Origin of the sequence: Tenacibaculum sp. Bg11-29, from assembly GCF_002836595.1 — a bacterium.
Taxonomy (GTDB): Bacteria; Bacteroidota; Bacteroidia; order Flavobacteriales; family Flavobacteriaceae; genus Polaribacter.
In genome coordinates this window covers 3,502,501-3,617,843 of record NZ_PJBB01000003.1, presented here as the reverse complement: position 1 = coordinate 3,617,843, position 115,343 = coordinate 3,502,501, and the positions used below count along the sequence as shown (strand labels likewise).

At 30.7% G+C, this 115,343-nt stretch carries 69 protein-coding genes, 2 tRNA genes, 2 rRNA genes and 2 riboswitches (2 of these 75 only partly in view); of the genes, 32 read left to right on the top strand and 41 right to left on the bottom strand.

The genetic code is table 11. The features are described from left to right. From CXF68_RS16360 to CXF68_RS16310, 11 genes are all read right to left on the bottom strand, one after another. Nucleotides 1-731: the 5' portion of a sirohydrochlorin chelatase gene (locus tag CXF68_RS16360; protein ID WP_101046189.1), read on the bottom strand. It extends 202 nt beyond the left edge of the window; only the first 731 of its 933 coding nucleotides appear in the window; the start codon lies at nucleotides 729-731; its stop codon lies beyond the left edge, outside the window. A gap of 4 nt (nucleotides 732-735) precedes the next feature. Then, nucleotides 736-2,280, bottom strand: a complete 1,545-nt coding sequence (gene cobA / locus CXF68_RS16355) for a uroporphyrinogen-III C-methyltransferase (protein ID WP_157821972.1) — start codon at nucleotides 2,278-2,280, stop codon at nucleotides 736-738. Nucleotides 2,281-2,282: 2 nt separating this feature from the next. After that, nucleotides 2,283-3,083 carry a ferredoxin gene (locus tag CXF68_RS16350; protein WP_101046187.1) on the bottom strand — a complete coding sequence of 267 codons (801 nt, stop codon included), beginning with the start codon at nucleotides 3,081-3,083 and terminating at the stop codon, nucleotides 2,283-2,285. A 3-nt stretch (nucleotides 3,084-3,086) separates the two neighbouring features. Next, complete coding sequence (locus tag CXF68_RS16345; protein WP_198553839.1) at nucleotides 3,087-5,285, bottom strand: TonB-dependent receptor domain-containing protein; 2,199 nt, start codon at nucleotides 5,283-5,285, stop codon at nucleotides 3,087-3,089. Nucleotides 5,286-5,399: 114 nt separating this feature from the next. Continuing rightward, nucleotides 5,400-5,608: riboswitch (cobalamin riboswitch) on the bottom strand. A 301-nt stretch (nucleotides 5,609-5,909) separates the two neighbouring features. Beyond that, a complete protein-coding gene (locus CXF68_RS16340) occupies nucleotides 5,910-7,361 on the bottom strand; it encodes a PepSY domain-containing protein (RefSeq protein ID WP_255398695.1) in 1,452 nt (483 codons plus the stop codon). Nucleotides 7,362-7,367: 6 nt separating this feature from the next. Continuing rightward, entirely contained in the window at nucleotides 7,368-9,659 is a 2,292-nt protein-coding gene (locus CXF68_RS16335; RefSeq protein WP_101046184.1) for a TonB-dependent siderophore receptor, read from the bottom strand. Between the two features lie 93 nt (nucleotides 9,660-9,752). Continuing rightward, nucleotides 9,753-9,964: riboswitch (cobalamin riboswitch) on the bottom strand. A 222-nt stretch (nucleotides 9,965-10,186) separates the two neighbouring features. Next, on the bottom strand, nucleotides 10,187-10,714 hold the full coding sequence (locus CXF68_RS16330) for an AAA family ATPase (protein ID WP_101046183.1): 528 nt from the start codon (nucleotides 10,712-10,714) through the stop codon (nucleotides 10,187-10,189). After that, the gene (cbiB, locus tag CXF68_RS16325) at nucleotides 10,707-11,648 is read right to left on the bottom strand and encodes an adenosylcobinamide-phosphate synthase CbiB (RefSeq protein WP_101046182.1); all 942 of its coding nucleotides are present in this window, start codon (nucleotides 11,646-11,648) and stop codon (nucleotides 10,707-10,709) included. The genes CXF68_RS16330 and cbiB overlap by 8 nt, the downstream gene beginning before the upstream one ends. Beyond that, complete coding sequence (locus tag CXF68_RS16320; protein ID WP_101046181.1) at nucleotides 11,639-12,646, bottom strand: histidinol-phosphate transaminase; 1,008 nt, start codon at nucleotides 12,644-12,646, stop codon at nucleotides 11,639-11,641. The genes cbiB and CXF68_RS16320 overlap by 10 nt, the downstream gene beginning before the upstream one ends. Then, entirely contained in the window at nucleotides 12,640-14,103 is a 1,464-nt protein-coding gene (locus CXF68_RS16315) for a cobyric acid synthase (RefSeq protein ID WP_101046180.1), read from the bottom strand. Before CXF68_RS16315 ends, CXF68_RS16320 begins: the two co-directional genes overlap by 7 nt. A 344-nt stretch (nucleotides 14,104-14,447) precedes the next feature. Then, nucleotides 14,448-14,777 (bottom strand): hypothetical protein, encoded by a 330-nt coding sequence (locus tag CXF68_RS16310; protein WP_157821971.1) that lies wholly within the window; start codon nucleotides 14,775-14,777, stop codon nucleotides 14,448-14,450. Nucleotides 14,778-14,964: 187 nt separating this feature from the next. Here CXF68_RS16310 and CXF68_RS16305 point away from each other — a divergent pair, with 187 nt between their 5' ends. Together CXF68_RS16305 and CXF68_RS16300 are read left to right on the top strand one after the other, a co-directional pair. Beyond that, complete coding sequence (locus tag CXF68_RS16305; protein WP_101046178.1) at nucleotides 14,965-16,005, top strand: hypothetical protein; 1,041 nt, start codon at nucleotides 14,965-14,967, stop codon at nucleotides 16,003-16,005. After that, nucleotides 16,005-16,748 carry a LytTR family DNA-binding domain-containing protein gene (locus CXF68_RS16300; protein ID WP_101046177.1) on the top strand — a complete coding sequence of 248 codons (744 nt, stop codon included), beginning with the start codon at nucleotides 16,005-16,007 and terminating at the stop codon, nucleotides 16,746-16,748. The genes CXF68_RS16305 and CXF68_RS16300 overlap by 1 nt, the downstream gene beginning before the upstream one ends. Before the next feature lie 307 nt (nucleotides 16,749-17,055). On the opposite strand, the gene CXF68_RS16290 is transcribed toward CXF68_RS16300, so the two are convergent. The 11 genes from CXF68_RS16290 to CXF68_RS16240 all read right to left on the bottom strand — a co-directional run bounded on the left by CXF68_RS16290 (nucleotide 17,056) and on the right by CXF68_RS16240 (nucleotide 35,569). Beyond that, nucleotides 17,056-17,544 carry a 3'-5' exonuclease gene (locus tag CXF68_RS16290; protein WP_101046176.1) on the bottom strand — a complete coding sequence of 163 codons (489 nt, stop codon included), beginning with the start codon at nucleotides 17,542-17,544 and terminating at the stop codon, nucleotides 17,056-17,058. A gap of 100 nt (nucleotides 17,545-17,644) precedes the next feature. After that, nucleotides 17,645-19,753, bottom strand: coding sequence for a M48 family metallopeptidase (locus tag CXF68_RS16285; protein WP_101046175.1), 2,109 nt, complete (start codon nucleotides 19,751-19,753; stop codon nucleotides 17,645-17,647). A 135-nt stretch (nucleotides 19,754-19,888) separates the two neighbouring features. Beyond that, nucleotides 19,889-20,128, bottom strand: coding sequence for a hypothetical protein (locus CXF68_RS16280; protein WP_101046174.1), 240 nt, complete (start codon nucleotides 20,126-20,128; stop codon nucleotides 19,889-19,891). Continuing rightward, complete coding sequence (locus tag CXF68_RS16275; RefSeq protein WP_101046173.1) at nucleotides 20,129-21,361, bottom strand: McrC family protein; 1,233 nt, start codon at nucleotides 21,359-21,361, stop codon at nucleotides 20,129-20,131. It lies immediately after the preceding gene. Continuing rightward, nucleotides 21,354-24,119, bottom strand: a complete 2,766-nt coding sequence (locus tag CXF68_RS16270; RefSeq protein WP_198553838.1) for an AAA family ATPase — start codon at nucleotides 24,117-24,119, stop codon at nucleotides 21,354-21,356. The genes CXF68_RS16275 and CXF68_RS16270 overlap by 8 nt, the downstream gene beginning before the upstream one ends. A 239-nt stretch (nucleotides 24,120-24,358) precedes the next feature. Beyond that, nucleotides 24,359-25,129 carry a hypothetical protein gene (locus tag CXF68_RS16265; protein ID WP_101046172.1) on the bottom strand — a complete coding sequence of 257 codons (771 nt, stop codon included), beginning with the start codon at nucleotides 25,127-25,129 and terminating at the stop codon, nucleotides 24,359-24,361. 112 nt (nucleotides 25,130-25,241) lie between these two features. Then, on the bottom strand, nucleotides 25,242-26,432 hold the full coding sequence (locus CXF68_RS16260) for a PD-(D/E)XK nuclease family protein (RefSeq protein ID WP_101046171.1): 1,191 nt from the start codon (nucleotides 26,430-26,432) through the stop codon (nucleotides 25,242-25,244). A 12-nt stretch (nucleotides 26,433-26,444) separates the two neighbouring features. After that, on the bottom strand, nucleotides 26,445-29,450 hold the full coding sequence (locus CXF68_RS16255; RefSeq protein WP_101046170.1) for a type I restriction endonuclease subunit R: 3,006 nt from the start codon (nucleotides 29,448-29,450) through the stop codon (nucleotides 26,445-26,447). Nucleotides 29,451-29,577: 127 nt separating this feature from the next. Then, nucleotides 29,578-30,825: a restriction endonuclease subunit S gene (locus CXF68_RS16250; RefSeq protein ID WP_101046169.1), complete on the bottom strand. Its 1,248-nt coding sequence runs from the start codon at nucleotides 30,823-30,825 to the stop codon at nucleotides 29,578-29,580. Then, on the bottom strand, nucleotides 30,826-33,951 hold the full coding sequence (locus CXF68_RS16245; protein ID WP_101046168.1) for a metallophosphoesterase: 3,126 nt from the start codon (nucleotides 33,949-33,951) through the stop codon (nucleotides 30,826-30,828). Between the two features lies 1 nt (nucleotide 33,952). Then, the gene (locus CXF68_RS16240; RefSeq protein ID WP_101046167.1) at nucleotides 33,953-35,569 is read right to left on the bottom strand and encodes a class I SAM-dependent DNA methyltransferase; all 1,617 of its coding nucleotides are present in this window, start codon (nucleotides 35,567-35,569) and stop codon (nucleotides 33,953-33,955) included. Nucleotides 35,570-36,275: 706 nt separating this feature from the next. Between CXF68_RS16240 and CXF68_RS16235 the strand changes: the two genes are divergently transcribed. Further along, nucleotides 36,276-36,692 (top strand): hypothetical protein, encoded by a 417-nt coding sequence (locus tag CXF68_RS16235; protein WP_101046166.1) that lies wholly within the window; start codon nucleotides 36,276-36,278, stop codon nucleotides 36,690-36,692. A gap of 252 nt (nucleotides 36,693-36,944) precedes the next feature. Beyond that, nucleotides 36,945-37,463 carry a hypothetical protein gene (locus tag CXF68_RS16230; protein ID WP_157821970.1) on the top strand — a complete coding sequence of 173 codons (519 nt, stop codon included), beginning with the start codon at nucleotides 36,945-36,947 and terminating at the stop codon, nucleotides 37,461-37,463. Between the two features lie 320 nt (nucleotides 37,464-37,783). Here the strand turns inward: CXF68_RS16230 and CXF68_RS16225 are convergent, their stop codons facing one another. Continuing rightward, nucleotides 37,784-39,457, bottom strand: coding sequence for a 7TM diverse intracellular signaling domain-containing protein (locus tag CXF68_RS16225; RefSeq protein ID WP_101046164.1), 1,674 nt, complete (start codon nucleotides 39,455-39,457; stop codon nucleotides 37,784-37,786). A gap of 402 nt (nucleotides 39,458-39,859) precedes the next feature. On the opposite strand from CXF68_RS16225, the gene CXF68_RS16220 reads away from it, so the two are divergent. From CXF68_RS16220 to CXF68_RS16190, 8 genes are all read left to right on the top strand, one after another. Beyond that, a complete protein-coding gene (locus tag CXF68_RS16220) occupies nucleotides 39,860-44,851 on the top strand; it encodes a T9SS type A sorting domain-containing protein (RefSeq protein ID WP_101046163.1) in 4,992 nt (1,663 codons plus the stop codon). A gap of 13 nt (nucleotides 44,852-44,864) precedes the next feature. Next, nucleotides 44,865-45,035 (top strand): hypothetical protein, encoded by a 171-nt coding sequence (locus tag CXF68_RS20890; RefSeq protein ID WP_198553837.1) that lies wholly within the window; start codon nucleotides 44,865-44,867, stop codon nucleotides 45,033-45,035. 173 nt (nucleotides 45,036-45,208) lie between these two features. Continuing rightward, nucleotides 45,209-51,550 carry a T9SS type B sorting domain-containing protein gene (locus CXF68_RS16215; RefSeq protein ID WP_101046162.1) on the top strand — a complete coding sequence of 2,114 codons (6,342 nt, stop codon included), beginning with the start codon at nucleotides 45,209-45,211 and terminating at the stop codon, nucleotides 51,548-51,550. A gap of 444 nt (nucleotides 51,551-51,994) precedes the next feature. Continuing rightward, a complete protein-coding gene (locus tag CXF68_RS16210) occupies nucleotides 51,995-53,977 on the top strand; it encodes a translation factor GTPase family protein (protein ID WP_101046161.1) in 1,983 nt (660 codons plus the stop codon). Nucleotides 53,978-54,555: 578 nt separating this feature from the next. Then, nucleotides 54,556-55,152, top strand: a complete 597-nt coding sequence (locus CXF68_RS16205) for a TetR/AcrR family transcriptional regulator (RefSeq protein WP_101046160.1) — start codon at nucleotides 54,556-54,558, stop codon at nucleotides 55,150-55,152. A gap of 110 nt (nucleotides 55,153-55,262) precedes the next feature. Continuing rightward, nucleotides 55,263-57,614, top strand: coding sequence for an RND family transporter (locus tag CXF68_RS16200; RefSeq protein WP_101046159.1), 2,352 nt, complete (start codon nucleotides 55,263-55,265; stop codon nucleotides 57,612-57,614). Between the two features lie 23 nt (nucleotides 57,615-57,637). Then, nucleotides 57,638-58,411, top strand: coding sequence for an outer membrane lipoprotein-sorting protein (locus CXF68_RS16195; RefSeq protein WP_101046158.1), 774 nt, complete (start codon nucleotides 57,638-57,640; stop codon nucleotides 58,409-58,411). Nucleotides 58,412-58,497: 86 nt separating this feature from the next. Then, nucleotides 58,498-59,712: a hypothetical protein gene (locus CXF68_RS16190; RefSeq protein WP_101046157.1), complete on the top strand. Its 1,215-nt coding sequence runs from the start codon at nucleotides 58,498-58,500 to the stop codon at nucleotides 59,710-59,712. Nucleotides 59,713-59,968: 256 nt separating this feature from the next. Here CXF68_RS16190 and CXF68_RS16185 read toward each other — a convergent pair whose 3' ends face one another. The 6 genes from CXF68_RS16185 to CXF68_RS16160 form a co-directional block, all read right to left on the bottom strand. Further along, nucleotides 59,969-60,349: a Fur family transcriptional regulator gene (locus CXF68_RS16185; RefSeq protein ID WP_101046156.1), complete on the bottom strand. Its 381-nt coding sequence runs from the start codon at nucleotides 60,347-60,349 to the stop codon at nucleotides 59,969-59,971. 396 nt (nucleotides 60,350-60,745) lie between these two features. Continuing rightward, entirely contained in the window at nucleotides 60,746-62,566 is a 1,821-nt protein-coding gene (locus tag CXF68_RS16180; RefSeq protein WP_101046155.1) for a sodium:proton antiporter, read from the bottom strand. Between the two features lie 76 nt (nucleotides 62,567-62,642). Then, on the bottom strand, nucleotides 62,643-63,269 hold the full coding sequence (locus CXF68_RS16175) for a carbonic anhydrase family protein (RefSeq protein WP_101046154.1): 627 nt from the start codon (nucleotides 63,267-63,269) through the stop codon (nucleotides 62,643-62,645). Between the two features lie 7 nt (nucleotides 63,270-63,276). Continuing rightward, complete coding sequence (locus CXF68_RS16170; protein WP_101046153.1) at nucleotides 63,277-64,059, bottom strand: universal stress protein; 783 nt, start codon at nucleotides 64,057-64,059, stop codon at nucleotides 63,277-63,279. 12 nt (nucleotides 64,060-64,071) lie between these two features. Next, nucleotides 64,072-65,652, bottom strand: coding sequence for a SulP family inorganic anion transporter (locus CXF68_RS16165; protein ID WP_101046152.1), 1,581 nt, complete (start codon nucleotides 65,650-65,652; stop codon nucleotides 64,072-64,074). Between the two features lie 75 nt (nucleotides 65,653-65,727). After that, nucleotides 65,728-66,036, bottom strand: coding sequence for a hypothetical protein (locus tag CXF68_RS16160; RefSeq protein WP_101046151.1), 309 nt, complete (start codon nucleotides 66,034-66,036; stop codon nucleotides 65,728-65,730). 122 nt (nucleotides 66,037-66,158) lie between these two features. Here CXF68_RS16160 and CXF68_RS16155 point away from each other — a divergent pair, with 122 nt between their 5' ends. After that, a complete protein-coding gene (locus CXF68_RS16155) occupies nucleotides 66,159-66,833 on the top strand; it encodes a TetR/AcrR family transcriptional regulator (protein WP_101046150.1) in 675 nt (224 codons plus the stop codon). A 44-nt stretch (nucleotides 66,834-66,877) separates the two neighbouring features. On the opposite strand, the gene CXF68_RS16150 is transcribed toward CXF68_RS16155, so the two are convergent. Further along, on the bottom strand, nucleotides 66,878-68,299 hold the full coding sequence (locus CXF68_RS16150; RefSeq protein ID WP_101046149.1) for a hypothetical protein: 1,422 nt from the start codon (nucleotides 68,297-68,299) through the stop codon (nucleotides 66,878-66,880). A gap of 602 nt (nucleotides 68,300-68,901) precedes the next feature. Here CXF68_RS16150 and CXF68_RS21125 point away from each other — a divergent pair. The 6 genes from CXF68_RS21125 (at nucleotide 68,902) to CXF68_RS16120 (ending at nucleotide 75,815) form a co-directional block, all read left to right on the top strand. Then, nucleotides 68,902-69,027 (top strand): hypothetical protein, encoded by a 126-nt coding sequence (locus CXF68_RS21125; RefSeq protein ID WP_255398693.1) that lies wholly within the window; start codon nucleotides 68,902-68,904, stop codon nucleotides 69,025-69,027. Between the two features lie 209 nt (nucleotides 69,028-69,236). Next, nucleotides 69,237-69,569, top strand: a complete 333-nt coding sequence (locus tag CXF68_RS16140; RefSeq protein ID WP_157821969.1) for a hypothetical protein — start codon at nucleotides 69,237-69,239, stop codon at nucleotides 69,567-69,569. 165 nt (nucleotides 69,570-69,734) lie between these two features. Continuing rightward, entirely contained in the window at nucleotides 69,735-70,427 is a 693-nt protein-coding gene (locus tag CXF68_RS16135; protein ID WP_101046147.1) for an ABC transporter ATP-binding protein, read from the top strand. 98 nt (nucleotides 70,428-70,525) lie between these two features. Next, nucleotides 70,526-73,015 carry a TonB-dependent siderophore receptor gene (locus CXF68_RS16130; protein WP_101046146.1) on the top strand — a complete coding sequence of 830 codons (2,490 nt, stop codon included), beginning with the start codon at nucleotides 70,526-70,528 and terminating at the stop codon, nucleotides 73,013-73,015. Nucleotides 73,016-73,020: 5 nt separating this feature from the next. Then, on the top strand, nucleotides 73,021-74,466 hold the full coding sequence (locus CXF68_RS16125) for a DUF3526 domain-containing protein (RefSeq protein WP_101046145.1): 1,446 nt from the start codon (nucleotides 73,021-73,023) through the stop codon (nucleotides 74,464-74,466). A 2-nt stretch (nucleotides 74,467-74,468) separates the two neighbouring features. After that, nucleotides 74,469-75,815, top strand: coding sequence for a DUF3526 domain-containing protein (locus CXF68_RS16120; RefSeq protein ID WP_101046144.1), 1,347 nt, complete (start codon nucleotides 74,469-74,471; stop codon nucleotides 75,813-75,815). 398 nt (nucleotides 75,816-76,213) lie between these two features. Here CXF68_RS16120 and CXF68_RS16115 read toward each other — a convergent pair whose 3' ends face one another. From CXF68_RS16115 to CXF68_RS16090, 6 genes are all read right to left on the bottom strand, one after another. Further along, nucleotides 76,214-76,615 (bottom strand): heavy-metal-associated domain-containing protein, encoded by a 402-nt coding sequence (locus CXF68_RS16115; RefSeq protein WP_101046143.1) that lies wholly within the window; start codon nucleotides 76,613-76,615, stop codon nucleotides 76,214-76,216. A 28-nt stretch (nucleotides 76,616-76,643) separates the two neighbouring features. Beyond that, on the bottom strand, nucleotides 76,644-78,401 hold the full coding sequence (locus tag CXF68_RS16110) for an efflux RND transporter periplasmic adaptor subunit (protein WP_101046142.1): 1,758 nt from the start codon (nucleotides 78,399-78,401) through the stop codon (nucleotides 76,644-76,646). A 2-nt stretch (nucleotides 78,402-78,403) separates the two neighbouring features. Beyond that, nucleotides 78,404-79,135: a heavy-metal-associated domain-containing protein gene (locus CXF68_RS16105; protein WP_101046141.1), complete on the bottom strand. Its 732-nt coding sequence runs from the start codon at nucleotides 79,133-79,135 to the stop codon at nucleotides 78,404-78,406. A 4-nt stretch (nucleotides 79,136-79,139) separates the two neighbouring features. Then, complete coding sequence (locus tag CXF68_RS16100) at nucleotides 79,140-80,357, bottom strand: TolC family protein (RefSeq protein WP_101046140.1); 1,218 nt, start codon at nucleotides 80,355-80,357, stop codon at nucleotides 79,140-79,142. Then, entirely contained in the window at nucleotides 80,354-84,082 is a 3,729-nt protein-coding gene (locus CXF68_RS16095; protein ID WP_101046139.1) for an efflux RND transporter permease subunit, read from the bottom strand. Before CXF68_RS16095 ends, CXF68_RS16100 begins: the two co-directional genes overlap by 4 nt. A 108-nt stretch (nucleotides 84,083-84,190) precedes the next feature. Beyond that, a complete protein-coding gene (locus CXF68_RS16090; RefSeq protein WP_101047561.1) occupies nucleotides 84,191-84,604 on the bottom strand; it encodes a hypothetical protein in 414 nt (137 codons plus the stop codon). A 331-nt stretch (nucleotides 84,605-84,935) separates the two neighbouring features. Between CXF68_RS16090 and CXF68_RS16085 the strand changes: the two genes are divergently transcribed. Continuing rightward, the gene (locus tag CXF68_RS16085) at nucleotides 84,936-85,751 is read left to right on the top strand and encodes a hypothetical protein (RefSeq protein ID WP_101046138.1); all 816 of its coding nucleotides are present in this window, start codon (nucleotides 84,936-84,938) and stop codon (nucleotides 85,749-85,751) included. Between the two features lie 586 nt (nucleotides 85,752-86,337). Here CXF68_RS16085 and mnmE read toward each other — a convergent pair. Beyond that, entirely contained in the window at nucleotides 86,338-87,732 is a 1,395-nt protein-coding gene (gene mnmE / locus CXF68_RS16080; RefSeq protein ID WP_101046137.1) for a tRNA uridine-5-carboxymethylaminomethyl(34) synthesis GTPase MnmE, read from the bottom strand. 410 nt (nucleotides 87,733-88,142) lie between these two features. Here mnmE and CXF68_RS16075 point away from each other — a divergent pair, with 410 nt between their 5' ends. From CXF68_RS16075 to CXF68_RS16060, 4 genes are read left to right on the top strand one after another with little or no spacing between them, the layout of a single operon-like run. After that, nucleotides 88,143-88,640 (top strand): hypothetical protein, encoded by a 498-nt coding sequence (locus tag CXF68_RS16075; protein WP_101046136.1) that lies wholly within the window; start codon nucleotides 88,143-88,145, stop codon nucleotides 88,638-88,640. Between the two features lie 19 nt (nucleotides 88,641-88,659). Next, entirely contained in the window at nucleotides 88,660-96,843 is an 8,184-nt protein-coding gene (locus CXF68_RS16070; RefSeq protein WP_101046135.1) for a gliding motility-associated C-terminal domain-containing protein, read from the top strand. Nucleotides 96,844-96,853: 10 nt separating this feature from the next. Further along, nucleotides 96,854-97,789, top strand: a complete 936-nt coding sequence (locus CXF68_RS16065) for a type IX secretion system membrane protein PorP/SprF (RefSeq protein ID WP_101046134.1) — start codon at nucleotides 96,854-96,856, stop codon at nucleotides 97,787-97,789. 10 nt (nucleotides 97,790-97,799) lie between these two features. Further along, on the top strand, nucleotides 97,800-99,674 hold the full coding sequence (locus CXF68_RS16060) for an OmpA family protein (protein ID WP_101046133.1): 1,875 nt from the start codon (nucleotides 97,800-97,802) through the stop codon (nucleotides 99,672-99,674). 127 nt (nucleotides 99,675-99,801) lie between these two features. Here the strand turns inward: CXF68_RS16060 and CXF68_RS16055 are convergent, their stop codons facing one another. The 3 genes from CXF68_RS16055 to CXF68_RS16040 form a co-directional block, all read right to left on the bottom strand. Next, a complete protein-coding gene (locus tag CXF68_RS16055; RefSeq protein WP_232771673.1) occupies nucleotides 99,802-100,260 on the bottom strand; it encodes a CAP domain-containing protein in 459 nt (152 codons plus the stop codon). A gap of 125 nt (nucleotides 100,261-100,385) precedes the next feature. Continuing rightward, nucleotides 100,386-100,823 (bottom strand): DUF4268 domain-containing protein, encoded by a 438-nt coding sequence (locus CXF68_RS16050; RefSeq protein WP_101046132.1) that lies wholly within the window; start codon nucleotides 100,821-100,823, stop codon nucleotides 100,386-100,388. Between the two features lie 212 nt (nucleotides 100,824-101,035). Then, the gene (locus CXF68_RS16040) at nucleotides 101,036-101,617 is read right to left on the bottom strand and encodes a tRNA-(ms[2]io[6]A)-hydroxylase (protein ID WP_101046130.1); all 582 of its coding nucleotides are present in this window, start codon (nucleotides 101,615-101,617) and stop codon (nucleotides 101,036-101,038) included. A 488-nt stretch (nucleotides 101,618-102,105) separates the two neighbouring features. Between CXF68_RS16040 and CXF68_RS16035 the strand changes: the two genes are divergently transcribed. The 3 genes from CXF68_RS16035 (at nucleotide 102,106) to CXF68_RS16025 (ending at nucleotide 110,019) form a co-directional block, all read left to right on the top strand. Continuing rightward, nucleotides 102,106-107,607 (top strand): alpha-2-macroglobulin, encoded by a 5,502-nt coding sequence (locus CXF68_RS16035; protein WP_101046129.1) that lies wholly within the window; start codon nucleotides 102,106-102,108, stop codon nucleotides 107,605-107,607. Between the two features lie 799 nt (nucleotides 107,608-108,406). After that, nucleotides 108,407-108,715: a hypothetical protein gene (locus CXF68_RS16030; RefSeq protein WP_157821968.1), complete on the top strand. Its 309-nt coding sequence runs from the start codon at nucleotides 108,407-108,409 to the stop codon at nucleotides 108,713-108,715. 257 nt (nucleotides 108,716-108,972) lie between these two features. Continuing rightward, on the top strand, nucleotides 108,973-110,019 hold the full coding sequence (locus CXF68_RS16025; protein WP_101046127.1) for a M43 family zinc metalloprotease: 1,047 nt from the start codon (nucleotides 108,973-108,975) through the stop codon (nucleotides 110,017-110,019). Between the two features lie 592 nt (nucleotides 110,020-110,611). On the opposite strand, the gene CXF68_RS21230 is transcribed toward CXF68_RS16025, so the two are convergent. Then, entirely contained in the window at nucleotides 110,612-110,707 is a 96-nt protein-coding gene (locus CXF68_RS21230) for a hypothetical protein (protein ID WP_369800553.1), read from the bottom strand. 685 nt (nucleotides 110,708-111,392) lie between these two features. On the opposite strand from CXF68_RS21230, the gene CXF68_RS21225 reads away from it, so the two are divergent. The 5 genes from CXF68_RS21225 to CXF68_RS16000 all read left to right on the top strand — a co-directional run. Beyond that, nucleotides 111,393-111,542, top strand: a complete 150-nt coding sequence (locus tag CXF68_RS21225) for a transposase (protein WP_157822037.1) — start codon at nucleotides 111,393-111,395, stop codon at nucleotides 111,540-111,542. Nucleotides 111,543-112,917: 1,375 nt separating this feature from the next. Next, nucleotides 112,918-114,435 (top strand): 16S ribosomal RNA (locus CXF68_RS16015). A gap of 80 nt (nucleotides 114,436-114,515) precedes the next feature. After that, nucleotides 114,516-114,589 (top strand) — tRNA-Ile (locus CXF68_RS16010). 86 nt (nucleotides 114,590-114,675) lie between these two features. Next, nucleotides 114,676-114,749: transfer RNA gene (locus tag CXF68_RS16005), tRNA-Ala, on the top strand. Between the two features lie 221 nt (nucleotides 114,750-114,970). After that, nucleotides 114,971-115,343, top strand: a 23S ribosomal RNA gene (locus CXF68_RS16000); it runs 2,511 nt beyond the window's last position. The 16S and 23S rRNA genes sit together here with 2 tRNA genes alongside, the layout of an rRNA operon.

The window sequence follows — 115,343 nt, the reverse complement described above, 5'->3', positions numbered from 1 at the left end:
AAGCGCTCATCAAAAGCTTTTAAGATTAACTCATCGCTACCAAAGGCTTTGGTATACACATATTCATGAGGAGAAGTAGCACTAAATGTTCTAATCTCATTATAAATACGTTCTAACAGAATACCTGTAAAAAAGAAAAAAGGAATTGCAATCGTACGTTTAAATTCCATTTTACTTGTAAGTTCTAAACTTTTAGTAACAGTAGGGTAGGCGGTACCACTGTAGGATACTGTTGTAAAGCCAAAGCCCATACCTTCACCTAACATACAAGCTAATTTATGAACATCAGAGTTGGCGTCAGTATCGGTTGTTCCTCTACCTACAACCATTAAGCACACCTCTTTTCTATCCATCGGTGTATGTTTACTTTCTTCTTCCAAAACTCTTTTTTGTGCTAATTCTAATAAAAATGAATTCACACCAAGGTGTTTTCCCATTTTTATAGTTAAATCACTATAATAGCTTTGTATGGTATTCATTTCATACGGAATATCATTCTTAGCATGTGAACCTGCAAAAAGAATGATAGGTAACGCATAAATTTCACGAATTCCTTTTTGATACATACGCTCAATAGAAGCTTCATAAACAGGATGGTTAAATTCTAAAAATCCATAATCTACTTCATAATCTGTATAACGAGCTTGTAGTATGGCAACTAATTCTTTAAAAGAATCAGTTCCTGTTTTGGTTCTACTACCATGTCCGCAAAGTAAAATTCCTTTTTTCATTCTTTTAATTAATTGGTTTTACTCCTATTAAAAATACTACAGGCATTTGTAGCTCTTGTTTTTTTATATCGTTTTCTATCTCGCCTAATGTTGATGAGAGTAACACTTCGTTTTCTCTAGAAACATTAGAAATTGCATTGATAGGAATGTTTGTGTTTTTACATACTTCTATTAGCTTAGGAATAATTTTATCTAAACTTTTTAGCCCCATGTAAAGTGCTAGTGTGTTACCAGCGTTTAGCATTTCTGCGATTCCTTTAAGCTGTGCGGTTGAATAATCGGCAGTATGTGCTGTACAAATTAAAATAGCGTTCGATTGTCTTCTCTCAGTAATAGGAATGTTTACAGAACTAGCAGCGGCTAAGGCGGCAGAAATTCCTGGAACAACAGTAAAGGGTAAATCATGCTGTTTTAAAAAGCGAACTTCTTCAGCGGCTCTTCCATAGATATATGGATCTCCAGATTTTACGCGAACAACTTTATTCCCTAGCTCACAATGTTTTTTCATTAGTGAGTTGATGTTATTCTGACGTGTTTCTTGATCTTCTTTGTCTCCGTATTTTCTACCTACATAAATATGTTCAGCCTGTGTATTAATCGCTAATATTTCATCTGAAATTAAATTATCATGTAAAATAATATCAGCATTTTCAATAGCGTGAAAAGCTTTTAAGGTTAATAGATTTTTATTACCTGGTCCACAACCTACAATTGCTATTTCAGGTAAATAGTCTTTTGTAAATATCCATTCAGGATTTGAGAATTGATAGGTGAAATTTAGTACTAATTTAGATTTAGAATTATCAACTATTTTATAACTTTCCTTAGCGCTAGTTTCAAAAATAGGAGCAGGCATATTTAATTTAATGGCTGCATTCTCATAAAAATCTTTTCTTTTAGGATGCACATCAGCACAACCGTTAATAATTTCACCAAAACAATCTTTATTTATAATAGTTGCTATTAACCGAATAACATCTTTTTGATGAATAAGGTTAACAGGAACGTTAGGGTTTTTTAATTGTTTTTTGTTTGCCAAAAACCTGCCGGGGTGACGTTTAGGGCCAATTAAACCAGCCAAACGTAAAACAGTTAAGTTGCTGCCAAAATGTTGTTGCAATAATTGTTCTGCTTCTATTAGTGCAGTGCCAGAAGCTTTTTCAGGAATACAGTTTATAGCTTCGTTTACAAGGCTATTGGTATTTTGATAAACAGACGTTGAGCTAACAAAAATTACTTTTGTAGTTTTTGGCGTATGCTTTATAATTTGTTTAATCTGTAGCGGGTGTATTGTTTCAATAGTATCAATTCGTTTTGGCGGAAAATTGATAATTAGTGTTGCTGTTTCATGAATAAAAGATTCCCAATCTCCTATGATAGTATCTGCTTCAATTCTTATTCTACAATTATGAAAAGAATATTTAGCTAATGATGTTAACCTATCTAAACTAGAAGTACTTCCATTAACTGTATAGCCACTTTTTTGAAGTTCTAAAGCTAATGGTAAACCTAACCAACCTAAACCTAGTATTGAAATACTTTTTTTCATTGTTATGTTAAATTTAAAATTGCGTTTTTTAACTGTATTTTTCTGCAATATTCCCAGCCTTTATTAGCTATAGAATCGAATGCTATTTTTCCTAAAACTTCACCAAATTTATTTTTAAAACGAATACCAACTTGCTGCGATTCCTTTTTATAAAAATACTCGGTACTCGAAATTTTAGCTTGTTGTAACTCCTTATTATCTTTAGGTACAGCTGCAATAGTTAAAGGAATACAAGTTGTTTTAGTAAATAATTCAAGTGTATGTGTTTTAGAATATTCTAACGTCTCAATGTCTTTAAACTCAATAGAATTTTGATTTGTCATAGTAAGAGTTACCCCATCTGGATTTTCTTTAAGGTATAAGAACAACGGATATAAATACTGATCTGAACTAAACCCTTTGGTAATAAAACACGCACCTAATTCTGTATCATTTTTTAGTTCAAAAGGCTTTGGTGTTATAGGCGCTCTTTCGTTGTTAGAAATTTGCTTATCCCATCCTTTTTTATATAATAATTCAGTTTCTATAGGGCATTCATTATTTAAATGCCCTTTTACAATATGCGTTATTTTTTCGGGGGTTAATTCTTTATACCAAAACTCTCCTGGGCTTACAATACAGGTAGGGGCATCTTCACATCGTCCGTTACATCTCGTTTTAATGGTATGGGTAGTATCCCAAAGATCATTATTTCTTAAATAAGCTCTAGCTTCTCTAACAACTTTTTCGCCTCCTGCTTTTTGACAAGAACCTCCGTCGCAGAAGAAAAAAGTATGTGTTGTATTGGCGATGTTTTTACCCATAATTTAAAAGAAATATGTTAGACTTAATTTTGTTAAAAAAGGAGTACCTGGTGTAAAATGAATATCGTCAACAGGTTGTGTTTCTCCTTGTAGTTGCGATGAATCATAAAACACCGCTTCTCTCCATGCGGTATCAAAAAGATTTTCTATTGATAAACCTATTTGATATTTTGGTTTTGTATAGTTGATAACTAAATCGGTAATAAAATAATTTTGAGCAGTTACAGATTCATCTTCAATTAATGGTCGTTCTCCTAAATAACGATAGCGTAATGAAGTATTAATTCCGTTTTGTAAGCGTAAAGTAGCCCCACCAGTTGAGGTAAAACGAGGTGCACTCGGAATTTTATTATCACTTTTAGGAGCATCTAATAACGTTCCGAAACTATAATTTAAATCGGTATCTAACCATAAATAGGGTAGTGGTTGGTATCTAAAAGAAGCCTCGCTACCAATTCGTCTTGATCTTCCTTTATTTTCAAATTCAAAACCATCAGCACTAAAAACAAATTCAGCATCACTCTGTAAATAAAAACCAGCAAGATTACCAACAAAGTTTTTCCCAATTTTAAATTCGGTACCAATATCATATCCAACAGCTTTTGGTAAAGGATTAATATCTTTATTTTTTACAGCTGCATTTGCGTAGTTTGAGTGAAAACCAGTACTCGCTTTTGCATAAAATTGAATGTTTTTAGTAGCATCGTAAAACAAACTAAATTTCGGACTTATTCTTAAAGCAGTCGTATTTCCTTCACTAGGTATTGGTACTAATTCGGTTACATTAAAATTAAAATAATCGGCTCTAATACCCGCTAAAGCTGTTAGCTTATTTGTTATTTGAATTCGTTCTTTTAAAAATAATGCAACATTTGTTTCCTTAATATCAAACTCATTTATAGGAGTTGCTAATGTGCGTCCAACAGCATTATTTAAACCAATATTGTTATTGTTGTGTTCAACCGACCAACCAAAAGTGGTGGTGCTATTAGGTATTTGTAGTATGTTTTTTATTGAAATATTACCTTTATAGGTATATGTTTTACGATCTTCCTGTTGGTGAATCATGTCACCATTAACAGGATTGTTTTGATAAAAAGAAAAATTTGAAAATAAGTTGTATTTGTTAGAAACATAATACAATTGATTGGTAAGTTGGGTGCTCTCTGAAAGGCGAGAACTTAATTGTACATTAAAATGAATTCTTTTAGTATCACCACCTTCCTTATCATCAATAGCACCAAACCTATTTATAAGTCCGCTTTTAACAGCGCGAAGTGGTATTTGTCCAGAAGCATTCCAGTCGCTATGAAAAGTAGAAATTGACGTTTTTAATTTATGTTTATTAGAAAGCGCAACCGTATATTTTGCAAAAGTATTTAGCCTTCTAAGGTTTTGATTACTTTCAAAAAAACTATTGTTATAAGTTCCTTCAATAGCGATGTAGGCACTTTCTTTATTCTTATCTATAAGTGAAACCATTGCTAAAGCTCTTACAAAGTCGTACTGACCGTATTCTAATTTAACAGTATTGCGATGCAATGTTTCTTTTGATGTGAATTTGGCAGCACCAGAAACCGCAAAGTTACCTAATGAAGTTTCATGCGGACCTTTATAATAATCAGCCGTTTGAACAGTTTCAGGAATTAAAAAATGCAAATCGGCATATCCTTGTCCGTGTGCATGAGAACTTAAATTAATACCAATATCATCTACCAAAACAGCAAAATCAGTTCCGTGGTCATTATCAAAACCTCTAAGAAATATTTGTTCTGCTTTTCCACCACCAGCATGTTGTGCAATAAATAAACCAGGCACTGTTTTTAAAAAATCGTGTGCACTGTTTATAGGTCTTAATTGTAAAGATATTTTAGAAACTTTTTGAACGCCTAATTTTTTATCATTTTTAGAGTTTATTACAATTTCAGAAAGCGCTGTAAATTGTTTTTCTAAAGCAATATTTAAATTAGAAGTGTTTTTTTTAACAACAATTGTTTTAGGTCGGTAGCCTTGTAAAGAAAAAGTTAATCTTACAGGTAATTTATCTGGTGCTATAGAAAAATCACCATTTTCATTGGTTGTTCCTTTAATAATTTTGTTCGCTGTTACGCGTACATTTGAAATTGTTAACTGAGTTTCGTTATCAGTTACTTTACCTTTAATTGTGGTGTTTTGTGCGAATATGGATAGTGAAAAACACATGATCCATAGACTGCATAAAATCAATTTTTGCATTTAAAAATGAAATTAAGCAGGCAAGGAAAGAAAAGTATGAAAAACCATAATTTTCTAACTCTTTACCCGAGAGTTACTATTATAAATTATTGTAATATTGGCAGGTCTCCTGACTTAGCTTAGCTTTCATTTACCTTCCCATAGTAATTACTACAGTGGTTTTTTTTAATGAAGCCTTTTACAAGCTTTACAGTTGCGGGAACAGTTTTGGATTTACACCAAATTCCCTTTTAATTCTATAATTCTAAATTTTACTAAAGAAATAAGAAACCATATAACGACACAAATGTAGATATAATTATTGGAATTAAAAGATGGTTTCTAAAATGAGTTTTTCTCTTGTATTTAGAGCATGTTTAGGTCGTGTTATTATAAATATTTTAATTGGAATACCATGAGTAATGTCTGGTTGAGCGCAGTCGAAACCTATTTTTTAGGGGTTAATAGTTCTCGAAACTTCGTTTGCTACTTTCAAGCAAACTGTCTTTTTATTTCAGGAATGCTCGAACTGACAACAAGAGTTGTATTACCCTGTTTAAAAACAGTTGCTTAATGATATACATTTAATTACTGATCTCTAACTACTTTAATTTATTTGTTTTTTAGATGTTTTCTAGTTTTTCGTTTTATAAATTTAATTCCCAAACCTGTGGCAGTAATACAAGTAATTGTTCCGCCTGTAAGTAAGAAAATCATGATAATATCCCATAACGGACGGTTTTTTGAAAGAAACGAAAAATCTAAACTATGTAAACCATGATATAACCATCTTTCTGTTCTGTTTTTCGGAGCAGATTTAAGGAGTACCGTATTGGTTTTCGGATTAATATAATAGTAGTTGCTCTTATTGGTAATAATTTTAATAACAGGTAATGTTTTTATATTTTTTCGATCATAATAATAGGCATCATAGTCGTTAAGTACCACTAATTCCGTTACTTTTTCTTTGGTATTAAATTCGTTTATTTTAGCAATGTATTGCTCGTTTGAGGTATTATAATCACTATTTGTTATGCAATGATTTTCAATCGTATTTTGGTTGAATTTTTCAAAAAAGATATTATCATTAAATAAAGAAAAATGGATCTCTTTAAATTTTGATTTAGAGGCTATCTCTTTAAAATTAGTCCAATCTTTATTCGTAATACTTTTTAGTGTAAAATTTTGCCCTTGCCAAATACTTTTATCCTGTTGGTTTAAAGAGGAGCTAGGCACCCAATTAAAAGGAGTCATACTCATAAAACCACTAAATACCCAGGTGCAAATAAACAAGCCAAAACCTAAACCAAAATAATAATGCAGGTTATACCATTTATTTTTAAACCTTTTAAAATTCGCTTTGGGTTTCTTCTTATAGCGTATTAACCCTGTAACAATTCCGGTAAGCGTCATTAGTAAACCTAATGCAGCCAACCATAAAATAAGTTGTTTCCAAAAATAACGATGTATACGTATGTCTTTTAAATAAATCCAATGCGGTATGGCACCAACCCAAGCCCAAAACCGATCATCAGAAGTTGTAATATTTAAAACCTCACCAGTAAGAGAAGATACATGTACCCATGTGTTTTCTCGGTTTGTAAACTTTACTTTATAAACAGGTAAATGTTTCCTAAATCTAGATTTTGGAATCCATTGATCTACTTCATTAATAATAGTAACCTCGGCTATGTACTTTAAATTGGTAGCGTTTTTCGCAATGCCTAAGGCTTTATTTTTAGTAAGATTTATAGGTTCTCCATTCTTCGCATACCTCGAAATAACTTTACCCGAAGCAGTTTCTACATGATAAACAATATTGTTAAGAATTGCGTTAATTCTTAATTTGTGTATCGTTTCTATAGTGTCTTTCTCGAATACAGTAGCAGGAGGTAGTATTTGTTTAGTACTTAAGCTTGTTTCTTTTTTACATTGTATTTTTTCTTCTTTACCCAAAAAAGGAAAACTTTTATACATCATTACAAACCCTGAAAGAAACCAAACAAGGAATAGCATAAAAAAAAATGTGCCTAAGTAATGATGTATAGTTATAAGTTTTTTCAAAGGGACTTAAAATTTATAGCTTACGTTTACTTTAAAATTTCTTTCAGCACCAGGGAAGAACTGATAATCATAAATAGCATCAGTAAAATATAATTTATTGGTAATGTTATTTATATTTAAACCTATTCGCACATTATTTTTTTGATAATAAACAGCACCATCAAGTAATAAGTATGAAGGTAATGTATATGAGTTACTAGAATTCGTATAATTATTACTGGTATAATTACCACCAATACCAAAACCTAAACCATCTTTTAGCTCATAGTTAACCCACATATTTGCCAAATGTTTTGGCGCAAAAGGTAATGCATTGCCTTCTTTTTTTGTTTGTGAATCGCTTGCATCATAAGCACGTATTTTAGCTTCTGTAAAAGCGTATCCAGCTTTTATATATATGTTTTTTAGTGGGGTGTATGCTAAATCAAACTCTATTCCTTTAGAGTCAGCCTTTCCAATTTGGTGGTATTCATTAACCTTATTTCTTTCTACGATATTATGTTTTAAAATATAAAAGCTCGATAAAGTAATATTTAGTTTATTCAGTTTTTCATATTTAAGACCTCCTTCTATTTGATATCCTTTTTCAGGATCAAAAATTTGACTACTTGGTGATATCGTTCTAGAAGGTTTAAAATAGTTTGAGTATGATGAGAAAACACTAAAGTTTTTAAAAGGTTTATATACCAAACCAGCTCTATAGCTAAAAGCGGTTGAAGGAATTTCTATTTTTTTACCTTCTTCAATTAAAACTCTATCTGCATTAATTTTATCAGTAGCATAGTTACCTTCAAAAATATCATAACGAATACCAATTAAAACTTTAAGTTGATTAGAAATGTCTGACCAGTTTTGCCAATAAAAACCACTATTAAACTCATCTCTTATTTGCACTTTTTCATCAACAGTTTCTATATCCCCTTGATTTAGAGTCGGATTTATTACTGAAATAGTAGTTTTTGTACCTGGACCAATTATACTTCCTCTAAATGATTTTCTTTCTAAAAAGCTTATAGAATTACCAAAAATAGATTTGTGCTTTATTTTTCCTGTCTTAAATTGATAACTTACATCTAATTGATTCTGAATCGTATTCGTTGTGTGGTTAAAGTAAAAAGGAAACCCTCTAGTTATAGAATCTTTAGCGGTATTAAAAACCAACCATTCTGTAGATAAATAGTTTATATCATCATCAGACCACGATAAATTATTACTTAATTTTACCTTATCATTAAACTTATGCTTGTATTTAATCTGTAAGTCAAAACGTTTGTGTTTTAAATAATCTTGCGGATCGTTATACCTTGTTTTCGGATCCATTCCTGCTACAATAGCTCCATTTTCATCAACCGGAATACCTGTATCGGTATCGTATATATCGTTATTTGTTTGAAAAGATAGTTCTAAGAAATCCTTTTCAGTAGGCGTATAATTAAGCGTAAAAGAAGCATTGTTGGTATTTATACCATAATCTCTCCAACCACTAGATTTAGTAAGCCCAAAATCTACTCTATATTTTAGTTTTTCATTAATTGGCCCGCCCATACCAGCAGACATTTCATAGGTATCAAAAGAACCATAAGTAGCACTAAACTCTCCAGAAAAAGTATCGGTTGGTTTTTTTCGCACTATATTTATAATACCACCTAAAGCAGAGTGTCCGAACATAACACCAGCAGGGCCTTTAAGTACTTCAATATGGCTAACATTTGCTAAGTTAGTACTAGGTGCACTTGTTGAAAGGTTATGACGCTCGTCTCTTACACCGTCGTTTAATAATACAAAATTATTAAAACCTCTAATTCTAAATGTTTGAAAACCACCATACCTGTTTATAGGTCTAACCCCAGTAGCACTTTTAACTGCACTCCCTAAATCATTAGAATTTCTAAGTTTAATTAATTTAGAACTTACACTATTTGTTGTTAAGGGGGCGTCTAAGTTTTTTATTTGAAGCTTATTTAGTGCAGTACTTTTTTTTCTTTTAGCAGAAATGGCTACGCTTTTTAGTTCAAAAGATGTAGGTTGTAAATAAACGACTGACGGTAAGTTTTTAAATAATACGTTTACTGATTTATAGCCTATGTATGAAATATTAATTTTATCGTTCGGTTTTCCTGTAATTTTAAAAAAACCGTTCGTATTTGAGGTTGTTCCTTTTTTAGAATTTTTATTTAGGATAGATGAAAACTGAATAGGATGGTTGTTTAGTTTATTTAAAAGTTGAACAGATTTTGTTTTCTGCGCAATTAATAAACTGGTAGTAAGTAAAAAAAAGAATACTAATTTTAATTTCATTGTGTTTCATTTGTTCCGAAATTAAAATATAAGAGTAAGAAGCCTATAAAAAATAGGCCATCGAACACGTTAACTTTTATTCCCGAAAGTTTAAATTATGTTTTTGATTTAGGCAGGTCTCCTGACTTAGCTTAGCGTTCATTTACCTTCCCATAGTTTTAACTTTAACTACAGTGGTTTTTATTAATGAAGCCTTTAATAAGCTTTACAGTTGCGGGAACAGTTTTGGATTTACACCAAATTCCCTTTTAATTCTTATGCTAAATTTTACAAGAGCATAAAAAACCAAAAATCGGGGCGAATATATAGTATTTATACTATTTATGAATAATTTTTTTTCAAATAAATAGTATTATAGAGGTCAGTAGTTAAATGCATATTATTAAGCACTTGACTTTAAACAGAGTGGAGCAGCTCTTGTTGTCAGGTCGAGCATTGCTGAAATCAAAAGACAGTTTGATTGAAAGTACTAAACGAAGTTTCGAGATCTATTCATTATAACCTAAAATTTATTTCTATCGTATTAATTATATCATAGCTTCTAAAATAAGTTTTGTTCTAATAACAGCAGAAGTTTTGGGCAGCATAATAATTTCGAATCCTTTTTTGGTATACTGTTCCAGTAGCGCTTTTTCTAGGGTTAAACAATACTCAAACTCTTGTAATCTCTGTGCATCTTTACAGTAAATATCAAACCAAGTAGGCGCAAAAAACACTTTTTTATGATACACTTCTTTATAAGGAAACTCTTGTAAATATTTAGGTATCGGTTTGTTTGCTACCGTTAAATACGCTTCTAAATCTAGTAACGATCTATCACAAACTTGAGTACTTACATTTAATAACTCTTTACTCGTTAGTTTAAAAACCAGTTCTGTAAAACGATTAATATCCTCCCAAGGCATTCCGTTGCTATTATTTTCTTGCTCATTAATAATAACTCTTCTAGAAACTTCATCCATACAAGGAATTGTATCTTTTAAAAGATTTATTAAAGTAGTTTTACCAGTACCAGGAGCACCGGTAATTATATATTTTTTAGGTTGGTTATGCATAGTTAACTACTAATAGTAAACAAATGATGATAAAAGTAAACAATATACTAGCGGTATAATTAATGGTAGCCACTCTTTTAATTTCTGCGTGTTCAATCTTTCGAGTATTGTCGCCTATAAAAGGTTTGTCTACTAATTTACCATGATAATAATTAGGCCCTCCAAATTTACAGTTTAAAATATAAGCTAAAGCAGCTTCAGGATACCCTGCATTAGGACTACTGTGTTTTTTGCCCTCTTTAATAACAAAAGAAATACCGTTTATTTTAAATTGAACAACTAACATTAACAAAGCCGTAATTCTTGATGGTATATAATTAACAACATCGTCGAGCTTTGCAGCAAACCGACCAAATAACAAGTATCGGTCATTTTTATACCCAATCATAGAGTCGAAGGTGTTAATCATTTTATAGGCCATGGCTCCGGGAACTCCTAAAATTAAAAAGTAAAATAACGGCGCAATAACCCCATCGCTTAAATTTTCAGACATGGTTTCAAAAGTTGCCACTCTAATCTGCTGCTCATTTAATTGATTGGTTTCTCGACCAACAATCCACGATAAGCGTTTACGTCCTGCTGCTAAACCTTCATTTTTTAGCGTATTAAAAACAGCATAGCCTTCTTTTACCAATGTTTTGTTGGCTAGGCAGTAAAACAACATGATTACTGAAAATACAATGGCACTAATTTTAAAATCATTTGCATGTAACCATTCTATAATTAAATAAGGTACCGTAAAAGAAATGCTAACTAAAGTGATGGTTAAAAGCGCCCCTTTTAAAAGCTGGTACTTATTTTTATTAAGCCATTTTTCACCCAAAGAAATACTATTACCAAATAGTATAATAAGGTGCGGTAGTTTTTTAGGATCTCCTAAAAGTAAATCCAACCCAAAAGCAATCACAAGTATGTAAACTGAGGCTAAATCCATACTTTTAAGGCTGTAATAAGTGTGTCATTCGCTTCTTTACTTTGTGTAGAAAGCCGAATAAATTCCCCTTCTAAATTATTAAAGTTTGTAGCGTCTCTAATTAAAATTTGATGCTTTTCTATTAAATATTCTTTTAATTCTTTTGCTGATGTATGTAGTAATTCAACTAAAAAATAAGACGTATTGCTTTCACAAACTTTTATCCCTTTTAACTGGGCAAGTTCTTTCCTAAAGGTTGTAGTTTCTTCTAATAATAAAGAAGCGTTAAATTGAAGCGCTTCGTAATTGTTAAAAATAAACTCTCCTGCTTTTATGGCTAATAAATTAACACTCCAAGGCATTTTTAGCTGTAAAAGCGCTGTTATGTTTTTTGAATTTGTAACAATATAGCCTAAGCGCAACCCAGGAATTGTGAATGTTTTAGTTAATGAGCGAACAACAATTAAATTATTGTAGGTGCTCGTTAATGCGGTAATGGATGTTAAGTTGTTGGTAAACTCTATATAAGCTTCATCAATAACAAAAGTGGTTGTTGGTTTTTGTTTAAAAAGAAGTTCTAGTTCCTTTTTAGAAAAAATACGACCAGTTGGGTTGTTAGGGTTGCATATAAACAGTAGATCAGCGTTGGTGTTTTTTATTTCATCGCTAGAAATCAAATCATATTCTAACTTAAAAATTTTACAAGCATCTTCATATTCAGAAAAAGTAGGTGCTACAATAGCTGCTTTTTTAGCTGAAAATAATTGTGCTATTAAATAAAAGGCTTCTGTTGCTCCGTTGGTAAACAAAAATTGATTGCTATGAAGCTGAAACTTTTTAGCCGCCAATTCATTCAGTTCATTGGCAGTAGGCGAGGGGTAGCTTTCAATTTTTGTAACGTTTCTCGAAATTTCATCAAGTAACGGTTTTGGGCATCCTTTATAATATACGTTAGAGCTAAAGTTGTGTTTAATTTTTCCCTCCACTAAATGAAGATCATCACCATGTCCGTTTAACATTCTTGTGCGCTATTTTTTATGATGGTTTTCATGTCTAAATTCTCAGCAATCCAATCGGCTAATTTATCAAATTGTGCCGCTTTAAAAGCTTTATAATTCAGCGCTTTTGCATTCGGGAATTTTAATTGCAGTAATTCGGTTACTATTTCTTCATTATCAAAAATACCATGTAGGTAGGTTCCCCAACTTTTATTTCCATCAAAATAACCCTCTTTCGTATTATTAATAAGATTCAAATGTTTGTTTTTAGGCACAATCGTTTCTCCCATATGAATTTCGTAGCCTTCACAAGTTTGTTCAAAGTCTTTAAACTTAAAATTACGCTGTACCGTTTGTTTTGTTTTTGTTAGGGTGGTTTCAATAGTAAATACCCCCAAACCAGGTTCTTCTTTATTCGTACTTTCTACCGAAAACGGATCTTTAATTGTGTTACCTAACATTTGATAGCCTCCACAAATTCCGATAATAGGAATGTTCGCATATTGCTTTTTAATAACACTATCTAATCCGTCATTTTTTAAAGCGATTAAATCTTCAATCGTATTTTTTGTACCCGGAATAATGAGTACATCTGCTTTGTTTAGTTCTTCAGCGTTTCTGGTGAAATATAAATTGATAAGTGGTTCTTGTTCTAATGCCTGAAAATCGGTGTAATTAGACATATAATGGAGTTTTACTACCGCTATATTTAATTTATTTTCAACCGCCGTTGTTGCTCTTTGGTTTAAAGCAACGGAATCTTCTTCTTCAATTACAATATCTTTTGCATAGGGTAAAATACCCAAAACAGGAATCTTGGTGAGCTCTTCTAGTTTCTTTTTTCCATCAATAAATAAAGCGGCATCGCCTCTAAACTTATTAATAATAATTCCTTTTACTAATTTACGTTCCCAATCTTCTAACAATTCAATAGTACCATACACACTACCAAAAACGCCGCCTTTATCAATATCAGCTACTAAATATACGCAGGCATTGGCAGCTGCTGCCATTCGCATATTTACAATGTCTCTATGTTTTAAGTTCAGTTCGCTAATGCTTCCAGCGCCTTCCATTACAATAGGGTTGTGTTTTGCCGCTAATTGATGAAACGATTTTTTAGCTTCCTCAAAAAGCTGTTTTTTATTGTCTCCTAGAAAATACTCTTTCGCCGTTTGGTCGCCAATTGGTTTACCGTGTAATACTATCTGCGATTTATTTACCGACGATGGTTTTAATAAAATAGGGTTCATTTCTACCGTTGGCGGAATGCCACATGCTTCTGCTTGTACCGCTTGGGCTCTTCCTATTTCCAAATTATCAGGCGTAGAAAAACTATTTAACGACATGTTTTGGGCTTTAAACGGTGCAGGTGTATATCCTTTTTGTTTTAGCCATCTACAAATTCCTGTGGTTATCCAGCTCTTTCCAACATCCGATCCGGTGCCAACCAACATTATAGGTTGTAGTTTTTGCATGTAAGTTTATTTTTTAGAAAAACAAAAATATTGAATTATATATACTTTGTGTGGGCTTACTGATAAAGTTTCTTAGAAATCGTTTTTTAAGATAAATGAATATCAAATAAGTGTATTACATAAATCTCGCCTCTTATTAAAAGGCGAGATATAAAAATTACTGATTAATTAGCTTCTTCTCTAGAGTGATGATACTCTTCATGATCTGGATTCAATTGATTTCCATGATTAACATCGTCTGGGTGATTTGTTTCATTTTCTTTCATAATTATTGATTTTCTTTTTTTTTACTGGTTTTAATTTTTTATCAGCTGCTGCTTTTATTCTATCAGTAGCTTCTTTAGTCATCTTTTTTTTTGTTCTAGTGTTTTATTTTTTTTAGCAGCTATCTTTGCTCTTTCAGGAAATCCTTTCTTTTTGTCTCTTGGCTTTTTACCGTTATTAGTTACTTTTTTTTTTACTGGTTTTAGCTTTTTATCAGCTGCTGCTTTTATTCTATCAGCAGCTTCTTTAGTCATTTTTTTTTTAGGTTTTATAGCTTTATTTTTTTCAGCAGCACTTTGTGCTCTTTTTGTAAAACTATCTCCTGTTACATTCTCTATTTTTGGTTTTCTAGCCGTTGTACTTTGTACTCTGGCCGCTGCCGCTGTTGTCATCTTTTTTTGATTACTCATAATTTTTGATTTTAAATAATATTTTATTTTTACAGAACTGTTGTTCTTTATTCAAAGATGCAGATGATTATAATTAAATTTCTCTAATAGTGATAGACCGCTTATATTTGGGATATTAAGTTGCTTATTTGTGATATTAAAAAGAAGAAAACTTATTTTTGATATATAATTACACCTAAACCGTTTTATGAATCGTTACTCAGATTACTCAGTGCTAAATAGAGAATTAGAAGTGTTAGTATATGTGATTCTTGTGCTATTAGGTTTATTAATAGTAGTAGTTATTAGAAATTGGTATAACCTTTATAAGAAGCGTTCTTTTAGAAAAGAGAATACAGGAATAAAAGAACAACTAAAAGCAAGTAAAATGGTTATTGCAAACCATGAAAAAGAATTTAAAAAAATAATAAAACTAAAAGAAAAACTAAAAGAAAAACAGCATCTAGTTTTTGAATTAGAAGAAGAGATTACAGGGTATAAACAAAAAATTCATGTAACGTTAAACAGTAAAGAGAAGGAAATAGCGCAACAAAAAAAGGAAATAAATCATCAAAAAAGAGCCTACGATCGTTATGTCGATTTTAAAAATGTAGAAGCTAATAATACAAGGCTAGGGGCACATTTTATGAAAAATGTAATTAGTCAAATTTATGATGATATAGAAGATATCGAGTTAGGTTATAAAACTTTTTTAGGGATACAATATAAAAAAACCAAAGAGAAAAAAAAGATACCATCAGTAAAAGCGTTAAAAAACATTTTTAAGCTTTTAGATTATAATGTTTCGGCATTAAATACAGAACGGACAACTATAAAAGAAGAGTTAAAACATATTAATATATTTTTAGAATTAATACAATACTTAAAGCCTAACGCAAAAATACTAGTTCATAATTCATTAAGTAAAGATCAAAATATGGGAATAAAGATTAAACCTACTTTATTTTTTCCGTTTTTAGAGAATGCATTGAAACATGGTGATTTAAATAATGAAAGTTCATTTATAAGTATAGATATTAAAGAAAATAAACAAAAACAACTTAGTTATTGTTTAGTAAATAGTACAGAACATTTTTTAATGAATAAACTAAATGAGAATATTTCTAGTAAATTTGGTTTGAATGCATTAAAACAACTTATAGATACTTACTACCCTGGTAGTAAAATAGAGAGCGCCCCAATATCTAATAATCAATATTTGGCTGAATTAACTTTAAATATAAAATAATGATACGTTATATACTTGTTGATGATAACCCTAAAATTTTAGAAAAAGTAAAGGCTAAGATAAGCACTATTGCTAACGATTATGAATTAGACCATATAGCTAGTTTTAGTAGTTCTAAAAAGGCTTTTGAGGAAGTTAACGAAGCTGGTTATGACTTGCTAATTGTTGATTTTGATATGCCTGTTTATAATGGTATTGAGTTAGCGCAAAAAATAGCTACTAACAAAAAAATAATATTTTTAACTTCAACTACTAATAATGAGAAATTAATAATCAATAATCTAGATATTTCTGGTTACTTAAGTAAGCCATTTGAAATTGATGAGTTTAAATGCATATTGAAAAATAAAATTATTGGTAAAATAAAACCAAAAATAAATACAAGAAAAAATATTAGCCTTGAAAAAGGAAGCAGTAATTATGTATTTAACCCTGAGGATGCTTTTTATATTACGACTGCAAAAATAGGAAATGAGCAGTCTAAAAAAAACTATGTTTCTATCTACGGAAAAAATGATACTGTTCTTATAGCAAATATTCGTTTTACAATTACTGAACTATCTGAAAAATTAAGGGGTTACAATTTTCAAAAAATAAGTAAAAGTACCCTTGTAAACTTAAACCATGTTAAATCTACAATAGGCAAAGAAATTAAATTTCATCATTCTAAACAAATATTTGAAATGACAGATAATGAAAAACCTAATTTTAAAACGAGGTTAAAATTATTATTTGGAGTCTAATGTATTTTTGTAGCCTATTTCAGTAAAATACATCTCCTTATTTTCTATTTTTGGTGCAAATGGTTATAAAATAAGCACCATTGCTTCCATAATCCCAATTTTGTAATTAAGTAGAGGAGATGCAGTATTTATTCTTGAATTAGTCCATATTATGGATGTTGGTTCTAAAATTAGCTATTTATTACCTGTTCTCTATTGATAATTCTATTTCTTCAAACCTAATTTTTTATTAACATATAGGTTAATACATCTTCTTTAAAAGCCCCCTATAACAGTGGACTCTTTCTTACTTATAAAGTATATTTTATTAAGCGATTAAAAAAAGTTTACCACAGGCACGAGCATCTGATAGTGCTTGATGGTGTTCTAATTGGATATTGTTTTGTTGACAACACGCATTTAAATTTGCAGGCTTATAGCCTTTGGCTTTATATATTTTCATTGTGCACACCCATTTTTCTGCAATATTCAACTCCGAATAGTCAATGCTATAATCTCGCATTGTTTTCGTCAATACATTTCTGTCAAAACTCTCATTATGCGCAACCAGTGTTTTACCGTGAATACGTTTCTTTATTTCAGGATATATTTCATTAAAACTAGGCATGTTTTGGGTATGCCTTTCTGTAATTCCGTGCACTTTAATATTGTGCCAATTATATTCATTATTCGGCGGTTTAATTAAAGCGTGGTATTCGTCAATAATTTCTCCATTTTCAAAGGTTACGATACCCACCGAACAAATATGATGACTTGTAGCTGTTTCAAAATCTATTGCTGTAAAAGATGTTTTCATAATGTATTAGATATCTTTAATTGAGTTTATAACGACCATTAGTTTTTACCTTAAAGTCTAACATGATTCTATCAAAATAAGATTGATAAAACCCAAATGGTTAATTCAATAATCCATTTTGAAGTTCTTTATGAAAAGCTAAAATTACTCCTATACTTTTTTGGTCTATACGTTGGCAATGTACGATTGCATTATCAATGTTTTCTATAATTTTATCAAAGCCTCCGTTATTAAATATATCTCCAGCTTCTCCCTTAAATTTTCCTTCTGTTACGATAGCCTCTTTTAACTCTTCAATAGTTTCAATATTTGGCATTGGAATAAATACCATACTATCAAATAAACTTAATGAATCATTTAATTCTTCAACTTTTCTATTGATTGTACTTTTTAAAATAGTCACTTGTCCGTCAGTTACATCTTCTTTGGTTTGTAGCTCATTTACTTCATTAAAAATAATATTTTTGCAAGTAACAAAATCCTTATAAACTTTGATTATAGTATTGTGTTGAGCATAAACTTGTAACAAGGCTTCTGCTTTAGCTTTTTGTTTAGCTAAAGCTAAATGAAACCCACAAAAAGAAGTATCCCAATCTTTAAAGCTATTATTAAACAGCTCCTCTCTTTCGGTTATTATTAACTGATACCCTTCATTTAGATCTTTCTTTTTATATTCTTTATTTTTAAATGTAAAAGAATTTTCTAGCACTGATCCTTCTGCTATTTGACTTGCTTTTAACATTAAAGCTTCTAATTCCTGTATCGGTTTCATTAACTCTAATAATTCTTTTTTATGTGATTTTGCTACCGTTGCCAAAATATTTTTATTTTTTATGGCTTCATACCTTAAGTTTTCAGGAGTATCAATATGTAAAAATCTGTTTTCAAAAGTATTATAGTATTCAGCTAGCAGTTCTTTTCCTTGTGATTCTTGAACCATAAATTCTCTAAAAGCTACATCACGAGCAAATTCTTTTGGCTCACTATTTATGTATTGCTTATATATTAAGCTTGTCATTTCCTCCTGAAGAATAGTTGGGTTACTAAAAAGTAGCCATGGAGACCGATTATCTTGTTCACAAACTATATATGGTACTTTAGCATTATCCTGCCTTTTATCGTTAGTTGGGTGACTTGCATACATATCTGCTTTAGATACTAATGAACTTGTAAAATACGTTTGTCCTCCTCTTGAATCTTTAGATAAATTACTTAATAAACGATGTTGTTCTTCGGCTATCTCTGCTAAAGACTGAGTGTTATGTGTATATAAATTTTTTACAAACAGTTTTTTCTTGCTTGCTAGATAAGCATTATTTATTGTAGCATTCCACTTCTCAAAACCACTATCTAAACGCCAAAGCCCAGATAAAATAGCATCACTACCAGATGTACTTATAGCAACCTTATCAGCATTAAACTCCATCTCTCTTGATAAAGAAGAATACATTAAATTTAAGAACATATAAAACAATCCTAACACTTGTCTAATTACCCAAATTACAGGAGTAATTACCCATGCAGCGGCAGATAATCTAATATCAGAAGCACGCCATTGATCTAATAAGTCGTCCCATTTATCTCTATCGTAAATCATACCATGAATTATGGTGTTTGCAGAAATAATATAACTACCAATTTTCATACTTCGTTGTGAAAAATGACCAAATTCATGACTCATTACTGCTTTAAATTCTGATAAATTCAAACAGGATACTAGCCCCATACCAATAGTAAGTTCTTTTTTTACTGGTAAAAACAGGCTCAACCACATGTTTGTATATGAAACATACGCATTCACATCAGGGTCTACATAAATATTTTTAGGTTTAGGTGCACCGGTTTCTTTACAAATAGTATGAATAAACCCCCATAATTCAGCATGTTCTTCTTTTTTAAGTTTAATACGATTTACCTGCTTATCGTTTTTTAATTTTAATATAAATTTTAGGGTAAACACAAACAACATTGCAGCACCAGCTATTGCCCCAACTTTTAATAAAATGGTTATTTTATTAACATGACCCATGTCATATATAAAAGCATAATATACCAAATAGCCTAAGCCAATAACTAGCCCAATATATAATGCAAAAAATAGTACAATAGCTAATACAGCTAGAGTAGCTCTGAATAAATACGTAGCGGGTAAATTGGTTAAATTTTTAGGTAATGATTTTGGGCTCTTAGGATAATAATTAGTGTTCATAGAAATTATTCTTTTATTAGTTCTTTTTTTTTACAAAAATAGGTTTTAGAATTCTATTTTTATTCTAGAATAGCAATCAATTCCTTTTGATAGTATTTAAAACGATCAAAAATATTAAGGACTATTATTTTATGGCTAATAACTATGTGCCGTATGTTCATTAACTAGTTTTTTACGGCGTTGTTCCATTACATACACAATATTCGCCCAGTTTAAATGGTCTTCCGTAATAAAATGCGTGCCTTCTTTGTTACATTTTTTTTGATTCGTTCTTATTGAATCAAAATTATAGTTGGTATATATTGTAGCAAAATAATCCTTTGCTGTTTTGCAACGTTTTTTATTTACAGAACATACGAATAGAGTGTTTTTCATTTAATTGTTTTCGATTAACTCTTTCAATATTTCTTCACCAATAGTTTCAGATAGATTCCCTTCATTATCCACCACAGAAACAAATCTCATTTTACATTGATGTTTTATTATTCTTTCTGGGACTATATAGTCATCTGTTTTAAAAGGTTTAAACTCATTGTTCTTATCTGTTCCTGGATATAATAACAATGCTTTTTCGGCATTCCAAAAGCGACAATAAGTATACATTTGTCGTAAATCTGCAACCGAAGCAGAACTATTATTTGGGCATTTCCATTTGGTATCAATGATATATGTTTTTCCTTCTTTTTTTAAAACAATATCAGGGCGTAAACTATTGTTACCCCAAAAGGATTTAGATTCTTGCCCAAAAACTTCAATATTTGTACCTTCACAATGTTTTTGTAATTGTTTTAATATATATTCTTCCCATAGCACATTCATGTCAAATAATAAAGAAACCATTTTCTCTTTACCACCAGAAATATTAGGGGAGTAGTTTAATATAATTAATCGAGCGAGTTCTAAACCATAACTATAACTAGCTGATTTTCTATTTAATTTAATAGAATTTACCTGCTGCTTCGTTATATTTTTTCGACTAACTTCTGGAAAATTAAGATCTAAACGTTTAAAACGATCGTGCAATCGAGTTCCTTTGGTAAATTGACCTACAATCTCTAATGCATTGTATAAAGTTTGATGTAGCAAATGATTTGTGTCATATACTTGATGCGTCGTGTAAAAGCGTTCTTTATGCACTAAGTTTTTTTGAATATGACCAGCAAACTCAAGCTTTCCTTTTAAAGCTTTGGTGTTGCTAGTTTGTTTACGGTATTGTTTAATACAACCTTTATGTAAAAGGTTGTCTATCTCCGATAAATATAGCTCAAAATAAACTTCTAGTAAATTTAGGTTTGTACGTTTTACATTTGCTGCACCTGCTGATTCTGGGTTAAGTTTACCGGATGCTTGTAACATATGTAACAAAACTCCTTGCCATTTACTATCGTCATCATTCTTATCAGCTTTCGGGTGAATCTCAATCGATAAGCCATCTATTTGAATGATGCCTACATATTGGTTAAACTGAATACCTTTGGAAATAGGTCGAAAATATTTCCAATCATGGTATTCGTTTAATTTTAATAGTGCGTCTAAATGCTTTTGATTAAAACCCTGCTCACCAACATACAGTCTTTGATGTTCGTATATTTTAATATGTTTATACATTTGCTAACTCAGGAGCAACTTGTTTTTCTTTACTAGGTGTAGCTTCTTTTTTTATACCTAATGTTTCATGTATTGCTTTTATAATATTATTAGTATCAATTTTTTGTATTTGAAAAGAAGCAGTTTTAAAATCATTTGAATTTTCATATGTGAAATCTGCAAATTTTACTTCTTTGTTTTCTTTCTGTTGAATAAAACCTTTTCCTAAGACCAATCCTATTTTACCATAATCACCATAAAAATATTCCTGTAATAAAGGAATTACTTTATTTTTAAAAACGGAAGCTAGTTCTTCAGTATCTCCGCTTTCAATAGCAATGAAGTAGGAGTGACCTATCGTATGATCTCTATCTAATAACAATTCAATACGGTTGTTAATAGTTTCTAAAACCTTTTTTAAATTAAAACCGTCAAATAAAATATTTTCTAATAATTCTGGTTTTGGCATTATTTCTTTAAACTCAAAACGTCTTCGTAAGGCAGTATCTAAGGCTTCTACAGATCTATCTGCTGTATTCATAGTTCCTATGATGTGAAGATTCGAAGGGATACCAAATTCTTTTTTAGAATAGGGAAGTTTTACAGTAATTGCTTCGTCTTGCCCCAAACGTTTGTCTGGTTCTAATAAGGTGATTAGTTCACCAAATATGGCAGATACATTTCCTCTGTTAATTTCGTCAATAATTAAAACATGATCTTTGGGAGTAGAAATTTCATGTTTTTTAGTAAAAGTTTGTTCGAAATAATCAACTTTAATATCATCGCTATTAAACTGATAAATGGATTGTTGTGAAATGTTTTTATCTACAAATAAACTCGGATCTGCATCTAAGCTAGTTGCTAACCATTTTACTTTTCTAAAATGATGATACGGGATATTGCTATGCTCTTTGTATTCATATTCACCCGTTATTATACCAATCGCATCAATAATATGATTTCCTAGTGAAACTAAAACAATATCTCCAATATTCATTTTTTGAAAGATGAACATTGCTTGTATGTGATATTTTGATTCTTCAATTAAATAGGAAAATTCATTCTTAAACTTATTTCTATAGGTATCCCAATTTTTAATGCTGTTATATTCAGAATAATCTTCTTCGTCTCCCCAGCCTAATGATATATAATTGTTATTAATACACCAATTATGTACGTCTTTTCTGTTTTTACCTCCAATACTCATTTTAAAATAATTTTTATTTTTAAAATCGATAGTATTGGTTTCTGATTTTATTTCTCCTTTTAAACCTTTTGCTTTAGTTACAATCTGTTTAAATATTCCATCTTCTATTTCGTATGTAACTTTTTTATCTTCTGAAGTTTTTGGTTTTATACCTTCTACAAAATCCTCATAACTGATAGACTGATGAAAGGTGGTAAATACAATTTGTTCCTTTTTATGGAGTTCATTATATCGCTCTACGATGGCTTTTCTATCTTCTTCTGTATCCTCATAGGTAGTTTTATCTATAAGTTCAACCGCTAATTTTTTAGTGACATAGGTTTTTCCTGTTCCAGGAGGACCATACAGTATTTGATTGCTTACTGAAATAGTATCTTCAAAAAGATATATTTTCTCTTTAAAAAAAGAAACGAAATTAGAATGCCCTTTACCTTTATGCTCATAATGTGTTTTACGATCAAATTGATACCTTTTTATCTCTGATAATTCTTTAATATCTTCTTTCGTTAAAAAAGTAGTTGTTTTTTCTTTAAAATAAAAACTTAAATATTTTTCAAAGTTATCTGAATAGATTTCAATTGTTAAATCGGCATACCCATTTAAATACCCCCTAAATTCTTTAATTAAATTTTCTAACATATTTTTTTCTTTATTTTCTTCAACAAATTTTTCACTTAAAAATAGGATGTAATTGTTTTTACCTAATAAAGCTTTTGGAATACCATTACTATTTTTAAGATCATACTCTTCAAAATCAGAGTTCTTTTCTCTTTCTGCTTTATTCAATAAAAATAAGATAGTATTTATATGTTCTTTTACGTTTAAAGGGTTGACTAAAAAGAAATCTATCTCATCAAAGTAACTGTTTATTTCCTCTAATTTTCTAACTATACTACTAGGTGTATCACCTAAGTAATTGCGATAAGAATCATGAGTATTTATATTTAACCAATTTGCAAACGCTTCTTTTACATCTGTTAACCCATTAGCATATTGTTGCCATAAATTATGGCTAAACTCAAAAAAGTTATCTTGTTTTTTTTGTTTTAAAATTTCTCTATGAAATATTGAAACAGGAGTTTTATTTATAAAAGGTATTTGTAAGTTTTTAGCGACATAGCGTAACGCTTCTAGTTTAAATATATTTATAACATTATAATTACCATATAAAAAAGCAATTTTCCATTTATAGGCTGTTCCTAAATCAATCTCATCAATAGTTTCTATAGTATCTCCTTGAGCATTTGTAGCTATTGCAATAATTATTTGTTTGATTTTCTCAAATGCTTCTTCTGCTGTTACTCCATATTTGGTATGCCAAGCATATTCTCCATCAGAATCACGATTATTAGCTTTTTTTGTTTTACTATCTGAGCCTTTTTTATAAACTCCAAACTTATAAGAACTTCCTCCAACAACACTTCCTAAATCTCGGGTAATATGCTCTACCCAGTAGCAAAAAGAATCTTCTCTATTTGTGTTCGTATATTCTTGAAGCTCCATTTCTTGTAGCTTTTCTATAGGCCACTTTTCTAAAAATAGCTGTTTTGAGCTTTCTAATTCTTTATTCATAACTTTTTTTATTTATCAATTAAATTATTATGTAATAAAGCGAAAAAAATATCGATTTTTACAATTATGATTTTTATTAAATTTAATTACTTCCTTGATTTTATGGGAGATTTTCTTGATTACTTTTTTTAGTCGCCTAAAAATAAAGAACTTCAAATAATTAAGGTTACGGAAAGCCATAAGAAGCTAGAAAAAAGTAATGGACGTATTAAAAAAGATCTTATGAGCTTTCTTATTCTTTATTTCAAAATCAAATCATTCTCCCAAAGAGCCAATACAACATTCATTTGAGAGTTATGCTTTTTATCTCCAAGTTCTAATTGTTCCCATAATTCTTTCGGTAAAAATGTATTTTGCTTTAATATATCAATAGCTTGTAAAGCATATTCTTTATTCTTAACTGACTTGGTATAATTTCCTTTTGGAATTCCTTTTACTAAACCTTCTTCACATAAACCTAAAAATGCATTTTTTGGGCAACCTTTTTCTTGTGAACTTTTGGTATCAAAATTTTCTTTTACATATTTAACCCACATTTCCTTAATACAGTTAGATTCTTTGAAATTTTCAACGCATTCTATAGCTGTTTTGGCATATTTGTTATGGGCAGTCATACTTTTTTTAACAATTAATTTCTCACTCCACAATCCCAAGACAACATCCATTTGAGAATTATGGGGCATGTCACCTAAAGAGAATTCTTCTGCAATATGATTCCATAACTCATTTCTTGAAAGAGTAGAGTTGGTTCTTAATAATTTTACAGCTGCAATAGCGTATTTTTTATTCTTCTTTGAGGTTGATTTTTTTAAATAAAAATCAGCTTTAATTCCTTTGACTAAACCATCTTCACATAAGCCTAAAAAAGCATTTTTAGGACAAGGTTTTTCTTGAGAAGAATCACTAAAAGAAAGTTCTTTAGTTGCTTTTTTCCATGCCACAATGGGATTTACTCCACACAAAGCAGCTTCTATAGCTGCTGAACCATATCTATCGTAATTAGTATCCATAAAAAACAATTTTACTTTTTCTTTTAGTATATATCATTTACTTAAAGTAACATAGCACTGTTTCTAAATGATACTTCTTATTATCAAATTATATTATCCGTTTCGTACCTAATTAATCATTACTAGGAAAATAAAGATCATGATAAGCATCTACAAAATCTTTTGTTTGGTTTACAACAGTAGTTACCATTTCTTCAAAATAAGTAGGATTATTTATTAGCTTTTCAAGTGTATTAGTACTTGTTAAATTTAAAGGATTGTCCTCTGTAGTTTTAAGATCGCTTATTAAAGGCCAATAACTGCTTAATCTATAATCACCATCTCTTATAGTATCATACTCATTTTTTCTATCTAAAATACCAACAAACATACATCCTTTAGTATTTCCTTGACCAGAAAACGATTCTAACCCTAGTAGGGCTCCTTTTTTATCAAGAGCATCAGATTTTAACCATATTTGTGAATAAACATTTGTAATATCGTTACCAAGTACTGCGTTTACATTTAGTTCTAAGTTATTTAATTTATCGCAAATTGCGTTTCTAAATTTATCTCTAATGTTATCGATTGCTTTTTGATAATGAGAATGTATATATTTAGCCTCCTCAAGATTATTTACAATGAGTGTATTTAAATCATTTTCTAAATTATTATCCATGCTATTCGTAATGTTTTTAATTAAAATCTGATATTGTTTTATGACACTTTCTACTATTGAATTTGTTTTAACAATAGCTAAACATTGCGTTAGCCAATTTAATATATGGTTGTTATAAGAAATCACTTTATAATCTCTATCTGTTAAATTATCAAGACTTTCTTTTGTTGGTTGCCTTCCTGTTTTACTTAAATAGAATAAATCACAAGCACCACCTTTAAACAGACTATATCTATATAGTTGTTTTGGTTGATCGCCTGCATCAATTTTATTTTCTATAGCTATTGCTTTTCCTGAAGGAAATGTTATTAAAATATCTATAAAACCACCGCTTGTATAATCTTCAGGTATTTTACCCAAATAATGTTCTGTTTTTACTTTGACTAACATTAAATCTTCCTCTTCATAATTTTTGTAACCAATTTCTTTAAGGAATAGAGTTAAAAATTTTTCATTTTGATAATGAGTTCCTTTAGGATCTAATAGTGCCACCAACATTGCAGCATGTGTTTTGGTTTCATTCGTTTCCATACCTAAGATGGAAAAAACATTAAAGTCTTCTCCTTTTTCTCTACTATCTTTAAGATGGGCACTTACAATGTCTCCAGACTCATGAAGTAATGTTTCTAATTTGGTGTATTCCATAAAAAGTTCTTTTTAAGCAGTCCACTCGCTAAACTGACCTTCAGCTTGTTGCATGATTTCTTCTAAAATTTCATTAAGTTTCAGTAAACTTACTTTCTTTTTTAATTCTTTTTTTACGGCTAACCGTATTGCAGCTTTAGCTTCTCCTTTTTTTGTCCAATCTAATTCAAGATTATCCTTTACGGCTTTTACAACTGCATGTACAATATCCTGAACTAATCCTTTTTCTTTAATAAGGTCTTGTTTCGTTGCTAGGATATCATAGAATGCTAATTCCTCTTCGCTTAAACCTAACTCTTTGGTTCGTTTATCATCATTTTGTAAATCTTTTGCACGTGTTACCATTTCGGCAATAGTGGCGTAACTATCTAATGCATTGGTGTGGTACCTGTCTATAACTTTTTCTAACTCTTCCCTTAGTGAAGTGTATTTTTTAATGTTTTTATGAAGTCGAAGTTTAATTTCATTTTTCAGAATATTTTTTATCAATTCTATCTTTAAAGCATGACCATCTTTTTCTTGCTTTGCACCCAATAAAAAGGTTTCGTCTAAAATGGAAATGTCCGGCTTCTCTATACCTGCCATTGCAAAGACATCTACAATATCTTCTGAATCGATACTTTGGCTAATAAGTTCTTTAATTTTTTCTTTTTGCTCGCCTCTGCTATTGGTTACAGATTTTGCGTTACGAATTGCTTTAGACACATGTTGTGCAAATATTACAGCTACTGCATACTCTTGTATTTCAGGCTGACTTTTTACGATAGATAATAAACTAGACACCGTTTTTTCTGCCTTCATATAATTATTAGCGTCTTGTTCATATTTAATAACATGATTTAAAGCTGCCTTTACTAATAATACTTTGTCTCCATCTCGTAAGCGTTTCCAATCAGTATAATCAATGGTTGCAGGAATAAATGCTTTGCATATTTCAACCTGATTAAAAAACAACTCTAAAGCTTGATGCATATCTATCGTTGGCTTGCCTTTTCCGCCACCGCCAGTATATTTACCAGTTGCTGTTTTTAAATTATCGCCAATACCAATATAATCTACAATAACACCGTTTTTCTTATCTTTTAAAACTCTGTTGGTTCTGGTAATGGCTTGCATTAAATTATGACCTTTCATAATTTTATCTATATACATGGTATGCACACAAGGTGCATCAAAACCAGTTAGCCACATATCTCTAACAATTACAATTTTTAAAGGATCGTCTTCTTTTTTAAACCGCGCTTTTATACCTTCGGTAGCATCTTTAGTTCTAATATGCGGATTCCAACCTACGGGATCTTTAGAAATATTACCTGTCATAACAACAGCTATTTCTGGGCAACCTTCTAAAGCTGTTAAAGCATTGTACATTTTTACGCAATTACGTCTGCTCATGCAAACCACCATGGCTTTTCCTGCTAAGGTGTTGGTTCTGTTGGTATAATGATTTAGTATATCTGTTGCTATTTTATGCACACGGTCTTTACTACCAGCGGCATCTTCAATAGCTGCCCATTTTAGGTTACTATTATCCTCAATGTCTTCGGTTATCGCATCTACTTCGGCATCAATATTTTCATTCCATAAATGCAACTTTGCCAAACGAGGTTCGTAATAAATATTTACGGTGGCGTTGTCTGCTACGGCTTGTTTTATATCGTAGGTATGAATTACGTTTCCAAAAACTTCTTGTGTATCGGCATCTTTACTATCTATGGGTGTTCCTGTAAAACCAATAAAAGAGGCTTGTGGTAATGCTTTACGTAAGTTAGAAGCAAAACCGTCTAATAAACCATATTGCGTTCTGTGTGCTTCGTCTGCCATAACGATAATGTTTTCTCGTTCCGACAAAATAGGATGTTCCAATTCGCCTAGTGCATCGTCCGTGGTTTGTTTTAGTCTGAATTTTTCTATGGTGGTAAAAATAACACCACCAGCACCTGCACTTAACAATTTTCTTAAATCATTGGTGGTATCGGCATGTTGCACATCGCCCACCAAATCTTTTGCTAGCACAAAGTTTTCATACAATTGTCTATCTAAATCACTACGATCTACTTGTACTACAATGGTTGGATTTTTCAATGCGGGTAAACTGCGCAAAATACCAGTGTACATTGCCATAGAAATACTTTTACCTGAGCCTTGGGTATGCCAAATAACTCCAATACGACCATCACCAAACGGACGTACCGATTTTTTTGCTGCGGCTACCGCAAAGTTTACTCCGAAAAACTGGTGATACTTTGCACCTTTTTTTATAAGCGTACCATTATGGTCTTCATGAAATATGAAGTTTTTTATATAATTAAGAATTCTGTCTTTAGGAAACAGACCAAATAACAAGCTATGCATCTGAAAATCGTCTTCCTGTACGGTATCTGTACCATCAATACTTTTCCAAGCGGCAAACCACTCCATACCCGAACTAAACATACCATGTTGTGCCTCGTTACCATCGCTAATAATAGTAATGGCATTATACTCAAACAACAACGGAATGTCTTTTTTGTAATGTTGTATTTGGTTGTGTGCTTCTTTTACATTGGTGTTTTGGTCGTACCAGTTTTTTAACTCAAATACAATTAAGGGCAAACCATTAATGTAAATAATAATGTCTGGACGACGTTTATTTTTCCCTGTAATACTAAACTGATTCACAGCCCAAAAGGTGTTGTTTTCTGGGGTTGTAAAATCGATAGGATATATATGAACTGCTTTTTCTTTACCTGAAGCATCTTCATAAGCAAACTCCAAACCTTTGGTGAGTTTTAAATGAAAACTACGATTACGGTGCTCTAGATCTGCGCCTGCATTATTGGTAAACTCAGACACAGCCAAGGTTTGAATCTCTTTTGGAATGTTTGGGTATTGTTGTTGTATAAACTGAAGCAACCGATCTTTTAATACTACTTCTTTAGTATGGTTTTGGGCTAGGGTAGTACCTAATTGGTGCGTGTATCCTAAATCTGATAACCAATCTATAGTGGCTTGTTCTATGGTTGCTTCTGTTGTCATTTTCTTTTTCTTTCTGTTATTGCTTTTATACCGTCATTGCGAGGTACGAAGCAATCTGTTTTTTATTTAATTACTATCATCGCAAGGAACAAAGCAATCTGTTTCTTATTTAGTTACCATTATGAGATTACTTCACTGTGTTCGTAATGACGTTTTCTACTTGTTCTCTAAATTCTTTCAAACGTACTTCTCCACTTATTAGTTTTGGTAATAGGGTGTCGCGTAGTTTTGTTAGAGTTTGATTTTTATCTTCATTTGAAAAAATCAATCTAGATATTGAATAAAATTCGCTTAAAACCTCCTGAATAATTGAATCTTCTTTTGGCATTGCAATACCAATTGAAAGTAAGTTGTTTTTATTCAATTTTGGTTGTACAGCTCCTGTTAAATAAGGGTTCATGTCCATTTGAGCAATATGGCAAATAATCAATTTATTAATTCCATTCTGTATTCCTTCTAAAATATGTGCATGATTATTAACCCAGAATTTTCCAACTGCACTAAAGCCAATTGGTGTTTTTCGTGAGCGTAAGTTTTCTCCGTCTTCAGATATAATCACATATTCTCCATCAAAAATAAAATCATCAATATTATCAATTATGCCTGATGCTCCATAGTATGGGTATTCCCCTTTTCTTGTACTTCTTTGCCCTGTACTTAAAGGAACTCTTTTAGAATTTAATATGTGTGCTAAATCATTTAATCTTTTCACTTCCCAACCTTTAGGAATTCGCCCCAATTCACTCTCTATAAACTCACCATCTTGAAAAGGACCAAAATCTACAAACCAATGTTTGTAGAATGCCATAGCCATTTCTTCTAAGGTTTTGTTTGTGGCTAGGTTGTTTTCTATTTTATCGTCTATTGCTGATAGGATGTTTGCTATTGCTTTTTGTTCTGGGAGTGGGGGGAGTTTTAATTCAAAATCTTCAATCATAGATTTTGTAATAGCATTCCTTGTTGCTCCAGCACTAGCTAAAGCCAATAATAAATCCTTATTTGATTTTTCTAATAAGGCAAATTTTAAAAAATCAGAATCTAATTGATTATTGTTTGCTCTTATAATAGCAACATGTTGATTTACTCTTGCTGGTAAGTATTCATTTGGAACACTACAAACTCTAGCAACAGAATCCCCTGTTATGTTTAATAATACATCATTTTCTTCAATTATAACATTTTTAAGTTTGTCTGCTTGATCCTCGTCTATAAAAGCTAAACCTCTAACTGAAAATTTAAAATTCAAAACATTTTGACTTCGAATAAGTGAAATACCAGATTCTTTGTATGCGCCTTTTCCTCCTCTAGGTGTTGCTCCACTGCCAATCTTGGTTGTTATTTCAGAGAGTTTACATTTTTTCCAGTTGTTTGGCATCTATAACTTCTTTTTAATTGATTTTTCAATAGACTTAATACGTTGTTCGATTAAACCTACATTTTGACTTTTATCAATTTTAAGTTCTTGTTTTTTAATTAATTGGCTAATTGTTTTTTTCAATGTCTTGTTTCCATTACATTTAAAACTTAGGTATAGATAAAGTTTAAACACTGTTGTTTGTTTAAGAATTGGAATGCTTATTATTTCAATTAGTTCTTCAATTAAGTTTGTGTGGTTTTTTAAATCTAAATCAATCAAAGAAAAATATAAAATTATAAGTTTTAATTCATTACCTTTTTTCTTTTTCTTTAGTTCCTCTATCTTTTCTTTGAGAACAATTTCCATGTTAGCTTGAATTGCCATATCGTAGAAAAATGTTTGTGCTACAATTGGTAAAAATTGAGTAAGAAGTTTGATTAAATTTTTTTCAGTAATTTCATCGTCTACTTCACTTATTCCTTGAGAACTAATGTCTTCTATTAAAGAAAGTGAAAAGGTACATGTACTATTTAAAATAAAATTAAAGACATCTTTATTAAATTCATCTCTTCTTTTAATCTTAGAGTTTCTATATACACGACCTAATATGTGAAGAGCATTTTCTAAATTATCTGAGTTGTTATTTATTTCGCTATAGTATTTTTTTGGTTTTACATCTGATATCCTTTCACCTGAAGGAGCTAAAGACTCTAGTATATCATCTTGTTCTTTTGGTTCAAGAGAATCTTGAATGGTTTCTTTAAGTATTGTATTTACATCTGAAATATTAAAAGAATCCTTTGCATTTACATCTGAAATATTAAAAGAATCCTTTACTTTACCCAAAAGTAAAGCATCTAAATTAGACATATTAACTTCTTTGTTAATGTCGGTATAAATGTGTTTTGTTCGGTCAAAAATTCTTTTTACAAACTCATAATCTTGCGGAATTATACCAGCACAAACTTCAAATTCATTTTTAAATGATAAATAGAAATCATCATGATCAATTACTTTATTTCTAAAACCCTCATCGTAAGCCATGTAGTAACCCAAGAAATATTCAAAAACACCATTCAGCCTGAAAGTAAAGTTTTCTTGATCAGTAGATTTTAGAATCCCTTTTTCTATTAGTAAATCTGATAATGTTTTAGTTTCAATTACAAATCTTTTGTTTTGTGTTTTGTATTCATCAATAAAGTCTATCAATTGTCCGTACTTCACTAAATAATTATTTTGTTGATATGTAGTAGCTAACTTGTGAGCTAGAGCACTTAAAAAATCTTTTAAATCACCAAAATCAATTTTATATTGTTTTGAAAGAATAAAATTATCTTTATCCAACAAACTGTCAATATATAGTTCAATGAGTTGAAAATTATTACCAAGATTAGCATCTATATTTTTTTGAAAAATCCAGATAAAAAGAGAAACTGTCCAATAATTTGAAGGAATATTTAATTGATTAAATACCGTATGTATTTTCTCTACAACTTGAGTTCTTTTTTCATCAGATATATCTGGCCATTTATCTGTTAAGGCTCTAATTTCTGTTCTAGTTAAATCATGTAAATATCTATTTACAAAATTTATATTTCCTATCAAACCACCTGCAAATGAAGAAAATATAGTTTCGTTACTTGCAGCTATGATAGAACAATTTTTGTGAGAATCTAAAAACTTAAAAAGAGGATTTAAAATTAAGCTTTCATTATCATCAAAATTATCTAATACGATTTTTAAATGGTAGTCTTCTAATAAATTTGAAGCACTTTTTTTATTAGTTTCATAAAAATCACTTAAAGTATCAATAATATCAAGTGTGTTTTTGGTGTTGATTAGTACTTGGCAATCAATGTATATAGGTAGTGTTTTTAGTGTGTGGAAATGATGTAATATATCTAGTGTTATTTTATAAAGTGTTGCTGATTTTCCACTCTTATCTTTACCAAATAAAATTTGATTTTCTTCTTTGTTTAATATTAATTCTTCTAAACTAAATCTTTTTTTATTTTTTGGATTAGGGTTGCTTTGCGATTCAGCTTTAATAACTGGCTTTGTAAATAATTTTATGAAGTCATTTTCTTCTTTAATTTCCTTATATGACAAGAACAGTTTATTGGCTGTTTTTGATTGTTGTTTAAATCTTTTACGTATAGTTACTCTAAATTTATTTTGTTGCTGTTTTTCTTTATCAACAGGGATTTGAGCATTTCTTTGATCACCGAAATAAAACTTCTCTTCATTTTTATTAAAAATTACATTTGTAAGACCCAATTCAAACGATTCTACATCAACATCTATAATTGTGTATCCAATCGTATCTCTTTCTCCACTTAATGTAGCAGAAGAAGTTGAATGATAAATTCCAATGCCTGAAGTTATATGTACTGTATCTCTGTTGTTATGGACATGACCTGAATACATCATATCGTAATCCTTATAAATAATATCTTCTAAACTATACTGATTCCAATATCTAAAATCACTTAATGGATGATGAAGTATTATTATTTTCAAATCACATTCTCCTAGTTCTCTAGATGCTTTTTTTAAATAATGAATTGGGTACATTAAATTACCAGAATCTTTATCAGAATCATTAGCTCTCCATGCTGAATTTAAGGTAGTTATTCCTATTTTTTTTCCGTCAAAAGTTCGAATGTGATTAGTATATAAATTATCTACTAAATCATCTTCAAATAGTGTTACATGGTCTTTGTAAAAGTCTTTTTGAAATTCATAATAGTTATTTAAATTTTCTAAGCTAAATTTTAATGATTTTCCATTGTTTTTTAAGACAAATTGATCTAAATTATCATTATCATCAATCTTAAATATAGAGTCTTTTATTTCATCTAATTCTTGATTTCTAAAGACATCATGATTACCAGGGCAGATAAATATTGATGTTTTTTTTATATTTAATATTTCGGAAATACTATCGAAAAATAATTTTTCAAATGCCTTAAAAACTTTTAAATCATCACCTTTGTAAACTAAATCTCCTGAAAATAAAACTAAATCTATTTTTTCTTTGTATCTATTTAAGCTATCTGTTAAAGATTTTACCAATCTGATTTCATCCTCTTTATATTTATTACTCCCATCATAATGGAAATCTGTTAAATGTAGAATTTTCATGTTAAAATTTTTTGAAATTATCTAAAATCTGTTGCTGTAATTCATCCCCTTTTGTAAATTGGGTTTGCAATTGCGCTTTTAAAGAAGTCATTTTATCTTCAAAAGGAATACCATCATCTTCAACCGCTTCAGTACCTACATAAATACCAGGGGTTAGTTTGTAGTCTTGTTTTTGAACTTCTTGGAGGGTTGCACTGTAGCAGTAGCCTGCTTCGTTTTCATATTGGGCAGATTGCTTCGCTCGTTCCTCGCTCGCAATGACGTTTCGCCAATTGTGATAGGTTTCCGTTACTTTATTAATATCATCATCGGTAAACACACGTAGCTTTCTGCTTTCCATAGTTCCCATTTTAGAGGTGTCTATAAACAGAATTTCGTTGGTGCGTTCTCTATGTTTTCCGTCTTTACCATCTCTATTTTTACTTAGTATAAAAATACAGGCAGGTATTCCTGTGGTTAAAAACAATTTGTCAGGTAAACGCACAATACAATCTACCATGCTATTGTCTACCATGTGTTGGCGTACATTTTTCTCTCCTTTATTATTAGAGGTCATTGCACCATTTGCCATTACTACACTTGCCGTACCAGTATTGCTTAAATGACTCCAAAAGGTTTGCATCCACATATAATTGGCGCTACCATCGGTTGTAAAATCATCTTTAGGTCCAAATAAACGCGGGTCGTTTTCTGGTAAATCTTCAGGATGCCATTGGCTCACATTAAAAGGCGGATTTACGATGATAAAGTCAGCTTTTAAGTCTGGAAACTTGTCTTGTAATAATGAATCTCCTAAACGTACATCGAAAGATAAATCGCGTAAAGCCAAGTTCATTTTACATAAACGTAGGGTACCATCGTACCTTTCTTGTCCGTAAATAGAGATGTTTTTCTTGTCTCCTCCATGCGCTTGTAAAAACTTTAAAGATTGCACAAACATTCCTCCAGAACCACAAGCAGCATCAAATATTTTACCTTCGTACGGTTCTATCATTTCTACCAATAAACGCACAATACTACCAGGAGTAAAAAATTGTCCTGCACCAGAACCTTCAGCAATGGCAAACTTACCAATGTAATACTCGTACACACGCCCCAGAATATCACTATCTGGATTTTCTTTTTCAGAAAGTTTAGGGTTTGCTAATAGGTTTATTAAACCTGCTACTTGTTTAGCGGTTAATTGGCTTTTAACAAATATTCTTGGTAAAATACCTTTTAAATCAGGTCTGTAATCACCTAAAGTTTGATCTAACAAATCAAAAGCATCATCTACCAATACCTTAATATTATCTTGCTCCGCATTATCTTGTAGAAATTGCCAAGTAGCTTTCTCTGAAATAATGTAGGTGTTTTTAGAGAGGTATTCGTCTGGGTCTTCTAAAACGTAATTTTGTTCTTCTTTATCTAAAGTGTAATAATCTGAAGTTTTGTCTTGTAATAAATTACTTAACGCATCTCTACGTAACTCATATCGTTCGGATATGTGCTTTAAAAATATTAAAGGTAATATGTAATCTTTATATTGATTCTCGGCTACTGCACCGCGAAGTTCGTTTGCAGCTTTCCATAACTCTTTTTCAAAGTTAATATCAGCTTTTGGTTGTTTCTTAGCCATTAATAAATATAGTGATTAGTAAGAGAGATATTTAGTATAAATGGAGCTTTATATAAAGCTGCAATTGTAGTATTGTGTTTCACTTTTTTCTTTTTTCGGGGTTCATTTTTTCAAGCAGCCATAAAAATAATAAAACCCAAACAATAAATCATACGGAAAGCCATAAGAAGCCGTAAAAAAGTTTTAGGTGTAGTAGTAAAGGGTTTAAAAGTATTGAAACGAGTTTTTACCGATTAATTATGGAGACCCTGCTTGTGGAGACGCGATTAATCGCGTCTTTACTTGTCTTACTCTGTTGTGGGTGTTGAGACGTTGCGCTGCAACGTCTGTATGATGAATTGAGCGATTATTTGTGGAGACCCTACTTGTTGAGACGCGATTAATCGCGTCTTTACTTGTCTTACTCTGTTGTGGGTGTTGAGACGTTGCATTGCAACGTCTGTATGATGAATTGAGCTATTATTTATGGAGACCCTGCCTGTTGAGACGTGATTAATCGCGTCTTTACTCGTCTTACTCTGTTGTGAGTGTTGATACGTTGCACTGCAACACTTATACTACGCCCAAAAAGTTAAAATTCAGCTGTTTTCTCTTAAAATACACTTAACAAAAAGTTAAGGAGGCAATAAATCGAAAAAAAATAGATTTATAAAAGAAAGGGAAATTGCTCCTTTAAAAAATTGTAATCATTTAAAATTAATATATTATGGAATTGAATTTAGGATTGTTAACAACAAAAAAAGAATGCGATGCGGCTATTAAAATTACGCAAATTGAAAAAACAATGTTAGAAAGACGTTTAAGAAACTTAGGCGAATCGTTAGATGACAAAACGGTAAGAACTACTACGGTTAAAGAAGGTATTATTAGTGTAAAAGCAATAATTGGTGGTTTTCAGGCAGCGTTGGCTGTAATTGGCGAAGGAAAACAAAAACGAGATTTGGAATTAAAAATTGAGCGTGAAGAAACGAAATTAAAAGCTTTAGAAAACAGAGATGCTAATTATAGTACCATTAATGTTTTGGAAGATCAAATAGATCATCAACAATTTGAAGCACAAATTGTAGTACTTACAACGGTACTTACAAATATTGAGACGCACAAAACAACATTGGTGGATTAACTAAAAAGAGAAAGCCTATTTTTTATGAATAGGCTTTTTTTATGGCTTCTTTGTACATAAATAAATATTTTAAAAACAGGATTGTACACACGTGTACAGTTTTAAAAATAAAAAAAACAGGAGTGTACATGGCTGTACGTTCCTAAAATAAAAGTTTTCAAAAATGTACACGGCTGTACGTTTGTAAAATAAAAAAATATAGAAATGTACGGTAGTGTAACTAAAAAATAGGAATCAATAAAAAATTGAATTATGTTAAAAAGAATCAAAGCATGTTTTTGTATTACCAATATATCAGTAGCAAATTATTGTAAGGTTTCGTATGATATGTTAAAGTCGATATCGGCAGAAAGAAGAACATATAATGCTAAAATATTAAATAGATTAGAGCCTTTATATAAGGCGCTTAATTTTAAGAAATCGATAACGGAATTACCAACTGTAGTATCGTTTAAAGAAAAAGAACTACAAAATACAGCGCAAAAAATAACACAGCTATTAAATAAAACAAAAAAGATATTAGGAGTAAAACAAACGAACTTAAAATTGTTAGAAAAAAATAGAATAGGGTGGTTGCGTGGTTTACATGCTTGTTCAGAATTATTAGCGAAAGAAGATTTAATGACTAGTGATACAAAATGGGTTCATTTACGTAAGAGTCATTTAAAAATACAATTGGCTGATAATTCACTTTTTAAAATAGTACAATTACAAGGAGAAATCGTTGGCTTAAAAGCAAAAGTTGATAGTTTACAGGCTTCTATTAAATAGTTAAAGGGGAGTGGTGCTTGTGGAGACGCGATTAATCGCGTCTGTACTTGTTTTGCTCTCTGTTTATATTAGAAGGGGAAATATTGCAGTGTGCGTGGAGGCGTTGCATTGCAACGTCTGTACCTTATAGCTAATCTGAAAATATGTAATGACGGTTCGGGTTGGTCATTACGAGGATTATTGAGATTAAAATATATTTTAATCGAAAATACCTAAACGAAGTTTACGCCAAAGCAATCTGTTGAGACGCGATTAATCGCGTCTTTACCAGTATTGCGTTTATATATCGTTGAGACGCGATTAATCGCGTCTGTACTAGCCTATAAAGAAGTAATAAATTCCTCTAGTGATTCATTTGGCTTTAAAGCTAGTTTTTTTCGAAGTCTATAAATATTCTTTTTTACGGCTTCGAAAGAAATATTTCTAATAATGGCTATTTCCTTTCGTTTTAATCCTAATAAAATAAAAGAAACAAGCTCCATATCACCCTTAGTAAGTATCGGAAACTTTAATTTTAATTTATTGGTTTGTGCTATGGTAAGCGCATCAATATCGCGCTTTAAAATTTCTAACCGAGTATCTTTAATCTTATCTACTTGCAAACGATTTAATACCTCTTTAATGGTGATACCATCTTGTTGTTTGTCTATTCTTTTTAGTTCTTCAGTAAGATGTTGCTTTGACTTTATGTATTGTAAGGTTTCTAGGTTTAAAGACGAAATTTCTGCATTTCTATCGGCAATTATTTGTTCTTGTAAAGCGGCATTTTTACGCAAAATGTTTTTCTGCTTTCTTATTTGTACGTAGCGATCGCCTAAGGCTAAAGAAAGTAAAAATACCTCAAGTACAGAACCTACCAAATAAGAGTTCATGGTTACAATATTGGGGGGCACTATGTTTAATGATGCTAAAGAATACAAAAGTATGGTTACACAAAAAACAGCCCAAGCATAAATAAGAAAACGGGCAGATTTATTTCCTTTTAAATATACTTTTACACCAGCATAAATGGCAATAAAAGAAAAAAGGATACCAAAATAGCCTAACAAACGACTATCGGTATAAATACCAAATACTTCGTAACATATAAAAGGATATAAAAAGGCGATTATAATTAGTATCATAATTCCTATTAATGCCCAATGTGCTTGTTTACTATATTTTTTAGTGTTTAAAAATCGAATGCAAAAATAACTAGAGAAAACGGTAGCCATACTAAAAGTAAATATGGGAGACCATTCTTGTAAAAACGGAGAGTCATCTAAAACAAAATGTTTAAAAAACCCTCTAAAAACCAACTGTAATAGCAAGGCACCAATAACGGAAAGGCAATAAAAGTCGTATACATGATCTTTTAAACTTCTGGCTAAAGAAAAATTGTAAATTATAATCGTTATTAGAATACCAATTAACAACCAGCCTATTATAAGTTCGCGCTGTTCACTTTTAGTATAAGCAGCTTTGTCTAGTAACTTTATCGCAAATACTTTTCCGTATTTACTTACGGTTCTTATATAAAAGGTGTGTGCACTATCTTTTTTAAGTGCCACAGGAAAAGAGATGGAAAAACCAGGTAAGTCTTTGTTGGCTTCATTAATCATTTGCCCAGACTGGCTCATTTTCCAATTCCCTTTTTCTTTATAAAAAAACTGAATAGAATCTTGTAATGCTTTTTGAATACTTAAAACCTTATTTATGGGAGTATCCGTAGTATTTTGTATTCTTAATTTTAACCAAACGGCTTTGGTACTGTAACCAAAACTTAAAACGTCGTTTTCTGACTTTTTAAAACTTTTAGAACGAACATTATTAATGGTTAAAGAACGACCATCTTCAAGAAAGTAAGAGATGTTTTTACCTACGTAAATAGTGTTGTCTAAAGAATCAGCATTAATACTCGTTGTTTGAGCACACAACAAAAGATTAAAAAAGAACAGACAAATAAATATTTTGTACTGTAAACAAACAATGTATGTGGCATTTGTATTGGTCATTTTTAAGTAGCTCTTAAGTTAAAAGTGCAAATATAAAAAGTATCCTAAAAAAGAAGTGCCTAAACATTAATTATTACACATATTTAATGTGTAAGTGTATGTTTTGTAGTTTTTTGATTCGTATATGTCCCCCTATTTGTCCCCATGTTCGCCCCTTATTTGTCCCCCTTTAAAAAATAGCTAAAACATAGTGATAATGTATTTTTGGCGAAAATATCATAAGATTTAAAAGAGCATCGTAGTTAAGGTACTCAAGTGAGTATTGCAATAGATTTTACGTATTGTGTTTTTTGTGAGTTAACAGAACATTGGTTTTTGAAAAGAAACTAAACACAATGGTTAATCTAATAATGATTCTCTAAACCTTATAAGATATTGTTAAAACAATTTTAGTGCTATATTATGATTAAAAAACTATGCTTACTTTTTTTCGTCCTTTTCAACTATATCTTATATAGTCAAGAAACTAGTATACCAGATGCTACTTTCGAAAATTATTTAGAAACACATGATGCTAGTGGTACTATAGTGCCTTTAAATGACCCAACAAGTATGGGGAATGGTGTAATAGATGACAATAAAGTTACAACAGCTAATATTATAAATGTAGTGGTTTTAAATATTGCTAATTTAGGAATATCAAATCTTACAGGTATTGAAGATTTTACAGCGTTAGAAGAATTAAATTGTAGTAGTAATTCATTAACTCAAATTAATCTTACAAAGAATACAGCTTTAAAAAACCTTTATTTAACATCTAATCAATTAACATCACTTGATTTGAAGTTTAATACAGCTTTATTTCAGGTAGGAATAGCAGATAATGATCTTACTTTGTTGGATGTAAGAAACGGACAAAATGGAATTATAGGTACTTTTGATGCTAGAGCGAATTACGATTTAGAATGTATTTTAGTTGATAATCCAAGTCTTTCTAGCTTGGTGTTATGGCAAGTTGATACAGCTACTTTTGCAGAACATTGCAATGAAACCAATGTACCTGATGCTGCTTTTGAAACCTATTTAGAAACGCATGATGCTAATGGTAATACCGTTACACTTGGTGATGCTACTAGTATGGGAAATGGTATTGCTGATGATGATTATGTATATACGAGTGCTATTAAAAATGTGACAACATTATCAATAAACGGTTCTTTTGTTCCTCCAGGGCAAGTGGCTGATCCATTAACAATAGTATCAGATGCTACAGGTATTGAAGATTTTATCGCATTAGAAGAATTGAGTTTTAATAAAAATGAACTTGTAAGTATTGATCTTTCTAAGAACACGGCACTGGTTATTTTATCGCTTAGAGAAAATAAACTAACGGGTATTAACCTTTCTCAAAATATACTTTTAGAAAACCTTACCCTTCCTAAAAATGAATTAACCGAATTAGATGTTACCTTACTTACTGCATTAACCAGTTTATCTTTTGATAATAATGACTTAACAAGTATAGATGTTTCTAAAAACCTCCTTTTAACGCGCTTACTTTGTAGTAGAAATGACTTAACAAGTTTAAATGTTACACAAAATACAGCATTAACTAAATTATCTTGCTATAGTAATCCAATAGGTAATTTAGATGTAACCAAAAACCTGCTTTTAGAAGACTTAGATTGTGTAGCTACGCAACTCACCAATTTAGATGTTACTCTAAATAGTGCATTACAATATTTACAATGCTATGAAAACACACTCACCAGTTTAGATGTTACTAAAAATACAGCACTACTAGAATTATACTGTAGTGATAATAAACTAACAAGTTTAGACTTAACGCAAAATATACTTTTGGGTGAAATTGAATTGCAAGATAATGTCTTAACGAGTTTAAATCTTAAAAACGGAAACAATGTAAATTTAGATGTTGAAGTACAGGATAATCCGAACCTTTATTGTATTCTGGTAGATGATGCTACAGCAACGTATCTTAATAGTAAAACTTGGGATAAAGATACACAGGCATATTATAGTACAGATTGTAGGGTAACCAATGTGCCAGATACTGCTTTTGAAAATTATCTTGAAACGCATACAGCAAACGGTACTACAGTAACTATTGGAGACCCTACGAGTATGGGGAATGGCGTTGCGAATGATAAGCTTGTAACTACCGAAAAAATAGAAATAGTAGTCAGTTTAAATGTTCGCTCTCTAGGGATATTGAACCTAACCGGTATTGCAGATTTTACGGCCTTAGAAGTGTTAGATTGTAGATCTAACGAATTAATAGATATCGATGTTTCTCAAAACGTTCTTTTAAGAACTTTAGCTTGTAATCAAAATGAATTAACAAACTTAGATGTTTCTAAAAACATCCTTTTAACAAACTTAAATTGTAGTCGAAATGAAATAGTAAGCTTAGATGTTACGAATAATATTGCTTTGATTGATTTATCATGTTATGGTAACCCTTTGGGGAATTTAGACGTAACTCAAAATAGTGTTTTAGAAAGTTTAGATTGTATAGAGAATCAATTGACTACGCTAGATGTTACACAAAACCCTAATTTAGAGAATTTATACAGCTACGAGAATCAATTGACTAGCTTAGATGTATCGAATAATCCAAAGCTTGTCAATTTTTATACAGAATCTAATGAACTCACAAGTTTAGATATTTCTCAAAATCCACTATTAGAAGAGTTTGCTTGTTCTAATAATCAATTGACCTATCTGAACATCAAAAACGGTACTAACATAAATCTTGATACAGGTGATTTTGATATCAGAAACAATCCAAATCTTATATGTGTAGCAGTAGATGATCCTTCATCTGCTACTGCAAATTTGATTAAAAAAGATGCACAAACCATATATAATGCATTCTGTACTCAAACCAATGTACCAGATGATAATTTTGAAGCCTATCTAGAAACTCATAACGCTGCCGGAACTGTTGTAACGATAGGAGACCCTAGTAGTATGGGTAATGGTATTGCCGATGATGATTATGTTGGAACTGAAAGTATAAAATATATCACCAATCTAGATATTTCTTCTCAAAGCATAGCCGATCTTACCGGTATTGCAAATTTTATAGTTTTAGAAGAATTGGTTTGTATTGGTAACTTATTAACCAATATAGATGTTACGAAGAATGTAGCGCTCACAAATTTAGATTTGTATAGAAATTCTATAACAGACATAGATGTATCTCAAAACATACAGCTGACCAATTTAGTCGTTGCTGATAACCAATTAACGAGCTTAGATATCTCTCAGAATATAAAGTTGGACCTTTTTGAGTGTAATGATAATCAAATAACAAGCTTAGATGTAACACAAAACATATTATTAACAAATTTATCTTGTGATGAAAATGAGCTAACAAGTATCGATGTTTCTAAGAATTTGATATTAGAGTTTTTATATATTCAGGACAATAAATTAGCAATACTTGATGTTACAAAAAATGTAGTTTTGGAAGAATTAGAGGCTAATGATAATGATTTTATTAGTATTGATCTTACTAAAAACTTAGTCTTACAGGATTTATATATTCATAATAATCAATTAACAACGCTGGATGTTTCTAAAAATGTAGCTTTGGAAAGATTAGTAGCTTATAATAATAATAAATTAACCTATTTGAATGTTAAAAACGGAAACAATGCTAGTATAACTAGTTTTGAAGCTACCAACAATCCAAATCTTACTTGTATCGAAGTAGATAACGCTACTGAAGCTACTGCCGGAACAGGAAACTATGCTAGTTGGAATAAAGATGTTACAGCAAGTTATAATGAAGATTGTTCTTTTTCTGTTTGGAGTGGAAATACAAGTTCAGATTGGAATGTAAGTACTAACTGGAGTAATAATACGGAGCCTTTAGCTACAGATGATGTATTTATACCTAATGTAGTTACTGCACCAACTATTAACGGAGGAATTACAGTTGAGGTGAGTAGTTTAACGGTTAATGCAGCATCAGAATTTAATATAGCCTCTGACGGAGCAGCAGTTATAACTTCCGATTTTATGAATAATGGAACCGTTAGTATTACATCTACAGTGAATAATAGTGGCGTGTTATTTGTAAAAGGAACAGCAAACGGACAAGTAACTTATGAACGAGGAGGTTTAATTGCAAATGAATGGAGTATTGTATCAGCACCTGTTTCAGGACAAAGTATTAAAGAATTTGTAGAGAATCCATTAAACGATATTCGTAAAAATACTACGGTAACTCCAAATAGATATGCAATAGGGTACTATGATGATAGTAAAGTTGCGGGTACAAAATGGATTTATTATACTACGGATGATTTAACAACAAATATGTTAACCTTTGAAAAGGGAAGGAGTTATGCAATATCTAGAATAACAGACGGAAGTATACTGTTTACAGGAACTTTAGAAACAGCAAATGTTACAAAATTAGTAACAGCATCAGAGTGGAATGCAATAGGGAATCCTTACACCACGTTTTTACCGATTAATGAAAACGGAGGAACAAATTTTGTGAATGATAATACAGCTAAGTTAGAGCCATCTTATGTAGGAGTATATGTTTGGGATAGTACACAAAGTAAATATGTTGGTAAATCATTGGTAACAGCTGAAAGTTCATTAGCACCCGGGCAAGGATTTTTTATAAAAACAACAACAGGAGTATCAGATATTGTATTTAATGAAGCCCAAAGAAAAGTTCAGCCTTTAACAGGAGGTAATTTTAGTAGAGGAACAACAGCGACTAAAACACCAAGCATTCAATTATTAGCAAAATCAAAAGGAGTTACAATAGATGCAACTATTAAGTATCTTGATACTGCTACAAAAGGACTAGATCCTGGATACGATTTAGGAAACTATGAAAGAGCAACATTTGATGTGTTTACAAGATTAGTAGCTTCAGAAAATTCACAAGATTTTACGATTCAATCGTTACCAAAATCGGCTTATGAAGAAATGAGTATTCCAATCGGAATAAAATCAGCATCAGCAGAAGAAATTAGTTTTTCTATTAAATCATTAAATCTTCCAGTAGGAGTAGCTGTGTTTATAGAAGATAAAGAAACAAACACATTTACAAAACTAGATGCTGAAGGAAAAACAACTTATGATGTTAAAATAAAAGAGAAAGTAAATGGAATCGGACGGTTTTATTTACATACAACACAAAACGAATCAGTTATTGAAGTCCCTCATTTTAATAGTGTGAAAATTTATACGGTAAACAATAAAAAATTAATAATTAAAGGTATAACGAAAGGAAATTTTGAAGTAGCGTTGTATGCTATTAACGGAGCTGCTGTTTTAAGAAAAACGATTGAAGCTAAAGGTGAAAACACCATTAATATTTCAACCTTACAAACCGGAGTTTACATCGTAAAAGTTAAATCAGAACAAGGAGAGCGTAGTAAGAAGGTTATTATTAATTAATATTAAATTTAAAATGAAAAAAAATAGAAACCTTCAAGAAGAAACGATAACAAGAAAGGAAGCTTTAGCAAAACTAGGGAAGTATGGTAAATATACTGCATTAACAGCTTTAGGAACTTTTCTAATTTTAAACCCATTAAAAGCACAAGCGCAAAGTCCAGAAAACCCAGGGGGAGGTTTTTAAGTACAACAAAAAAGAGTCAATTTTTATTTTAATGAAAATTGACTCTTTTTTATTGTAATATTGCGCTCCTAAAATAGAACAAGTATAGTTTCATACTGCTGTTTTTTAGGTTTTTAATTAATGAAAATGAATTTATTTTTAAGTATTTTAAAGAATAATTTTTCAACACTTTTATGATACACAACAATACCATTATAGTATATAAAAAATTAGTGTTACTATTCGCTTTTATAGTGGTAACACTTAATTCGGTAGGGCAAAGCCTAGAATCTATAACAACGATAAAAACTGCGCAGAAAAAAACGATTGCCGTAGATTATTTAGGAGAAGGAGCAGGCGCAAGTGCCATTTTGGGTTTCTTTTTTTTAGATATTGATACTGATAATGATGGTTTACCAGATTTTTATGAAACGAATCCGGGAGACGATTTAGATGGTGATGGATTAATTAATAGTATAGATCCGGATGATGATAATGATGGGATTATTGATGCGCTAGATGTGCAACCAGCCGGAGTTACCTCGATGCCATCTTCCTATTTTGTAAATGGACCCAACGCTGCAGCTAATGGAAATACAAATGGTGATTATTGGCAGTTTTTACCGAATAGTATTAGTAGTTCAGGGGCATATTCAGGTTATTATGAACACCCAGGCGTGTATTTGTATATAGATAATAACAGTAATAATATTCCTGATGTTTTAGAGTATACTGCAGGTAGTAATAAAATGCCTCCATATACGGTAGATAAGGGAGTTGCTACTTCTCATATAACCAATGGAAGTTTTTTAGGACTTTTGGGAGATTATAATTATTCAGGATCGCCAAGCGGTAATACACATATTACAGGGCGTACTATTTTTTATATGTGTGATGATGATTCAGGATTGTCTGAAACAGCTAATTATACTAGTAATTCTCCATATTCATATTCTGATATATATAATAGTATAAATGGTCAAGTAGATTATAATATTTATGATACAACAGATCCTCAAAGTATCGATATTCCTAAAGCAATTTTAGGAACGGATGCAGTTGGGGTTGATTATTATAAATATAGATGGTTTGATGATATAGTGGTAAGCCCAAATAGAGAATTAGTTTTTTTTAATTCCGTTTTTTGGAGTATCGCAGGTTCACAAGTAAATACCTATTATTCCAAAACAGCATTCAATCCAGACGATGCAAGACCTTCATATTCTAGAAATGGAGCAACGACAGGTGATAATTATGGAGGAAGTACACTATTAAATTGGTATCCTCAATTTCAAAATGTAGCTGATCATAATAGGTTGGCTGCAGATGTTTTTGGAGCAGGAACCACTTGGGCTATGATTGCAACTTCTCCAACCGACGGAACTCCTGTAGTGGCTTCTCCTCCGGCAACTCAAGATTGGGTGGATACCTATGAGAATTGGACGGAAAGCACACAAATTGTTCAATATAGAGGAGTGAGAGATTGGTTTGCTCTTACTGGAGCCAATGTAAATAATTTGATTGATCAACGATATAGTCATGACCTAACTACGGATGCACGAAGCATAATTGTAAGAGTGAAAAATGGGAAGACACCTCATTTGATGGTGGTATCTCCTACAACAGATCCTAATAGTTTTATAATTGGGGTAGAAGATTTATATTGGGGTGGTGATAGGGATTATCAAGATGAAATATTTTATGTAACATTTAATGAAAATGTTACTATCTGTGCAACTAAAACCGATATTTATACAGCGAATCAATGTACAGGAGATATAGCATATGAGGTAGAGATTAAAAATGTAGGGATTCTTACAGCAACAAATGTTGTGTTTAATGATACACCAGATGCAAACACAACATTACAAGTAGGTTCAGTAACTACAACAACAGGAACCGTTGTTGTTGGTAATACCCTAGGAAATACAAGTACACAGGTAAATATAGGTAATATAGCTACAGGAGGTACAGTAACCATAAAATTTAATGTAACGGTTAATGGAGGAGTTTTTCCTACAACAACCACGGTTTCAAACCAAGGTACTATTTCGGGAAGTAATTTTATAGATGTTTTAACTAGTGACCCTGACGCCTTAACGCATTTTGTTGCAACAGAAAGTGATTTAACAGCGGTGATAGATAATATTGCCCCAACGATAACTTGCCCCGCAAATCAAACAGCAAATTTCGATGTAAACTGCCAATACACCTTATTAGATTATACTGCATTAGCAACCGCGACGGATAATTGTACCGCTGTAGTTACAATCACCCAAAGTCCTGCTATTGGAACGGTAGTAACGGCAGATACGACAATTACACTAACCGCAGATGATGGAAATGGAAACACAACGGATTGTACTTTTGATGTAACTATTACAGATAATATAGCACCAGCGATAATTTGCCCCGCAAATCAAGCAGCAAATTTCGATGTAAACTGCCAATACACCTTATTAGATTATACTGCATTAGCAACCGGGACAGATAATTGTACTGCTGCAGTAACGGTAACACAAAGCCCTGCTATTGGAACAGTAGTAACAACAGATACGACCATTACGCTAACTGCGGATGATGGAAATGGAAACACAACGGATTGTACTTTTGATGTAATAATTACTGATAACATTCCTCCAGCGATAATTTGCCCCGCAAATCAAGCAGCAAATTTCGATGTAAACTGCCAATACACCTTATTAGATTATACAGGATTAGCAACGGCAACTGATAATTGTACCGCTGCAGTAACGGTAACACAAAGTCCTGCTATTGGAACAATTGTAACGACTGATACGACGATTACACTAACTGCGGATGATGGAAACGGAAACACAACGGATTGTACTTTTGATGTAACCATAAGTGATAACATTCCTCCAGCGATAATTTGCCCCGCAAATCAAACAGCAAATTTTGATGTAAACTGCCAATACACCTTATTAGATTATACAGGATTAGCAACCGCGACGGATAATTGTACAGCTGCAGTAACGGTAACACAAAGTCCTGCTATTGGAACTGTAGTAACTGCAGATACCACAATTACTTTAACTGCGGATGATGGAAATGGAAACACAACAGATTGTACTTTTGATGTAACCATAACTGATAACATTCCTCCAGCGATAACTTGCCCTGCAAATCAAACAGCAAATTTCGATGTAAACTGCCAATACACCTTATTAGATTATACTGCATTAGCAACGGCAACAGATAATTGTACTGCTGCAGTAATGGTAACACAAAGCCCAATACCAGGAACAGTAGTAGCGACTGATACGACGATTACACTAACTGCTGACGACGGAAATGGAAACACAACAGATTGTACTTTCGATGTTATTATTACTGATAACATTCCTCCAAGTATAACTTGCCCCGCAAATCAAGCAGCAAATTTCGATGTAAACTGCCAATACACCATATTAGATTATACAGGATTAGCAACCGCGACGGATAATTGTACAGCGGTAGTAGCGGTAACACAAAGCCCTGCTATTGGAACAGTAGTAACAACAGATACGACCATTACGCTAACTGCGGATGATGGAAATGGAAACACAACAGATTGTACTTTTGATGTAACCATAACTGATAACATTGCACCAGCGATAATCTGCCCTGCAAATCAAACAGCAAATTTTGATACAAACTGTCAATACACCTTATTAGATTATACAGGATTAGCAACGGCAAGTGATAATTGTACAGCTGCAGTAACGGTAACGCAAAGTCCAGTTGCAGGAACTATAGTAACAGCTGATACCACTATTACACTAACTGTGGATGATGGGAATGGAAATACAACAGATTGTACTTTTGATGTAATAATTACTGATAACATTGCTCCAACGATAATCTGCCCCGTAAATCAAACAGCAAATTTTGATGTAAACTGCCAATACACCTTATTAGATTACACAGGATTAGCAACGGCAAGTGATAATTGTACAGTGGTAGTAACGGTAACACAAAGTCCTGCTATTGGAACGGTAGTAACGGCAGATACAACAATTACTTTAACTGCGGATGATGGAAATGGAAATACAACAGATTGTACTTTTGATGTAACCATAACTGATAACATTCCTCCATCGATAATCTGCCCCGCAAATCAAATAGCAAACTTCGATGTAAATTGCCAATACACCTTATTAGATTACACAGGATTAGCAACTGCGACGGATAATTGTACAGCGGTAGTTACAGTAACGCAAAGTCCTGCTATGGGAACAATTGTAACGACTGATACCACTATTACACTAACCGCAGATGACGGAAATGGAAACACAACAGATTGTACTTTTGATGTAATAATTACTGATAACATTCCTCCAGCGATAACTTGCCCTGCAAATCAAACAGCAAATTTTGATACAAATTGCCAATACACCTTATTAGATTATACAGGATTAGCAACCGCAACCGATAATTGTACAGCGGTAGTTACAGTAACGCAAAGCCCAGTTGCTGGAACAGTAGTAACAGCTGATACCACAATTACTTTAACCGCAGACGACGGAAATGGAAATACAACAGATTGTACTTTTGATGTAATAATTACTGATAACATTCCTCCATCGATAACTTGCCCTGCAAATCAAACAGCTAACTTCGATGTAAACTGCCAATACACCTTATTAGATTATACAGGATTAGCAACTGCAACAGATAATTGTACCGCTGCAGTAACAGTAACGCAAAGTCCTGCTATTGGAACTGTAGTAACTGCAGATACCACAATTACTTTAACTGCGGATGATGGAAATGGAAACACAACAGATTGTACTTTTGATGTAACCATAACTGATAACATTCCTCCAGTAATAATCTGCCCCGTAAATCAAACAGCTAACTTCGATACAAACTGCCAATACATATTATTAGATTATACTGCATTGGCAACTGCAACGGATAATTGTACCGCTGTAGTAACGGTAACACAAAGCCCCGCTGCAGGAACTATAGTAACAGCTGATACCACTATTACGCTAACCGCAGACGACGGAAATGGAAACACAACGGATTGTACTTTTGATGTAATAATTACTGATAACATTCCTCCAGCGATAATCTGCCCCGTAAATCAAACAGCTAACTTCGATACAAACTGCCAATACACCTTATTAGATTATACAGGATTAGCAACCGCAACGGATAATTGTACCGCTGCAGTTACAATCACACAAAGTCCAGTTGCAGGAACAATTGTAACAACTGATACGACGATTATGCTAACTGCGGATGATGGAAACGGAAACATGACGAATTGTACTTTTGATGTTACCATTACCGATAATATTGCACCAAGTATAGCCTGCCCAGCTAATCAAGCTGCAAATTTTGATGTAAACTGTCAATACACCTTATTAGATTATACAGGGTTAGCAACTGCAACAGATAATTGTACCGCTGTAGTTACAGTAACGCAAAGTCCAATCGCAGGAACAGTAGTAACGACTGATACGACGATTACGCTAACTGCGGATGATGGAAATGGAAATACGACGGATTGTACTTTTGATGTAATAATTACTGATACTATTGTGCCGATTGAAATAGCAGCAGCATTACCTGACGTGGTTAATTTTTGTAAAGTAGAAAATATTATTGCGCCAACAGCAATGGATAATTGTGATGGATTAATTATAGGTGTTACCACAGAATCATTTCCAATTATAACATCAACAACAATAACCTGGGAATATATAGATAGTAGTGGTAATGTTACAACACAAAATCAAAAAGTAATAGTTACAGATAGCAATCCACCTATTCCAGATGCTGTGTCTTTAGAAACGTTAAACATACCATGTATTTTAAATAGTTTAACGCCTCCAACAGCAACTGATGACTGTAAGGGACGTATTACAGGAATAACTACAACTAGTTTCCCTATAAGTTCGTCTACACAAATTGCATGGGTTTTTAGTGATGGCATAAATGAAGTTACTCAATATCAACAAATAAATATAATAGATAGTACTCCTATAAATTATAGAATTTCAGGTAACACAAATACATCAGGTAATACGGCAACTGTAACGGTTACTATAAAAGGATCGGAATATGTAAACTACAGTGCTTATCTAGAAAATACTAGTGGTTGGAAGTTGATGAATAATGATAAGGGAAGTTTTTCGGTTGTTTTTGAAAATGTTGAGGTACCAGACAATGGATTAAAAGTAATCCGTTTAAGAAGTGAGGATGGTTGTTGGCAAGAAACTATAAATGTTTATTTACTTAGGTATAATGAGTTTTTCACACCAAATAATGATGGTGTAAATGATACATGGAATATTTTTGGGCTAGCAAATATAGATCCGAATGCAAAAATTGAAATATTTGATCGATTTGGTAAGCTAATAAACAAGGTAACACCAGCTGATATTGGTTGGGATGGTTCTTATAATGGCGCTTTAATGCCCGGTAATGATTATTGGTTTAAAGTAGATTATAAAGAAAGTGATAGCGAAGGAAATCAATTTTTAAGAAATGCTTCAGGACATTTTTCACTGTTAAGAAGATAAGCTTTGTTTTAAAATAGTAGGAATACCTCATGATTGTTAATTGTGAGGTGTTTTTTTTGCAACAATTTGTAGAGGTAAAGATATAGATATGTATTTTCTAAGCATGCTTGTAAACTACAATGTCGGTTCGAGCGCAGTCGAGAACTATTAGGTTGTTAAATATAGGTTTTCAAACTTGTTTTGCTACTTTTTGATTGTGGTATTTAATAACAATACGTCATTGCGATGGAGGTACGGAAGAAGCAATCTGTTTTATTTAAAAATAGGTTTCGACTGCGCTCAACCTAACATGAAGACCTCACAGGTTTCTAAAACCTGTGAGGTCTATTAGTATCCCAACTTTATGACCTTGTCTCCATTAAATAATAAAAAAAGACTTATTATTACCTTATTCCTAGTATTTTGCCGAGGGAAGCAAAAATAAACATCAAATTACACCATAGAATGAAAAAACCAACTATCAATATAGGTATTTTGGCACATGTAGATGCTGGTAAAACAACACTTACCGAGCATTTTTTATACAATTCAGGCGCTATAAGAACACTAGGGAGTGTAGATAAAGGATCTACCAATACTGATAGTTTAGCTATTGAAAAAGAGCGTGGAATTTCTATAAAAGCCGCGACTACTTCATTTGAATGGAAAGACACGAAGATTAATTTAATTGATACGCCTGGTCACGTAGATTTTTCTAGTGAAGTTGAACGTGCATTGTGTGTTGTTGATGCAGCAATATTAGTGGTTTCGGCAGTAGAAGGGGTACAGGCGCACACCTTGAATATTTGGGATTCATTACAAGAATTACAAATACCAACCATTATTTTTATTAATAAGATTGACCGTCAAGGTGCCGATGCAGAAACAACAATAACTCAGATAGAACGTGATTTAAAAACAAAAGCAGTAGTGTTATACGCTTCTGAAAATGATGGATTAACAAATGCTACAATAACGCCTGTTTTTAATGCGGATGTTGTTACTGAAATTAAAGAAAAATCAATTGAGCATATTTTAGATTGTGATGAGCATTTATTAACACGTTTTTTAAATTCTGAACCAATTACCGATAATGAATATGTAAAGAGTATTCGTGATTTAACAATAAATAATAAAATTACACCTGTTTACACAGGTATTGCTAAGAATAATATTGGGGTAACCGAACTTTTAGATGGGATAATAGCCTATTGTAAAACCTCTAAAACGAATACTACAAAAGAGTTATCAGCTTTTGTTTTTAAGTTAGAGCATCATAAAGTTTTTGGTACGATGGCGTATGTAAAAGTTTTTTCAGGTGAATTATCTTCTAAGAGTACTATTTACAATGCTACGCAACAGTTAGAAACTAAAATTAATCAAACAAAAGAATTACACAATACAAAATACATTGATAATGTTGTTTTAAAATCAGGTGATATTGGTATAATAACAGGAGTTTTAGGAACAAAATCGGGAGATGTTTTAGGGAGCCCAACAGGGATTCCGAAATTACCTCAATTACATATTCCTGTATTAAGTGTTCAGGTGATTCCTGATAATAATGCCGATTATAATTTGTTAGCAGATGCTTTGCAACAACTAGATAAAGAGGATCCTTCTTTAAATTTTAAATGGTTTAAGGCAGAGAAGGAGCTGCAATTGTTGTTAATGGGACAAATGCAAATTGAAATTTTAGAACATGTTTTAAAAGAACGTTTTTTAATTAACGCTAGTTTTACCGATCCTCAGGTAGTATATAAAGAAACAATTAGTGAAAAAGCAGAAGGCTATATAAGATATTGGATGCCAAAACCTTGTTGGGCAATTATGACGTTTTTAATTGAGCCTGCTCCGTTAAACTCAGGAGTTAGCTATCGTAGTGTTGTTTCACAAAATGACGTGCATATTAAATATCAAAATGAAATTGAGCGCACCATTCCGAAAGCTTTAGCGCAAGGAATTTTAGGGTGGGAGGTAACTGATGTGAAAATAACCTTGATAAAAGGAGAAGATCATAACGTGCATTCGAGACCAGGTGATTTTAATTTAGCAACGCCGATGGGAATTATGCAAGGGTTAAAAATTGGTGGAACACATTTATTAGAGCCTATATTAAGTTTTGAAATTAAAGCGGATGAATCGTTGTTAGGAAAAATAACATCAGAATTAAGTACACGAAGGGCTAGTTTTGATACTCCAGAGTTTATTGATGAGGTATTTAGTTTAAAAGGACGAATCCCTGTAGCAACATCATTAGATTTTAGTCGAAAATTAAATTCAATAACTAGTGGTAAATCAAGACTTAGATTACAATTTTACGGGTATGATACTTGTCCTAAAGGAGAAGGTATTATTAGTGACTATAAAGGTGTGAATCCATTAGATGAAGCTCAGTGGATATTACACCGCCGTGGTGCTTATAAAGCTGATGAACGGGTAATATGATCTTGTAATCGTCATTGCGATGGAGGTACGGAAGAAGCAATCTATTTCATTGAAGTTTGAGCATAGGTTTCGACTGCGCTCAAACTGACATATTAAAATAAACAGACTACTTCACATTATTTTATGTTGTTCGTAGTAACGTATATAATAAATACACGTCATTGCGATGGAGGTACGGAAGAAGCAATCTGTTTCATTGGAGTTTGAGCATAGGTTTCGACTGCGCTCAACCTGAGATATTAAAATAAACAGACTACTTCACATTATTTTATGTTGTTCGTAGTAACGTATATAATAAATACATGTCATTGCGATGGAGGTACGGAAGAAGCAATCTGTTTCATTGGAATTTGAGCATAGGTTTCGACTGCGCTCAACCAGACATTCCCCAAGATGTTTCAATTAAAATATAAGTAATTATCTACTGACCTATAAATAAATTCACTATTATATTTAATAGGATTAAGTTGTTGGTAATCAGTTTTTAAAAGTGTTTTATTATAATTAAATAAAAAATAATAATAAATATTTGGTAAACTAGACGAGTGGTCATACATTTGTAAAGTATTTCAATAACTATGTCAAAAACTTTAAAACACGATGCTAAATCAGATTACCTTTTAGATAAAGGTATAGCATTATTGTGGTCTAAAGGATATAATGCAACCAGCGTTAATGACATTGTTAAGTTAGCTGAAATACCAAAAGGTTCCTTTTATTTTTATTTTGATAGTAAAGAAGATTTTGTAGTTAAGGCTATAGAAAAATATTTCAATCAGCAGTTTGTACCTGCATTAGAAATTTTAGAGAATAAAGACCTTTCACCTAAAGAGCGATTAATTGCTTTTTATGAGTTTAGATCGAATACACTTAGGGAAGAGCTAAATTGTAAAATGGGATGTTTGGGATGTAACTTAGCAAATGAAGTGGCAGAACATAGTGAAGCAATTAGAGCTATTATTGCCAATAAAGGTTCTTTAATTAAAACGCATATTGCAAATGTTATAGAAGAAGCACAAGAGTTAGGAGAAATGCAAAAAACGATGGATCCAAGAGATTTAGCTGAGTTTATTGAAGATGCAGGTAAGGGTGCAATGACAACAATGAAAGAAATGAAAGATGCATATCCTATTGTAAATTTCACAAAAATGGTAACCACCATTTTATTAAAATAATTTTTTTAACACATAATAGATGACTGGTCGCTTTTTTAAAGTAATCAAGTCGAAAACAATAATTATATAAACACAAATAACAATAAACGACTGGTCAATTAATTAAAGATATGAATGCACTAAAAAAAATAAGTAACGCGTCAAACAGATTTGCCAAACAATGGGCAGAGTTTGTAATTAAAAACAAATGGGCCGTATTAATAGGGTCATTAATACTAGCAATGGGACTAGCGTCTCAAGGTAAAATGGAATTTGATGGAGATTATCATGTATTCTTTAGTAAATCAAATCCAGAATTAGAGGCGTTCGATGCGCTGCAAGAAAAGTATACTAAAGATGATAATGTAGTTATCGTATTATCTCCATCGAATCGTAATGTTTTTACAAAAGAGAACTTAACTGCAATTGAAGAATTAACCAAAAGTTCTTGGAATACACCATATTCATCAAGAGTAGATGCGCTAACAAACTTTCAGCATACAAGAGCAGAAGGAGATGATTTGTTTGTTGAAGATTTATCGTATGAATCTTCATTAAAATCAGCTGAAGAAATAGCCGAAATTAAAAGAAGGGCACTTAAAGAGCCTCTTTTAGTAAATAGAATTTTAAACACAACAGGAAGCGTTACTGCTGTTAACATAACAGTAAAATTACCTGGAATAGATAGTGCGAAAGAAATTCCGGAAGTAACAGCTTCAGTTAGAAAAATGATTGAAGAATTTCAAGAGAAATATCCAAATTTTAAAGTGCATACTTCTGGTTTGGTGCCATTAAATACGGCATTTTTTGAATCTTCTATGAACGATATGGGCTTAACATTAATCATGTTAATCATTGTAATTATTACCACGTTAATACTAACAAGAAATATTTGGAGTACGTTAGCAACATTGGTAGTTGTATTATTCTCTATAATGAGTGCCATTGGGTTTGTAGGAATAATGGGAATTAAATTAACACCTCCATCAGCTGTTTTTCCTACCATGATTTTAACATTGGCAGTTGCAGATAGTATTCATATTCTTATTACAATGCTACAGAAAATGAGAGTAGACGGGCTGAGCAAAGTTGATGCTTTGGTTGAATCTATCAGACTAAATTTTATGCCAGTTTTTATTACAAGTTTAACAACTGTAATCGGGTTTTTAACCATGAATTTTGGTGATGTTCCTCCGTTTTGGGATTTAGGAAATGTTACGGCATTTGGGATGACAATGGCATTTTTATTTTCTACGACTGCATTGCCTGCAATAATGTCAATTTTCCCTGTAAAATCAAAGAAAGTAGCTACTGTTGTAGTAACAAAGAAAAACAGGTATTCGCAATTTGGTAATTATGTTGTAAAACAGCCAGTAAAACTAACCGTTATTTCTGTGGTAGTAATTGGAGTATTAGGGTTTTTAGCTACAAAAAATGAGTTTAACGATGAATTTATCAATTATTTTGATAAAAGTGTAAAGTTTAGAACAGATACCGATTATATAAGCGAAAATTTAACTGGTATTTACAATGTAGAGTTTTCAATTGGTAGTGGAGAAAGTGGTGGAATTAATAATCCAACTTATTTGAAAAAATTAAATGGTTTTGAAAACTGGTTAAATGAACAACCAGAAGTTATTCACGTAAATGCTTTTAGTGAAGTTGCAAGACGTGTAAATAGATCTATGCATGGTGATAACGAAGCCTATTATAAAGTACCAGATAATAGAGAAGAGGCTGCACAATACTTATTACTATATGAATTATCATTACCCTTCGGATTGGATTTAAACAATCAAATTAATGTAGATAAATCTGAATCTAGAGTTACTGTTACCTTAAAAAATATTGACAGTCCACAAATGATTGCTTTTGCAAATAGAGGAGAACAATGGTTAAAAGATAACGCTCCTAAAGAAATGCATGCATTAGGTGTAAGTCCAATGTTGATGTTTTCTAAATTAGGTTTTAGACAAGCGGATAGCATGCTTAAAGGAAACATTATTGCACTAATTTTAATTTCATTGATTTTGATGTTTGCCTTACGAAGCTTCAAATTAGGATTATTAAGTATAATACCAAATGTTACTCCTGTAATTATTGGGTTCGGAATCTGGGCAATGTATAAAGCACAAATAAACACTGGGATGGTGGTTGTTTTTGGAATGACCTTGGGAATTATTGTAGATGACACCGTTCATTTTATGAGTAAATTTTTAAGAGCAAGAAGAGAGTTAGGTTATACCGCGAAAGAAGCAGTTGTTTATGCTTTTGAAACTGTAGGGAAGGCTTTAGTTACAACAACTGTTGTTTTATTAGCAGGTTTTGCAGTACTGTCAACATCATCATTTGCATTAAATAGTTCTATGGCTAGAATTACAGTCGTAATTATTCTGTCAGCACTAATCATCGATTTTATTTTATTGCCGTCATTATTAATTTTAACGAGCAAGAAAAACAAGTCTTTAAAAGAAGAAAATTAAATAATTTAAATAGAAACAACATCATGAAAAAAATAATTTTATCATTAATAGCAGTTGCTACTCTTGGAGCTACTTTTGCACAATCAGCAGCAGAAAAAGGATTGGAAGTTGCAAAAAAAGCGGAATTAGCAGATACTGGTTTTAAAAGTTCTACCGTAAATTTAAAAATGACCTTAAAAAATAAAAATGGTCAAACAAGCGAAAGGTCATTAACCACTAAAACATTTGAACTTCAAGAAGATGGAGATAAATCGTTAATCGTTTTTAACAGTCCGAGAGACGTTAAAGGTACAGCAACATTAACTTTTACACATAAAAAAGGATCTGATGACCAATGGCTGTTTTTACCCTCTATAAAAAGAGTAAAAAGAATTTCATCGAATAATAAATCAGGGCCATTTGTAGGAAGTGAGTTTGCTTATGAAGATTTATCATCGCAAGAAGTAGAAAAATATACCTACAAATTTATTGAAGAAAAAGGAAATTTGGTCATTGTAGAACAAGATCCTGTTGATCCAAAATCGGGTTACACAAGAAGGTTGGTAACCTACAACAAAGATAAAGGGTATAGAATGGAAAAAGTTGAATTTTATGACCGCAAAAATTCTTTACTAAAAACGTTAACCTATTCAAAATACAAATTATATAAGAATAAGTTTTGGAGAGCAGGTGAGTTTAATATGATAAACAAACAAAGTAATAAGGAAACAAAATTAGAATTTACTGAGTATGATTTTAATGTTCAATTAACAGAAGAAGATTTCTCTCAAGTTGCTTTAAAGAGAGCTGGTAAATAAAAATATAAATACTCGTGGCTGTTTTCGTTTTATACAGTTTTGATTGATTTTTAAAACAGCTATCGGGTATTTTTAAATTGAATAGAATGAAAATTAATAGATTATTAGTTGCTGGTATATTCTTGTTATTGGTTTCGGGATTACATGTTTCGGCACAAACTGAAAAGAGAAAAAAAACAGTTCATGAATTTGAATTAGAAGCAGAAGGGGAGTATAGATACTTTTATAATGATGCTCAATTTAATGGTCAGAAAAATCATTTTCCTGCATTCGCATTTACACCAAAATATACAGTTGAATGGAATAAAGGACGTGAGAGCATTAATTTTACTAGTTTTGTAAGGTTTGATATTGATAATAAAAGAACCCATTGGGATGTTAGAGAATTGTATTATCAAAAAGCAAAAGGAAAGTGGGAGTTAAACATTGGTCTTAAAAAAGTGTATTGGGGGGTTACGGAAAGTAATCATTTAGTTGATATAATTAATCAAACCGATCAAGTTGAATCATTTGATGGGGAAGAAAAATTAGGGCAACCGATGGTTCAGTTTACTTGGAGTAGTGAGAATTTTGGAAACCTTGATTTTTTCTATTTGCCTTATCATCGTAAAAGGGAGTTTAGTGGTGCTAAAGGAAGATTGCGTTTTCCTGTTTTATTAGATAAAAATGCGCTTTCTTATGAAAGTAAAGCTGAAGAATGGAGGCAAGACGTAGCTGTAAGATGGAGCCATTATATAGGTGCTTTTGACATTGGAATTTCTCATTTTTATGGAAATGGAAGGGAACCTTTATTTATATTTAATCAACAAGGTGGTATCAATGCTTTTTATCCCGTAATTAATCAAACAGGATTAGATTTACAAATTACGCACAATGCTTTCTTATGGAAGTTAGAAGCTATTTATAGAACCGCTAAAGCACAAGATTTTTTAGCCATTGTTGCAGGTTTAGAATATACTTTTAATAATATAGATAATAATGGTTTAGATATTGGTTTTATTGGAGAATATTTATATGATGAACGTGATGAATTGGCATTAACAAGTATGCAAAATGATTTGTTTATTGGTAGTAGAATTGCTTTTAATGATACGAAAGATACTTCAATTTTAATAGGCGGAATAATGGATTTAGAGCAATCAAGTAAAATCTTTAGTATTGAAGCTTCTAGAAGAATAGGAAATAGCTGGAAAGCAGAAATTGAAGCTAGAATTTTTAGTTCAATTAGCGATAATGAACTTATTTTATCAAATTTTAAAGAAGATAGTTTCGTTAAATTATCTGTTTCAAAATTCTTCTAAAAGTAAATTTTTAGATACTTATTTTATAAAAAAATAGCATTGTAATTGAGGCACGAAAAAAGCAATCTGTTTAATTGTAGTCTATATTATAATTTTGCATTTTAACAAAAGACTATTTTACATCCCTTTGTTTTATTTTTTGTGGTGTATAAAAAAAACAGCGTAGTTACTACTTTTTAAAAGTGTTACTGCACTGTTTTTTGTTATATTTATTATTGGTAATTTTACCTTAATACCCTAAGTAAAGCACTTGTTTTTAGTCAATACACTGTTCACATTTACCTTGTAGTAATAATTGAGAGATATCTATTTTACGATTAGGGATATTTGGAATAAGAATATCGGTAGATAAACAATCTACTTTACCACAATCTGAGCATTGAAAATGTGGATGCACATCGTGGTGTTCAGCATGGGAACAATCACTGCATTTAGCATACCATTTATGACCATTTTTTCCCAGAAATGAGTGTAAAACACCATCGTCTTCTAATTTTTCTAAAACCCGATATATAGTGGTTTTATTCATCTTTAAACTAAGACGTTCTATTAGCATGACTACTGAAATAGCACTTGAGTTTTTATCAAACTCTTCAAGTAATATTTTAACTGATTTTGTTTTTCTTAAGATCCCCATGTTACAAATGTAATAAAAAATTAACGCAACTTAGTTGCTGTATTGTTGTTTTTGCTTATATTTGCAACTCAGTTGCATTACTGTATCGGGATATATTTTCCCTTTTTAAGTATTGTATGTTTTAGTTTATTAAAATTGAGCCTTTTAGATCTTAAAAATCTTTTATTTTCTTTGAAAGGGTTATTAAAAGATCGTAGATTTACTAGGCCAATTTTTTTATTTGATTATCAGTATATTATTTCTATAGAGCTATTTATCTAGATTTGCTTCACATTTTTAACTATAATAACAAGCTTAAAAAAAGTAAAGTTATGTAGCTGTAAATAATTTTCCAGTATTTATTTGTGCATGAGAGGTTAAGGTAGGGTAGAGGCTTGTATTTATTTTGTTACCTCTTTACTCATCATTTATTTTTCGACCTAAATATACTATTGTACTACCGGTATCGATGTTATTATTGTTTTCAGAAATAATATTTAATTGGTTTTTTGAAGATTTAATGAATAGTGGAATTACTTTTTCATCATTTTTAACTTTATTAATAAACTTAATGTATTCTTCTTTAGTTTCAACTTCTAATTCATGAATAGTAGGATTTGTTCTTGCTACTTCAGATAATGATAAGAAATTGTTGGTACATGAAAATATTTCATTTTTTAAGCTAGTATCATTTTCATGAACTTCACTTTGAGCTGAAATTCTATACGCTCCGTTTTCTCCAAATTGATTTTTAAATTTTTCAATTGCATACTTATTAATACCAGTATTTCCTGTTAAAGCTATTAAATAACCTATGTTATTTAACTCTATATTATCAACCAATTCATCAGAGTATATATCAACATTTAACGCCTCTATACCTAACTTGTTTGCTTTGTTTATATTTTCTTTATTTGTATCTATTAAAACAACTTGTTTACCTATTTTATTAAAATATTTGGCAATTACTCTAGAAGCTTCAGAAGCACCTATAATTAATATCCCTTCAGATTTTTTTAAAAAAACGCCTGTTATTTTTGATATGAACCTTGCTGTAGTTGCATTTAGTAGTACAGTACCTAGCACAATCATAAATACTAATGGTGTAATATATTCAGCACCTGCTATACCTTCTTTAGCTAATTTTAAACCAAATAAAGATGCTATACCTGCAGCAACAATACCTCTTGGTCCAACCCAGCTAATAAATAATTTTTCATTAAATTTTAAAGTCGAGTTAATAGTAGATAAGAAGACACCCAAAGGTCTAATTATAAAGACTACAGATGCAAAAAGAAGTAATGTTTGCCAGTTATAAATAAGAAGTAAATCTTTTATATTTATGTTGGCAGATAGTAGTATAAAAAGAATAGAAATTAATAATACACTTAACGATTCTTTAAAATATAGTAATTCTTTTAGTTGTGGTAAATTAGAGTTTCCTAAAACCATACCCATTACAACAACGGCTAATAATCCTGATTCATGGGCAAAAGTATCTGATAGTACAAAAACACCTAAAACTGATGCTAATACAAAAACATTTAATAAATAATGTGGTATTAATTTTTTCTTCATGGCAAAAATAAGCCCACTAGCAAATGTGAAGCCAAAAGTAGTACCGAATAAAACAATTTTACCAAACTCTATTAAAGCGGTTTTGGTAAAGGTATGACCACCACCTACACTAATAAATTCAAAGACCAAAACAGCAACTAAGGCTCCTATAGGATCAATTAAAATTCCTTCCCATTTTAAAACAGCAGCTATGTCTTTTTTTAAAGGAATGTTTCGTAAAATAGGGGTAATTACTGTGGGGCCTGTAACAATAATTAATCCCGAAAAAAGAAATGATATTTCCCAACTTAAATTAAATATGTAGTAAACAGCTATTGCTGCTCCAAAAAAAGTAACAGCTGACCCTAGTGTTATTAATTTAGTAATTACAGGTCCTACATTTTTTACTTCACTTAATTTTAAAGTTAAACCTCCTTCAAAAAGAATAATACTAATTGCTAGGGAAACAAAATAGAACAAGCTTTCACCAGGAAAAAGACCTTTTTGACCATTCCAAACTGGCTCAATCCATTTATTTCCATCAGCACTTAAAAACTCAGAAGCTATTGGCCCTACTAATAAACCTATTAATATTAATGGTAGAATAGCAGGTATTTTAAATTTCCATGCTACCCACTGTGCTAGTATACCTAGTATTATAATTCCTGCTAATTCTACCATTATGTTTTAGATATTAAATTTTATGTTTTGTGTCTCATGTATATTAATTACTTAATCGGAGGACTATGTTTTGTGTTTAATAAAAAGTTACTAGACCTGTATGAATATCATACATAGCACCGACTATTTTAATTGCATTTTCATCTTCCATTTCTTTTAAAACTGTACTCTGAGTACGAATGTTATCAATAGTTAAATGAACATTTTTTTCTGCTACAGTATTTACAAAACCGATATTACTAGAATTTCTTAAACTTAAATCTGTTGGTTCCGTTACCGCTTCAACAGCTGGCTTTATTTTACTAATTAATTTTGTTAAGTTACCTAATTCAGCGTTATCACAAGCTCCTTTTACTGCTCCGCAAGCGGTATGACCTAAAACTACAATAACTTTTGTACCTGCTAGTTTACAAGCAAATTCCATACTTCCTAAAATATCTTCGTTTACAATGTTACCTGCAACTCTTGCACTAAAAATATCTCCAATTCCTTGATCGAAAATTAACTCAGATGAAACTCTAGAGTCTATACAGCTTAAAATTGTTGCAAATGGATATTGTCCTGTACTTGTATCTAAAACTTGATCTAATAAAATTCTTTCTACAGCGTTATTTGTTTGAAATCTTTTATTTCCTTCTTTTAATAAATTTACAGCATTTTCTGGACTTATTGCTGCTTGTGTTTCTTTTGTATGTGCTTTCATACTATTTTTATGTTGTTAAAATAAGTGAACAATCAATGTTTTTAATTAAATCATTAATATTCGACTTTATTGAGTTTATGTTTTCTCTGTCTACAAAAAGTAAATTAGTATTACTTTTTAATAAATAGTTAGATATATCTTTTAAACTATTATCTGCTTTATCAAAAACATATTGAATTGTTTCTTTATCTTTAAAAAGACTTTCTTCGTCTAATATTTCAGCATCTTTTGTAGTCTTAAAAGACGTTAAAGGTTTTTTAGTAGAACTAATTATATCTTTGGTAAGCTTATTAATAGATTTAACATTATTAAGTAACCCTAAAGATAATTCTTCATTAGGGTCTAACGTATTTTTATCATCAGCGATTACAATTATTCCTTTATGTTTTTTTAAGATAAATTGTGTAATATTATCGCCCATAAAGCTAACTGTTTTAGGTTTTCTCTTTCCTAAAATAACGATATCTGGCTGATTATCTTCAATATATTTCTCTATCTCGTTTTTTACATTTCCAATAACAAATGAATGATTAATAGCTACGTTATATTTATTAGCTATAGGAGTAATTAAATCTTTCATTTTTTTATCAGTAGCAATGTATTCGCTATTAATAGCTCTCATGGCTGATAATTGATTCTCATTACTTACAACTTCCGTAGGTTTTTTAACATATAAGAAGTTAATATTAGTATCTACAATCTTAGCTAAACTAACACTGCTTTTTAATATTTTATTGGTAGTCTCATTTAAATTAGAAAGCACTAAAATTTTATATTCATTATTTTTCATATCGTATAAAATTTAGGCAGTTTTTGGTCTTAATTTAAAAAACTCAATAAAACTATCTGGATTTTCAGTAACTCCTCTTTCTGAAATTAATTTAATGTCAATATTTCTTTCTTTAGCTTTAAAAGCAAAATCTTCTAATATTTCAATGATATCGTTATCTAAATATCTAGTTTTTCTTACATCTAATTCTAAAAATGTATCTATAGGTAAACGATCTAACTCTTTTAAAATAGCTCCTTTGTTAAAAAAGGTAACTTCTTCGGCAAGTGTCATTTTTATTTTGTGCTTTCCATTACTTTTATCTTCAATATGTAAGAAGTGTGAATTCTGAAAACTTTTAATTAAGATTACAACAATTCCAACAGCTAATCCTAAGCTAATTCCCCAAAGTAAGTTGATAAAAACAATACCTAAAACAGTTACTGTAAATGGTATGAATTGTTTCCATCCCATTTGGTACATTTTTATAAATAACCCTGGTTTTGCAAGCTTATAACCAACAATTAAAAGAATAGCAGCTAATACTGATAACGGAATCATATTTAATAATTTTGGTATAAGTACTACAGAGGTTAATAATAAAAAACCATGAATTATTGTTGATAATTTAGAACGTCCACCAGATTGAATATTGGCAGAACTACGTACAATTACTTGTGTTATTGGTAAACCTCCAATTAAACCAGAAATAATGTTTCCAGTTCCTTGTGCTAGTAATTCTCTATTTGTTGGAGTTACATTTTTATGTGGGTCTATTTTATCTGTAGCTTCTACAGATAAAAGTGTTTCTAAACTTGCTACTAAGGCAATAGTAAAGGCAACTATCCATACATTAGGATTTGTGATTGCAGAAAAATTAGGAAAACTAAATTGACCAAAGAAAGAATCTATACTATCAGGAATTGGTACACTAACTAAGTGAGATGTTTCTATACCAAACATAGTGTTACCTTGGGTTACAGTAAAGAATATAATACCAACGACTACCGCTACTAAAGGACCTTGAATAATTTGAAAAACTTTTCCTTTTTTAGATAATACTTTATCCCAAAACAATAAAATTGCTAAACCAATAAACCCAATAGTCATTGAACCTATTGTAATATTATCAAAAATCTGTAAAATTAATGAAAATGAATTTTCTCCAGAGGTTTCAATAAAGCTATCTGCTCCTTCAGGTTCAGAATCATAACCGAAAAAATGAGGTATTTGCTTTAAAATAATAATAATTCCAATACCTGTTAACATTCCTTTTATAACTGATGATGGAAAGTAGTAACCAATAATACCTGCTTTTAAAATACTAAAAACAATTTGAATAACTCCTCCTAAAACTACAGCAACTAAAAAGTTTTCATAAGCTCCTAAATCTCCAATAGCAGATAATACAATTGCAGCTAAACCAGCTGCAGGACCACTTACTCCAATTTTAGAACCACTTAATGCTCCTACTACTATTCCTCCAATAATTCCTGCTATTACTCCAGAAAATAATGGAGCTCCACTAGCTAATGCAATACCTAAACATAATGGTAATGCAACAAAAAACACGACTACACTTGCTGGTAAGTCATTTTTAATACTCTTAAACATATTATATATTATTTGTTCTTAGTTATTTAAAACTAAGATTTATTTAAACTGATAAATTTTTTATAAGGCAAAAAACTAAACTATAATATGTTTAGAATCAGGTGGAGGAGAAATGATGTTTAAATGAGGTTTGGTATAATTTTTAACAAAATATACCAAGTTATTTTCAGTTGTCGTTAAAAACAATTGAGATTGATTAAGAATTGTAGAAGTAAAATAAATTTGAATATTTAAACCTTCTTCGTTATTTTTTTCTTCTTCTTCAGAAATAGAAAAAATAACAGAAAGGTCAATAGTGCTATCAACTACCATAATAATTGTTGGTGCAGTTATAAACAATAAAAAGGCTACTGAAAAAAATATAGCTTTTACCTTTTTTGACATTCAATTTTCTATTTAATGAGTACAAATATAATAATACTTTTTTAAATGATAGTATAACTATCATTTAAAATGGTTAAACTTTTTTATATTTGGAGCTTATTAGGTGTTAATTATTTTAAAATATGAGCATAGAAATTAAGATATCATTAAATGATGGACTGTATTTAAAAGAGCCTCAAGAGTCAAAACTAGGTCGGAACATTATAAAACACAGTATATTGATGATTGATGAATTTGGTTTTGAGTGTTTTAATTTTAAGAAGTTAGCTAAAGAAATAAATTCAACAGAAGCATCTATATATAGGTATTTTGAAAATAAACATTTATTATTACTTTTCTTAGTAAACTGGTATTGGGAGTGGGTTAGTTATCTTATAAAAATAAATACTATGAATATTGATAACCCTAGAAAAATACTAAAAATAATTATCCATTCATTTGTTTCTGCGTCTAAAGATAATCCTGGGGTTATTTATGTAAATGAAAGCAGGTTACATAATATTGTTATTTCTGAAGGAATGAAAGCTTATCATACAAAAGAAGTAGATAAAGAGCGTTCTAAAGGTTTTTTTAAAAGTTATGAAAACCTAGTAAAATCAGTATCTGATATTATAAAAGAAATTAATTCAGATTTTAAATTTCCTTTTGCTTTAGCTACAAATTTATTTGAAATGTCTAATAATCAAATATATTTTGCAAAACACCTTCCGAAATTAACTGATGTCTCAATAGATAAAGATGATGTAAATCAAGTTGAAGACATGTTAAATTATTTCGCAGATAAATTATTGGTTTAAAATTTATTGTGAATTTTATTTTGGAGATATAAGTTTAGTTGGGGTTAAGGATTTCTTCTTATTTTAATTTCTATCTGACAGTTAATTCCGGAGTTATTTAAAATGTCAGCAATGTTTTTAAAAATAGGGAAGTGGTCGCACCAAGATTTTGATTGCGTATAAATTATTTTTTTATGATCGTTAACCATGTTCAAGAGTTCGTTCGTTGTACATTTAATTGCAGATTTTAATATTGAAATATTTTTATTTTTAAACGGAATTTCTAAATAAAAATATTCTTCTAAATCTTGAGTTTTTAATTCAAAAAGGTAAATCCAATCAACACCAGGGGAAGAGCCCATCATTTCGAATTTATCAAATGTTTTGGAAATCATTAAAGGACCAGCACCAACCCATCCGCCTCTTTTAGCATTAGATAAGTATTTTTGAGATTTCCTACACCAACTTATGGTGTAACATAGTTTATGTTCACTAATTGTTTCTTTAAGCCCACAAAAAAGATATCCGCCATTATTTGTATTATATTCATCTTCAAAATGTTTATCTGTCTCTAATAAAATTTTATTTAAAATCTCAGTTGATATTTTTAGCTTAGAATCTGAATTAACATATTTTACCGAACGAATTAGATTTTTTAAACTATTTATCTCAAAATCATTTGATGAGTTTTTTAAAAGTACGTTTAAGTAAGGGAGAATTTCTACTTTATGTTTAATTTTTAATAATGTATCTAGTGAGGAATTCATTAAAAACATTAAACTATTATATTCTTTTTCGCTAGAGGAGCAACTTTCAGGAAAACCTTCAAACACTTTGTTATTATATTTAGTTTTAATCCAGTTAAATATCTGTATACAAGTGTTTTTAGATATTATTGAATTATCGTGTTTCTTTAGGTAAATTAAATCATTTAGTAATTCAATACCTTTGTTCCATGTTGTTTTATTTTTAGTAAAATGTTTTAATAGTTTTAGAATATAGCTTTCTAAAAGATGAATACTAATACCTGGTTGTAGTTTTGGAAAATAGTTAGTTAAATTAACCATGGTTTTTTCAAATTTTGTTTGACTAGGTGTTTTAGGTTTTAAATTTACTTTTTTCACATCCCTTTCTTTAGGAAATTTGAAGGTTCCATCGAGTATTGAAGCTAAAGCTGCTGCATTACTATTTCCCAGCAATGCACTTTGTTTTAAATAAACTAACGCTTTTTTTGTGTCTGATTTATGAAAATATGTATATCCTACTGTAAAATTCCAAAGAGAATCTGTTTTTCCTGCTTCAGAAACTTTATAAAGAGTTTCAAGAGCTTTGTCATAGTCACCAATATCACTATAAGCTCTTCCAAGATGATTAATTAACGAAAATGTTAACGTGTTTTGGGATAAGTTAGAAATTATTTCAATAATTTTAGAGTATTCCTTTTGGTTATATAGCTTATCTAATTGATTTATTATTTCTACACTCATGTTAAATTTCTATTTATTAAAAATTGTATGAACTCTTTTACCTTAACAATGGGGATTATCATTGGTTTAGATGCTTAAAATTTTTATAGGTTATTTTATAAGTAGGCGCCATTTGTTTTATTCCTCTTTGTATAAGTTTAATGTTTATAGCATTAATTTTTCAATATATCTTTTTAAAACTGATAATTTTTTTCTGAATTACCCTATAAATAACTTATCTATTTACATCAAGTAAAAGAGAACTTTCTTTAATGCTTAAACATTTTTTATACTTATATAGTAGGAGAGTATTCTTCTTTTTTATCTCTTGTAATAACTGTAATACCACAGAAAAGACTTTATAAATTCTAATGGTACTGCTTATTATGTTGCAGAATTTATCTAAAGCCAATAATTACTTGTTGCTGAAACTCAAAAATACACTTTGAGTAACATATAGGCAATAAAAATTGAAAGTGAAGTACTCAAAACAGTGGGATGGAGTAAATATGTATTGCTTTTATTCGATATTCATTTCCATAATATGATTATATTTACAACAGTTAGTTAAATCATTGTACTAATCTAAATTTCCTTTTGCTTTAGCTACAAATTTATTTGAAATGTCTAATAATCAAATATATTTTGCAAAACACCTTCCGAAATTAACTGATGTCTCAATAGATAAAGATGATGTAAATCAAGTTGAAGACATGTTAAATTATTTCGCAGATAAATTATTGGTTTAAAATTTATTGTGAATTTTATTTTGGAGATTCAGAGAGGTAAGTTTGGATGTTAGTTTCTTTTTCAATATATAAAGTAGTAATCTAGAACAATAAAGTTTTATAGTAAACGGAATGGGGTAGTGGTATCAAATTTCGTTTCAATTCTATCTCTAAAAATAAATGTATTTATTTTATCTTTTAGATAAAAATAAACAATATATATTTGCAACGTGAATAATTTAAAAAGAATAACAAGTTTATTACTATCTGCCATCATCTTGATGACACACCTTGTTGTTCTTAATCACTCTTTTGAACATCATTCAAATAACAAAGAACAGTTAACATCTTCTTTAGAATATGAAAAAGTAACTGATACAAACAAAGATTGTTCTTTATGTAATATTTATTTAGATGTAGAATTATCTAAAGATCCAACTTTTACTTATGCAATATTAGCACCTAAGTTAATAACCGATTTTTTTTTAGAAAAAGACAATAGCTTTACATCTGTTGTATTTAGTATAAAAAAATCAAGAGCACCACCTTACTTTATAGCTTAACATACTAGATATTTTACAAAATTACTTAAAACACCAAAGAGGTGGGTCTAGTCCTATAATTTATTTAATACATCCTTTAACTTTTTAGAACTCATATTTTATTTATTTAAATAAATATGTGTTCTAAAAACGAATATTTCATTTTAACATATTAAAAATTTAATTATGCTACAAGCAAAAAAGCTTTGTAAGCGCTATGATGATAAATCAGCGCTCAAAGACTTGTGTCTTTCAGTAAAACCAGGAGAAATATTTTGCTTACTAGGGCAAAATGGAGCTGGAAAAACTACTACTATTAATCTTTTTTTAGGTTTATTAACGCCAACTTCTGGTGAAGCATTAATAGATAATGTTTCTGTTTCAGATGCTAATTTTAATAGAAGTTCAATAGCCTATATTCCAGAAACAGTAGAGTTGTATGGTAGTTTGTCTGGATTAGAAAATTTAGATTTCTTTAGTCGATTAGCAGGTTTTACATATACCAAAAAGGAATTAGACCAATTTTTAAAACAAGCAAATTTACAGGAAGAATCGTACCACAAAAAGTTAGGAACCTATTCTAAAGGAATGCGTCAAAAAGTAGGTATTGCGATTGCATTATCTAAAAACGCCTCATATATTCTTATGGATGAACCTACTTCAGGTTTAGATCCAAAAGCATCTGTAGAATTTGCTAAAACATGTAAAGAATTGTCGGCAAACGGGGTAGGAATATTTATGGCTACTCATGATATTTTTAATGCGGTGAATATTGGTTCTCGTATAGGAATTATGAAAGAAGGAAGTTTAATTCATACTACAGAAACATCAAAAATAACAGCTCAAGAATTACAAGATTTATATATAAAGACTATTTAATAACAGTTAAAAAATAAATAATTTTAATAAACCCAACTCTATTATTAATATAAAAAATGGAGTAATTATCTCAAACCCCATAACTCATAAAAACAATCATGAATTACAAAAACATAGGATTCGTAGTTTTATTTTTAATTACACAAACAATCTTTTCACAAGTAAAAATTACAGGAAAAGTTGTAAATAAAGATAATATAGCAATAGAAGGAGCAAACGTTATTGTTTCGAATGAAAAAAAAGATAAAAAAGGTATCATGTCTAATACAGATGGGGACTTTTCTATAGTATTACAAGAAAATGGTATTTATAATGTAATCATAACTTTTGTTGGTTATGAATCGTATAATAATACAGTAACTATTTCAAATAATCAAAAAGTAGATTTAGGTGTAATTTCGTTAAAAGAATCTACAGAGCTATTACAATCTGTTGAAATTATAGGAAGAAAACGTAAAGATTATAACAGTGACTATTCTTTTTCAGCCACTAAAGTAGCTATTAAAAATAAAGAATTACCTCAATCTGTCGCTACTGTAACAAAAGAATTAATTGATGATAAAGTAGCTTTTCAATTATCAGATGCCGTAAAAGGGGTAAGTAGTGTTACACCAGTAAGTATGTATAATCATTTTAATATCAGAGGTATTACACAGAATGAAGATGGGCAAGTGTTAAATGGTATGCGTACACGTCAATTTTATTTTTTACAACCATTAACACAAAATATAGAGCGTGTTGAAGTTGTAAAAGGACCTAGTTCTGTTACTTTTTCAAGTGCTGACCCAGGAGGTACTGTTAATATCGTAACTAAAAAACCGTTAGCAGAAGAAAGAAAAGAAGTAACTTTTGGAATAGGAAGTTTTAATACTATTAGAGGAGGTTTAGATTTTACAGGGCCATTAAATGAAGAAAAAACATTATTATATCGTTTAAATGCCGCTGTGCAAGAGGCAAAATCATTCAGAGATTTAGTACAAAATAATGCGATATTAGTTTCTCCGTCTTTTAGTTTTATGCCTAGTGCTCATACTTCTATAAATGTTGAGATGATTTATAATAGCAGTACAGGAAATTTAGATCGTGGTCAACCTGTTTTTGAAAAATTAGGTGGAGAAAACTTCAATTTAAAAAGCACTCCTATCTCAAGAAATATAGCAGCTACAAATGATTTTAATAAGACAAAAGAGTGGATTACTACGATAAGCTTTAGTCAACGTTTGTATGAAGGTGTTCAACTGAATGCTAAATACATGAAACAGTTATGGAGTGAAGATTTACAAGAACATAGATATGAAAAGGCTGTTCAAGATGAGAACGGGGATCCTGTTTCTGGACTTGTAGGATTACGTTATGCAGAAAGAAAACAATCTTGGAATACAGATAATATAAGCGCCTTTTTAAATTTTGATTATAAATTAGGAGATGCAGCAGAGTTTAAAACAGTAATAGGTTACGATTTACATCGATTTGATAAAACTATTGGAGGAGGTGTAAATTCGGTAAGACGTAACTTAAAAGATGCTGATGGGAATGAAATTTTAACAGCGTATAACGGTATAAATATTAAGTTACCTGCGGCAGGTTTTTTTGATTTGAATAATCCTTCTAATATTATTAGAAATACAAATTCTTATAATCTATTTTCTGGGGCTATACCTGCTCAAGTATTAAAAACACATGGAGCTTATATTCAAAATGTAGCTAAATTTTATAATTTTTCATTATTATTTAGTCTTAGGCATGAATGGTTTGAGGATGATTTTAATTACGGAACAGCTAACAGAAGTAAAAATACATTTAATGCATTAATACCAAGAGTTGGGTTGTCTTATGAAATTAATAATAACTTAAATGTTTATGCAACCTATTTAGAAGGTTTTCAGCCTCATGCTTATACAACAGGTTTAATGCCTAGTGTAGCAAATTTCTTTTGGAATAATGATAGGCTAAGTATTTTAAGTACATTTAAACCATTAACAAGTAGTTTAGAGGAGATAGGAGTAAAAGGTAGATTTTTTAATGGAAAAGTTAATGCTTCAGCTGCAGCTTTTAGAATCCGTCAAAAAAATGTTTTATTAATAAATACCAATGCAACTAATGATTTAGGCTTCGAAATTAATCAACGAGGTGAAGATCGTAGTCAGGGTATAGAGTTTGATGTAAATGGACAACTTCTAAAAAATCTTCAAATAAGCGCTTCAGGAAGTTATGTTGATGCGGAAATTGTAAAATCGGATGATCCTTCATTAATAGGTGAACGAACAGAAGCAGCACCTAGATGGAGTGGGAACTTATGGGCGAAATATAGCTTTAACGATTCAAGTGCTTTACGAGGTGTAAGTTTAGGTTCAGGGATTCAATATAGTGGTGATAAATTAGCTTGGTATCAAAGAGATTTAAAGTTACCTGATTATACTATAATAGATATAGCTGCTTATTACAAACCTTTAAATTCTAATTTTGAATTTACGTTAAAATTAAATAATTTATTTGATACCGTATATTGGACAGGAGCCCTTAATAATACACGTTTATTTCCAGGAGCTCCTCAAAATTTTATGCTTACAACAACCTATAAGTTTTAATTAATATGAAAAAAAACGTTATTATTTTAATAACAAAACAGTTTTTTAAAAAGGCCTTTAGTAATAAAGGTCTTTTAGTACTATTAGCTGTTTTTTTAGCTGTTTTAACTTATGTAACAGTAACTAGTTGGAATGCTTTTGAGGCACACCATCATATTATTGAACATCATCAAGAAAGTTCAAGAGAAAGTTGGGAAGATAGTCCAGATAAACACCCACATCGAATGGCTCATTTCGGGTCATTTGTTTTCCGTTTGCAGCACCCTTTAAGTGTTTTCGATTCAGGTATTGAAACTTATACAGGAAATGCTGTTTTTTTAGAAGCACATAAGCAAAATACGGCAAATTTTTCAGAAGCAAGTTTCTCTACAGGATTGGTGCGTTTTGGTGATTTGAACATTGCTATGCTATTACAATTGATTTTACCGCTAATTATTTTCTTCATAGGGTATTCATCTGTTATATCTGAAAAAGAAAACGGAACACTCAAGATAATTTATGTTCAGGGAGCAAATATAAAAGAAGTTCTTTTAGGTAAATCATTAGGATTGTTCCTTGTTTCCAGCTTATTTTTTCTGCCAGCCTTCTTATCGTTATGGAGTATTTCTTTTTTAGAAGGTAATACATTAAGTAATGCTATTGTAATTAGATCATTTTTAATAACAATTGTTTACATATTGTTTTTTATGATTCTATGTTGCATTACAGTAATGGTGTCAGCTAAGAGTGAAAACTCTAACAAAGCATTATTAAGTCTGTTAGGAATATGGTTACTGTTTTTTATAATCATACCTAAAACAGCTCAAGTATTAGGTAATTATACATACCCTAATTTATCTAAAATTGAATTTAGAGCGGCAATAGAGACTGAAGTTTCAAAAGAAGGAGACAGTCATAATCCAAACGATCCATATTTTAATAGTTTGCGTGATTCAATTTTAAAAGTAAATAATGTTACAGATGTAAAAGACTTAGCATTTAATTATAGTGGTTTTTTAATGGGAAAAGGAGAAGAAAAATCGGCTGTTATATATAATAAGCAACATAAAAAGCTAATTAATACTTATAAGAAGCAAAATAGTATAACAAATAGTTTAGTGTTGATGAATCCATATTTAGCAATAAAAAATTTATCAATGAGTTTTTCAGGAGTAGATTTTGAAACATACGTTAACTTTTTATTACAAACAGAAGATTACAGGTACAAACAATCTCAATACATGAATAATTTACAAATGAAGTTTATTAGTAATAAAGCTAATGGAAGTGAAGGTAAGGTTCATGTTGTTAAGAAGGAACATTGGAAGGCATTACCGGAATTTAATTACCAATATATTTCAATTTGTAAAACAATAAATAATCAATTGTTAGCAATAATTACACTTTGCGTCTGGTTAATAATTTCTTTTATCGTTATGATAAAATTTTCTAATCGTTTTAAAATTATTTAATTATGTATAGATTATTAATTAAACAATTCTTTAGATCAAAAACTGTATTACTAGCTTTTAGCATACTATTAATTTTAGGTGTTTTAAGTATAAGTACAGGAAAACAGTTTTTATCTCAAAAGCAAGTAGCAATAGAAAAAACTATTGAGCAGCAACAAAAACATTTAACAACCCAGACGAATATTCATAAAGATGATTTAGGTTTATTATTATATTATTTAAAGTTTTCTTTTATTAAACCTGTTCAATCATTAGCGGGGATTTCTATTGGACAAAGTGATTTGAATTCTCATATACAAAATGTTAGTATTTTAAATTTAGAAGGGCAAAAATATGATACGGATTTAGTAAATCCAATGCGTTTACAAACGGGGAATTTAGACCTGAGTTTTCTTATTATCTTTCTTTTTCCTTTGGTAATTATAGCTTTAAATTTTAACCTTTTATCAGAAGAGGTAGAAAAAGGGACTTGGAAAATGATTACTACTCAAGGAAAATCCTCTTTTAAGTTTTTACTAATGAAATTATCTATAAGAGTGTTTTTTGTATTTATTATTTTAGGAGTACTATTCTTATTATCGAAGCTAGTTTTAGAAATTCCATTTAATACTGCTTTTTTACAGCTTATAATTATAAGCTATCTGTATTTACTGTTTTGGTTTGCTGTATGTTTTTTTGTTATTATGTTAAGAAAAACATCGAATACTAATGCAATAATATTATTAGTTAGTTGGTTAATTTTGGTTGTTTTTTTACCTGTAGTTATAAATAATTATATAACTAACAAATATCCAATAGGTGAAGCTTTTACAATGACGATAAAACAAAGAGATGAGTATCATAAAAAGTGGGATACAGATAAAAATGAAACTGTAAATAAGTTTTATAAACATTACCCACAATTTTCTAAATATAAAGTACAAGAAAAAGGATTTTCATGGTTGTGGTATTATGCGATGCAACAAATGGGAGATGATGAATCAAAGCATGAACGAGATGCTATGTATAATAAGATAAAAAGCAGAGAAGGTTTAAGTGCAAAAATAGCACAGTTTTTTCCACCTTTACAAGTACAACTATCTATGAATAAAATAGCGAATACAGGTTTAACACATCAAGTGAAATTTTTAAATGCAACAACAAAATTTCATGAAGGTGTTCGTTTACAGTTTTATCCAAAAATATTTGAAAATGAAGCTGTAAATACTATAGACTGGAAAAAATATAAAGTAGTGTTTTTTAAAACTGAAACTGAGTTTAATCTTGTTAAAAATATATTTTATATGACCTTAATTACCTTACTTTTAGTAGTTTTTGGGGTTTTTAGGAATTTAAAGTTTTTTACATAAAAAGAGCTTTTATATATTTTAGTATATTGACTTTAAATTGAATTCATTTATAAGGTAAAAGTGAACAAAGCATTATTAATAGAAGCTAAAAACAACTATTTTAAAGATGTATACAGTCTAAAACTGATAATATTGAATTGGTAGTAAAATAAATAAGGAGGTAGTTATCGTAACTATCTCTTTTTTTATCGCTGATATTTAATCAAAGGAAACACCATTAAAGGAGATATAATCTATTTCCTGGTACAATATGTAACTTTCCTTTATTTAATAGAGTTTCGTAAGTGTGAAGTGGGGTACAAGTGCAGTACTTCATTAGCTTTTGTTTAAAAAAAATAGATAAAACGTAGAAAATATTTCCTTAACAGTGTATTTGTTAAGGAAATATTCTATTGTTTTTATTCGATACTCATTTCCATAGTATGATCATATTTACAACAATCAGGTAAACCATTATACGCATCTAAATTTCCTTTTGCTTTTTCTGTATCGTAACCAGAAGCTGCAATAGCTTTGTGAATTGCCATAACGTTTGTTTTAGCATTATCAAAAGACACCTCAATTTTCTTTTTATCTACATTCCAAGTTGCAGTTGATACACCTTCAATATTATTTGCAGCTTTTTCAATAGTACTTTTACACATACCACAGTTTCCTCTTACACCAAAGGTAATATCTGTTTTTGCTATTTCTTTAGAAACCTCAGTTTTGTTCGTACTCGTTTCTTTTTTGCCTTCATTTTTACAGCTTGTAAATATTGTAGCTGTAATAATTACTAAACTTAAAATTATTTTTTTCATTTGATTAAAATTTAATTATTGATTTTTATTAGTCTAAAATTTGTTTTACTTCCCCACATTTTAACATAGCATTTCCATAATAAGGATTCATTACCACTTCTTCTTTACTTAGCCAATAAGCACCTTTGTTACTATTTGCCATTGGACAAAATTCAACATAAACTTTCTCGTTAATTCCAAATAGTTGAACTGTAGTGATTAAACTAGATGATAGTTGTATGAAATGACTTCTTTGTTCTACAATATCAATTGTTTTATAAATTGAAGTTGTAGCTGCTTTTATTTCTTTTTCTAAAGACATCCAGTTTCTATGGGTTTTATTGTCTTTTAGTAATTTCATATCAATTTTAGAAACATTTTCTATTATCTTTTTTGATGCTCTTATTACTTTATTAGTATCACCTTTAATCAAAGCATTTTTTAATTGGATATAATCATTAAAAACTGTTTTTAGTTGATTTTGAAACTCTTCTGAGACTTCTATCCTTTCGTTTTTATTGAAATTATTAACTGTTGAATTATTATTCATTCCAAGATGATTTTCGTGACCAGTCATCACTTTACCGCCTTTCTTGTTCATCATTGATTTTTTGCCTTGTAATTGAGCAGCGGCATCAACAGTGAAAGTCCCATTTGTTACAATTTCATCTCCTTTTTTTAAACCTTGTAAAACTTCGTAATTGTTTCCGATTCTATTTCCTAATGTAATTTTACGCATTTCAAAAATAGGTTCATTATCATTCGGTTTTAGATATACAACAGAACGTTTTCCTGTCCATAAAACAGCTGATGCCGGAATAGAAATAACTTCTCCTTCATTCGAATTGATTCCTTTAATTTTTCCTTCAACAAACATTCCTGGTTTAAAATCATCATTTCTATTATTAAGCACAACTCTTAATTTTACAGTTCTTGTTTTAGAATCTAAAACAGGATCTATAAAATCTACTTTTGCACTAATTTTTTTAGTTGAGTTTGTTATTATAAAAATGTCTTGTCCTTTTTTAAACAAATCAATCTGGTGTTCATAAATATCAAAATTTACCCAAACTGTATTTAGATTTGCTATTTTAAACAACGGTTGCCCTAGTTTAATAGATTCTCCTTCTGCTACTAATTTTTCTGAAACGGTACCTGATACAGTAGCATAGACAGGGAAATTTTCTTTTACTTTACCTGACGTTTCAATTTTATTGATTTGATTTTTAGAGAGTTTCCATAATTTTAATTTATTACGAACAGCCTTGTATAATGCAGGTTGGGTTTCTTTTAAAGACGAAGCTGTAATTAATTCTTGTTGTGCGGCAAATAACTCTGGTGAATAAATAGTTGCTAATAGTTGACCTTTTCTAACTTTTACACCTTTAGAGTTAATATTTAAACGTTCTATTCTCCCCGAAAAATAACTGATTTGAACAGTATTAGCTTCTTCATTTTCTACAATTTTTCCTGATAATTTAATGGTATTATCTTCTATTTTATCATTTCCGACAATAGAAGTTTGAATGTTAGCCAAAGCTATTGCGTTTCTTGTCAGTTTAAATTGGTCTGCCATTAAACCTTCAGAACTATTTTCTGTAAGAATTAAATCCATGCCACAAATAGGACAATCACCAGCTTCTGATTTCATAATTTGCGGATGCATAGAACACGTCCATAGCTGTTTTTTTTCTACTGTTTGAGAATGCTCATGTTCTATTTTTTCGGCTGATGGATTTCCGAATAATAACCAGCCAAATAATAAACCAATAGTTATAAAACCTATATAAATTATATACTTTTTCATATTTAAAAGATGTTTAGAAGCATTAAACTTGCCATCACAATCATTATGGTATTTTCTATAAATGTGGCTTCTGTCATTGGTAATTTTAAAGCAGTACCAAGACAAGCGCATTTAATTGCTTTTTTACTTAAAAGTGTTTTTGTAACACCAATTGTAGTGATACTTAATACAATTAGCGTAATTATTAAAGCAATATTTATTTCATAATGTAATAGAAACATTAAACCTAAAGCGGTTTCTATAAAAGGATAAATTTTTCCGTAAAAAGGAATCTTTTTTGCCAAAGGGTCATACATTCTAAAAGAATCTGGAAACCCTTTTAAGTCTAACATTTTAAAAAAGCTAAAGACGATGAAAAATAAGCCCATAAAGTTGAGCATAAATTCGTTCCAATTCCAATCTTTATAGTTTAATAAAATACTTGCCGTTGTTATATAAAATATGATTAAAAACAGTGGTTTTAATTGCTCAAATTTTGATTTTTCAGACACTGCTTCAAAATCTATTGCTGAGATTTTTTCTTTACGCTCCTTTTTTTCTGATAGAATATATTTTTCGGGTAAAGCATCTTTTAAAATATTGGTTTTTATGTATTTATTCATTGTGATTTCTGCTTCTCCTTTTTCTAGGTTTACAGAAATATTTGTAATATTATCAATTTCACCTAAATATTTTTCTACGGAAGCTTTGCAATTTCCACAAGTCATTCCTGTAATTTTATATGTATGTGTCATTTTTTTATTGAATTAAGTAATTAATAATTGTGGTTTGTATGAAGTAGGATTTAATAGATGCAATTTGATTCATTTCAAACTTTAATTGTAACTCTTGAATATCTAATACATCATTAAAATCAATCGTTCCTGTTTCATAACTTTTAATTAGAATTTCTTCTGCATTTTTAGCCTGCTTTAAATTTTTAGCTTGTGTTTTATAACTTATTCTTGCAGAAGTTCGTTTGTTTATTGCTTTGTCTAAAAACATTTCTAATTTATTTTTTCTTTCCTGTTTCTGTGCTAAAACTTTTTGTTTTTGTAAGTTTTTTTGCTTCGTTTTTGATTTATAACGATTGTTGAAAATAGGTATGGATACTGTTACCATTGGCATAAAAATATCTTTACCATTATCACTAAAACTCATATTTGGGCGTTTAGTAACATTAATGTAATCGAAACCGAAACCAATCATTGGAGCACTTTCTTTCTGATTTAATAATTCTGATTTTTCTATAGATTGATACAATTTATCATATTTTAATAATTCAGGGTGCACAGATAAATTATCTATATTAATATCAAAATTTTCACTGGGAAAGTTTAAATCACTCACAACAGTTATATAAATTGATTTATCACGATTCAACAACTTATTTAAGGTAGTTTGTTCAGTTAAATACTGTTGATTTAAAATTGCCAATAATTGCTCCATTTCATTTTGACGCATTTGCAATCGTAAAACATCTACAGCAGAAGCTTTACCAATTTCAACTGATGTTAATGCTAATGTTTCATAAGTTTCAAGTAGTTTTATATTTTCTTCTAATACTTTTTGCTTTGCTTTATTTGTATACAAGTTATAATAGGATTGCGAAACAGAAGAAATTAGCTTCCGTTTGGCAATAACAATATCTTCATATTTAGCATCTGCCATAGAAGAAACATAATTTTCTCTTGAAGTAATTGTACCAAACCAAGGTAACATTTGTTTTACAGAAATTCTAAAACGCTGCGCACCTGTTCTTGTTTCTGGTTCACTTACAAAATATCCAGCACCAAATTCAGTATTTGGTAACGTGTTAACTTCGTTTACTTTTTCGGAAGCAATATTATATTGTAATTCAATTTTTTGAATTGCTGGATTATTTTTTAGTCCCTGTTCAATAAGTACATTTAATTCTTGTGCATTTGAAAAACCAAAAGCTAAAAAACTTATTAGTGTAAAAATTAAATTTTTCATTTTTTAGATTTTTTTAATTTGAATTCTTCTCGCCAACTATATAAAACTGGCACAATAAAATAAGAGGTAATGTCAATGACCATTCCTCCAAAAATTGGAATTGCCATCGGAATCATAATATCACTTCCTTTTCCTGTAGAAGTTAAAACTGGTAGTAATGCTAAAATTGTAGTTACAGTTGTCATTAAACAAGGACGGATTCGTTTTTCTGCAGCTTGTAAAGCGGCTACTCTAATACTTTTTTTATCAGAAGGTTTTTCACGCTTAAATGTTTGTGTTAAATAAGTTGCCATTACAACACCATCATCTGTTGCAATTCCAAATAACGCAATAAAACCAACCCAAACTGCCACACTTAAATTGATTGTTTTCATATTAAAGAGAGATCTCATATTTTCTCCCAAAAAACTAAAATTGAAAAACCAATCTTGCCCATACAACCAAATCATAATAAAACCACCGGCAAAAGCCACTGTAATTCCTGTAAAAACCATTAATGATGTGGTAACCGATTTAAACTGGAAGTATAAAATCAAGAAAATAATAGCCAATGCTAATGGAACTACAACTGATAATGTTTTCTCTGCTCGTAACTGATTTTCGTAAGTTCCTGTAAATTTATAACTGATGCCTTTTGGAACAGTTAATTCACCAGAATCTATTTTTTGTTGAAACAGTTCTTGCGCATTTTCTACCACATCAACTTCAGCAAAACCATCTAACTTGTCAAATAAAACATAGCCAACTAAAAAAGTATCCTCACTTTTTATTACTTGTGGGCCTTGTTCATACCTAATTGTTGCCAACTCATTTAAAGGAACAGGGCTTCCTTTTTCAACAGGAATATAAATGTCTTTTATAGATTCAGGATTGTTACGTAATTCTCTTGGGTAGCGAACTCGAATTCCATAACGTTCTCTTCCTTCCACTGTTTGTGTTAATTGCATTCCACCAATTGCAACTTTTAAAACATTCTGAACATCTTCAATAGAAATTCCATAACGTGCAATTTTTTCTCTATCAATATCAATCAGTAAATACGGTTTCCCTACAATTCTATCAGCAAAAACGGCTTCTGTTTTAACACCTTCTGCTTGTTTTAAAAAGTTTTCTAGTTGTAATCCAAAAGCTTCAATTTGCTTTAAATCTTGCCCTTTTACTTTTATTCCCATTGGCGCACGCATACCTGTTTGTAGCATTACCAACCTTGTTTCTATAGGCTGTAATTTTGGAGCAGAAGTAACACCTGGTAGTTTGGTAACTTTTACAATTTCATTCCAAATATCATTTGGACTATTTATTTTTGGTCTCCAATTACGATAGAACTCGCCATCATTATCCTTAATAAGTTGATTGTGTTCAAGTTTCGTAAAACTTGCATTTTCAGAATTATTAGGGTTTTGAATAAACTGTCCGTTTTTTAATTCAAAAGAACCTTCATTATTTATTTTATAACGTTGCCTTTTTCCTTCTGAATTGCGCATGTATTCAGATTTATACTGAATCATATTTTCATACATAGATAAAGGTGCAGGGTCTAAAGCAGATTCGGTTCTTCCTGCTTTACCAACCACGGTTTCAATTTCAGGAATGGTGGCAACTGCCATATCTAACTGTTGTAAAACCCGTTTATTTTCTGCAACACCAGAATGTGGTAATGAAGTGGGCATTAATAAGAATGAACCTTCATTTAAAGATGGCATAAATTCTTTTCCAGTATTATTTAAGATCCAACCTCCAGAAATAAGAACAGCTGTAGGAATCATTAAAAACAAGATTTTATTATCCAAAGCCCATTTTAGAATTCGCGTATAATATTTTCTAAAAACAGAAAATATTCCTAAAAAACCAAAACAAATAATAGCTACAAAAATTAAGTTTATAAATATACTTCTGTCAAAACCTAATGGTCTCCAGTACTCTGCAAGTAAAAATATAATAGCAATGCAAGAAACTATGATGTTTATAAGGTTGCTATTTTTCTTGTTCAACTTTCCTAAAACAACTAATAAACCATTAATTCCAAAAGCAATTAGAATGATTCCTAACCAATGACCACTGATTATAATTACTATTCCAATACTTATTAAAGCGATATTTATAAGATGCTTAAATGAATTTTTAAGTGTTGTTTTTCTGAATAAATAAGCAGCAAAAGGCGGAATTATAAATAAAGCAATTACCAAAGATGCAGATAAAGCCATTGTTTTGGTAAAAGCTAAAGGTCTAAACAATTTTCCTTCTGCACCAATCATTGTAAATACAGGAACAAAACTGATAATTGTAGTTAAAACGGCTGTTAATATTGCTCCAGAAACTTCTGCAGTTGCATTGTAAATTATTTCGTCTGTTGTATATTTTGTACCATCTTCACTAATTTGTAACTTTTTATCATCTAAATGACGAATCATGTTTTCGGCGAGTATGACGCCAACATCAACCATCGTTCCTATCGCTATTGCAATTCCTGAAAGTGCTACAATATTTGCATCAACATTAAATAGCTTCATGGTAACAAAAACCATTAATACTGCAACTGGCAATAAGCCAGATATTAAAATTGAAGCTCGAAGATTAAAAACCATTACAATAATTACCAAAATAGTAATTAGAATTTCTAATGTTAATGCCTCTTTAAGTGTATCTAAAGTTTCTTCAATTAATTCTGTTCTATCATAAAAAGGAACAATTGTTAATTGAGATGTTCGTCCGTCAGCTAAAACTTTAGTTGGTAATCCTCCTTTTAATTCTTCAATTTTAGTTTTTACATTCGTAATTACTTTCATAGGATTTGCTCCATATCTTGCAACTACAACACCACCAACAACTTCTGCACCTTCTTTGTCTAACAATCCTCTTCTTGCTACTGGACCTAAAGAAACTTTACCAATATCTTTTATTTTGATAGCAGTAAAATCTTCGGAAGTAACAACAGCATTTTCAATATCTTCAATAGACTTTATATAACCTAACCCACGAACTAAATATTCAGCTTGATTTATTTCTAAAGTTTGCGCACCAATATCCTGGTTACTACTTTTAACAGCTTTTACAACTTGATGTAAACCAATATTATATTGTCGCATTAATTCAGGATTCACATCTACTTGATATTCTTGAACATAACCACCAATTGAGGCAACTTCAGAAACACCACTTGCAGATGACAATCCGTATTTTACATAATAATCTTGAATGCTTCTTAATTCTTGTAAATCCCAGCCACCAGTAACATTTCCTTTTTCATCACGGCCTTCAAGTGTGTACCAAAAAATTTGACCTAAACCAGTCGCATCTGGTCCTAAAGCAGGATTCACACCTTCTGGTAATAAATTACTTGGTAATGAGTTTAGTTTTTCTAAAATTCTACTTCTGCTCCAGTAAAACTCGATATCTTCTTCAAAAATGATGTAGATACTTGAAAACCCAAACATAGAAGAGCTACGAATTGTTTTAACTCCAGGAATACCCAATAGGGAAGTGGTTAAAGGATACGTAATTTGATCTTCAATATCTTGTGGAGAACGACCATCCCATTTGGTAAATACAATTTGCTGATTTTCGCCAATATCAGGAATGGCATCTACAGCAACAGGGTTACTTGGTAAAAACGGAATGTCCCAATTAAAAGGAGCATTTACAGTTCCCCAGCCCACAAAAAGTAAGAGTAATAAAACTGATACAAGTTTATTTTCTATTAGAAATTTGATGCTTTTATTTAGCATTGCATTTATTATTAAACAGTTAGAAATTAGTGTTAGAAAAACACCGAGTACAACAAATAATCCTTATAACATTGCAGTTATAGGATATTTCAGTCTATTGTTTAAAAATCAAATTAAATAAGTTTCGTCAAGTTTGTATATTTCCCTGACGACCAAAGGAGGAGAGTAATCTCTGTAAGAACTAATATTTTCATCAACACATTCAAAAAGGTTGATGTAGGTATAGATAAATGAAGCTAAAAATTGTTGTTGCTCAAAAGAAAGTATATCAAAAGATAATTTCAATTCATTTTGACCATTAATAACGGTCTGTTTATCATTACAGCAATTCTTCTTCGTGATTGAACAATTTTTAGTTTGTGATTTTTGCATTTCCATTCCGCAAGTTTTTGCTTTTTGAAATATTGCAGTATCTACTAAACTTCCTCCACAGTAATGCATATCAATAGTAAATGACATTGTAGAGAGAAGCACTACAAAAGCCATTGATATTGAGATTATTTTATGGAATACTTGTTTAATCATTATTACAAAGGTATGAAATTAATTAATAGCGTATTAATTAAGCCTTAAAGATGTAATTATAACATACATTCCAAATTTTTCACATAATTTCAGTATTAGTATTAGTATGAGTAGAGTTGATGAAAATGAATATAAATATAATTTAGGGTGGTAAAGTCACCAAAAAAAAACAAAGTACTATAAAATGAAACAAAATATATTTTCTGATACAGAAAGTAATAACCCCAGTATTTACAGTGTGTTTAGCGTTTCGGTGTGGAGTAGTGGTGTTAGATTTTGTTTTTTTTTGGTTAATTTTATATTCTTATATTTGAATTAAAAAATAAAAATGAAACTATTTATCGTAATTCTATTAATTAATTTTACCAGTTGTCAAAGTCAAAATGATATAATAAAAATTGAAAATGATTTAGAAAGGTTAAAATTGAAGGGAGAAGTAAAAAAAATTACTTCTACTATTTTAAAAAATAATATAGATGGAACTAATACCTTTGATAGTTATAATTTTAATAAGAAAGGTGATATATTAAGGAAATCTAATGATTTAAAATATATAGAGGATTATTATTATAATGGAGATCATAATAAAATTAAAGTTACAGGCTCTCTTAGAGGTACTGTAGATTGTGATACAATTTTCTTTTACAATGGGAATAATTGTATAAAAAAATATATTTATAGTTTTAAAAAAGGTAAATTAAATCTTAGGGATTCATTGCTTTATGTTTATGATTCCAAAAATAGAATAAATCAAGAAAAATTCTATGCAAAAGGTAAATTAGATATAACTTCTTTTGAATATAATAATCAAAATCTAATAGTTAAAAAGACAACAGAAACTATAGAGGGGAGAATTTTCTATGAAATTTTTAAATACAATAAAAATTCAATTAAAAAAGAATATTTCAGTAAAACGGATCCTAGAAGAATTAACAATAAAAGAATAATAGTTAATACTTTTAATAAAAATGGTTTAATAATAAGTATAGAAAAAACCTTTATTGAAGGAAAATCAAAATCCAAAAAATCAGTAATTATAAATTATTTGGATTTTGATGATTTAGGCAACTGGATTAAATGTAGTACTACATATGATTCTGAATTACAATTAATAAAAGAGAGAAAGATTGAGTACTTTGATTAATTTAAAATTAAATTTACCACTTATTTTTTATAGAATATTGTTCTTTAGAGTTTTCGAAAAAGTAAAAAGGATATTTTTTTCCTTTCCTAAGTATTAGATTTATTTTTTATCTATACTATATAGATATTTAGTCAATCGTTTATCAACATTTTTTATTTAAATATTTTGTTCTACAGCCCATTTTAAAACTCTACTAGATGTTCTTAAATATGAAAAATAACTTTAACGAAACGAGACAAGCAAATACTTGAACTAAGGAATGGGAATGCGACTTAGTGAGGATTTTGTGAAGCTAAAATGATTGAATGGTATTTATTACTAAAGTAAAAATCATTTAGAACTTTAATTATATTTATTAATCCAGTCATAATCCCCGTTTAGATTATTAAAACAATTATCAATTGCTTTTAACTATACATCATCAATCAATCAATCAATTTGGATTTTTGAATATTTCATATTTTAAAAATAGTTTTTTTAGAATTAACTATAGGTTCTAATTCGTTTGAAAAACCATATTCAGGTTTGAATATAGAACCTAATATTTTGCTTTTAACCAAAAAAACAAAGTACTATAAAATAAAATCTATTTTCCGATACAGAAATTACCAAAAATATGGCCTAAAATATCCTTATCAACATCGTATTCACCAGTAATATTACCTAAATGACGTAAACATTCACGTATATCAATAGAGAATAAATCGGTAGAAATATCTAAGTCAATTCCTTGCTGTACAGAAGAAATTGCTGTTAAAGCATTATTTAAGGCTTCAAAATGACGAGAATTAGTAACAATCGTTTCATTATTACTTAATGCCCCTGTGTTAACTAAAGAAGTTAATACAGCCTTTAATTCATTAATACCTGTTTTTTGTTTCGCAGAAAGTAAAATTAAGTTTTCAATTTCAGATTGTAAGATCGAAGCATCATGACACGATAAAGTGTCAATCTTATTTGCAATAACTAACAAGCGTTTATTAGGAAAACGTTCTTTAATTGTTTCAATTTCTTGTAAAAAATCTTCACTAGAATGAGAAAACTTATTAGAATCAATTAAAAATATAATTAACTGAGCATTTTCTGCTTTTTCATACGCTTTTTTAATACCTATATTTTCTACAATATCTTCTGTTTCACGAATACCAGCAGTATCAATAAAACGAAAAGCAACACCATCAATAATTAGTTCATCTTCAATAGCATCACGTGTAGTACCCGCAATATCAGAAACAATGGCTTTTTCTTCGTTTAGTAAAGTATTTAAAAGTGTTGATTTACCAACATTAGGTTCTCCTATAATTGCAACGGGAATACCATTTTTCATAGCATTTCCAAAAGCAAAAGAATCGATTAATCGTTTTAAAACAAAGGTGATTTTGGCTACTAATTCTTTAAATTTTGTTCTATCTGCAAATTCAACATCCTCTCCAGAGAAATCTAGCTCTAATTCAATTAGTGCAGCAAAATCTAATAACTGAACTCGAAGTTCTTTTAATTCATTGGTAATTCCACCACGCATTTGTTGAATCGCCATTTGATGAGATGCAGCAGAATTTGAAGCAATAACATCAGCTACGGCTTCTGCTTGACTTAAATCCATTTTACCATTTAAAAAAGCACGCATGGTAAACTCTCCATTATCAGCCATTCTACAACCATTTTGTAAAAATAATTGAATGATTTCTTGCTGGATAAAACTAGAGCCATGACATGAAATTTCAACAACATCTTCACCTGTGTAAGAACGCGGGTTTTTAAAAACAGAAACTAAAACTTCATCTATTATAATGTTATTATTTACAATATGCCCTAAATGAATAGTATGTGTTTTCTGGTTTGTTAATTTTTTTTTAGGAGTAACAGGTTTAAAAAAATTATTAACAGTAGTAATAGCGTTTTCACCAGAAAGTCTAATAACAGAAATGGCACCAACACCCGCTGGTGTTGCTAATGCGATAATAATGTCGTTTTGAATCATACCGCAAAATTACCTATTAACAATCAAAAAAAGACATTTATTTTAGAGTAATTTTTAAATGAGATATTTTTTTTTATTTTTTTTAACACTTTTTTAAAAAGAAATGTTACATTTGCTCAACTTTAAAAAGTTATAACCATATAAAGTACTATTTCCCTAATAGTATTTTTACCCCCTCTCCCCACAAAAATTTAATAATACCCAATATGTGTTTTGCATTTTTATAATGTAAATGTACGTTTTGTTAAATTTTTATTACCCCCCCCAGAAAATAGTAATGTGCCCCAATCTGTTTGTATCATTTTTATAATGTAACAAATAGACATGTAATTGTATACCCCTTTTTTATATATCCCTTTTCTCTAAAAAATAAAAAATAGAGATTTTAAATGTTTGATAAATAGAAAATTATGGATAAAATTACTTTTTTGTTATTTGTGTTTACATACACATTATTTGTAAATGCACAGCAACCTAACTTTGTAGAAGCGAAGAACTGTAGCGCTAAATTAAAAGTTATAAAAAATAGAAATGTTAAATCTATTTCACCTAATTCAACACTAAAATATTATTTAGTTCTTACCAATAATACGAATATAAAAAGTACTTACAAAATAGGTGTTACAGAGCTAAAAGAAAGTTGTTCGAGTAATGATATATTAAAAGAAAATGTAAGCTTAAATTTTTCTTTAGAATTAAAAGAAGACCCATTAGTGTCAATTTTAAATAAAGAAATTACACTTAATCCTAATCAGTCATATCGTTTTAAAGTAGAAGTAAAAGCACTAGAGAATACAGCTGTTGAAAGGTGGAATTGTTCTCAGATTGAAGTAATATCAGTAGCTAGTAACAAACTAGTTGCATCTACGATGTTAAAAACATTTGTACGAAACCCAAACTTAAGGTAAAGTAAAAAATATTTAGATTATGAAAGTAAAACTACAATCAGTTTTAAAAACAGTAATTATTGTTTTTTCATTATTATTTAGTCAATTAACATTAGGGCAAGACGAAATAGTAATAACCAAAGAAATTATAAATAATGCCTCAAATTGTAAACAATTTGATGTTACGCTTACTATAACAGGAAATCCACCAGCAGCAGCTCAAGAAGTTGTATTAGTTATTGATGTTTCTGGTAGTATGGGAGATGAAGTTGATGACGGTACAGGATCGGGAGATACAGCACAAATTATGGATTTTGCTAAAGAAGCAGCAAAAGACTTTATCGAAAAATTGTTCTCTCCAATAAATAATCCAACAAATAATAACAAAATAGCAATTGTTAGTTACGGTTCAAGTGCAACGGTTTTAACAGGTTTAACAGCAGATAAAACTGTTTTAAATAATTTTATTGACGGACTTAATGCTAATGGAGGAACTAATATGGAAGATGCTTTAATAAAGGCAGACGAAGTATTATCACCACCAAGTGCCCAAGGTACTTTTGATTGTACTACAACAAGAAGTATTATATTGTTAACTGATGGAGTTCCTACTTGGCATAATAATTTTCCGCCATATTATGGATGTAGTACCGTTACTCTTAATACAGAATGTCAAACCAAAGCCTTTTCGGCAGCCACAGCAGCAGAAACAACAATTGTTGCAGGTAAAGAATACAATCAATCTATATTTACAGTAGGATTTACAGGTACATTAGATTCAAATCAAAAAATCATATCAAAACATACATTAGATACGATTGAAAATAGTGGCGCATTTTATACCGATAGCGCAGCTGATTTAACAAGTATTTATAGTGCTATTTTAGGACAATTAGTACCTGCAGCAACAGCTTTATCAGGAGAACCTTTGATAAAAGAAGAAATACCAAGCGAATTTCAAATAGTTCCAGGTAGTTTAGTTTCAAGTAGTACTATAGATCCAAATAAAGGAAGTGGAATTTATGTTGGGCAAACAATAAATTGGACAATAGATAAAGTTGTAGCAGAAACGATAACATTAAAATATTCTATTGTAGCTGTAGACTCTAATTATTGTGGAAATGTAGCACAAGGAACATCAACAGCGAGTTACTTAAATTCTGATTGTGTAGAAATAACAAATCAATTTGATAATCCAGAAATATGCATTCCTTGTCCCGTATTAGATGTAGAAATTGATAGAGAAGGATGTACAAAATCTATTAATTATTCTATGAATTTAACAGGAGAAACTTGTGGACCTTCAGTAGGGAATTATTCATGGGAGTTTTATTTAAACGCTGTATTAGTCGGAACATCAACAAATGAAAGTGGAAGGTTTGATTATGCTGGAGTATCTGATTTTATAGGGGAATTTAAAGCAAAGCTTATATATAACGGAACATATACAGTAACAGGATGTATGATTCCTTCTGAAACAGCTACTAGTATTATGGTTATACCTAGTAACATAATTGCATCAGGAGAGGTATCTGATGTTACGTGTTATCAAGGTAATAATGGTAGCATTGATTTATCTGTTTCTGGAGGATATGGAGCTTATCAGTATATATGGAGTAACGGAGCTACAACTGAAGATATTTCTGATTTAGTAGCAGGAGATTATAGTGTTACTATTACTGATGCGCAAGGATGTTCATTTAGTGAAAAATATACAATTACATCACCATCGGAATTAACATTAAGCCTATTAGGAAGTGATTTAAGTTGTGGGGGTAATGATGGTGGAATTGATTTAACAGTAACAGGCGGAACACCAAATTATACTTATTTATGGAGTAATGGTGCAACAACCGAAGATCTTACTAATTTAAATGCAGGAATTTACTCAGTAACTGTAACCGATGCAAACGGATGCGAAAAAATAATAGCAACAACACTTATTTCATTAGATACAGAAGTACCTACGATTACGGTACCAGAAACACTAAAAATTGAAGGATGTAATGAAAATAACATCACAACAATAAACGCTAGATATCCATTTAGTTTAATAGAAACAACAATTGATGTTAATACCTTTAATACAGTAGGTTATTTAGTCAATGACGATAATGAAATAGCAAGTATTACTTATAAAGATGAAATTTCATCGTATGATGGATGTATAACTAAAGTAACAAGAACTTTTAAAGCAACAGATAACTGTGGTAAAATAGGAGTAGATAGTATACTAATCACAGTAAAAGACAATATAAAACCTGAATTTACCGTACCTGCGGATATCATAATATATACCGATGCTAACTGTGCATTTGATTCAGCAGTCTTAATAACAGGTGATGTAACTGATGAAACAGACAATTGCGATAGTACACTAAATGCAACTTTTTCGGACGTAACCACCACAGGAAGCTGTGAAGGAGAGCAAATAATCACAAGAACTTGGACATTGACTGATGATTGTGGAAACACAACAAGTAAAGACCAAACAATTACAGTAAAAGACAACATAAAACCTGAGTTTACCGTACCAACAGACATCACAATATATACCGATGCTAACTGTGCATACGATTCAGCAGTCTTAATAACAGGCGATGTAACTGATGAAACAGATAATTGCGATAGTACACTAAACGCAACATCTTCGGATGTAACAACCACAGGAAGCTGTGAAGGAGAGCAAATAATCACAAGAACTTGGACATTAACAGATGATTGTGGAAACACAACAAGTAAAGACCAAACAATCACGGTAAAAGACAATATAAAACCTGAGTTTACCGTACCTGCGGATATCACAATATATACCGATGCTAACTGTGCATACGATTCAGCAGTCTTAATAACAGGTGATGTAACTGATGAAACAGATAATTGTGATAGCACATTAAACGCAACCTCTTCGGATGTAACAACCACAGGAAGCTGTGAAGGTGAGCAAATAATCACTAGAACTTGGACATTGACTGATGATTGTGGAAACACAACAAGTAAAGACCAAACAATTACAGTAAAAGACAATATAAAACCTGAATTTACCGTACCAACAGATATCATAATATATACAGATGCTAACTGTGCGTATGATTCAGCAGTCTTAATAACAGGCGATGTAACTGATGAAATAGACAATTGCGATAGTACACTAAACGCAACATCTACCGATGTAACAACCACAGGAAGCTGTGAAGGTGAGCAAATAATCACAAGAACTTGGACATTAACAGATGACTGTGGAAACACCACTACGAAAGATCAGACAATCACGGTAAAAGACAATATAAAACCTGAATTTACAGTACCTGCGGATATCACAATATATACCGATGCTAATTGTGCATTTGATTCAGCAGTCTTAATAACAGGTGATGTAACCGATGAGACTGATAATTGCGATAACACACTAAACGCAACATCTTCGGATGTAACCACCACAGGAAGCTGTGAAGGTGAGCAAATAATCACAAGAACTTGGACATTAACAGATGACTGTGGAAACACCACTACGAAAGATCAGACAATCACGGTAAAAGACAATATAAAACCTGAATTTACAGTACCTGCGGATATCACAATATATACAGATGCTAACTGTGCATACGATTCAGCAGTCTTAATAACAGGTGATGTAACTGATGAAACAGATAATTGTGATAGCACATTAAACGCAACCTCTTCGGATGTAACCACCACAGGAAGCTGTGAAGGAGAGCAAATAATCACTCGAACTTGGACATTAACAGATGATTGTGGAAACACAACAAGTAAAGACCAAACAATCACGGTAAAAGACAACATAAAACCTGAATTTACAGTACCAGCAGACATCACAATATATACCGATGCAAACTGTGCATACGATTCAGCAGTCTTAGTAACAGGTGATGTAACTGATGAAACAGATAATTGCGACAACACACTAAATGCAACCTCTTCGGATGTAACCACCACAGGAAGCTGTGAAGGAGAGCAAATAATCACAAGAACTTGGACATTGACTGATGACTGTGGAAACACAACAAGTAAAGACCAAACAATCACGGTAAAAGACAACATAAAACCTGAATTTACAGTACCAGCAGACATCACGATATATACCGATGCAAACTGTGCGTATGATTCAGCAGTCTTAATAACAGGCGATGTAACTGATGAAATAGACAATTGCGATAGTACACTAAACGCAACATCTACCGATGTAACAACCACAGGAAGCTGTGAAGGTGAGCAAATAATCACAAGAACTTGGACATTAACAGATGACTGTGGAAACACCACTACGAAAGATCAGACAATCACGGTAAAAGACAATATAAAACCTGAATTTACCGTACCAACAGATATCATAATATATACAGATGCTAACTGTGCGTATGATTCAGCAGTCTTAATAACAGGCGATGTAACTGATGAAATAGACAATTGCGATAGTACACTAAACGCAACATCTACCGATGTAACAACCACAGGAAGCTGTGAAGGTGAGCAAATAATCACAAGAACTTGGACATTAACAGATGACTGTGGAAACACCACCACGAAAGATCAGACAATAACTGTTAAAGACAATATAAAACCTGAGTTTACAGTACTAGCAGACATCATAATATATACAGATGCTAACTGTGCATTTGATTCAGCAGTATTAGTAACAGGTGATGTAACTGACGAAACAGATAATTGTGATAGCACATTAAACGCAACCTCTTCGGATGTAATAACCACAGGAAGCTGTGAAGGCGAGCAAATAATCACAAGAACTTGGATATTAACAGATGACTGTGGAAATACCACTACGAAAGATCAGACAATAACTGTTAAAGACAATATAAAACCTGAATTTACCGTACCAGCAGATATCACAATATATACCGATGCTAACTGCGCATACGATGCAACCGTAGCAGTAACAGGCGATGTAACCGATGAAACTGATAACTGCGATAGCACACTAAACGCAATTTTTTGTGATGTAATAACAGCAGGAAGCTGTGAAGGAGAGCAAATAATCACTAGAACTTGGACATTAATCGATGACTGTGGAAATACCACCACGAAAGACCAAACAATCACAGTAAAAGACAATATAAAACCTGAATTTACTGTACCAGCAGACATCACAATATATACCGATGCTAATTGTGCGTATGATTCTGCAGTCTTAATAACAGGTGATGTAACTGACGAAACAGATAATTGCGATAGCACACTAAACGCAACATCTTCGGATGTAACCACCACAGGAAGCTGTGAAGGCGAGCAAATAATCACTCGAACGTGGACATTAACTGATGACTGTGGAAACACCACCACGAAAGATCAAACAATCACGGTTCAAGACAATATAAAACCTGAATTTACCGTACCAGCAGACATCACAATATATACCGATGCTAATTGTGCGTATGATTCAGCAGTATTAGTAACAGGTGATGTAACTGATGAAACAGATAATTGCGATAGCACACTAAACGCAACCTCTTCGGATGTAACCACCACAGGAAGCTGTGAAGGCGAGCAAATAATCACTAGAACTTGGATATTAACAGATGACTGTGGAAATACCACTACGAAAGACCAAACAATCACAGTAAAAGACAATATAAAACCTGAATTTACCGTACCAGCAGATATCATAATATATACAAATGCTAACTGTGCATACGATTCAGCAGTCTTAATAACAGGCGATGTAACTGATGAAACAGATAATTGCGACAACACACTAAACGCAACATCTTCGGATGTAACCACCACAGGAAGCTGTGAAGGTGAGCAAATAATCACAAGAACGTGGATATTAACAGATGACTGTGGAAATACCACTACGAAAGACCAAACAATCACAGTAAAAGACAATATAAAACCTGAATTTACCGTACCAGCAGATATCATAATATATACAAATGCTAACTGTGCATACGATTCAGCAGTCTTAATAACAGGTGATGTAACTGACGAAACAGATAATTGCGACAACACACTAAACGCAACATTTTCGGATGTAACCACCACAGGAAGCTGTGAAGGTGAGCAAATAATCACAAGAACGTGGATATTAACAGATGACTGTGGAAATACCACTACGAAAGACCAAACAATCACAGTAAAAGACAATATAAAACCTGAGTTTACCGTACCTGCGGATATCACAATATATACCGATGCCAACTGTGCATATGATTCAGCAGTATTAGTGACAGGTGATGTAACTGATGAAACAGATAATTGCGACAACACACTAAATGCAACATCTTCGGATGTAACCACCACAGGAAGCTGTGAAGGTGAGCAAATAATCACAAGAACTTGGACATTAACGGATGATTGTGGAAACACAACAAGTAAAGACCAAACAATCACGGTTCAAGACAATATAAAACCTGAGTTTACACTACCAGCAGACATCATAATATATACTGATGCAAACTGTGCGTATGATTCAGCAGTATTAGTAACAGGTGATGTAACTGACGAAACTGATAATTGTGATAGCACATTAAACGCAACATCTTCGGATGTAACCACCACAGGAAGCTGTGAAGGTGAGCAAATAATCACAAGAACTTGGACATTGACTGATGATTGTGGAAACACGACAAGTAAAGACCAAACAATCACCGTTCAGGATATAATTGCTCCAATAATAACAAATGGACAGAATATTGAAATAGAATGCGGAACAGGAAATACAAACCAGAACTTACAAGATTGGTTAGATAATAATGGGTATGCAACAGCAACAGATAATTGTAGTAATGTTACATGGTCAAATAATTATGGAGATGATACAAGTATCAAATGTGATGGAGCATATATAAATGTGATTTTTACAGCAAAAGATACCTGTGGAAATGAAGATAGTATAACACTTGGTTATCTAATTAAAGATGATACAGCACCAACGATTACAACTCAACCATTAAACAAAACGGTAACATGTGATGGGTCAGGTAACACCGATGAATTAAATGCTTGGTTATCTAACAGTGGAGGAGCCATTGCAACCGATGACTGTAGCACTATAACTTGGGAAAATAATTTTACTGAATTAAATTATAGTTGCAGTTTTATTGGAGAAGTAGCAGTGATATTTACAGCAAAAGATGCATGTGGTAACTTTATAGATACAGAAAAAGTAAAATTTACAATAGAAGACAATGAAGCTCCAATATTTGTAGAGAACTTACCAGAAAATATAACCGTAAGTTGTGCAACTGTACCAAGTTCAGTAATACTAACAGCGACTGATAACTGTAGTATTTCATCAGATTTACAAGTAATATATACAGCCGAAATTACAGGACAAGACGATGCTTGTAGTTCAGAATATCAGATAACAAGAAAATGGACAGTATCAGATTGTGCAGGAAACACTACCAATCATACTCAAGAAATAATGGTAGAAGATAATGAAGCTCCAATCTTAATAACAGCACTCAACGATGTTGATGTTAACTGTGATATGATTCCAGAAATTCCGGAATTAGAGTTTACCGACAATTGTTCAGGAAAAGATATCGAAACAATCTTTAAAGAAGAAACAACCTCTGACGGATCAGATAATGATTATCAAATTATAAGAACTTGGATAGTTAGTGATACTTGTGGAAATACAGTAGATTTTAATCAAACAATAAACGTAACAGTAAAAAAAGAGATCATAGAGATTACAGATGCTAAATGTTTTGATGATGGTATCATAGATCTAAATGATTACATAGATAGTAGTATTCCAAGTGATGGAAAATGGGAAGTTGTAACAGGAGAAGTTTCATTAACAACTGAAGCAACCTTTGATCCTATAAATATAAACTTAGGCGACTATGTATTTACTTACAAGACTTTTAATCAAGGTTGTTTTTTAACTACAAAAATAACGATAAGTATAAACGATAAATGCTTTGTTTTACCTTGTGGAGAAGAGGATGTTACAATATCAAAAGCTGTAACACCAAACGGAGATACTTGGAATGAATTCTTTAAAATAACGGGAGTTGAAACCTGTGGGTATATAATAAATGTAAAAATATTTAACCGCTGGGGAGCAAAAGTATTCGAATCAGATAACTACACAAACGATTGGAATGGGGTTTCAGAAGGAGTAACTCTAGGAAGTGCAAAAAGACTACCCTCAGGAACCTATTACTACATCGTAATATTAGAAAATAGTGGATTAAAACCATTTACAGGGGCAATTTATTTAGGAACAAAGTAACGCAAAAGTGATGAATTATAATATCAAACGACACACAACAATTATATTGTTTTTTATACTAATATTAGGTGTTGAGGCACAACAATTACCTCAATTTACACAATACATGTATAATACAATATCCATTAATCCTGCATATGCAGGAAGTAGGGAAGTATTAAGTGTAATAGGATTGCATCGAAGCCAATGGGCAGGATTTGGTGAAGGTCCAAAAACCCAAACACTATCAATAAATACGCCTCTTCGAAATGAAAAGATAGGGCTAGGACTCTCTTTTATAAATGATAAATTAGGGTATGAAAATTTTACATACCTATACGGAGATTTCTCTTATACAATAAACCTAAATGCCAATCTAAAATTAGCCTTTGGTATAAAAGCTGGTTTTACTCAATATAATCTAGATGAAGAATTAATTGCTTCTGAAGGCATTGACCCAGGAATAAGTGGTGTTAAAAACCGATGGGAACCAAACATTGGAAGTGGAGTCTTTTTACATACAGAAAAATGGTATGTAGGTTTTTCAGCTCCACGACTTTTAAATGTAAAGCATAATGATCTAACAATAAATGGTGTTAATTATGGGGCAATAGACAAAATAAGTTACTATTTAACCGGAGGTTATGTGTTTGAATTAAATGATCAAGTAAAGTTTAAGCCAGCTGCGTTAATAAAAGGAACTAATGGTGCTCCGTTATCATACGACATTACTGCAAATTTTTTATTTAATGAAAAATTTTGGTTAGGAGGGTCTTATAGAATAAACGAATATACGAGTGCTTTAGGAGCGTTAGTAGATTTTCAAGCAACCAAACAAATTAGAATAGGCTATGCTTACGAATATCCGCTATCAGAAATAAATCAATTTTCAAGCGGAACCCATGAAATTTTATTGATGTATGAATTCATAAAATCAAACAGAGTAAAATCCCCTAGATACTTTTAAAGAAATATATATGAAAACAATACTTTCATTTTTAATCATCATTTTATCATTTTTTAATTCTTATTCGCAAAAAAGAATTGCCGATAAATTTTTTAAAAAATATGCATACATCAAAGCTGCTGAATTTTACAAAACAGCAGTGAAAAAAGGAGATAGTAGTATTTATACATTAACCCGAATAGGTGACTGCTATTACAACAATTCTAACGTTGTTAAGGCAATAAAATGGTATAAGTTAGCTACAGAAAACAATAAAAAAATAGATAATGAAACCATTTACAAATATGCTCAAAGTCTAAGAAGTTCAGGACAATATGAAGCAGCAAATAAGTGGTTAAACAAACTACCAAACAAACAAATAAAAGTAGATTACGAAAAACTAAAAACATTAAATAAAGATTCCGTTAAAATAACGAACTTAAAAATAAATACTAGACACTCAGATTTTGGAGCCTATGTACATAAACAAAAATTTATGTTTGCATCGGCAAAAAACAAAAAAGGAAAAATTTATAAATGGAATAATCAGCCTTATTTAGATTTATACGAAGCAAAAATAACAAGTAAAAAAGGAGCCAAAAAAGTAGCAGATGTGACTCCAATAACATCTACAAAAATAAATACAAGCTTTCACGAATCAAACATTGCCATAACATCAGATGGAAAAACAATGTATTTTACAAGAAATAACCTAACTAAAAGAGAAAAACTAGACTACGATAAACAAGGTACTTCACACTTAAAAATATTTAAAGCAAGTTTAGTAAATGGTCAATGGGCTGAAATAAAAGACCTTTCGATTAATGACGAAGTTTATTCAAACGGGCATCCAGCTCTAAGTCCAGACGATAAAACATTATACTTTACTTCAAATAGACCAAATGGTTACGGAGAAACAGATATTTATAGTGTGCTAATTTTACCAAATGGTTCCTACGGAGAACCTGTAAATATGGGTGAAAATATAAATACAAAAGGACGAGAAATGTTTCCGTTTATATCAAAAGAAAATACGCTTTATTTCAGTTCAGATGGACATGATAATTTAGGTTTATTAGATGTTTTTAAAACAACATTGTTAAATGATAATACCAGTAAAGTAACTAACATAGGGGCACCTTTTAATAGTGGTTATGATGATTTTTCCTTTTTTATGAATGAAGATAATTCAACAGGATATTTTTCATCAAATAGACCAGGAGGAAAAGGAGACGACGACATTTATAGCTTTGAATCAAACAAATGCCTACAAGAAATAAAAGGAAAAACTTATGATGAAAAAACCAATGAAATATTACCCTTTACTTTAGTTGAATTAATAGACAAGACAGGGAAAATTATAAAAAGTACTATTACGAAAAAAAATGGAGAGTTTTCATTTGAAGTAGCATGCAATAAAAAATACACTTTAAAAGGAACAAAAAAGGACTATAAAGAGGATTTTAAAGAATTTGAAACAGACAATACAAGGAAAAAAGAAACAATCCAAGATTTGTACCTTGTTCCATTAATAATAGATAATGAGATAGTAATCAATCCGATATTTTTCGATTTTGATAAATCAAATATAAGGCCCGATGCCGCTTTTGAGTTAGAATACGTTGTAAAAGTATTAAGAGATCACCCAAAAATGATTATAAAAATAGAAGCGCATACTGACAGTAGAGGAGTAGATGCTTATAATGAAATTTTATCAGATAGAAGGGCAAAAGCAACCAGAGATTACATTTTGTCACGAAATATTGAAGCACATAGAATACAAAATGCAATTGGTTTTGGAGAAAAGCAGTTAATTAATAAATGTGTAAACAATATACCTTGTACAGAAGAAGAACATCAAGAAAATAGACGTTCTAAGTTTATTATTTTAAATGAATATCACTAGTTTTCTATATAGTTTTAACTCTAGTTATTTTTAATTTAAAACAGCTAGTATGTATTTTAAAATACATACTAGCTGTTTTAAATTTTGAAGTAAACTTGTTTACTTCCTTTTATAATTAGAGTCCACATTATTTTTTCACAAAAATATTGGTATAATACCAGTTGCCTTTTAAGTCTTGTTTTGCGGTAATTTCAAAGTGGGTAAAATCACCTTCAATGTTCTTTTTGTGGTTTTTACTTTTTAGCCATGCATTTAATAACGATTGGGCAGATGAATAACCGTAAGCAACATTTTCAGCAACACTTTTAGAATTTACATTCTTATTTAAATATTCTTTACGTTCGAAAAAAAAGTCATGTGAAATTTTTTCTTTCTCAACCATATAATTAGTGTGGTTATTGGTTTGTGATTTTATAGCCTGTAATTTATCTAGTGTAGCATAACCGTTTGCAACTCTATGATTATTTACGAGGTTTAAAACTTCAATTTCAATTGGATTTTCACTAATGTTTTCTGTAGCTTCTATTTGATCTAATTCAAATTCACTATTAGAGGTACATGATGTTATTAATAGTGTACACAGCACTATTAATAACCTTAGGGGGTAGTTATTCATAACAGGGGAATTGGGGTTATACTCTAAATATACGAAAAAAATAATTTAGTTGAATGTTTTATTCGTACTTATTCTGAAAAAAGGGGATATTTCAGTTAAATAGCTTTTCTAATAAAATCTTCATATTCATAAAAAAAGAGTTCAAACTGTGTCATTGTTTCCACATAAAATTCATAGCAATCTCTCCAAGTATTCTTGTTGTGAATGCTAAATTTTTTATCATAAGGAACGTAGATACGACGAATAATTTTTCTGTTATCTAATTCAAAATTATCATGATAAATTACTTCGGGTAAATATTCTGATTCTAAAATGGTTTTTAAAGAAAGTAATTGATCGTATAATAATTCGTTCGCAATTTCGTCAAGATGTTCAAAATCTAAACAAACAGAGGCTGTTTTTCGATCTCCCTGAAACTTAAAAGCAAAACCTTTTATTTTGGTGTTATATAGCAACCATTTTCTTGGAAAAGATTTTCCAAAACTTGTCCAAAATTCTTTGCGTATTTGTGCTGATTCTTCTTTACTAAACATTATTTATTTTTTAAATAATTAGAAATATTTCCATTCCAATAACAAGTAATACACCTACCGTTTTCAAATTTATGCTCACAATTATCGTAACCATATAGTTTAAAAGAACATTCAGGGCATATCCCTATCATTTTAGAGCTCTCTTTATAATACTCGGAGTTACACTCATTACAAAAAGAAATTTGTTTCACTTCTTTCAATATATTAACTACTTACCCGTGTATTTTAGCTAAATTACCTCGGTTTCTCATCATATCTGCTTCAAAGGCCAATAAATCATTCCATTTTTTATCAACGATTTCTCTGTCTTGGTATTCACGGGCAAATCCTAAAAAGATAGTATAGTGGTTTGCTTCAGAAATCATTAAATCATTATAAAATTTAGATAATTCTTGATCTTCCATGTTTTCTGAAAAAACTTTAAAACGTTCACAACTTCTTGCTTCTATTAAAGCTGCAATTAATAAACGTTGTACTAATGCGTTTGTACGATCTTTTGTTTTGGTAAAGAACTTTTGTAATTTAATAGCATAATCATTTTTTTGTTCTCTTCCTAAAACCATTCCGCGTTTCACCATAAAGTCATGAACCATTTTAAAATGCTCCATTTCTTCAATAGCAATTTCGCTCATAGCTTGTACTAACTTAGTTTCTTCAGAATAATTTATAATGATAGAAACAGCGTTAGAGGCTGCTTTTTGTTCTAAAAAAGCATGATCTGTTAATATTTGTTGTAAGTTAACTTTTGCAATTTCTGCCCAAGAAGTTTCGGTTTCAAATTTTAATCCTAACATGTTATATATTCAATAATATGGATTGCAAAATTATGAATTATTAAATAGAGGGAAGAAAGTATAAGCTATCTTTTTATTTAAAGTTGTTGTTGTTCTATTTTAGAATAAGTTCTAACAATAAATTAAGAAACATCGCTAAATATAAAAAATCAATTTTACTTTTTTTAGATATTATATTGTTTACTTTTTTGTTCGTATCAATTCATCTAAAAAATTAGTGATTTATTTAATTTTTATATAAAATTATTCCAATGATGTAATAAGGTAAAAAAATTACAGCTAAAATATAATCTATATTCTTAATGAGAACTCTTAAGTGATTATTGGGCGTTTATTTTAGTATTTGTTACAAAATTTTAAAAAATGAGGGTAAAATGAGAAAAAAAGCACTAATTAACTATGAAAAGGGTTAACTTTTTTCTTATCGCTTTTATAAAAAACGTAACTTTGAGCTACTTTAAAAAATTGATTAAAAGAATTGTTTTGTTATGAGAAAAATTGCGAAAATAGTAGCATTAACATTATTTGTATTTGTAGTTAATGCATGTAAAGAAAAAGTAAAAGAAGAGAGTAATAGTGATGATTACAGTGAGTATGTAGTATTGTTTCCAGAAAAAATGATTTCTACTGCCTCTGATTTTGAATTTACACTTAAAAACACTCCCAAAGTAACTACGGTTAATGATGATGTTATTACGGTAGTTCCTAAGGTTAAGGGAAATGTATTATTAGATGGAAATAAAATAATATTTACTCCCTTAGAAAAATTAAAAAGTAATAAAGAGTATGCTGTAACGCTACACTTGTCTAAATTATATGATGATATAAATGAAGGATTAAAAGACTTTACCGTTAAATTAAAAACAAAAGAATTACTTTTTAATATAACATTATCATCACCGACTGTGCTTAGTAAAGATAAATATGCAGTAGAAGGGGTGTTAAACACAAGTGATGTTATTGAGTCAGCGAAACTTTCAGAGTTAATAAAAGCGACGTATAATGGTAAATCAGCTTTAATAAAGTTTGAAACTTCAGAAGAGTTTGTTTCACAAGCCTTTTTTAAGATAGATAGTTTAGAAAGGTTTGGAGATGATAGAAGTTTGAATATTTCATGGAGTGGTAGTGCTATTAATTCTAGTTCAAAAGGAGAACGAGAATTAACAATCACAGGAAAAAATAATTTTAAGGTTTTAGATATTAATGTAGTTAATACAGGCAAACAGTATATAGAAATTAGTTTTTCAGACCCAATAAAAAAAGAACAAAATTTAAATGGATTAATACAGTTTGCAAACACTCAAAAAAGAAAGTTTACTTATAAAGTAACGAATAATATTGTTACTGTTTATCCGAAATTGTCTTTTAGAAATCAAGCAACTATAGAAATATTTAAAGGAATTAAAAGTACAGAAGGCTATGCTTTAAAAGAAAGTTATAGTAAAATTTTACATTTTCAAGAACTAAAACCTTCAGTAAATTTTATAAAAAGTGGAACTATAATTCCTAATTCAAAAAATTTAAAAATTAATTTTAAAGCTGTTAATTTAAAAGCTGTTGATGTATTAGTTTATAAAATATATAAAGATAATGTATTACAGTTTTTACAAAATTACAATTTAGGAAGCCAAGGTAATATACGTTATGTAGGTCGTCCTGAGGCTAAATATACTGTTAACCTTACAAATCAAGGTCTTGATTTAACGAAAGAAAATGCTTTTGCTATTGATTTGGCTGAAGTATTACCTATAGAAGATGGAGCAATGTATAGAGTTGAATTTTCTTTTAAGAAAGAGTATTCTAATTATTCATGTAATGAAACTATAAATAGTACCACTATTATTTATGGAAAAAAAGAAATAAATACTAAAAAATACGATAGCCCTAGTTATTATAATAACGATTATTATAATAATTATAATTGGAATGATAAAGATAACCCGTGTACAGCATCTTATTATTATAAGAACAATAATAAAAGCATTAATATATTAGCGACTAATTTAGGTGTAATTGTTAAAAAGGGAAATAATGAAACTACTTTTATTGCAGTTACAGATTTATTAACAACTCAGCCAGTTTCTGATGCTACAGTAACATTATACAATTTACAACAACAGCCTATTGTAAATATAAAAACAGATAAAGAAGGAATTGCTAATTTTAAAGGAATAAAGAATGCTTTTTTTGCTGTTATAACGAAAGGTAAAAATACTACTTATATTAAACTTAATGATGGAAACTCGTTGTCTATGAGTAAGTTTGATGTTTCAGGAGTAAAGCTACAAAAAGGAATTAAAGGATATGTTTATGGTGAGCGTGGTGTTTGGCGTCCGGGAGATCAATTATTTTTAACTTTTGTATTAAATGATAATGCGAACCCAATACCAGAAAAGCATCCTATTAAATTTGAATTGATAAATCCGCAAGGAAAAATTATTGAAAGAAAAGTACTGTTTAAAAACACTAATAATGTGTATAGTTATGCACCAAGAACGAATAACGATGCAATTACAGGAAATTGGAAATTACGAGTAAGTGTTGGTGGAGCTGTATTTAATAAAACACTTAAAATTGAAACGATAAAACCGAATCGCTTAAAAATCAAGTTACAAATGAATAGCGATTTTGTAAAAGCAAATTCTTCAATTGAAGGAGATGTTGAAGTAAAATGGTTACATGGTGCAATTGCAAGAGAATTAAAATTAGATATTAATGGTAAGTTTACGCAGTCTAATACAGAATTCTCGAAATTTAAAAATTACAATTTTGATGATGTTACCCGTAGGTTTAGGACTGAGGAATTTAAAGTTTTAAAAGGTAATTTAAATAACGAAGGAAAAACAAGTTTTTCTGTAAAACCAAAGTTAGATAACAAAGCTCCTGGAATGTTAAAGGCAAGCTTTATAACAAAGGTTTATGAAAATGGAGGTGATTTTAGTACCGATGTGTTTTCTAAAAAGGTATCACCTTATAAAACGTATGTAGGTATTTTAAATGCAGAGGAACAGCAGTCTAAAAACTATTTATTTACGGATGAAAAATATACTTTTAATGTAGCATCTGTTAATGAAGATGGAGTAGGGGTAACTAATGATTTAGAAGTAAAGGTATATAAATTATCATGGCGTTGGTGGTGGAGCACCTCAGATAATGGATTATCTAGTTACGACGGAACACGTCATCATCAAACCTATAAAACACTTCAAGTAAAAACAAATGGAAGTGGAAAAGGTTCATTTGATTTAAAAATAAGTGAAAACGATTGGGGGCGTTATTTGATAAAAGTTACAGATAAAAAGAGTAAACATGTTACTTCTAATATTGCTTATTTCGATTGGCCATCTTGGTATGGAAAGAAAAAAGGGAGCCAAGATAAAACCAATGCGACTATGTTGGTGTTTACTACCGATAAAGAATCGTATGAAGTAAATGAAACGGCTACGGTAAAATTCCCATCTTCAGAAGAAGGAAGAGCTTTAATAACTATTGAGAATGGAACTGAAGTATTAGATCATTTTTGGGTAGAAACAACAGCAAAACAAACCGAATTTAATTTTCCAGTATTGGCAAGTTATACACCTAATGTTTTTGTGAATATTTCATTATTACAAAAACATAGTCAAACAATAAACGATTTACCAATTCGTATGTATGGTTCTATACCAATGTTGGTAAACGATCCTGCAACGAAACTAACACCAGAAATTAAGTTAGCAGACGAATTAAGACCAGAATCAATCGCAAAAATTAAAGTAAATGAGAAAAATGGAAAAGCAATGACGTACACCATTGCTTTGGTTGATGACGGTTTGTTAGATTTAACACGTTTTAAAACTCCGAACCCATGGAATACTTTTTATGCACGTCAATCATTAGGTGTAAAAACTTGGGATATTTTTGACGATGTAATTGGTGCTTATGGAGGAAAAGTAAATCAGATATTAAGTATTGGTGGTGATGAAGCTGAAGCAGGAAGTAAAAATAAAAAAGCCAATCGTTTTAAACCAATGGTTACTTATTTAGGTCCTTTTAATTTAGAAAAAGGAGCAAGTAAAGAGCATAAAATTAAGATACCTAAATATGTAGGATCTGTACGTGCAATGGTTGTTGCTACAGATATTAAAAATGATGCGTATGGTAGTGATGAAAAAACTGCTTTTGTTCGTAAGCCTGTAATGATTTTAGCATCTTTACCTCGTAAAATTACACCACAAGAAACGGTAACATTACCTGTTACTGTATTTGCGATGTTACCAACGGTTAAAAAAGTAAAGGTTACTGTGCAACCAAACGAATCATTTACGATTGTAGGTAATAAAACTCAAACATTATCTTTTAATGAACCAGATGAAAAAATGGCTTATTTTACATTAAAAGTAAATGATTTTAAAGGAATAGGGAAGGTGAAAATTGATGCAGTTTCTGGAAATGAAAAGGCATCATACGAAGTCGAAATAGATGTTTTAAATCCGAATCCAATTACTACCGAAGTAAAAGATTTAGTAGTGAAATCTAATGAAAATGGAGAGTTAAGTTTTACTACATTTGGTACTTATGGTACTAATACTGCGGGTATAGAATTATCTACATTGCCTCCAATGAATTTCACAAAACGTATGGGGTATTTAATTCAATACCCACATGGTTGTGTAGAGCAAACTACTTCGAGTGCATTTCCTCAGTTATTCTTATCAGAAATTTTTGAATTAACAAAAGAAAAGCAACAAGAGATTGAGAGAAATGTAAAAGCGACTATTAATCGATTATCTAATTTTCAAGTTTCAAGTGGTGGGTTATCATATTGGCAAGGAAATGGAAATGCAAATAGTTGGGGTACATCGTATGCAGGTCATTTTATGATTGAAGCTGCAAAAAAAGGTTATGCTTTACCAATTGGCTTTAAATCTAAATGGATTGGTTATCAAAAACAACAAGCACGTAATTGGAGAAATAACTCAAGATATTATAATAATGCCTTATCACAAGCGTATCGATTATATACCTTAAGTTTAGCGAATAGTGCTGATGTAGCATCAATGAATAGATTACGTGAAACAAAAGGTGTTTCGAACGAAGCAAAAATACGATTGGCAAGTGCCTATGCTTTAATAGGAAAAAAGGCAATAGCTAAAGGGATTATAAAAGAATTAACAGCAAAAAATTATAGTAAAAGGCGTTATTATAATTACGGTTCAGATACTCGTAATAAAGCAATGGAATTAGATACTTATACTTTATTAAATGATGAAACAAAAGCTATTAAATTGGCAAAAGAAATAGCTGAAAGTTTATCTAGTGAAAAATGGATGAGTACACAAACAACAGCTTATAGTTTGTTAGCAATGAGTAAATATGCACTACAAAATGGTGAAAACACAGGTATAAATGCAAATTATTCATTAAATAAAAATTCTAAAACTATTTCGACTTCAAAAGCATTGTATGCAGAAGATATTGAAGATGTAACTAAAGAAAATATCTTTAAGATATCTAATAAGAGTAATGGAGTGTTGTATGTACGTATTTTTAACAAAGGAATTTTACCAGTAGGTGAAGAAAAAGTAATTCAAAATAACCTAGAAACAACAATAACATACAAAACAAAAGGAGGTAATCGTATTACGCCAGATAATTTATCGCAAGGAACTAATTTTGTAGCAGAAGTTACAGTTAAGAATACAACTAATGATATCGTAGAAAATGTAGCACTAACACAATACATACCTTCTGGTTGGGAAATTATAAATACTCGTTTTACCGATTTTGGTAATAATACAACATCATCAAAGGTAGATTTTACAGATATTCGTGATGCTAGTATTAGTAACTATTTTACTTTAAAAGGATATGAAACTAAAACTTTTAGAGTATTAATAAATGCATCGTATTTAGGAAGCTATTATTTGCCAGGAGTACAAGTAGAAGCAATGTATGATAATGATTATATAGCGCGTACAAAAGGTAATTGGATTAAGGTAGTGAAGTAAAAAGTAGTAAAAAATAAATTTAAGTTATTTAAAACCTAGTTACTAGTCATGTAACTAGGTTTTTTTTATATAATATTTTCAGAGGTTAGTGAATTGATATTAGTTAAAGTTCATATAATCTTGCCATTTTATTAGAATATATTTTTGAGGAGTATTTTCTTTTTTCAATAATGTGTAAAAAAGTTTGGGTCAAAGCCTAAGTTTATAATTGTTACTCTTTTTTCTAGGGAGTTATGAAACCATTTTGAAGAAATACTTAAAACTTCTTATCCAGGTATTTTATTTCTTGTAGTCGTTCTTTTTTTTAAAACTATTATTAAATGAAACAATTGTAAACATTTAATTTGAATATACTCACAAATTGCTTTTGCATCACTTTTATCTGTTTTACTAACAATAACTTAAAAAAGAGATCAAGGTTTCATAATACTGATTGTGATTTTTAGTAAAAAAGAGAAAAGATTATCAATGTTTTCTATGTCAATGCTTCAAGGCATCATCGTATATATTAACCTTAATTCTTTCTGATTTATAGATCTTAAATTTAGTTTTTTATTAAATATTTAACTTAAGAAGTATAACCTTAATGTTTTACTTCATGATTTGTTTTATAAATTTGCTGCTTAAACAATGCAATTAAGTTTATATAACAATGTTGAAAAATATTTTAAACTGTCTAACAAAATAAAGTCGGACTAGTAGAAACAGCAACTATAAAAACAGATATATTATGAGAAAAATAATTTTTTTATTAATAATTTTCACTTTGGTTATTTCTTGTCAAAGTAATGATGAACCTATGAATTCCGAACCTATCATAGTAACTTTGACCGCCATTGTAAGTGGCACATTAAATGACAACCCAACAATCAGTTATAGAGATGAAACAGGAGCTGTGAAATCTGAAACCCTAACTGTTGGAGCATGGAATAAAACTCTAACAGTTGGCAAAGAATTTAACTTATTGCTAAAAATTTCTGGAAGCATTAACGGAATTATTCAGCTTAAGGCATCTGCCACAGGTGCTGGTGTATCATATAACGATGTTAGAAATTTAAGTACCAATGTGGATACCGTTCTTGATCTTGAAATATCTTCTACTTTATAATTTTTTATTTTAAATGATTGCATCAAAATTATTCACTTTGAGAATATGAAAACATTTAAAAAAAGTATAAATAGAATTGCTCAATTTGGGACTTAATCAAAGGCGTTGTAAATTACTACGTCTGATTTTCCTTCGGAAAACCTTTGTACGTAAAGCTGTAACTATTCTTATGCTAACGGTTATTATTTATTTGTTTTAAAGAAATAGATTTTAGTATTCTCATAATTTAATTTTGTTTTTAAAAAAAACACTCAACAATGAAAAAAAATACATTTCTTTTCTTAATTTTCTTAACACTTTTTAGCTGTTCTAAAGACTCTAATCTTCAAATAACAGAAGACACTAAATCTTCGTTTAAGTCTACTTATAAAATACCTGTAGTAGTGCATCTTACAAATACTACAAACAATTTTGTTTCAGATGCACAGATAAAGAAGTTCATTAATTCTATAAACTTAGATTACAATGCAATGAATGAATCATTAAAAAATGTTTCAACTCATTTTACAGATAGGGTAGGTAATGCTAGTATTGAGTTTGTTTTGGCAAAAAAAGACCCCATCGGGCAAATTACAACTGGAATTACAAGAACAGTAACACCTTTTACTAATATTAGAGATAAACCTAATGAAACACCTGATTATGTAAGGCTAATAGAATATTTAAAGTCAGAAGTTGGTAATTGGGATGGAGACAAATATTTGAATATTATTTTTTGTGTTCCTCCATCGGAGACTTACGGTTTAGTTTTAACGGACTCAAAAATTAAAGATCAATGGGGCTACACGGAAATGCCTCCCTTTGATAATTTTGAATTAGCAGGGGAAAATTTAGATAAAAGCTCAATGCTCACTGGCGTAATAATAAACTATAACACATTGTTAAATAATTTTAATAAAGCGACCAATACTGCAACCCATGAAATTGGGCATTGGTTAGGTATTAGGCATACATTTGGCTTGGGATTCGGAGGGAATCCAGTTAGTGAGGAGTTTGCAGAATATTTTGAATATTTTATTAATTCTAATGGAGGACCAGTTAATACAAATTCAACATACGATCAGGCTGAAGATAGAATTGAAGATACTCCATGGACTAACATAAAATCAGATAATTTAGAGCTCGTTCAATTTGGTAAAATAATAAATGTAGAGAATTTTATGACCTATACAATTAATCTAGAAACAAAAATGTTTACGAAAGGGCAAGTTGAAGCTATGCATAATACTTTAAATAATAATAAAGGTGGACGCCAAAACTTATGGTCTGAAACAAATTTAATTTATACAGGATTAATAGAATAAACAAACATAACACTTTGTATAAGTAATGGCAAAGTGTTAGATTTCAAAGTTTGTGTACCATTTAAACTATGTAGTGGTTTGAAAGGTTTTATTACAATTTATCTAATGGAAAAATCAAAAATTGAGAAAAAGGAAAACTTGAAACTTTTCCTATTATAAAAAGTTTTTATCTTGGATATAATGAAATAAAATTTCCGAAGTTTGAAATTACAATGTTTTTTTAATAAAATACTTTTGGCAGCAAAGAACTGAGGTGAAAGCTAAACAAATTTATAATTAATATTACAGAATATTATACTAAATTCAAGGTAATATTCTATTTTGAGTTTTGAAAAAAAAAATACAATTTATTTTTGTTAATACAGGAATAGATGTTTAATCATATGTTAATACTGATTTTGCAATCGCAAAACTTTGTTTTATTAACTTATTTGATACGGCTATTAAAGCTAGTTTTTTACTCTTTCCTTTGTTTACAATACGCTCATAAATTTCTTTACACGCTTTATTGTGTTTACACGCATTAAACGAGCACAAAAACAAGAGATTTCGTAACTTTCTATTACCTACTTTATTTTATACTAGTTTTTCCTCAGACAATACTACATGATTCTCGTATTGTAAACGTTATACCAATATAACTACAGAGTTCTTTCGGATTTTCAAACTTTGTAAAACAATCGGTCATTATAAGCATCAATAAAACCATTTTAATTCCGATTCCTGGAATACTCGTTAATAACGTTAACTGCACTCGCTGTTCTTGTTTTACCAAAGAAAGCAACTTCGTTTCAACACCTAAAATCTTTTTGATTCTTTTAAACTACGATATATAGAAGGAATTCCTAAAACTTACTCTCCATGTAGTTCATTCTTTGTATCCGTTCTTTTTTTTTAAAACTATCCATTAAACGAAACAATTGTAAACATTCGCTTTGAATATCCGTTAGTGCATTGTCTAATTGTGTGTTAGCTGAAAGTACAAAATAATATTGAAGATTTAATTCCTTTAGCTTTACAAAGGTTATGAGTACTAATTAGATGTGTTTTCTTGAATATAATACACGTATATAGATATTTTAATCAAAAGATCAATGGAAGAATTGGTGTTTTATTGTTGTTAATATTAGTCGAAACTATGCCTTTTAGTGCATTTAGCTTTCGTTTATAAAAATATCATCTTTGATTTATGTTAGAATAAAGGGGAAATGGACATATACTTTTAAGATTAACTGCTCATAATAGTTTGGAGTACAAAGTATAGGTATTGTGTATTAAAAGTAAATCTTCAATTGAGATGTCGTAAATTATTAATACAGATATGAGATGGATAAGGTATCAATATATTAAAAGGAGTTGTGCCCTAAAAGTATATTCACATTGAATATCGCACCTATCAAAATATAAGTACAATTGTAAAGAAGTTCCTAGGAAGGAGTTCAAGGAAATTACAGGAGGAGTTTCTTGAGTTTAATAAGAGATATTGGGAGCCATTTTTAGGTAATATTGGGTTTGGACGTTAGAGTATTTTAAATATAATGTTAAAAAACAATAGTGATGATTTTATATTAGAATTTTAGTCAGGTTTAAAATTATATAGTCTTCCAGACCACAGTGGTTTAGTTTTAATAGTAGTCATTCTCTAGATTATTTGTTTTTATCTTTAAAATAATGGAATATGAAATTTAGAGAACATATTTAAATTAGTGAATTCTTAAAAATACAATGAAGTTTATTTCTTACATCAAAAACTGATTTCAGAAAATAATGCGGATTATGAAACGTGAAAAAACTATTTCTTCTTCTTGTGGTGAATTATTGAGGGTGTGAATAAACTTTTTACTAAGAAAATTGGTGTAAATTCAGAATTGGAAACGGATTTAATAAATATTTAAAAGTCCGCTGAATTTAATTTTATTACAGGATATACAATCTTAATATTCTTATATGAGTTAGGAAATTATGAAGGGTAGGTAAAAAAGGTCAGGAAATGCTAAAAGAGCAACCGAATTTGAGACAGATAATCCAATTTATAAAATGGTTTACCTAGGTTCTCAAGAGCTAATCAAAAAAATAAAACCAAATTGAAAAGATAGCAATGAACCGGAATTAGTAATTCGAACAAAAGATAGTGGAATTGAATTATTAAAGCGAGTACTTTAATCAGGTGTTAATGAGAGACGAAAAGGCAATAAATAAATTAGATGTTTTTGATTAACGAATTATAATAAGTAATAAAGTGCAGGAGTGTAGAGGTTGATTTATTTATAGATTTTTTTTAGTGACATTCTTAAGAAGTAAAAGGTTTTTAAGAGGGAAGATGCATTCTAAAAGCTTGAAAAACAAGACTAAATAAAATACTTGAAAAAAAGGCAAAATAAAGTATTGTCATGTTAGAAAAGGAATCTATATTTGCACCCGCTAAGGGTAAAACGCAAGTTTGAGATTGGTAAAAGTTCATTAAAATAGTTGTTATTATATCTTCAATAAAAGGTTAAAAATAAGTTAAATATAATTTGTTTAAATCGAAAGAAAGAAAGTATATTTGCAGTCCGTTTTAAAGACGATAGTTCATTAAAATATAGCAAAAACAAATTAAAAAAAACTTCAAAAATAGTTTTGTCAGTTTTAAAATAGTTTGTAGATTTGCAACCGCTTTAAGAAAGCGAAAAAATCAAGAAAATTTGGAAATGATTTATTAATAAAAATCAGTTAGTTCGATTCTAACGTTTCTACAAAAGTCTGAGAGGGCAATCAAGTTGAAAACACTTGAAGTGTCAACTCGACACGTTCATTGAAAATATTGAAATTGACAGCGTAAACAAAGAGTAGAATAACCATAACTTTTAATTAAGTTAAATTCTTTTGAAACTTATTCATTAATATTATTTAAAATATACAATGAAGAGTTTGATCCTGGCTCAGGATGAACGCTAGCGGCAGGCTTAACACATGCAAGTCGAGGGGTAACATTGTGCTTGCACAGATGACGACCGGCGAACGGGTGCGTAACGCGTATAGAATCTGCCTTGTACAGGAGGATAGCCTTTAGAAATGAAGATTAACACTCCATAATGTTAATGAGTGGCATCACTTATTAATTAAACATTTATGGGTACAAGATGACTATGCGTCCTATTAGCTAGATGGTAAGGTAACGGCTTACCATGGCAACGATAGGTAGGGGGTCTGAGAGGATTATCCCCCACACTGGTACTGAGACACGGACCAGACTCCTACGGGAGGCAGCAGTGAGGAATATTGGTCAATGGAGGCAACTCTGAACCAGCTATGCCGCGTGCAGGAAGACTGCCCTATGGGTTGTAAACTGCTTTTATACAGGAAGAAACCGATCTACGTGTAGATCCTTGACGGTACTGTAAGAATAAGGACCGGCTAACTCCGTGCCAGCAGCCGCGGTAATACGGAGGGTCCAAGCGTTATCCGGAATCATTGGGTTTAAAGGGTCCGCAGGCGGTCAATTAAGTCAGAGGTGAAAGCCCATCGCTCAACGATGGAACTGCCTTTGATACTGGTTGACTTGAGTTATACGGAAGTAGATAGAATAAGTAGTGTAGCGGTGAAATGCATAGATATTACTTAGAATACCGATTGCGAAGGCAGTCTACTACGTATATACTGACGCTCATGGACGAAAGCGTGGGGAGCGAACAGGATTAGATACCCTGGTAGTCCACGCCGTAAACGATGGATACTAGTTGTTGGGTTTCGACTCAGTGACTAAGCGAAAGTGATAAGTATCCCACCTGGGGAGTACGGTCGCAAGACTGAAACTCAAAGGAATTGACGGGGGCCCGCACAAGCGGTGGAGCATGTGGTTTAATTCGATGATACGCGAGGAACCTTACCAGGGCTTAAATGTGGTCTGACAGCTTTAGAGATAGAGTTTTCTTCGGACAGATCACAAGGTGCTGCATGGTTGTCGTCAGCTCGTGCCGTGAGGTGTCAGGTTAAGTCCTATAACGAGCGCAACCCCTATTGTTAGTTGCTAACAGGTAATGCTGAGGACTCTAGCGAGACTGCCGGTGCAAACCGTGAGGAAGGTGGGGATGACGTCAAATCATCACGGCCCTTACGTCCTGGGCTACACACGTGCTACAATGGTATGGACAATGAGCAGCCACTGGGCGACCAGGAGCGAATCTATAAACCATATCACAGTTCGGATCGGAGTCTGCAACTCGACTCCGTGAAGCTGGAATCGCTAGTAATCGGATATCAGCCATGATCCGGTGAATACGTTCCCGGGCCTTGTACACACCGCCCGTCAAGCCATGGAAGCTGGGAGTGCCTGAAGTTCGTTACCGCAAGGAGCGACCTAGGGTAAAACTGGTAACTAGGGCTAAGTCGTAACAAGGTAGCCGTACCGGAAGGTGCGGCTGGAACACCTCCTTTCTAGAGAAAGATGGTGAGTTACAAAAGGAAATTTTACTCTTTGCTGTTAATTTTAAAAAACACTAATAACAAGCTATTATAGTCTCATAGCTCAGCTGGTTAGAGCGCTACACTGATAATGTAGAGGTCGGCAGTTCGAGTCTGCCTGAGACTACAAAAAGGCAAGTTATTAGAAAGGAAATTCTAGAAATTAGAGGATTCGACATTCAAATCTCTGAATAGTATTCTAGGATTTATAATGGGGGATTAGCTCAGTTGGCTAGAGCGCTTGCCTTGCACGCAAGAGGTCATCGGTTCGACTCCGATATTCTCCACTAGGTAATGCCTAGGGATAAGTAAAATTATTCCAAGAGTATTGCAGAATTAAAGTTGATAAAATACTTATCAATTGCGATTCGCCATGTTCATTGACATATTGGTAAAATGATATCGTAAAGAAATCAAGATAGAGAGTTAATTGAAAGATTAACAACAATATTTTTATAATAAATTATAAAGAGCTCGTTCTAAACATTTATGTTTAGAGCAAAAAGTACAATAAGCTAAATAAGGGCGTATGGCGGATGCCTAGGCTTTCAGAGGCGATGAAGGACGCGATAAGCTGCGATAAGTAACGGGGAGAAGCACATATTTTATGATCCGTTAATTTCCGAATGGGGCAACCCAGCATGTTGAAGACATGTTACCTAGCAATAGGGGCAAACCCGGTGAACTGAAACATCTAAGTAACCGGAGGAAGAGAAAACAATAGTGATTCCGTTAGTAGTGGCGAGCGAACGCGGATTAGCCCAAACCAATACTGTTACGGCAGTATTGGGGTTGTAGGGCTGCGACATTAGAATCTAAGTGAACTAGAATTGTCTGGAAAGACAAACCAAAGATAGTGATAGTCTAGTATAGGTAAGCGA

Excerpts from the sequence above, each read along its gene's own strand:
- CXF68_RS16265 (WP_101046172.1), bottom strand. The coding sequence starts at position 25,129 with ATGGATACTAATTACGATAGATATGGTTCAGCAGCTATAGAAGCTGCT.
- CXF68_RS16270 (WP_198553838.1), bottom strand. The coding sequence starts at position 24,119 with ATGAATAAAGAATTAGAAAGCTCAAAACAGCTATTTTTAGAAAAGTGG.
- CXF68_RS16085 (WP_101046138.1), top strand. The coding sequence starts at position 84,936 with ATGAAACTATTTATCGTAATTCTATTAATTAATTTTACCAGTTGTCAA.
- CXF68_RS16070 (WP_101046135.1), top strand. The coding sequence starts at position 88,660 with ATGAAAGTAAAACTACAATCAGTTTTAAAAACAGTAATTATTGTTTTT.
- CXF68_RS16060 (WP_101046133.1), top strand. The coding sequence starts at position 97,800 with ATGAAAACAATACTTTCATTTTTAATCATCATTTTATCATTTTTTAAT.
- CXF68_RS16035 (WP_101046129.1), top strand. The coding sequence starts at position 102,106 with ATGAGAAAAATTGCGAAAATAGTAGCATTAACATTATTTGTATTTGTA.
- CXF68_RS16285 (WP_101046175.1), bottom strand. The coding sequence starts at position 19,753 with ATGAACACTAATTATTATCCTAAGAGCCCAAAATCATTACCTAAAAAT.
- CXF68_RS16150 (WP_101046149.1), bottom strand. The coding sequence starts at position 68,299 with ATGAGTGTAGAAATAATAAATCAATTAGATAAGCTATATAACCAAAAG.
- CXF68_RS16135 (WP_101046147.1), top strand. The coding sequence starts at position 69,735 with ATGCTACAAGCAAAAAAGCTTTGTAAGCGCTATGATGATAAATCAGCG.
- mnmE (WP_101046137.1), bottom strand. The coding sequence starts at position 87,732 with ATGATTCAAAACGACATTATTATCGCATTAGCAACACCAGCGGGTGTT.
- CXF68_RS16095 (WP_101046139.1), bottom strand. The coding sequence starts at position 84,082 with ATGCTAAATAAAAGCATCAAATTTCTAATAGAAAATAAACTTGTATCA.
- CXF68_RS16105 (WP_101046141.1), bottom strand. The coding sequence starts at position 79,135 with ATGACACATACATATAAAATTACAGGAATGACTTGTGGAAATTGCAAA.
- CXF68_RS16275 (WP_101046173.1), bottom strand. The coding sequence starts at position 21,361 with ATGTATAAACATATTAAAATATACGAACATCAAAGACTGTATGTTGGT.
- CXF68_RS16215 (WP_101046162.1), top strand. The coding sequence starts at position 45,209 with ATGATACACAACAATACCATTATAGTATATAAAAAATTAGTGTTACTA.
- CXF68_RS16180 (WP_101046155.1), bottom strand. The coding sequence starts at position 62,566 with ATGGTAGAATTAGCAGGAATTATAATACTAGGTATACTAGCACAGTGG.
- CXF68_RS16185 (WP_101046156.1), bottom strand. The coding sequence starts at position 60,349 with ATGGGGATCTTAAGAAAAACAAAATCAGTTAAAATATTACTTGAAGAG.
- CXF68_RS16300 (WP_101046177.1), top strand. The coding sequence starts at position 16,005 with ATGATACGTTATATACTTGTTGATGATAACCCTAAAATTTTAGAAAAA.
- CXF68_RS16250 (WP_101046169.1), bottom strand. The coding sequence starts at position 30,825 with ATGCCAAACAACTGGAAAAAATGTAAACTCTCTGAAATAACAACCAAG.
- CXF68_RS16115 (WP_101046143.1), bottom strand. The coding sequence starts at position 76,615 with ATGAAAAAAATAATTTTAAGTTTAGTAATTATTACAGCTACAATATTT.
- CXF68_RS16050 (WP_101046132.1), bottom strand. The coding sequence starts at position 100,823 with ATGTTTAGTAAAGAAGAATCAGCACAAATACGCAAAGAATTTTGGACA.
- CXF68_RS16120 (WP_101046144.1), top strand. The coding sequence starts at position 74,469 with ATGTATAGATTATTAATTAAACAATTCTTTAGATCAAAAACTGTATTA.
- CXF68_RS16255 (WP_101046170.1), bottom strand. The coding sequence starts at position 29,450 with ATGACAACAGAAGCAACCATAGAACAAGCCACTATAGATTGGTTATCA.
- CXF68_RS16125 (WP_101046145.1), top strand. The coding sequence starts at position 73,021 with ATGAAAAAAAACGTTATTATTTTAATAACAAAACAGTTTTTTAAAAAG.
- CXF68_RS16240 (WP_101046167.1), bottom strand. The coding sequence starts at position 35,569 with ATGGCTAAGAAACAACCAAAAGCTGATATTAACTTTGAAAAAGAGTTA.
- CXF68_RS16235 (WP_101046166.1), top strand. The coding sequence starts at position 36,276 with ATGGAATTGAATTTAGGATTGTTAACAACAAAAAAAGAATGCGATGCG.
- CXF68_RS16170 (WP_101046153.1), bottom strand. The coding sequence starts at position 64,059 with ATGAAAAATAATGAATATAAAATTTTAGTGCTTTCTAATTTAAATGAG.
- CXF68_RS16175 (WP_101046154.1), bottom strand. The coding sequence starts at position 63,269 with ATGAAAGCACATACAAAAGAAACACAAGCAGCAATAAGTCCAGAAAAT.
- CXF68_RS16315 (WP_101046180.1), bottom strand. The coding sequence starts at position 14,103 with ATGCAAAAACTACAACCTATAATGTTGGTTGGCACCGGATCGGATGTT.
- CXF68_RS16210 (WP_101046161.1), top strand. The coding sequence starts at position 51,995 with ATGAAAAAACCAACTATCAATATAGGTATTTTGGCACATGTAGATGCT.
- CXF68_RS16065 (WP_101046134.1), top strand. The coding sequence starts at position 96,854 with ATGAATTATAATATCAAACGACACACAACAATTATATTGTTTTTTATA.
- CXF68_RS16110 (WP_101046142.1), bottom strand. The coding sequence starts at position 78,401 with ATGAAAAAGTATATAATTTATATAGGTTTTATAACTATTGGTTTATTA.
- CXF68_RS21125 (WP_255398693.1), top strand. The coding sequence starts at position 68,902 with ATGTCTAATAATCAAATATATTTTGCAAAACACCTTCCGAAATTAACT.
- CXF68_RS16345 (WP_198553839.1), bottom strand. The coding sequence starts at position 5,285 with ATGTGTTTTTCACTATCCATATTCGCACAAAACACCACAATTAAAGGT.
- CXF68_RS16030 (WP_157821968.1), top strand. The coding sequence starts at position 108,407 with ATGAATTCCGAACCTATCATAGTAACTTTGACCGCCATTGTAAGTGGC.
- CXF68_RS16075 (WP_101046136.1), top strand. The coding sequence starts at position 88,143 with ATGGATAAAATTACTTTTTTGTTATTTGTGTTTACATACACATTATTT.
- CXF68_RS16025 (WP_101046127.1), top strand. The coding sequence starts at position 108,973 with ATGAAAAAAAATACATTTCTTTTCTTAATTTTCTTAACACTTTTTAGC.
- CXF68_RS16335 (WP_101046184.1), bottom strand. The coding sequence starts at position 9,659 with ATGAAATTAAAATTAGTATTCTTTTTTTTACTTACTACCAGTTTATTA.
- CXF68_RS16245 (WP_101046168.1), bottom strand. The coding sequence starts at position 33,951 with ATGAAAATTCTACATTTAACAGATTTCCATTATGATGGGAGTAATAAA.
- CXF68_RS16230 (WP_157821970.1), top strand. The coding sequence starts at position 36,945 with ATGTTAAAAAGAATCAAAGCATGTTTTTGTATTACCAATATATCAGTA.
- CXF68_RS16195 (WP_101046158.1), top strand. The coding sequence starts at position 57,638 with ATGAAAAAAATAATTTTATCATTAATAGCAGTTGCTACTCTTGGAGCT.
- CXF68_RS21230 (WP_369800553.1), bottom strand. The coding sequence starts at position 110,707 with ATGACCGATTGTTTTACAAAGTTTGAAAATCCGAAAGAACTCTGTAGT.
- CXF68_RS16290 (WP_101046176.1), bottom strand. The coding sequence starts at position 17,544 with ATGAAAACATCTTTTACAGCAATAGATTTTGAAACAGCTACAAGTCAT.
- CXF68_RS16260 (WP_101046171.1), bottom strand. The coding sequence starts at position 26,432 with ATGGAATACACCAAATTAGAAACATTACTTCATGAGTCTGGAGACATT.
- CXF68_RS16280 (WP_101046174.1), bottom strand. The coding sequence starts at position 20,128 with ATGAAAAACACTCTATTCGTATGTTCTGTAAATAAAAAACGTTGCAAA.
- CXF68_RS16100 (WP_101046140.1), bottom strand. The coding sequence starts at position 80,357 with ATGAAAAATTTAATTTTTACACTAATAAGTTTTTTAGCTTTTGGTTTT.
- CXF68_RS16040 (WP_101046130.1), bottom strand. The coding sequence starts at position 101,617 with ATGTTAGGATTAAAATTTGAAACCGAAACTTCTTGGGCAGAAATTGCA.
- CXF68_RS20890 (WP_198553837.1), top strand. The coding sequence starts at position 44,865 with ATGAAAAAAAATAGAAACCTTCAAGAAGAAACGATAACAAGAAAGGAA.
- cbiB (WP_101046182.1), bottom strand. The coding sequence starts at position 11,648 with ATGGATTTAGCCTCAGTTTACATACTTGTGATTGCTTTTGGGTTGGAT.
- CXF68_RS16310 (WP_157821971.1), bottom strand. The coding sequence starts at position 14,777 with ATGAGTAATCAAAAAAAGATGACAACAGCGGCAGCGGCCAGAGTACAA.
- CXF68_RS16220 (WP_101046163.1), top strand. The coding sequence starts at position 39,860 with ATGATTAAAAAACTATGCTTACTTTTTTTCGTCCTTTTCAACTATATC.
- CXF68_RS16200 (WP_101046159.1), top strand. The coding sequence starts at position 55,263 with ATGAATGCACTAAAAAAAATAAGTAACGCGTCAAACAGATTTGCCAAA.
- CXF68_RS16160 (WP_101046151.1), bottom strand. The coding sequence starts at position 66,036 with ATGTCAAAAAAGGTAAAAGCTATATTTTTTTCAGTAGCCTTTTTATTG.
- cobA (WP_157821972.1), bottom strand. The coding sequence starts at position 2,280 with ATGAAAAAAAGTATTTCAATACTAGGTTTAGGTTGGTTAGGTTTACCA.
- CXF68_RS16190 (WP_101046157.1), top strand. The coding sequence starts at position 58,498 with ATGAAAATTAATAGATTATTAGTTGCTGGTATATTCTTGTTATTGGTT.
- CXF68_RS16330 (WP_101046183.1), bottom strand. The coding sequence starts at position 10,714 with ATGCATAACCAACCTAAAAAATATATAATTACCGGTGCTCCTGGTACT.
- CXF68_RS16320 (WP_101046181.1), bottom strand. The coding sequence starts at position 12,646 with ATGTTAAACGGACATGGTGATGATCTTCATTTAGTGGAGGGAAAAATT.
- CXF68_RS16350 (WP_101046187.1), bottom strand. The coding sequence starts at position 3,083 with ATGGGTAAAAACATCGCCAATACAACACATACTTTTTTCTTCTGCGAC.
- CXF68_RS16205 (WP_101046160.1), top strand. The coding sequence starts at position 54,556 with ATGTCAAAAACTTTAAAACACGATGCTAAATCAGATTACCTTTTAGAT.
- CXF68_RS16155 (WP_101046150.1), top strand. The coding sequence starts at position 66,159 with ATGAGCATAGAAATTAAGATATCATTAAATGATGGACTGTATTTAAAA.
- CXF68_RS16305 (WP_101046178.1), top strand. The coding sequence starts at position 14,965 with ATGAATCGTTACTCAGATTACTCAGTGCTAAATAGAGAATTAGAAGTG.
- CXF68_RS16225 (WP_101046164.1), bottom strand. The coding sequence starts at position 39,457 with ATGACCAATACAAATGCCACATACATTGTTTGTTTACAGTACAAAATA.
- CXF68_RS16165 (WP_101046152.1), bottom strand. The coding sequence starts at position 65,652 with ATGTTTAAGAGTATTAAAAATGACTTACCAGCAAGTGTAGTCGTGTTT.
- CXF68_RS16130 (WP_101046146.1), top strand. The coding sequence starts at position 70,526 with ATGAATTACAAAAACATAGGATTCGTAGTTTTATTTTTAATTACACAA.